The organism is Micromonospora sp. L31, assembly GCF_052068075.1.
Classification (GTDB): Bacteria; Actinomycetota; Actinomycetes; order Mycobacteriales; family Micromonosporaceae; genus Micromonospora; species Micromonospora purpureochromogenes.
Genome location: NZ_JBQHDC010000007.1, coordinates 113,682 through 226,399, shown reverse-complemented (window position 1 = coordinate 226,399; position 112,718 = coordinate 113,682). Strand labels below are relative to the sequence as shown.

Here is a 112,718-nt window from a genome sequence, read left to right as displayed (position 1 = left end):
AGACCGCGATCGGAGAGCTCCGACCGGCCCGGGCCTCGACCAGCTCCCGGTCGGCGTTGCCGCCCACCCAGCAGGCCCGGTCGCCGAGGTCGGCGAGCAGGTCCAGCACCTCGACCGGCTGCGGTCCGGCCGCGATGTCACCGGTGAGCACGATTAGGTCGGCGGCGGCCACGTCCGGCTCGGCCAGGACGGCCTCCAGCGCGGGCAGCGCCCCGTGGATGTCGGAGAGTACGGCTACGCGTTCGAGCATGCGCTCACCGTGCCGGGCGGCCGTCACGATGTCGAGGAATTCTGCGCCCGGCAGAGAAACCCCGGACACGACGAGGCCAGGGACACCCTGGAGTGTTCCCTGGCCTCGGTCGTCGATCGGGTCAGACCCGCGCGCGGCGGGCCAGACGCTCCGGGTCGAGGATGATGATGCTCTTGCCGTCCAGCCGCAGCCAGCCCCGCGAGGCGAAGTCGGCCAGCGCCTTGTTGACCGTCTCCCGGGAGGCGCCGACGAGCTGGGCGATCTCCTCCTGGGTGAGGTCGTGGGTCACCCGCAGCACGCCGCCGTCGCGGGTGCCGAAGCGGCCGGCCATCTGGAGCAGGTTCTTGGCGACCCGGCCCGGCACGTCGGTGAAGATCAGGTCGGCCAGCGAGTCGTTGGTCCGGCGGAGCCGGCGGGCCAGCACCCGCAGCAGCTGCTCGGCGATCTCGGGCCGGTTGTTCAGCCAGGGCCGCAGCGCCTGCTTGCGCAGCCGCACCAGCCGGGTGTCGGTGACCGCGGTGGCCGTGGCCGTACGCGGACCGGGGTCGAAGAGCGACAGCTCACCGACCATGTCCGACGGGCCCATCACGGCGATCAGGTTCTGCCGGCCGTCGGCCGCCCGACGCCCGACCTTGATCTTGCCTGACAGGAGGATGTAGAGACTGTCGCCGGGCTCGCCCTCGTTGAACACGATCTCGCCCTTGCGGACGTCGATCGTCTCCATCTCCTTGGCGAGCGCCTCGGCAGCCTCCGGGTCGACACCCTGGAAGATCCCGCTGCGGGCCAGTACCTCGTCCATCGCGCACCTCCGGTTGCGCGTCGCCGTCCGTCGGCGGGGTCCGCCGTCCGCTTATCCCTCGCGCGCCGACAAGTCTAGGCGCACGTGAGCACGAATCAGAGGCGCACCCCTGGAATCTTGATCCTTGGACGTAACCTTCCCGCCCTGATCAGGGGCTAGTATCGCGCGGCCGTGTCCGGGTGGTGACCGGGCGTCGCCGTCGATGGCCGTAGGGTGACGGGCGTGCTGAGCGACCCCACCCTGACCAGCCGTCCCGAGGACGGCCGGGACATCCCGCTGCTGGTGTGGCGCGCCGGGGCGCCCCTGCGGGCGGCCAGTTCCGGCCCGCTCGGCGGCGGGATCGGCGTCCGGAACTGGGTGGTGAACGCGACCGTGCCGATGTCGTACCACCGGGACGACCCGGCCGCCCACCTCGCCGCGCTGGCCGGCGGCCTCGGCCTGGCCGGACCCGGGATCGGCCTGCTCACCGGGGTGGACGTCGCCGAGGTGGTGGCCCGGGCCGACACCGGCGTGCGGGCCTGGGCGACGGTCGGGCTGGGCATGCCGGTCTGGGCCGCCGCGCCGGCCCCGGCGGCGCCGGCCCAGCGGGTGGGCACGGTCAACATCGTCGTGTACGTCCCGGCGGCGCTCGGCGACGCCGCGCTGGTCAACGCCGTCGCCACGGCGACCGAGGCGAAGGCCCAGGCGATCTGGGAACTCGGCCTGCCCGCCACCGGTACGCCCACCGACGCGGTCACCGTCCTCTGCCCGGCCGACGGCCCCGCCGAGCCCTACGGCGGCCCCCGGTCCACCTGGGGCGCCCCGCTGGCCCGGGCCGTGCACGCCGCCGTCCGCGACGGCGGGTCGGTGCCCTGCGTGCCCTGGTCCGACCGGCGGGCGGGCTGAACTTTGGTCCGAAAGGCCATCGTCGTGCCGTTACCTACCGGGTAGGGTCGCCAGCGATGTCCGCTCCCGCGCCTGCCAGGGCCCGCCGCCGTGCCGCACTCGCCGTCGGCGCGGTCCTCGCCGTGCTGCTCACCGCCGGCTGTAGCACGTCGGACGACGACGCCACGCCGGTCTGGCAGCGCGGTGGCGGCGGGGGCGCCACCGGTGCGCCGGTCCCGTCCGGCGGCGCCTCGGAGCCGGCCGGCGAGGCCGTCTCGCTCTCGGCGACCGGCGACATCATCATGGGCAACGCCCCCTCCCGGCTCCCCGCCAACGGCGGGCGGGGCTTCTTCGACGAGATCTCCGACGCGCTCGACGCCGACCTGGTGATGGGCAACCTGGAGGAGCCGCTGACCGAGGACACCGGCACCGGCAAGTGCGGGGCCAACTCCACCGCCTGCTTCCAGTTCCGGGCCCCGTCCAGCTACGCCGCCCACCTCAAGGACGCCGGCTTCGAGCTGCTCAACCAGGCCAACAACCACGGCTACGACTACGGCCCGCAGGGGTACGCGAACACCCAGAAGGCGCTGGAGAAGCAGGGCCTCAAGCACACCGGCGCGCCGGACCAGATCACCGTGGTGGAGGTCAAGGGCGTCAAGATCGCGGTGGCCGGCTTCTCGTCGTACCCCTGGTCGAACAGCCTGACCGACATCGACGCGGCGACGGCGGTCATCGAGAAGGCCGCCACGATGGCCGACCTCGTGGTGGTGCAGGTGCACATGGGTGCCGAGGGCGCCGACCGGACCAAGGTCAAGCCGGGCACCGAGCTGTTCTACGGCGAGAACCGGGGCGACCCGGTGAAGTTCTCCCACGCCATGATCGACGCCGGGGCGGACCTGATCGTCGGGCACGGCCCGCACGTGCTGCGCGGCATGGAGTTCTACCAGGGCCGGCTGATCGCCTACAGCCTCGGCAACTTCGCCGGCGGCGGCCGGTCGCTCAACCCGAGCGGGCGGCTCGGCTGGGGCGGGGTGCTCAAGGTGTCGCTCAAGCCGGACGGCAGCTTCGCCGGCGGCTCCTTCACCTCCACCCGAATGAACTCCGTCGGCAAGCCGACCATGGACTCCGCCGACCAGGGCCTCGGGCTGGTCAAGCAGCTCAGCCGGGCCGACTTCCCGCGTACCGGGGCCCGGTTCGACGCCGAGGGCAGGATCAGCGCGCCGCAGGCCGGCTGAGCCGGGCGTGGGCCCGGCGGGTGGTCGTCCCGGCGACGTAGGCTGGCCGGCGTGACCATCAGCTCCACCGAGACGGACCTCGGCCGGACCCGGCGCGCCCGGCGGATCGGCCGGGCGCTGACCGAGGCGCACCCCGACGCGCACTGTGAGCTCGACCACTCCAACGCGTTGGAGCTGGCCGTCGCCACCATCCTCTCCGCGCAGTGCACCGACAAGAAGGTCAACGAGGTCACCCCGAAGCTCTTCGTCCGCTACCCGACGGCGGCGGCCTACGCCGGGGCCGACCGAGCGGAGCTGGAGGAGCTGATCCGGCCGACCGGCTTCTACCGCAACAAGACGGACTCGCTGATCAAGCTGGGCCAGGCCCTGGTCGAGCGGTACGACGGCACGGTCCCCGGCCGGCTGGCCGACCTGGTGACGCTGCCCGGGATCGGCCGCAAGACCGCCAACGTCATCCTCGGCAACGCCTTCGACGTCCCGGGGATCACCGTCGACACCCACTTCCAGCGGCTCGTGCAGCGCTGGAAGCTGACCGCGCAGACCGACCCGGTGAAGATCGAGCACGAGATCGGCGCGCTCTTCCCCAAGCGCGAGTGGACCATGCTCTCGCACCGGATCATCTTCCACGGCCGGCGGGTCTGCCACGCCCGCAAGCCGGCCTGCGGGGCCTGCACGCTGGCGAAGCTCTGCCCGTCGTACGGGACCGGGCCGACCGAGCCGGCCGCCGCCGCGAAGCTGCTCAAGGGCCCCCGGGCCCGGGACCTCGCGGCCGCCGCCGGGGTCGACCCCGAGCTGGTGCCGCGGCAGGCCGTCGCCGCGGAGGTGCCGTGAACCGGCGGCTGGCTGCCCTGCTCGTCCCGGCGGTGCTGGCCGTCGCCGGCTGCACCGCCACCGGTCAGGGCAGCGCCACCACCCCGACCGCCCGGGCCGAACGCCCCTCGCCGTTCGCCGACTGCGCGACGCTGACCCGCCCGCCGGCCACGGCCGGTGCCGCCACCCCGTCAGGTGCCGCCGCGCCGGCCGCCAGCGGAGCCGTCGGGGCGGGCGGTGCCGGGGCGATGCTGCCCGGCCTGATTCTCTCCTGCTTCACCGGCGGCACGCCGGTGGCGCTGCGGGACGTCCGGGGCCCCGCCGTGGTCAACGTCTGGGCCTCCTGGTGCCCGCCCTGCCGCAAGGAGCTGCCCGCCTTCCAGCGGCTCAGCGAGCGTGCGGCCGGCCGGCTCCAGGTGATCGGCGTCAACAGCCGGGACACCCGCAGCGCCGCCCAGTCCATCGGCGAGGACTACGGCATCCGCTTCCCGATGCTGTTCGACCAGGGCGAGGCGCTGCAACGCGAGCTGGGGCGCAACGCCCTTCCGCTGACCCTCCTCGTCGACGCGCAGGGCCGGGTACGCCACACCGACGCCACCGGCGCCCTCGACGACGCCCGGCTCGCCGCGCTGGTCCGGCAGCACCTCGGCGTGGAGGTTGCCGCATGACCCGCCCGCCGGCCTGGATCGACCCGCTGCTCGGCCGGCTCGGCACCGCCCGGGTGGAGGACTTCACCCGGCTCACCACCCCGGAGGAGGGCGGCCGGGAGAGCGCGGTGCTGGTGCTGCTCGGCGAGGAGCCCGGCGTCGGCCCGGACGTGCTGGTGCTCCAGCGGGCCGCGACCCTGCGCAACCACGCCGGCCAGCCGGCCTTCCCCGGCGGCGCGGCCGACCCGGAGGACGCCGACGCCTCCGCGACCGCGCTGCGCGAGGCGAACGAGGAGGTCGGCCTCGACCCGGCCAGCGTGACCGTGCTGGCCGAGCTGCCCAGGCTGTGGATCCCGGTCAGCGACTTCGTGGTGACCCCGGTGCTGGCCTGGTGGCACGCGCCGCACCCGGTGCACCCCCGGGAGCCGGCCGAGGTCGCCCACGTCGCCCGGCTGCCCGTCGCCGAGCTGGTCGACCCGGAGAACCGGATGCGGGTACGCCATCCGAGCGGCTGGATCGGGCCCGCCTTCTCCGTGCGCGGCATGCTGGTCTGGGGCTTCACCGCCGGGGTGCTCGCCACGCTCCTCGAGATGGGGGGCTGGGCGCGTCCCTGGCCGCGCGGCCGGGTGATCGAACTGCCGCCCGTCGGGGCCACCCCGGCGCCCTCCGCCGGCACCGACGAGGTCGACGAGATGGCTGGCCCGCTGACCTGACCGTCACGTTCCGCAAGCGCAACGCCCCGGTCGTGCCCGGTGCCCGTACCCTTGACGCGTGTCCGTCGTGGATCTCGTCCTGCTCCTGCTCATGCTCGTGTTCGCGATCAGCGGATACCGCCAGGGCTTCGCCATCGGGGCGCTCTCGCTCTCCGGCTTCTTCCTGGGCGCGCTCCTCGGCCTCCAGGTCGGCCCGATCTTCGCCCGGCAGTTCGTCGACAGCGGCACCCGGGTACTGATCTCCCTGGTCGCCGTCTTCGGGTTGGCCGTGCTCGGGCAGGCGCTCGCCGGTTGGCTCGGCTCGCACCTGCGCAGGACGATCACCAACGACGTGGCGAAGCGGGCCGACGACATCGGCGGCGCGTTCGTCTCGCTCTTCGCCGTGATGCTGGTGGCCTGGCTGGTCGCCGTCCCGCTGGCCTCCTCCCCGCTGCCCTGGCTGTCCGCCTCGGTCAAGAACAGCGCGCTGCTGACCGTGGTGGACCGGGTGCTGCCCGACCGGGCCCAGGAGCTCTCCACCGCCCTGCGCGACACGGTGGACACCGACGGCTTCCCGGACGTCTTCAACGGCCTGGGCCGCACCCAGGCGCGGCAGGTCTCCCCGCCCGACCCGGCCCTCGCCGGCTCCCAGGTGGTGGCGAACAGCCAGCGGTCGGTGGTCAAGGTGCTGGGTTCCGCGCCGAGCTGCGCGCGCCGCATCGAGGGCTCCGGCTTCGTGTACGCCGACGACCGGGTGATGACCAACGCGCACGTGGTGGCCGGCACCCGCTCCGTCGCCGTGGAACTGCGCGGCGAGCGGTACGACGGCGAGGTGGTCGTCTACGACCCGGACCGCGACCTCGCCGTGCTGCACGTGCCCGGGCTGCCCGGCCCGTCCCTGCGCTTCGCCGCCGGGCAGGCCGGCAGCGGCTCGGACGCGATCGTGCTCGGCTTCCCCCTCGACGGCCCGTACGACGCGCGGCCGGCCCGGGTGCGCGACGTCGACCGGATCACCGGGCCGGACATCTACTCCTCGGGCGACGTGACCCGGGAGATCTACACGATCCGGGCGCTGGTCCGCAGCGGCAACTCCGGCGGCCCGCTGGTCTCCTCCAACGGCCTGGTGCTCGGCGTGATCTTCGCGGCGGCGGCGGACGACCCGAACACCGGTTTCGCGGTCACCGCGGCGGAGGCGCGGTCGGTGGCGTTGGAGGGCGCGGAGCGTACCCGTGGGGTGGGCACGGGCGACTGCACCTGAGCCCCGCCGCGGCGGCCGGGTGACCGCGGCCGGGGTCAGCTCCGGGCGCGGGCGGCGGCCACGTCCCCGCCCGACGGGGTGACCCCGGGCAGCCGCGCCCGGCCCCAGTTCAGCGTCCGGTCCAGCGCCGCCCGGGCCATCACCGCCACGCAGGTGCCGCCGTTGACGAAGGACGCCACCACGTCGCTCGGGTGGTGCATGCCCCGGTACATCCGGGTCAGCGCCACCCCGACCGGCACCAGGACCAGCAGGGCCCACCAGGTGACCTTGGCGGCGGTGCTCCTCGCCCGCAGCGCCAGCAGCAGCGCGATGCCGACGTAGAGCGCCACCGCCGCCGAGGTGTGCCCGGACGGGAAGCTGGAGGTGGGCGGCGAGACGTCCATCTGCTCGACGGCCGGGCGACGCCGGTCGATGGCCATCGTGGTCAGCAGGAAGACCAGCGCCTGGGCGCTGACCGCGGCGCACAGGAACAGCGGCTCCCGCCAGCGGTGCAGCACCAGCCGCAGGACCAGCGCCGCCACCACGGTGACCAGGACGACCACCTGGGTGCTGGCGAGCGTGCTGAACACCAGCGAGACGTCGTTCCAGCCGCCGGTGCGGTCGGCGGCCAGTTCCCGGTTGACCGCGTCCTCCACGGTGAACGGCCAGACCCGGTCCAGCACCCGGGTGACCAGCACCCCGAGCAGGACCATGAAGGCGAGCAGCAGGGCCACCGGCACCAGCACCCGCTTGACGACCTGCACCGCGAAGTCGGACATGGGCCGCCCATTACCCCCGCCGGGCCACAACTACGCGTCGGGCTCGTTCCGGCCGTCGGCCAGCTCCGGTTGCACGCCCTCGGCGGCGGGCCGGGCGGCGGGCCGGCCGGTCCGCTCCCGCCACGTGGTGAACGCGGCGGAGGTCGCCACCACCACCGCCACGCCGAGCAGCCAGCCACCCAGCACGTCGCTGGTCCAGTGCACGCCGAGCGCCACCCGACTCAGCCCGGTCACCCCGGCCACCAGCACCGCCGCCACCCAGAGCGCCACCCGCGCCGGCGTCCGGCCCCGGGCGTACGGCAGGAAGACCAGCAGCAGCACGCCGGCGGCCAGGGTGGCGTTCAGCGTGTGCCCGGACGGGAAGGCGAAGCCGGCCGCCCGGGCCACCGGGTCGAGCAGATCCGGCCGGCTCCGGCCGACCAGCAGTTTCAGCAGCGCGCCGAGCAGCCCGCCGACGGTCATCGTGGTGACCACCCAGAGGGCCAGCCGGCGGGCCCGGCGGGTCCACAGCCAGACCACCAGGGCCAGCGCCGCCACCCGCAGCGGCCCCGGGCCGAAGAGGTTGGTCCACCCGTTCATCGCCCGCACCCAGGCGGGGTGGTCGACGGCGTAGCGGTACAGCGCGTCGGTCACCACCGCGTCCAGGTGGTGCAGCGGCGGCCAGGCGCCCACCACCAGCACGGCCAGCAGCGCGAACGGCACCAGCACCAGGAACGCCGCCGCCGAGGCCAGGGTCAGCCGCAGACCCAGCGAGTGGTCGCGGTCCAGGCGTCGACCCCGCCAGGAGCGGGTCGACGGGCGTACGGAGGTGCGCTGGCCGGAATTGCTCATGGCGTCAGCTCTTACCCAGCGAGGTGGCCGATCAGGCCGGGTCAGCGGCCCCAGAGACGGAACCGGCGGATCATCAGCGCGGTGCCGGTGACCAGGGCGACGAGGATGGCCACGCCGGTCCAGAGCCGGCGCGGCGCGGTGTCGTCCTCCGCGCCGGCCGGCTGGGCGGACCAGCGGGTGTGCTGCCGGGGCGCGGTGAAGCCGAGCGGCTCGGAGCCGGTGCCGCCGGCCTGGGCGTCGTCGGTCGACCCGGGTGCCGGGCCGAAGCCGACCACGCCGGGGGAGGCCTGGTCGTCGAGCGGGTTGCGGTGCACCAGCGGCACGTCCGCGGTCACCGCGGCCACCGGGTCGACCAGGCCGTACCCGAAGCGGTCGTCCCGACCGGTGGGGCCGATGTCCTTCGCGGTGGTCAGCAGCCGGTTGACCACGTCCCCGGCGGACATCTCCGGGAACCGGGCGCGCACCAGCGCGGCGGTCGCCGCCACCAGCGGTGCGGCGAAGCTGGTGCCCTGCACCCCCCAGTAACCGTCCGGTGGACGGGCCCCGACCAGGCGGGTGGCCGGTGCGGTGAGGGTGGTGGCGTGCCCGGTGATCGAGCCGGACCACAGGTTCTCGCTGCTGCCCTCCAGCCCGGCCACGGCGATCACGCCGGGCTCCCGGGCCGGGTACCAGACCTTGGGGCTGGACGAGGTGGCGAGGTTGCCGGTGCAGGCGACCACGACCACGTCCCGGGCGAAGGCGTAGTCGAGCGCGGCAGCCAGCGCCGGGCTGTCGCCGCTGCCACCGAGGGACAGGTTGATCACGCGGGCGCCGTTGTCGACCGCCCAGCGCACCCCCTTGGCGACGATCATCGCGTCGTCGTAGCGGTTCTCGTCGTCGAGCACCCGGACGGGCAGGATGCGGGCACCCGGGGCCAGCCCGGCCACGCCCTTCCGGTCGTCGTTGCGCCCGGCGATCAGGCTGGCCACCGTGGTGCCATGACCCACCGGGTCCGGCTCGTCGGCGCCGGCGGGGGAGACCAGGTCGATGCCGGGCAGCACCTGGCCGGCCAGATCCGGGTGGGCGGCGTCCACACCGGAGTCGATCACCGCGACGGTGACCCCCCGGCCGGTGGAGGCGCTCCACGCGGTGCTGGCCCGCAGTTCATTGAGCTGCCACTGGTCGTCGCGGACCCGGTCGGCCCGGGCCGTGGTCTCCAGCGGGACGAAACCCGGCTCGGCCAGCGGCGTGCCGGCGGCCCGCGCGGCGACGGCGACCGGTCGGGACGGGGCGGCCGACGCCGGTGGTGGCACCGCGCCGACGACCGTCACGGCGGTCGCCGCGACACCGAGCAACGCCCGGCCGGCGAACCGGTTGAGCGCAGTCGGGGAGCCGTGCCGAACCCTGGTCACATCCTCCGCCATTCATCGTCCATGACACGTGCTGCTCGGCAGATTACCGGTTTTCCCCTCCCCGGCGGGGCGTTCCGCCGGACACGCTCACGGTGGGGGCAGATGTGCCAACTGGAGCAGGCGTACGCCCTCACGCCGGGTGACCAGCCGGCCCCGCCCGGGCGGCAGCGGCCCGGGACGGACCTGCCCGACAAGCGGTCCCTCGTCCGGGCTGCCGCTCATCACCAGCCCGGCGGTGGAGAGTTCGCGCAGCCGCTGCACGATCGGCTCGTACTGGGCCCGGGCGGCACCGCCGGAACGGCGGACCAGCACCAGGTGCAGCCCGATGTCGCGGGCCTGCGGCAGGTGCTCCTCCAGGCCGCGCAGCGGGTTCGCCGGGCCGCTGGACACCAGGTCGTAGTCGTCGACCAGCACGAACAGCTCCGGCCCCGACCACCAGGACCGCTCCCGCAGCTGCGCCGGGGTCACGTCCGGCCCGGGCAGCCGGGCCCGCATGTAGCCGGCGACCGACTCGACCAGCTCGGCGGTGTGCGCCGCCGCGCTGCCGTACCCGATCACGTGCGGGTCGTCGATCAGGCTGTACAGGCTGCGCCGGTAGTCGACCAGGATGATCCGGGCCTGCTCCGGGGTGAACCGGTTGATGATCGAGGTGGCCAGTGCGCGCAGGAACGAAGACTTGCCGCACTCCGCGTCGCCGAAGACGACGAAGTGCGGCTCGCTGGCGAAGTCCACCGCCACCGGGCGCAGGTCCGCCTCGGCCACGCCGATCGGGAAGGCCAGCCCGGTGGCGGCGGAGGTGTCGAGGTCGGCGTAGGGGAGCACCGGCGGGAGCAGTCGCACCCGCGGGGCGGGCGGACCGGACCAGGCTCCGGCGACCGCCTTCACCAGGTCGGCCGGCTCGGCCCCGGCCAGCTGGGGCAGCGCGGTGAGGAAGTGCAGGCTCTGCGCGGTGATGCCCCGGCCGGGTGACTTCTCCGGCACGCCCGCCGCGGCGACCCGCTTCACCGCCGAGTCCGCCGGGTCGCCGAGTCGCAGCTCCAGTCGGGAGCCGAACAGGTCCCGGATGGCCGGCCGGAAGTCCATCCAGCGGACCGCACTCGCCACCACGTGCACCCCGTACGACAGGCCGCGGGTGGCCAGGTCGGTGACCAGTGGTTCCAGGTCGTCGTACTCGCCGCGCAGGGTGGCCCAGCCGTCGACCACCAGGAAGACGTCGCCGAACGGGTCGACGGTCGGCTGGCCGGCCCCCGCCAACCCGGACCGGCGTTGCCGCCAGGCCGCCATCGACTCGACGCCCAGCTCGGCGAAGCGGCGCTCCCGCTCGGCGAGCAGGGTGGCGATCTCACCGATGGTCCGGCGCACCACGGTCGGGTCGGACCGCCCCGCCACCTGACCGACGTGCGGCAGGTCGCGCAGCGCGGCGAGCCCGCCACCGCCGAAGTCCAGGCAGTAGACCTGGGCCTCGGCCGGCGTGTGGGTGAGCGCCAGCGCGCAGACCAGCGTACGGAGCAGGTGCGACTTGCCGCTCTGCGGCCCGCCGACCACCGCCACGTGCCCGGCCGCGCCGTCCAGCGCCAGCCAGAGCAGGTCGCGGCGCTGCTCGAAGGGCTTGTCCACCACGGCCACCGGCACCTGGAGCGCGCCGTGCAGCTCCGGGTTGGCCACGGTGAGGCCGCGCTGCGGGTCGATGGCGGCCGGCCCGAGCAGCTCGTCCAGGGTGGGCGCGGTGTCGAGCGGGGGCAGCCAGACCGGGTGCGCCGGCGGGCCCTGCCCGGCGAGCCGGCCGACCAGCACGTCGAGCAGTTTCTCCGTCTCCTCCTCGACGGCGGGCAGCGCCGGGGTGGCCGGCTCCGACACCGGCACCAGGTGGGTGGAGAAGGTGAGCAGCCGGGTGCTGCCGCCCGCGCCGCCGGCCGCCGCGCCGCGCCGGCGGACCGGCCCGGAGACGTACGCGGCCTTGAACCGGACCAGCGGGTCGGTGCCGGCGCGCAGGTAGCCGTGCCCGGGCGAGCGGGGCAGCTCGTGCGCGTCCGGCACCCCGAGCACCGTCCGGGACTCCAGCGCCGAGAAGGTGCGCAACCCGATCCGGTACGACAGGTGGGTGTCGAGCCCCCGCAGCCGCCCCTCCTCCAGTCGCTGGCTGGCCAGCAGCAGGTGCACCCCGAGCGACCGGCCCAGCCGTCCGATCTGGACGAACAGGTCGATGAAGTCCGGCTTGGCGGAGAGCAGCTCGGAGAACTCGTCGCAGATCAGCAGCAGCGAGGGCAGCGGGGCCAGCGGAGTGCCGGCGGCCCGGGCCCGCTCGTAGTCGCGCAGGCTGGCGAAGTTGCCGGCCCGGCGCAGCAGCTCCTGGCGGCGCATCAGCTCGCCGTTGATGGCGTCCACCATCCGGTCCACCAGCGGCAGCGCGTCGGCCAGGTTGGTGATCACGGCGGCGGTGTGCGGCAGCCGGTCGAAGGAGGCGAAGGTGGCGCCGCCCTTGAAGTCGACCAGCACGAAGTTGAGCTGTTCCGAGCTGTGCGTGGCGGCCAGGCCGAGCACCAGGGTGCGCAGCAGCTCCGACTTGCCGGAGCCGGTCGCGCCGATCAGCAGGCCGTGCGGACCCATGCCGTCCTGCGCCGACTCCTTCAGGTCCAGCTCGATCGCGCCGCCGTCGGCACCGACCCCGATCGGCACCCGCAGCCGGTCCCGCCCCGACCGGGGCGCCCAGCCCTGCTCGGCGGTGAAGCCCTCCGGGTCGCCGATGCCGAGAAGCTCGGGCAGGCCCAGCTCGGCCCCGGGCGTGGTCTCGCCCCCGCGTACGGTGGTGGCCAGCCGCAGCGGCGCGAGCCGGCGGGCCACCGCCTCGGCGTCGGCGACCTCCAGCCGGTCGGCGGTGCCCACCTCGGCGTGCCCCTCGGCCGACCGGGAGTGCAGCCGGTCGCCGCGCAGCTCGAGCAGGAGGGCGAAGCGGTCGAGCAGCCGTGGCGGCGGGGTGTCCAGGTCGATGACGGTGACCGCGTCGATGCCGCCGTCCCCGGCCAGCTCGGTCGCCCCGGTCAGGTCGCCGCCGTCGAGCAGGACCACCACGTGCGGCCCGTCGGTGGCCGGGCCGGCCGGGCTGAACCGGGACCGGCTGGCCAGCACCTCGTCGAGCAGCCGTTCGAGTTCGGCGGCGGAGCTGCTGACCAGCCGGACCGGACCGAGGGCGTCGGTGCGGCCGGGGTGGTGGGCGTGCGGCAGCCACTTGACCCACTCCCAGAGCGCCCGCCGCTCCGGCCCGGCGCAGACCGCGATGAGCAGTTCGTCCGGGGCGTGGAAGACGGCGAGCTGGGTGAGCATGGCCCGGGCCAGCGCCTGCGCCCCGGGCGAGCCGGTGCCGCCACGCGCGTCCCCGGCCTCGCCGCGGACGAAGACCCGGGCGAAGCTGCGCATCGACAGCGCCACCGGCAGGTCCGGCACCACCGAGTACGCGTCGAGGAAGCGCCGCAGCGCCCCCGCGGTCATCGGTTCCAGCTCCTCCAGCGGCCGCGTGACCGGGGGGATCAGGGGCGTCGCCAGGGTCTGCGGGCCGACGGCCACCCGGACCACGGCGAAGTCCGGGTCACCCGGCCGGCGCTCCCAGACGCGGTGGCTGTCGACGGTCGACCAGAGCCGGCCCGGATCCGGGTGCCGGTAGAAGAGCCCGGCCCGCTGCTGGCCGGCCGTCTGCCGGACCCGGCGGCGCAGCGCGGCCAGGTGCCGCAGGTACTCGCGGCGGGCGGCCATCATCTCCGACTTCTTCGGGGTGCCGGCGGCGCTGCCCCAGGAGGTCACCAGCATCGCCACCGAGGAGAGCCCGAACATGCCGCCCACCACGTACGAGTAGGCGCCGCCGCCGCGGCCGAACATCATCGCCATCGCCACCGTGCCGCCCAGCATGGGCAGCACCATCAGCGCCTGCTGCCAGCGGCCGCCGGTCACCGCGGGGATCTCCGGCGGCGCCTCGACGGGCAGCTCACCGACCGGTATCTCCGGCGCCGGACGGCGCGGCGGTCGTTTGATGACGACAGTGGACACTGACCCTCCAAGGTGGCGCTCGGTAACCCGAGCCTGGCTCATGGTAGGTAAAGTCCTGTCGTCCGTCAGCCACCGCTCCCGCTCGATATGGAGATCAGTCGATGACTACCGGGCTGGCAAGGGTCACCATCAGCGCCCCGCAACGACGCGTCGACGTGGCCCTGCCGGAGCAGGTGCCCCTCGCCGAACTGCTGCCCGAGGTGCTGCGGCACGCCGGCGAGGGGCTGGCCGACGACGGCGAGCGGCACGGCGGCTGGGTGCTGCGCCGCACCGACGGGGCGGTGCTGGCGACCGCGCAGGCGCTGCTCCCGCAGGGGGTGCGCGACGGCGAGGTGCTGCACCTCGTGCCGGCCCACGCCGAGTGGCCCGAGCTGGAGTACGACGACGTGGTGGAGGCGATCGCCGACGGCGCCCGCCGGCGCGGCAGTGCCTGGTCCCCGGCCGCCACCCGGGCCGCCGCGCTCGCCGGTGCCGCCGTGCCGCTGGCCGTCGGACTGGTCGCCGTCCTGGCCGGCGGGCCGCAGCACCGGGCCGGCTGGCCGCTGGCGGTCACCGTCGCGCTGCTGCTCGCGCTCGCCGGCACGGTCGCCTCCCGCGCCTACGGGGACGGCCCGACCGGCGCCACCCTCGGTGGGTACGCGCTGCCGTACGCCGCGGCGGCCGGCGCCCTCGCGGTCAGCTCCGGCGACCCGGTCGGTGAGTTCCGGCCGCTGCCCTGGCTGGGCGCCCCCGAGCTGCTGGCCGGCGCGGTGGCGCTGCTGCTGGTGTCGGTGCTCGGCCTGCTCGGCACCGCCACCCGGCTGCGGGTCTTCGTGGCCGGCGCGACCCTCGGCGCGGTCGGCGCGGCGGCCGCCCTCGGCGGGCTGCTGCTCGGGCCGGCGGAGACCGCGGCGGTGCTGCTCTGCGTGCTGGTCTTCGCCCTCGGCGGGCTGCCGCTGCTGGCGATCCGGCTGGGCAAGCTGCCGCTGCCGCCGATCACCCTGCCCACCGGCCCGACCGGCGGCCCGGACGGCGTGCGGGACCTGCCCGACCGGGCGCGGGTGCACGCGGCGGTGGCCCGGACCGAGGAGATGCTGACCGGGATGCTGATCGGGCACGGCGCGCTGGCGCTCGCCGCGGCGCTGGTGCTCGGCGTGACCGGTGGGCTGGCCGGGCGGCTGCTGGTGGCCGTCGTCTCGGCGGTGCTGCTGCTGCGGTCCCGGCTCTTCGTGGCGGTCCGCCACCGGGTGCCGCCCGTGCTGGCGGGGCTGGCCGGGTTCGCGGTGCTCGGCGTGGTGCTGGCCGCCGGAGCCGGCGATGCGGGGGTGCTGGCGCTGACCGTGGGCGGGCTGCTGGTGGCGCTCACCGCCGTGGCGGCCGGCACCACGTACGCCCGGCGGCCGGTGTCGCCGTACGTCGGTCGGGTGGCCGACCTGACCGACACCGCGCTGGTGGTCTCCGTGGTACCGGTGGCCTGCGCGGTGCTGGGCCTCTACGACGCCGCGCGCGGCCTGCTCGGTTAGGGCTCTGACACCGGCCCTGAGCGGACGACGAAGGGCCCGGGGTGAACCCGGGCCCAACGTGGCGGTGCTGGTCAGTGCGCGGTGTCGCCGCGCTCCTCCGCGTCCTTGGCCCGCTGGTACGACGCGTGGATCTCGGCCTCGGCCTCGACCCGGCCCACCCAGGTGGCGCCCTCGACCGACTTGCCCGGCTCCAGGTCCTTGTAGACCTCGAAGAAGTGCTGGATCTCCAGCCGGTCGAACTCGCCCAGGTGGTGGATGTCGCGCAGGTGCTCCTGGCGCGGGTCCTCGTAGGGCACGCAGAGGACCTTGTCGTCGCCGCCCTTCTCGTCCGTCATCCGGAACATGCCGATGGTGCGGCAGCGGATCAGGCAGCCCGGGAAGGTCGGCTCGGGGACGAGCACCAGCGCGTCCAGCGGGTCGCCGTCCTCGCCGAGGGTGCCCTCGATGAAGCCGTAGTCGGCCGGGTACTGGGTCGACGTGAAGAGGGTGCGGTCCAGCCGGATCCGGCCGGTCACGTGGTCCACCTCGTACTTGTTTCGGTGACCCTTCGGGATCTCAACCGTGACGTCGAAATCCATCTCCCACGCTCCCTTGTCTGCCCACGCTGGCTGAACGGAACCACAGACGCCCCCGGTACGGGTGATTGGCCACCCACCGGCTCCGGACGCCGCATAGTCTTCGGACCGAAGTAGTGTCACCCAGGCTGGTTCCGGAGGCGGGAGGAGGGGGTCGTGGGGAGGGAAGATTCACACTACCGCCCGGAGGGGGTTGACGGGCGCGGGTCCGGTGGATCCGCGAGCGGGCGCATGCCGGTGCCCGGTGTGCACCCGTCCGACCGTTCTGCACCGCCCGGGCCCGGCGCCGGGCAGCCGCCGTCGGGGCCGGTTCCGCCGGCCTGGCCGGGCGATTCCCGCAACACCGGCCGGTTCCCCGAGGTGAACCCGCCCGGCCGTCCCGCCGCCGGCTCCGCCCGCGTGCCGTCCGGGCCGCCGCCGGCCGCCGGGTCGGCCCGGGTCCCGCCGCCGACCTGGGACGCCCCGGCCACCGGGCCCGGCCAGGTGCACCGCGCCGGCCAGGGCCACGTCTACGGCGCCGCGCCGGTCTCGCCCCCGTCGGGTCCGGTCTCCCCGGCCGCCGGCTCCGTGCCCGTCTCCCCGCCGCCGGCGGGCGCCGGGCCGCTGGCTCCGCCGCCCCCCGCGCCGCGCCGGCGTCGCCGGCTGCTGCCGGTGGCGGCGCTCGCCACGGTGCTGCTGCTCGCGCTGGCCGGGGTCGCCGTGGTGCTCCGCCCCGGGCCGGTCGCCGGGTGGCTGGGCGACGACGCCGCCGGACCGGCCGCCGCCGCTCAGGCGCCGGAGCCGGACCCGTCGCCGGTGCTCGCCGGCCCGGACGCCAACGCCCCGCTGCCCACCGCCGCCGGGGTACGCGCCGCCGTGGAGCCGCTGCTCGGGGCCGCCGCCCTGGGCAGCCGGGTGAACATCTCGGTGGCCGACCTGACCACCGGGCAGTCCATCTACGCCCGGGGCGGCGACGACGGCACGGTGCCCGCCTCGGTGACCAAGCTGGCGACCGGTGTGACCGTGCTGGAGGCCCGGGGCCCCGGGTACCGCATCCCCACCCGGGCGGTGGCCGGGGCGAACCCGGGCGAGGTGGTGCTCGTCGGTGGCGGCGACCCGACCCTCGCCGTGGACGGCAAGGGCTTCTACCCCGGTGCGGCCCGCCTCGACACGCTGGCCAAGCAGGTGAAGCAGGCGCTCGGCGGCACCGCTCCCACCAAGGTCGTCGTCGACTCCTCGCTCTTCCCCGGCCCGGTGCACGGCCCCGGCTGGGACGACGACATCCCGACCGGCGGCTACGGCGCGTCGATCACCGCGCTGATGACCGACGGCGCGCGCAGCGACCCCGAGGCGGCCCGGAAGACCTTCGACGACACCCACGGCGCGGCCGAGCGGGCCCCGGAGCCCGACCTGACCGCCGGCCGCTCCTTCGCCCGGCTCCTCGGCCTCGGCGGGGACGCCCAGGTCACCCGGGGCACCGCCCCACCGGCCGGGGGCGGGGCCGCGGCCAGCGGCGCCCCGGCGCCCGGCACCGAACTGGGCAAGGTCGAGTCGCTGCCGATGATCCGCCTGGTCGACATCATGATCAGCGACAGCGACAACGTGATCGCCGAGGCGCTGGCCCGGCAGGTGGCGCTGGCCCGCAACCAGCCGGCGAGCTTCGTCGGCGGGGCGGCGGCGATGGACGAGGTCATCGGCGAGCTGGGCCTGCCGGCCGGCGAGATCAGCCTCTCCGACGGCAGCGGGCTGTCCCGGAACAACCGGATCAGCCCGTCCCTGCTCACCGACCTGATCGCGCTCGCCGGCAAGGGCGACCACCCGGAACTGGGCGCCATCTTCGGCGGCCTGCCGGTCGGCGGGTGGTCCGGCACCCTGGGTGACCGTTACCGGGTCGACGCGACCGAAGCCGGTGCCGGGGTGGTCCGGGCCAAGACCGGCACGCTGACCGGGGTGCACGCCATCGCCGGACTGGTCACCACGGCCGAGGGGCGGCTGCTCACCTTCGCGGTCCTCACTGACCGGGCCCCGGCCGGCGACTCGGACGTCAGCCGTCAGGCCCTCGACCGGATCGCCGGTGCCCTGGCCGGCTGCGGCTGCCGCTGACCCGGACCGCCGGAGCCCCTGCTCGCACGCCGGGCCGGGGTGTTCCGGCGCGGGTACGGTGGGTGCATGGCGCAGTTCGTGGACTGGGATCTGGCCGCCGCGACCGCGGGGGCGCTGGGCAAGTCGGGCCCCCGGGTGTCGTACGCCGAGGCCACCGACGTGGTCGTCGACCTGCGACGGCTCACCGAGGAGGCGGCCGGGCACGTCGCCGACTACACCGGGCTGCGCTCGCAGGTGACGCACCCGCCGGTGCGGGTGGTGGACCGCCGGGACTGGGCGGCCGCCAACATCGCCGGCCTGCGCGAGGTGATCACCCCGCTGGTCAACCGGCTCTCCGGCGACAAGCGTCCCGGGCCGCTCACCGAGGCGATCGGCTCCCGGCTGACCGGGATGCAGGCCGGCACGGTGCTCGCCTACCTCTCCGGCCGGGTCCTCGGCCAGTACGAGGTGTTCTCCGCCGACCCGGGGCAGCTGCTGTTGGTCGCGCCGAACATCGTCGAGGTGGAGCGGAAGCTGGAGGCGAACCCGCGCGACTTCCGGCTCTGGGTCTGCCTGCACGAGGTCACCCACCGCACCCAGTTCACCTCGGTGCCCTGGATGCGGGCGTACTTCCTCGGCGAGGTGAACGCCTTCGTCGACGCCGCGCAGGGCAACGAGCACCTGCTGGAGCGGCTGCGCCGGGGCGTCGCCACCCTCTCCGACGCGATCAAGGACCCGGAGAGCCGCACCAGTGTGCTGGACATCGTGCAGACTCCGGCCCAGCGGGCCGTGCTGGACCGACTCACCGCGCTGATGACCCTGCTGGAAGGGCACGCCGAGTTCGTGATGGACGGCGTCGGCCCGCAGGTCATCCCCAGCGTGGAGCGGATCCGGGCGGGGTTCAACCGACGCCGCGAGGCCGGCAACCCACTGGAGAAGGCGATTCGCCGGCTGCTCGGCGTCGACGTCAAGATGCGCCAGTACGCCGAGGGCCGCAAGTTCGTGCACGGCGTGGTCGACCGGGTCGGCATGGACGGCTTCAACAAGATCTTCGGCTCCCCGCTGACCCTGCCCCGGCTCAACGAGCTGGGCGACCCGGACGCCTGGGTGGCCCGGGTGCACGGGCCGGCCGGCGCCACCCCGACCGCCGGCTGAGCGGACGGCCGTGGCCGCCCTCGCCCCGCCGGTCGCCGCGATCCGGATCGCCGTCCGCCGCGCGCTGACCCCGCTGCCGGCCGACGGGCCGGTGCTGGTGGCCTGCTCCGGCGGGGCCGACTCGCTCGCGCTGGCCGCCGCGACCGCCTTCGTGGCGCCTCGGCTCGGCCGGCGGGCCGGTCTGGTGACCGTGGACCACGGGTTGCAGGAGGGCTCGGCCGGGCGGGCCGAGGCGGTGGCCCGGTGGGCCGTCGAGGCCGGTCTCGACCCGGTCGAGGCGGTGCCGGTGACCGTGGCCGGACGCCCCGGCGGCCCGGAGGCGGCCGCCCGCGAGGCCCGCTACCAGGCGCTGGTCGACGCCGCCCGGCGACACCGCGCGGCGGCGCTGCTGGTCGGGCACACCCGCGACGACCAGGCCGAGACGGTGCTGCTCGCGCTGGCCCGGGGTGCCGGACCGCGCGGACTGGCCGGCATGCCCGAGCGCCGCGAACTGGACGGGGTGCCGCTGCTGCGCCCGTTGCTCGACGTCACCCGGGACGACACCCGCAAGGCGTGCGCCGCGCTCGGGCTGACCCCGTGGGAGGACCCGCACAACGCCGACCCCTCGTACGCCCGCGCCCGGGTGCGCGCCGACGTGCTGCCGGTGCTGCTGCGGGCGCTCGGCCCGGGGGTGCTGGACAACCTGGCCCGGACCGCCCGACTGGTGGCCGCCGACACCGCCGCCCTGGACGACCTGGCCGCCGCCGCGCTCGCCGCCCCGGCCGGGGTACGGGCCGTCGACGGCGGACTCTCCGTGGCGGCCCTGGCCGCGCTGGCCCCGGCGGTGCGTACCCGGGTGCTGCACGCCTGGGCCCGGGAACTGGGCGCTTCTCCAGCGGCGCTGTCGCACCGGCACGTGGCCGCGTTGGACGCGCTGGTCACCGACTGGCGCGGGCAGGGCGCGACGCACCTGCCGGGCGGGCTGCGGGTGTCCCGCCGCGCCGGCCGTCTGCTCCGGGTCGACTGAGGCAGGGCCCTGGCCGCCGGTCGAGCCGTGATCGGGTGACGATCTCCGAGGGATCCGACGGCGGGTCGTCCCGGTTTCCGGGTTCCGATCACGGGGGAGGCGAGGCGGGCCCTCCCCGGGAGCCGCCGGAGGCGGTAGACATGGCGGATGGCGTACCCGCGACAGCCGCTCTTCGCCCCGAACGGTGCCGTCGCGACCAGCCAGCCGCTCGCGGCGGCCGCGGGTCTGGCCGTGCTGCGGCGCGGCGGCAACGCCGTCGACGCCGCGCTGGCCACGGCGATCGCGCTCACCGTGGTGCAGCCGCCCTCCAACGACATCGGTGGTGACCTGTTCGCGATCGTCTGGGACGGCGAGCGGCTGCACGGGTTGAACGCCTCCGGCCGGTCCCCGGCCGCGCTGACCCGGGAGGTGGTGCTCACCGCGACCGCAGGGCGCGCGCCGGCGGCGGTGGACGCGCTCGGCGGCGCGCAGGCGCGCGGTCCGGCGATGCCGGCCCGGGGTTGGCTGCCGGTGACCGTGCCCGGCGCGCCGGCCGGCTGGCGGGACCTGCACGACCGGTTCGGGTCGCTGCCCTTCGCGGACCTCTTCACCGACGCGATCTCCTACGCCGAGCACGGCTACCCGGTCGCCGCCGGCACCGCCGCCACCTGGGACCGGGCGCTGGCCGCGCGGGTCGAGCCGGGCGGCGAGGAGTACGCCGAGTTCGACCGGGTGTTCACCATCGACGGGCGGGCGCCGCGCCCCGGCGAGCGGTGGCGCAACCCGGACGCCGCCCGCACCCTGCGCCGCATCGCCGAGACCGGCGCGGAGGACTTCTACCGGGGCGACATCGCCGCCGCGCTCGACGCCCACGCGGCCCGCACGGGTGGCCTGCTCACCGGCGACGACCTGGCCCGGCACGCCGGCACCTGGGTGGACCCGGTCGGCGCCCGCTACCGGGGGCACGAGGTCTGGGAACTGCCGCCCAACGGGCAGGGGATCGCCGCCCTGCTCGCGCTGAACATCCTGGACGGCACGTACCTCGCCGCGCTCGACGCCGGGGAGCGGCTGCACCGCCAGATCGAGGCGGTCAAGCTCGGCTTCGCCGACGCCCACGCCCACGTGGCCGACCCGGAGCGGGCCCCGGTGCCGACCGCCGCCCTGCTCGACCCCGGCTACGCGGCGGCCCGGCGGGCCCTGGTCACCGACCGGGCCGGCGACCCGGTGGCCGGCGACCCGGAGCGCGGCGGCACCGTCTACCTGTGCACCGCCGACGCGGGCGGGATGATGGTCAGCCTGATCCAGTCCACCTACCTGGCGTTCGGTTCCCGGGTGGTGCTGCCCGGGCACGGCTTCGCGTTGCAGAACCGGGGCCTCGGTTTCCGTCTCGACCCGGCGCACCCGAACGTGGTCGGGCCGGCCAAGCGGCCCTTCCACACGATCATCCCGGGCTTCCTGACCCGCGACGGCGCGCCGGTCGGCCCGTTCGGCGTGATGGGCGGGCACATGCAGCCACAGGGGCACGTCCAGCTCGTCTCCGCCACCCTGGACGCCGGCCTCGACCCGCAGGCCGCGCTGGACGCTCCCCGCTGGTACTGGCACGCCGGCCGGACCCTGCTGGTCGAGCCGGCACTGGCGGCGGTGCCCGGCCTGGTCGCGGGGTTGCGCTCGCGGGGGCACGAGGTCACCGTCGCGGAGGAGCCTTCGGTCTTCGGGTACGGGCAGGCGGTGTGGCGGGGTCCGTCCGGCGGGTACGTGGTGGGGTCGGAGTCGCGGGTGGACGGGGCTGCGGTCGGGTTCTGATCTTCGGTTGCCGGGTGGTTCTGGCGCTTTCGGTTCGTCGGGGGCGGGGTGGGGTTTCGCCGGAGCCCGACCCGCTCCGGGCGGTCAGGCTTGATCCCTGCGCGGGTCGGGCTCCGGCGAAACCCGGGTGGCCGAGCTGGGTGGGTCCCGCCGGTCGGGTGGGTGGATCTTTTGGTGGTCGCGGTGGTCGCGGTGGTCGCGGTGGTCGCGGTGGTCGGGGTCGCGGTGGTCGCGGTGGTTGGAACCAGCCTTCTCCGCAGGTCCGTAGCCCGCGGGGTGGGCGCGGTCGTTCCGGTCGTGGCGGGGGCTGGTGGCCGTGGGGCTGGTTGCGGTCGACGTGGGGCTGGGCGTGGGTCAGGTGGTGGTGGTGACGCGGTCGCGGAAGGTGGTGCGGTAGGCGTGCGGGGTGGTGCCGACGCGGCGGGTGAAGTGGTGGCGTAGCGCGGCGGCGTCGCCGAAGCCGGCCCGGTCGGCGACGGTGTCGACGCTGAGCTTGGTCTCCTCCAGCAGCCGGCGGGCCAGCAGCACGCGCTGGTTGGTGAGCCAGTCGTGCGGGGTGGTGCCGGTCTCGGCCCGGAACCGGCGGGCGAAGGTCCGCGCCGACATGCCGGCCCGGGCGGCCAGTTCGTCCACCGTGGTCGGCCGGTCCAGGTGCCCGATCAGCCAGCTCAGCACCGGCTCCAGCGTGGGGGCCTCCGGCGTGACCGGGATCGGCGCCTCGACGTACTGGGACTGGCCGCCGTCGCGGTGCGGGGGGACGACCATCCGGCGGGCCAGCCGGGTGGCGATGGCGGAGCCGTGCTCCTGGCGTACCAGGTGCAGGCAGGCGTCGATGCCGGCGGCGGTGCCGGCGCTGGTGAGCACCCTCCCGTCGGCGACGTAGAGCGAGTTGCACCGGACCCGGGCCGCCGGGTGGCGGCGTTGCAGCTCGTCGACGTACCGCCAGTGGGTGGTGCACTCGCGTCCGTCGAGCAGCCCGGCGGCGCCCAGCACGAACGCGCCCGAGCAGACGCTGAGCAGGTACGCCCCCCGGTCGGCGGCCCGGCGCAGGGCGTCCAGCACCGGCTCGGGCACCGCGCAGCCCTGGCTGTGCGCCGGCACGGCGACCAGGTCGGCCTCCTCGACCGGGCCGAGGTCGGCGTGCGGGGTCAGCCCGAAGCCGGAGGAGGTGCGGACGGGGCCGCCGTCGGCGGTGCAGACGGCGAACCGGTAGCCGGGGAACCCGTCCGCCGTGCGGTCGGTGCCGAAGACCTCGGCGAGCACGCCGAGCTCGAACGGGGCGACCTTGTCCAGCGCGAGGACGGCGACGGATCGGAGCATGTGACGAGGGTAACCCCGCCGGTGGCAGAAAATCGAGGGGCAAGGGCATTCCTGCCACTGTCCGGCTCCTCGCGGCGGACGGAAACTGGTACCAGTCCGGTGCGCACCGGCGGCGATAACACTCCAAACAACGCGAAAGCGAGCGCCGCCATGGAACTCCTGCTGCTTCTGCTCTTCCTCGTCGGTCTGGCCGTCGCCTCGGCCGCCGGCCTCACCGCGGACAGCCACGACTCGGCCGACTGGAAGCCGACCGACCAGGGCCGCCGCTGGCAGTCCCGCACCTGCTGAGGTGATTGGTCCGGATTGCCGAAAAAATCCCTGGCGGGACCGCTCCAAAAGGGGCGGCCCCGCCGACGGAGGCCAGCCGGCGTACGGCAGGCTAGGAGTCATGGCTGACGGCTCCTGGTACGACGCCGACATCGATCACGTGATCATCTCCGAGGCGCAGATCCGCGAGAAGACCGCGGAACTGGCCAAGCAGGTCTCGGCGGACTACGCCGGCGTCGAGGACGGACTCCTGCTCGTCTGCGTGCTCAAGGGCGCGATCATGTTCATGGCCGATTTCGCCCGGGCGCTGGGCCGGAACGGTCCGCCGGCCGAGCTGGACTTCATGGCCATCTCCTCGTACGGCCAGGGCACCACCTCCTCCGGCGTGGTCCGCATCCTCAAGGACCTGGACCGGGACATCGCCGGCCGGCACGTGGTGGTGGTCGAGGACATCGTCGACTCCGGGCTGACCCTCTCCTGGCTGCTGCGCTACCTGGAGTCCCGCTCCGCGGCCAGCGTCGAGGTGGTCGCCCTGTTCCGCAAGCCGGAGGCGGTGAAGGTCCCCGTCCCGGTGAAGTACGTCGGCTTCGACATCCCGACCGAGTTCGTGGTCGGCTACGGCCTCGACTTCGGCGAGCGCTACCGCGAGCTGCCCTACGTCGGCGTGCTCAAGCCGGAGGTCTACGCCCGGGCCTGAGCCCCTCGCCGGCCGGGTCCGCTCCCGCCGCCGGCCCGGCGGTGGTCCCGGCAGGCCGGGCCGAGAGCTGCTCGTATCGGTGTCCATCGAGCGGACGTTCAGCGGGCTCTCAGCAAATCGGACTACGGTAGGTGCCGGTGGCGTGGAGGCAATCTCCACGCCCGACCCCTCGACTGGTGTGTGACCGGCGGTCGGGTGGCCGGGTGCGGAGCTCCCGCCACGCCGGCTGAACCCCGGTTCGCCGTCCGCGTAAGTGCTGGGCTCAGAAGCTCACTCCTGGCGCACACGGTGTACCGTCGAATGACCGCGGCGCGGCAGTTGGCGCGCCTCGGGGTCGAGGCCGGCCCGCACGGCGGCTCGGCGCCGCCAACGCGGCGACACCATTCAGACGGTCAGGACGTCGATCAGGAGGATGCGGGCGTCTCGGCGCTCGACAACAGCATGGAACGTACGCGTTTCTTCCGCCGACCGGTGGTCTGGATCATCCTGGTCATCCTCGGCGCCGTTGTGCTCAGTCAGCTGTTCACCGCTGGTCCCAGCTACCACCGCGTGGACACTTCCGTTGCGCTCGACCAGCTCCACACTGCCAAGATCAACAAGGTCGTCTTCCAGGACAAGGAGCAGACGCTCCAGCTCAACCTGGCCGAGAAGGCCAAGTTCGGCGACACCACGACCGACCGTATCGAGGCCCAGTTCCCGTACGAGGTCGGCGACGAGGTCTGGAACGACGTCCTCGCGGCGAAGGCGGCCAACCGGGTCACCGGCCCGGCCGACGCCAAGGTGTCGTCCGACAGCATCTGGGTGAGCCTGCTGGTCAACCTGCTCCCGATCGCCCTGCTGGTGCTCCTGCTGATCTTCTTCATGTCGCAGATGCAGGGCGGCGGCTCCCGGGTGCTCAACTTCGGCAAGTCCAAGGCGAAGATGATCACCAAGGACACGCCGAAGACCACGTTCGCGGACGTGGCGGGGGCCGAGGAGGCCGTCGAGGAGCTGCACGAGATCAAGGACTTCCTGCAGAACCCGGCGAAGTATCAGGCCCTGGGCGCCAAGATCCCCAAGGGCGTGCTGCTCTTCGGCCCGCCCGGTACCGGTAAGACGCTGCTCGCCCGCGCGGTGGCCGGCGAGGCCGGGGTGCCGTTCTACTCGATCTCCGGTTCCGACTTCGTGGAGATGTTCGTCGGTGTCGGCGCCAGCCGGGTCCGCGACCTCTTCGAGCAGGCCAAGGCGAACGCCCCGGCGATCGTCTTCGTGGACGAGATCGACGCCGTCGGCCGGCACCGTGGCGCCGGCATGGGCGGCGGCCACGACGAGCGCGAGCAGACCCTCAACCAGCTGCTCGTCGAGATGGACGGCTTCGACACCAAGGGCGGGGTCATCCTGATCGCCGCCACCAACCGGCCGGACATCCTCGACCCGGCGCTGCTGCGCCCGGGCCGCTTCGACCGGCAGATCCCGGTGGACGCCCCCGACATGGAGGGCCGCAAGGCGATCCTGCGGGTGCACGCCAAGGGCAAGCCGTTCACCCCCGACGTCGACCTCGACTCGGTGGCCCGGCGTACCCCCGGCTTCAGCGGCGCCGACCTCGCCAACGTGATCAACGAGTCGGCACTGCTCACCGCCCGTAAGGACCAGCGGGCGATCACCAACGACTCCCTGGAGGAGTCGATCGACCGGGTGATCGCGGGTCCGCAGCGCCGGACCCGGGTGATGAGCGACCAGGAGAAGAAGATCACCGCGTACCACGAGGGTGGCCACGCGCTGGTCGCCTGGGCGCTGCCGCACGCGGCGCCGGTGCACAAGGTGACCATCCTGTCCCGCGGCCGCTCGCTGGGCCACACCCTGGTCCTGCCGACCGAGGACAAGTACACCCAGACCCGCGCCGAGATGGTCGACACCCTGGCGTACGCGCTGGGTGGCCGGGCCGCCGAGGAGTTGGTCTTCCACGAGCCGACCACCGGCGCCGGCAACGACATCGAGAAGGCCACCCAGCTGGCCCGCGCGATGATCACCCAGTACGGCATGAGCTCCAAGCTCGGTGCGATCAAGTACGGCACCAGCGGCGACGAGCCGTTCCTCGGCCGCAACATGGGCCACGAGCGGGACTACTCCGACGTGGTGGCGGCCGAGATCGACGGCGAGATGCGGGCCCTGATCGAGCTGGCCCACGACGAGGCCTGGGAGATCCTGGTGGAATACCGGGACGTCCTGGACAACATCGTCCTGGAGCTGATGGAGAAGGAGACCCTCTCCACCGCCGACATGGCCCGGATCTGTGCCCGGGTGGCGAAGCGTCCGCCGATGGCCCCCTACAACGGCTTCGGCAAGCGTCAGCCCTCCACCGAGCCCCCGGTGCTCACCCCGGCCGAGAAGGACAAGCTCAAGGCCCAGGCGCAGGCCGACGGCGCGTCGGTCGGCGGCTCGAACAACTCGGACGGTACCCACTGAACACGGACGCTGCGGCCAGCCCCGAGAACTCGGGGCTGGCCGCCTCGTCGACCGAGCCCGACGGCGACGAGGCCCTGGACTACGTCGCGGCCCGGCTGATCAGCGGCAAGCTGACCGGCCGTCCGATCGAGGACACCATGGACCTCGCCCGGATCGAGAAGGCCGTCCGCGAGATCCTCATCGCGGTCGGGGAGGACCCCGACCGGGACGGACTCCAGCAGACCCCGGCCCGGGTGGCCCGGGCGTACGCGGAACTCTTCGCCGGCCTCCGGGTCGACCCGGCCCAGGTGCTCAGCACCACCTTCGAGGCCAACCACCAGGAGCTGGTGCTCGTCCGGGACATCGACGTGATGAGCCTCTGCGAGCACCACCTGCTGCCGTTCCGGGGCAGCGCGCACATCGGCTACATCCCCGGGCCGGACGGCCGGATCACCGGGCTGTCCAAGCTGGCCCGGCTGGTCGAGGTCTTCGCCCGCCGCCCGCAGGTCCAGGAGCGGCTCACCTCGCAGATCGCCGACCTGCTGATGAGCAAGCTGGCGCCGCGCGGCGTCGTCGTGGTGCTCGAGTGCGAGCACATGTGCATGGCGATGCGCGGCATCCAGAAGAGTGGCGCCAAGACCATCACCTCCGCGGTGCGGGGCACCCTCCAGCACGACGCGAAGTCGCGGGCCGAGGCGATGGCCCTGATCATTCCGCGCTGACCCGTAGCATCCCGACCGGCCGCGTCGCTCCCCCGTGGGGGCGGGGCGGCCGTCGCGTCTCAGCCGGCCAGCAGCGCCAGCATGATCACGCTGGCCGTCACCAACGCCGGGAGCAGGCAGGTCAGCGCCCCCAGCCGGGCCGTCCGGTCCAGCCGCTCGCCCGGGCGCGGCGGGAAGAGCCGACCCACCGCCACCCAGCCCGCCCCGAAGGCGACCGCCGGCATCGGCAGCCCGACGACCAGCGCCACGAGGCTCGCCGCGCCGGCCCCGGCGGCCGCGAGGACGATCAGCTGGACCATCGGTACCAGCAGCGCCAGTGGGCCGTACACCAGCAGGTTGCGGGCCCGGGGCGGCCAGGCCGCCGGTCGCAGCGGACCCCGCGCGGCCAGCGTCGCGTCGGCCGCGTCCGCCCAGCCGCGGGCCACCCGCAACGCGGCCAGCACGGCGGCCGGGCCACCGACCATCGACCGGGCCGCCTCGGTCAGCTCCGGCGGCGTCGGGGTCAGCGTGATCGCCGGTACGCCCAGCTCCCGCAGCCCGGCCTGCTGCGGCGCCAACCGGGCGTGCAGCCCGGCCAGCTCCTCGCGGGCCGCCTCCACCGCCCGGGCCTGCTCGGCGGCGGCGGTGGCGGCGGCGCGGCGTACCCCGTCCAGCTGCCGCGCGGCGGCCAGGTAGTCCGTCCAGGCGGCGGCCACCGCGCCGACCGGCTCGTTCCCGATTCGCTGCCGGACCGGCGTCGCCGGGGACGCCTCGTCGACGCCCGCCGCGCCGGCCCGCTCGTCGCGCCCGCTCACGCCGGCTCCTCCCCGTCCGCGAAGGGCACCAGCACCGTGCCCCGCTCACCCGGGCCGTCCCAGAGCACCACCCGGCCGGGGCGCGGCCGCCACTCCACCGGTCGCCCGAAGACCGCGCCGAGCATCGCCCCCGGCACGTCCACCGCGGCGACCGCGGCCAGCTTGTCGACCTCGCCGTCCGGCTCCAGCAGCGCCGCGAACGGCGGCACGGTACGCCACCAGCCCAGCAGGTGGATGCCGGTCGGCGGACCCTCGCGCAGCAGCGTGCGCAACCGCTCCACCGGCAGCTCCTCCGCCGTCGCCAGGTCCACCCCGAACACCACCAGGTAGGCCGGCCCGTCGCCGTCCATCGCCGCCAGCAGGCCCGCCGCGTCGACCGTCTCCACCCGCTGCCGCTGCGCCAGCTCGGTCGCCAACCCGGCCGCCAGCGCGGCGGAGCCCTCGGCCAGCGCCGCGAGCACGAACCGGGCGGCACCCGGTGGATGGTGGGCAGCGGTGCTCCGCGCGGCGTTCGCCAGCAACCCGGCCGCCCCCGTACCCGCCCCGAGGACGGCGAGGTTGCGGCCGGCCACCGGGCCGAGCGGGACGGCGACCGTCGTCCGGGCCACGTCCACCGCTCGGCCGAGCAGAGCGGCCGGCCCACCGGCCCGGCCGGCCAGGGCGGCCCGCAGCCGGGGGTCGTTGCGCAGCAGCGGCCGGGCCCAGCCCGCGAAGACCACCGGCGGGATGGTCCCCTCCGGGCGGGCCTCGAAGAGCCGGTGCCGGAGCTGCTCGATCGTCTCCGGGGCGTCGTGCGGGTCGGGGAAGCGGACCAGCCGCTCGTGACCCCGGGTGGCGCCGCGCGGCCCGCCCAACCCGCCCGCGGTGTTGACCACCGCGCTGCCCACCGCCAGGCCCGCCGCCGCGTCGTTGGTGGGCGCGAGCACCGCCCCGCCACCGGAGAGCGCCACCCGCACCGGGAACTGGCCCAACACCGAGTCGCGCGGCGCCGGGCCCGCCCCGATGCCCAGGTCACCCGCGCCGGCCAGCACCAGGTGGATGCCGTACGCGCGCCCGGCGCGGGCCAGGCCGTCCAGCCGGGCGAGCACGTCCGCGGCGACCGGATCCCGGGTCGCCAGCAGCAGCGGGAAGTTGTCGATCACACAGACGATCCGGGGCAGCGACTGGTGCTCCCGCAGTTGCGCGTAGCGCTGCCCGCCGGCCCGGGCGCCCGCCTCCTCCCGCCGGCGGGTCTCCGCCGCCAACTGGTCGAACAGGTCCCGCACGTACTCCGGGTCGGCGGCCATCGCGGCGGCCCGGACCTGCGGCACCCACGAGCGGTCCCGCTCGGTCTGCAGGAACTCCACGAAGGACTCGCCGTCACCGAGGTCCACCAGGTGCAGCACCAGCTCGTCCGGGCCGTACCGCGCGGCGAGGCCGAGCAGTGCGTTGGTGAGGAACGCCGACCGGCCGGCGTCGGAGCGACCGCTGATCAGCCAGTGCGGCGTCAGCTCGGTGAAGCCGACGGTCACCGGCCGCCCGTTGGCGTCGCCCACCGTGGTGGAGAGCCCGTCGGTCGAGCCGGCCTGCCAGAGCGGCTCCTCCGGCGGCGGCAGCAGCTCGGCCAGGCAGAGCCGGGAACCTTCCTCCACCTGCGCGGCCAACCGCCGGCAGACCTGCCCGATCAGGTCCGGCCCCGGGTCCTCGTCCACGAAGACCGGAGAGTTCAGGCCGCCCGGCCCGTCGCCGCCCGGCCCACCGAACGGGCTGCCGGGCGGATCGCCGAGCAGCGCGTACGCGGTCCGCAGCTCCAGCCGGGTGGCCTCCGGCAGCGGCGGGCGGGCCGCGTACGGGCCGGGTGGGGGCCAGCCGGCGACCACCAGGTGCAGGCCGGCGGGGCGGCCCTGGGCGGCCAGCGCCTCGATCCGGGCCAGGTCGCTCGGGCCGGTCAGCTCCGGCAGCCCGGCGATCATCAGCAGCAGCGTCCGGTCGTGCCGGCGGGGCCGGCCGGTGCCCGGGGAGACCCATTGCTCGGCCTCGGTCAGCACCGCCCGCAGGCCGGCCACGTCCACCGCCGGCGGCGGCAGCAGGCCCGCGTCGGCCAGCGGCGCGAAGGACGCGAAGGTGTCGCCCGCGCTCGCGCCGTCCACCGCGCGTACCAGCAGGCAGCCGGCCGGCGTCGCGGCCAGCAGCCGCAGCAGTACGGCCCGGAGCAGCCCGACCGCCCGGGGCTCCCGGGCGTCGACGTCGAGCGTCAGGTGGCCGGCGCCGAGCAGCGGCACCAGCGCGGGGAAGCGCGCGTCGTCCAGCGGGGCCGCGGTGCCGACCCGGACGAACGGCGGGTTCTCCTCGCCGGCCGGGGTGTCCGGCGGCAAAATGTCCAGCGGGGCACCGGCCCAGCCCGGCGCGAGCACCGCCGCCGCGGTCCGCAGCCGGTCGGCCAGCTCGTACTGCCGGCGCTGGTCGGCGGGGGCCGGGCGGGTCTCGTCGAGCACGCCGGCGGCGGCTACGGCGGTGGCGGCGGCCCGCCGGTGCAGGGCGGCGGCACGGTTCGTACGCGACTTCGGACCGGCCACCGTGTCCACCCCTCTTTCCGAGGTTGGAAACCTCCCCGAACCCCGACGGTATCCCAGGTCCGACCGCTCACCCGGGAAGCGCGGCGGTGCGGGACCGTCTTGTCGCAAAGCGTGGCGAACTCTCACGTCACGGGTTCGTCCTGTCACGATCCGCAGGATCTGGGGCATTGGGTGCGGGGCGCTCAGCCGATAGCCTCAGGGGGTGGAATCAGTGCAGCCCCCCGCCGGTTCCCAGGTCTCCCGCGTACCGGCGCAGCGGACCCCGCCGGACCAGTTGGCGCCCCCGGCCGCCCCGCCGGCGCCACAGCAGCAGCCCCGCCGGACCCGCACCGTCCTCACCGTGGTCGCGGGGGTGCTGGCGCTGCTCTGCGTGAGCGGTGCGGTGATCGGCTACGTGCTGTACGACCGCGCGACAGCGCCGGACCGTAGCACTCCAGACGTCGTGGTGGCCGGGTACATCCAGGCATTTCTCGCGGATCGCGATGACACGAGAGCAAGTGAGCTCGCCTGCCAGGAAGGTGCCGACATCAACGATCTACGGCTCCTTCGCGATGATCTTGTAGCGCGAGAGCGCCGCTTCGGCACGAAGATCTCGACAAGCTGGGAAGATTTCAAGATTCAGCAGCAGGGTGACCGCGCTAGCGTCGAAGTCGTCCTCATCCTCTCAGCCTTCATGGACGGAATCTCGCAGAGCGATCGTCAGGGCTGGCGGTTCGAGACGCAGCGTAAGGACGGCTGGCGGGTATGTACCGCGAAGCGCTCCTGACCGTCCTTACTCGATCCACAACAGGTGCACCGGAACCTCCAGGGTGGTCGGTGGCTGCCCGCGCCAGGCCCACCGGTACCACTCCAGTTCCGGGGTGACCCGGACGCAGATGTCGCCGTCGGCGCCGGAGTAGGTTTCGGTCACCGCGCGCAGATCCCGGTGCTCGACCGAATCCTCGACGTGCACCACCCGCCGGCCGCTGACCGTGTCGGCCTCGAAGACCGGCGTCGGTATCCGGTGGGCCGGCTCGTCCAACGAGACCAGCCGGATGCCCTGCTCGCGACCGGCTGCGCCCGGTGACGGGCGCTCGCCGAGCGTCTCGACCCAGACCCGCTCCACCGGGATCAACGGCGCGAACACCTCGACCTGGTCGGACTCGGCCCGGTACCACTCGTGCTCGGGGATCACCGGAACGTAGGTCCGGCTGCCCTGCACCACCCGTTCGTCGGCCCGCAGGTCACCCCGCCAGCCCAGGCCCGGCAGCCCGACCAGGACCCGCCGGCCACGCAGCTCGACCCGCCCGGTGGCGGGCACGATCTCGACCGGCCGGGGGGTCAGCGGCGCCCAGTCGGGCTGGCCGGCGAAGGGATCCGGCAGCGGACCGCTCATCGTGCCGCTTGCCTCGGGCTCGACCCGTTGAGGGGCGCTCCCCGCTGCAGCATGAACGGCACCGGGTCGATCGCCCCGAGGGAGCTGCGGTCACTATCCCGGTGCACCTCGAAGTGCAGGTGCGGGCCGGAGGAGTTGCCGCTGCTGCCCACCCGTCCGATGATCTCACCGGCCCGCACCTCCTGACCGGGGACGACCAGCGGCTTCTCCACCATGTGGCAGTAGCGGGAGATGTAACCGCCGGCGTGCAGGATGTCGACGAACCAACCGCAGCCGCCCTTGCCCGGGTAGCCGTCCACGTCGCAGTCGAGCCGGCCCCGGTGGTCCGGGTCGCAGCGCGCCACCAGCACCCGTCCGGTGGCCGCCGCGTGGATCGGCGTGGTCCCCTTCGGCGCGGCGATGTCCACCCCGTTGTGCTGCGGTCGGCTCGCGGTCCGGAAGCCCGAGCCCACTCTGCCGGGGATCGGTGACGTCCAGCCGGAGGCGGCGATCGTCTTGGCGGAGGCCCGGTCGCAGACGGTCTTGTCGGCGATCCGCACCGTCCGGGCGGCACCCTGGGCCAGCGCGTTCACGATCCGGCCGGCGGTGTCCTCGTGCTTGGCGTACGCGTCCGGGTAGGCGCTGATCTGGACCCGCTGGGCGGCGAGGGTCAGCGGGAGCCGCTCCCAACCGTCGACCTTGAGCAGCTTCTCGTAGAACTTGCGGGCGGCATAGTCCGGGCTCATCCGCTGCGCGACGCTGCCCCACCCGGCCCGCTGCTGGAACAGGCCGACCGAGTCGTGGTCGCGCCCGACCCCCTCGTTGGGGATGTCGCGGGATCCGGCGACGGTGCTGTTCGCCAGGTTGCGCAGGGCCGACTCCTGCATCGCGGTCGCCACCGCGATCACCCAGCCGCGGGGTGGCACCTTCATCTCCTGCCCGACCTTGATGATGACGGCGGCGTTGCGCAGTTGGCTGTCGCCGTAGTCGGACATGCGCGGCATCCTGCCGGTGACGTCGACCCGGTGGTCCTCGCCGCACGTCTGTTCCGTGGAGACCATGCTCTGCTCCTCGCCGCCGAGGTTGGTGAGGAAGAACGCGGCCGTGCCGCCGCCGCAGCAGAGCAGAGTGAAGGTGGCGGTCAGCGCGGTGACCACGGCGCCGACCCGGAGTCGGCGACGGGGCGGCTGGCCCACCCCCGGCAGCTCGGCAGTCATTCCCGCTCCCAGTCCACGGCGTCCACCAACCAGCGCCCGTCCGGCGCCACCAACTCCAGCCGGAGCCGCCCGGTCTCCAAGGGGACCAGCACCTCCGCGAAGGCCTCCGTGCGCGGCCGGAGAACCAGTTCCCCGGTCACCTTCTCCGCCGGCACCCCCGCTGGATCGGCGCCCGTCAGCTTCTCGGTGAGCCCCGCCGTGGACAGCGGGCGCAGGTCCGAATGCCACTTCTCCGCCGTGACGGCCGGCCCACCGAGCCACGCCTTGGCGAACCGGTCCGCAATCTGCTGAGGGGTCGGCTCACCGGGACGCGTCCGGGGGGACGCCGGCACCGGTGTGGCGATGACGCCGTCGTCGCCCTCCGCGGGGTCCACGGTGGTGATCGGCTCGCGCGGGCGGTTGCTGAGCCCGATGGCCGGGTCGACGGGGCCGGTCACCAGGCGGGCGGTCCCGATCACCGCGAAGACCAGCACGGCGATCGCGAGCGCGATGCCGATCCGGGACCGCAGGACCCGGGTGGCCAGGAACTCGATCGCTCGCCGCATGGCCGTCACCGTGCCTCGGAGCGCACCCGCGGGTTCGGCCTGCTGGCCGGTGTGCGCTCGGCGGGATCCGGTCGGTACACGACGAAGGACGGCGACTCATCGGGCACGTCCGGCTCCGTCCAGCTGGCCGGCTGCCGACGGCGGGGACGCGGCGCGGTGGTGCGCGCACCGTCGCCGGAGCGCACCTCCGGCGGATCCGTCTCGTCCGCGCGCTCCCGACCGTCCGGTCGATCCCGCACCGCGAGCGTGCTGGAGGAGTGCGAAGGGTCCTCGCGCCGGGCCTCCGGTCGCAGGTTCGACGGTTCCAACGCCAGTCCGCGGCGTCGGGCGAGGACCGGCTCGGTCGTGCCGCCCGGCTCCACCACGTCGAGCCGCGCGGCGACCCGCATGTCGCGGAAGAAGCGACGGTGCCAGGAGCCGGCCGAGCTGACCGCCTCGCTGCTGTCCTTGCCGCCAAGCTGGGTGATCCGCCGGTACGGGCGCAGCAGCAGCCAGCCGACCACGCCGCAGAGCCAGACCAGCACCACCTGGAGCCAGCCGGCCAGGGTGGGCGTGCTCATGATCAGGTCCACCGCGAAGAGATAGATGGCGGCTCCGGTGCCGAAGATGGCGATGTTGAACACCGCCGCGACGACCGCGTTGCCGAGTCGCCGCAACCCGGCGCTGGCCGGTCTCAGCAGGCCGACCGTGCCCAGGATCGGTGCCGCGATGACCGCCCAGCGGAAGATCAGGAAGCCGAGCAGCACCAGCAGCGAGGCGGTCAGGTCGAACATGGCGAAGAGCAGCGCGGCCAGCACGGCGATGAACCCGGAACCGATCCGGTCCATGTCCCGGGCTCCGGTGAGGTATTCGTACGCCTCCGGGTCTTCCTTCTTGATCTGCTCGGCGATGGTCATCCACTGCTGCTGCTTGGCCTTGATGACCACTTCACGAGTGGCAGGACTGGTCCGGATGGACTGCGCCTCACCCCAGGAGAGCGACTTGGCGTCGTAGAGCCCGCGGCCGTACTTCTTGGCGGTCTCGCTGTCCGCCGAACCGAGCACCCCACGCATCCAGTTGCGGTAGAGCATCGATTCGGTTGCCGTGTCGCTCGCCCGGACCGCCGGTGGCCTCTTGTCGACGCAGGCGTCGGGATTCGGAAGTACGCACTTGTCGGCGGGAATGTCCCTCGAAGCCGGCCCCACCGCATCGTGCACGACGCCGAGAGTGGTGATGAGCGTGCCGTCGGCGATGTTGGCGGACTTGACCGGCCAGGCGGCCAGGGCGGTCACCGCGACCATCACCAGCAGCGCCCAGCCGGCCGTGGTCATCGCGTTGCTCATGTCCGACTGGCGGGACCGCCAGAGCAGGTAGAGGCCCACCACGCAGAGCGTGACGATGCCGAAGACGCTGAACACCTTCTGGTAGACGGCCTTGGTCGCCTTCTCCACCAGCGGGTCGGCCCAGCCCCACATCGAGCGCGGGTCCCAGGCCCGCTCCCGCATGGCGTTCGAGGCGCCGATGATCGCCGTGGCGAACATGAACTCGCCGTTGGCGACCGTGGTGGTGAACTTGTAGTCCGGATGCAGCACCGTGGAGGCGCAGCCGCCCTCGACGTCATAGGTGTTGAAGCTGTAACCCGCGTAGCCGTAATCGCTGTAGAAGCCCTTCGGCCCGGGCAACTTGGACGAGTCCGGCCGCGAGGCGAACCAGCCGGCCAGGCCGGAGTCCGGTGCGGAGGCGACCGGGGGCTTCCTGCAGGTGATTTCGCTCTCGCTGATCTGCTGCAGCTTCCGGAAGCAGGCGCGGAAGTCGGCCTGCCACTCCTTGGTGCTGCACAGCTCCGCCGCCGCCTGGGCCGTCACCGGCGGGGCCGCCGAGGCCGGTGTCGCCCCGACCACCGGCCAGGCGATCGTGGCACCGGCGAGTACGCCGATCGCGAGGAGGAGCGCCGCGATCCGTGCCCGGGCCCTCGCCATGTCACGCCTCCAGGTCAGCCAGGACGGTCGGCAGTTGCCCGGCCACCTGGGCGACCCCGCCGGGGGTGGTGTCCAGGTGTGCCAGCAGCCCTTCGACGTACGACACGTCGACCCGGACCTTCTGCACCCGGCCGTCCACGTCGCGCATCACGAACTCGCGGAAGCCGAGCCGGTCCGCCGAGGTGGCGTCCACGGCCGAGAGGGAGGCGAGGGTGGCCTCGTACCCGTCGTCGACCGGCACCCGGAGCAGCCGCAGCGCCTCGGAGGCGATCTCGGCGTCCTCGGCGATCCGCCCGACGAAGACGGTGGAGACGAGGTTCTGCACGTCGAGGCCGAGGATGTCCTTCGGGTTCTGCGAGGCGACCAGGGCGGCGAGGTTCCACTTGCGGGAGTCCCGGGCGAGCCGGACCAGGAACGACCGGCCGGAGCGCCAGCCCTCCATGAAGTGAGCCTCGTCCAGGCCGACCAGCTTGCGCGACGACATCGACCCGCCGTAGCAGCGACGCACCGCGAGCCGGTGCGCGGTGTGCAGCATCGGCAGGGCCAGCGCCTCCTCGGCGGACCAGTACTCCCGCTCGATCTTGAGGTCGGGGAGCCGGAGGCCGGCCATCGTGATCACGGTGAGCGCGGCGTCGGCGCCGAGCAGCCCCTCCGGCGGGCGGCCGAAGAAGAGCATCGCCAGCGGCATCTCTGCGGTGTCGAGCAGCAGGTTGGCCAGCTCCCGGCCGGCGTCGTCGTCCATCCCCTGCAGGCAGGCGACCACGTCGTCCAGCGTGGAGGTCTCCTCCGCAGGCACCTGTCGTACGGCGTGCCGGAACAGGGTCGCGGTGGACGCCTCGCGGGCCACCTGCGGCGGCACCAGCATCATGCAGATGTCCTGCACGAGCATCCGGCGCTCGGCCCGGGCGTTGGAGACCGCGATCTCGAACTCCCGGTCGCCCGCCGCGCCACTGCCGAACTCGCTGCGCAGCGGGGTGGGGATGAGCGAGTACGGGGCCAGCGTCCCGTGCTCCGACCCGGTCAGGTTGAGCACCCGTGCGTACGGTCGCAGCTCCGGCATCGCGCAGAGCCGGGCCAGCGGGCCGGACGGGTCCAGCAGGGTCACCTGCACCCCGCGCCGCGCGGCCAGGTAGCCCAGGGCGCCGAGCAGGGTCGACTTGCCACCACCGGGCTCGGCGACGAAGACCGCCAGGCCGGAGCGTTCGCGGACCTCCATCGGGAAGTGCAGGTCGAGGAAGACCGGGCGGCGGCAGGTGCCGGCGGTACGCCCGATCAGGTCGCCCCGGCGGTCGCCGACGGTGGAGGCGGCCTGCGGCAGCGCGGCGGCGAGCAGGTTGACCGGCATCCGCCGGACGTAGCCGGTGTTGGCGATCGGCTCGCCGGGGATGAACTCGCGGGCCAGCCAGTCCTGGTTCTTCGGGTGTTGCAGCGAGATGCGCAGCTCGCGGGAGTAGAGCTGGATGAGCCGGCGGGCCCGCTCCAGGCACTCCTCCCTGGTCCGGCCGCCGACCGCGATCCGGTGCCAGCCGTGCGCGCGGGCCGAGTCCACCGGCAGGCCGGTGGTCATCTCGTCGCCGATCACCAGCGCCCGCTTGGCCAGTCGTTCCAGCTCGGGCGGGGCGTCGATGCCGTGCTCGGCGTAGTCGAGCTGCTGCGAGCGGATCATCCGCAGCCGGTGCTCGAGGTTACGGAAGGAGTCGCCGGAGCCGAGGATGTCGACCCGGGTGGAGATCTCCATCGGCCAGGGCAGCCGCTCGTGGAAGTGCAGCCACGGCTCGTGCCGCTCGGGGATCTCCAGCGGCTCCATCCGGCCGACGGCGAGCACGGCGACGTGCCGCTCCTCGCCGGTCATCCGGTTGACCAGCTTCACCGTGGAGCCGTACGGGGTGCGGTACCGCTCGACCTGCTCGGTGAGGGCGAGCAGGTCACCCCGCTCCCACCGGCCGTTGGTCACCGGGGAGAGCGTGCCGGGGGGCGCCATGCAGAGCGCGACCGAGCGGTAGAGCAGCCATTCCAGCTCCTGCGCGGTGACCCGGCGGCCGCGCATGCCGAACGCGCCCAGCACCTCGTCGAACTGCTCGACGGTGCGGCCGAGCCTGCGGCGCTCGCCGTCGGCGGTGCCCCGGCCGAAGGTGCGCAGCAGCCGTTCGGTGAGCGAGTCGCCGAGCGAGCGCCGGGCGAAGGTGACGCCGAGGTAGGTCTGCCCCTCGGCGTGGTTGACCGACATCAGGTGCCGCTGGGCGGCGACCAGGTGGTCTGCCCAGCCGGGCGTGCCGGGGACGTCGGGCAGCGGCGCGGCCGTGTGCGCGTCGATGGTGCGGGCCCACTCGTCGGCCGGGAAGGGGCGGGTGGTGCGGCGCAGGTGCAGCCGGAACCCGGCCAGGCCGGCGTACTGCTCCGAGATCGCCGAGAGCAGCGCCTCCCGTTCGGCGTCCGGGCGGAACGCCCAGCGCACCTCGGGCAGCCAGTACCAGGCGGTGACGGTGTTGGGGGTGAAGGTCAGGTGGCCGGCGATCTCGGTGATCGCCAGGTCGATCGACGGGTCCCGGTCACCGAACTTGATTTTCGGAGGGCGTACCCGGACGGGCTTGGCGGGGGTGCGCCGGCCGGCCGCGCGCTGGCGCGGCGGCGCCAGCTCCCGGGACGCCCGTTCCGCCGGCTCCTGCGGTCCGGGCTCGGCCAGCTCGCGCCGGCCCGGTTCGGCGATCGCGTGCCGGGCCGGCTCCTCGATCTCGCGTCGTGACGGCCCGACGGGCGCCGACCGGGGCAGCTCCTCCGGCTCCGGCCACTCCGGCTCGGCCGGCTCGGCCGGCTCGGGACGGACCGGTGCGACGGTCTCCCGGCGGGCCCGCGCGGCGGCCTCCCGCAGGGCCCGTTCGACGGCCTCCCGCCGGCTGCGTTCGGTGGCCTCGCGCGAGGTCAGCGGCTCGGCGGGCAGCGCGCGCGGCAGGCGTGGCACCGGGGTCTCCACCGGTCGGTCCGCGACCGGCTCGGCCTCCGCCGGCGGGCGCAGCACGGGCAGGCGGTCGCCGGGCTGGTGCGGGACCCGGGTGCGGGCGGGTCGCTCGGCGGCCGGCGCCTCGATCGCCGCCGGCGTCTCCGGCGCGATGGCGGGCTGCGGCGGGGCCGAGGCGGGGGGCGCCGGCTGGTGCGGGATCGGCGGGTGCTCCCGGCCGCGGCGGGGGGACGACACCGGGGGCGGCGGGCCGGGGCGCGGGGGCGCGCCGGGGCCGCCGAAGAGGTCGAGGAACGGGGAGTCGATGTCGGTGCCGTCGCCGACGAGCATCGGCGGGCCCGGCTCGACCGGCGTTACGCCCCGGCCGTTCGCCGGCCGCGGTGGCTGGAAGACGCCGACACCACCCTGTCCCGGACTGGTCACCAGGGCCGGGTCGGACGGCTGCTCGTCCTGGATCTCCTCCTCCGGGTAGTCGAGCGACCGCGCACGGTTACCGTGCGGGGCGCTGTGACGTCCGGCCGGGAAACCCGGCGTGGAAGAGCGACTCATGCGACCGCCTCACCCGTGTGGTTCGACTGCCCGATCGACGTACGCCCGGTCATGCCAGTTCCTCCCGGATCCTGATCCGGCTGCCGACCAGGCGGGGGTCCCGCAGCTCGGCGGCCGGCTCCCGGGTGCGTCGCCAGTCGGTCAGGGCGGTGCGGATGACCATCCGTGCCGGCCGGTCCGGGTCGACGTACCGGAAGATGAACGAGGTGCTCACGATGGCGAGCGCGATCTCCCAGGCGGGGAAGAGCTCGACCTGCAGCGTGAACAGCCAGTGGATGAACATGTAGAGGGGTACGAGCAGCATGAACAGGCCGTACTGGGCGTACGGCAGGTGGACGGGAAGGGTGTAGCCGGGCGGCCCGAGGTAGACCAGGCGAGCCCGGTAGATGTCGTCGTCGGTGCGCAGCCGCATGTCTCGCCCGGGCCTATTCGAAGATCAGGTCGATCAGGTAGTCGCCGACGAAGAAGAGTGTGGCCGCCCCGGCGATGAAGGCCAGGCCGACGATCGCGATGGCCGAGCTGGTGAGCACCTTGGAGATCTCACCCCGGCTGGCCCGGCCGATGAAGATGACACCGAGCACGGCGAGCAGGATGGGCGCGATCTTGCTGGCGAAGAAGGTGACGACGCCGTTGGTGTCGATGCCCTTCGGAGCCTCTTCGGCGAGCGGTGTCGTCGCCAGGGTGTGCAGGGCCTGCGCGACGCCGGACGTCGCCGTCTGCATGAGCTCGAAGGCGATCACTGGAACCTCCCCATGTCGCGGCCGGCGGTGCCGCGGCGGTGCAGTAGGCAAGCCTGGCGGGAAATGTGCTCACTCAGCGCAGCGTCGGCGACGCTACGTTCGTTACCCACCACGGAGAGTGGTGAGCTTTGGGGGGATTCTTCCCGCTTCGGCCCTCCCTCCAGGCTTCGCCATCTCGATGCTGGGCAATTCCACAGCGTACGGCCCGCCCTCCTTTGCGACAACCCGCGAAGAGTCGGCCCGATTCGGCCCGGACGACCGATCGTACACCTGTTCCAATGCGCATGTCAGGGGGTCGCCGGAGCGGGCGTGGACGACCGGTACCGTCTAGTCGTGACCGATCTGGTACGGGCCCAGGCCCCGGTGGTGATGGGCGTCCTCAACGTCACGCCCGACTCCTTCTCCGACGGTGGCCGCTACGCCGACCTCGACGCCGCGGTCGCACACGGCGTACGGCTGCGGGCGGAGGGCGCCGCGCTGATCGACGTCGGTGGCGAGTCCACCCGGCCGGGCGCCGACCGGGTCGACCCCGCGACCGAGGCGGCCCGGGTGCTGCCGGTGATCCGGGAGCTGGCCGCGGCCGGCGTCGCGGTGAGCATCGACACCAGCCGGGCCTCGGTTGCCGAGGCGGCCCTGACCGCCGGGGCCACCGTCGTCAACGACGTCTCCGGCGGGCTCGCCGACCCCGACATGGCAAGGGTGGTGCGCGACGCCGGCTGTCCCTGGGTGCTGATGCACTGGCGCGGGCACTCGCGGGGGATGCGCGAGCTGGCCACCTACACCGACGTGGTCGCCGACGTGCGCGCCGAGCTGGGCCGGCGGGTCGACGAGGCGCTGGCCGCCGGGGTGGCCGCCGACCGGATCATCGTCGACCCCGGCCTCGGCTTCGCCAAGACCGCCGCCCACAACTGGGAGCTCAGCGCCCGTCTGCCGGAGCTGGTCGCGCTCGGCTTCCCGCTGCTGTTCGGGGCGAGCCGCAAGTCGTACCTCGGCCGGCTGCTGGCCGACGCCGACGGCGAGCCGCGCCCCACCGCCGACCGGGAGGCGGCCACCGCCGCCACCAGCCTGCTGGCCGTCGCCGCCGGCGCCTGGGGGGTACGCGTGCACGACGTGCGCGGCACCGCCGACGCGCTCGCGGTCTGGCAGGCCACCGGCCGCCCTCGCCTGGTCGCCGAGCCGGCCGCGCGCCGAGCCGGCCGCGACGGCGCGGCACCGGGCGGTGCCGGCGTGCCCGCGGTGGGGGCGGCCGGGCCTGCCGACCGGCAGGAGAGCGAGCCGGCGCGGTGACCGCGTCGGGGCTGGGGAGCGCCGCGAACGTCGGCCGGAACGAGGGAGAACGATGACCGACCGGATCGAGCTGACCGGCCTGCGGGCACGCGGTCGGCACGGCGTCTACGACTTCGAACGCGCCCAGGGGCAGGAGTTCGTCGTCGACGCGGTGCTCGAACTCGACCTCGCCCCGGCGGCCCGCTCCGACGAGGTGACCGACACGGTGCACTACGGCGAGCTGGCCGAGAAGCTGGTCGCCGTCATCACCGGCGAACCGGTCGCGCTGATCGAGACGCTCGCCGACCGGCTGCTCGCGGTCTGCCTGGCCGAGCCGCTGGTCGCCGCCGCCACGGTCACCGTGCACAAGCCCGAGGCGCCGATCCCGCACACCTTCTCCGACGTCGCCGTGACGATGCGGCGTACCCGATGACCCGGGCCGTGCTCTCCCTCGGCAGCAACCTGGGCGACCGCCTCGCCCACCTGCGTGCCGCGGTCGCCGGACTCGGCGACGCGGTCCTGGTGGTCTCCGGGGTCTACGAGACTCCACCGTGGGGGGACGCCGACCAGCCGGCGTACCTCAACGCGGCGGTGATGGTCGCGGACCCGGCGGCGACCCCGCGCGACTGGCTGGAGCGGGCCCGGGCCGCCGAGCGGGCGGCCGGCCGGGTCCGCGACCCCGAGCGCCGGTTCGGACCGCGCACCCTGGACGTGGACGTCATCGCCGTCTGGGACGCGGCCGGCGAGCCGGTGCTCAGCGACGACCCCGAACTCACCCTGCCGCACCCCCGCGCCCACCTGCGCGCGTTCGTGCTGCGGCCGTGGATCGACATCGAGCCGCACGGGCGGCTGCCCGGGCACGGCTGGCTGACCGACCTGCTCAACGACGAGCCGTTGGCCTCCGACGCGCTGGAACTGAGCCCCCGGCCCGATCTGGCGTTAGAGTCGACCCCATGACCGAGTGGAGCCGGCCGGCATGACCCAGGCGCAGCCCCCGCGCGGAAGCGAGCCCGACCGCTTCCGGATGGGCCCCACCCGGATCTCCACCCTGGTCGTCGCCGCCCTCGCCGCCGCGGCGGTGGCCTGGTTGCTGATCAGCACCTTCTACTACGACGTCGCGCCGGACCTGCCCTGGCTGCCGGTGGTCACGCTGGCCGCGCTCGCGGTGCTGGAGGCGTACGCGGCGGCCAACACCCGCAGCCGGATCGAGCGCCGGCCGGGCCGCGACCCGGTCAACCCGCTGCTGGTCGCCCGGTTCGTGGTGCTGGCCAAGGCGTCCGCCCTGGCCGGGGCGATCTTCACGGGCTGCTACGCGGGGCTGACCGCGTGGCTCTTCATCGAGAACACCAACGCCGCCATGGACGACCGGCCGGCGGCCGGTGCCGGCCTGCTCGCCGCGCTCGCCCTGACCGCCGCCGCGCTCTGGCTCGAACGCGCCTGCCGGGTCCCCGAGCAGGAGGACGACGAGGACCGGGAGCCCGGCGAGCGCCAGGGCGGCCCGCCCCGCCGCTGATCAGGGGGGTTACGCGCGGCCTCGTGCGCAGGTACCGTCCCTGGCGACCGGAGAGCAGACGACCGTCAACGAGGACGGCCGGCCACGTGGGAGGCGCGCGGCATGGCGTACGACGAACCAGGCCGGGCCGGATTCGTGGAGCCCACGCCGGGGGTGCCCGCCGCCGTGCTGGAGAACGTCTTCGACGATCCCGCGCACGGTGAGCCGGGCCGGGACCGGGTCGGCGTGCACCTGGTGTGGGAGACGCTCCTCCTGGTCGTCCTGGTCGGTGTGGTGCTGCTGCTGCGCCGCGAGGACGCCGACGCGCTGCGCGGCGACGGGCTGCGCACCCTCCTGGTCGACGTGGTCGCGCTCGGCCTGCTGGCCCTCGCCGCGGGGCTGAGCCTGCGGACCGCGGCGGTGAACCTGGCGGTCGGGCCGGTCGCCGTCGCCGCCGCGCTGCACTTCGCCGAGCAGGGCGATCGGGGCGTCACGGCGGCGCTCACCCCGGCCCTGGTGGCCGCCGCCGTCGGTGGCCTCGCTCTGGCCCTGGCCGTGGTGGCGCTGCACGTGCCCGGCTGGGCGGCCAGCCTCGCCGCCGCCGCGGGCGTGATCGTCTACATCGAGCGGCGCTCCGGCGCGGTCGGAGTGCAGGCCGACTACGACCCGCGCCGCACGGCCTTCTACCTCTTCGCCGGGTTCGCGGCCGTCGCCGTGCTGGGCGGGATCTTCGGCGCGATCCGGGCGATCCGGCGGGTGGTCGGCCGGTTCCGGCCGGTGGTCGACCCGGCCCGCCGCCGGGGCGTGCTGGCGGCCCTGGTGACCGCCGCGGCGCTGGTCGGTTCCACCGTCCTCGCCACGCTGGCCGGGGTGCTGCTGGCCGCCAACGCCGCCGGTCCGGTCGTACCGGGGTCGGGGCTGGACTGGACGGTGCTGGCGGTCGGCCTGGCGATGCTCGCCGGCACCAGCGCGTACGGCCGGCGCGGCGGGATCTTCGGCACCCTGCTCGCGGTGGGCGTGGTGGTGGTCTTCCTGACCTGGGCCACCGCGCACGGCTGGACGGTCTCCCGGTGGACCGTGGGCGGCGCGGCGCTGGGCGTCGGGCTGGTGGTGACCCGGCTGGTCGAGGCGTGCGGGCGGCCACGTCGGGCGACCGGCGAGCCGGCCGAGACGACGCCCGCCGGCGACGGCACGATCAGCACCGGCTGGTCGCTGCCCCGGCCGAGCACCGTCGACAACTGGGCGCCCGCGCTGCCGGCCCAGTCGACCGCCACCCCGCCGGACCCGTGGGAGACCCCCCGCTGGGAGACCGGGTCGCGCCGCTGGGACGACGACGACCGGTGAGGCCGTACCCGCGTCCGACGGGCCGTAGGTGATCTCGCCGGTTAGGCTCGCGGGCATGAGCGAGACTCCTTCCGCCGGTACCGGCCGCACCTTCGACGAGCTCGACGCGCTCTCCACCGAGGAGCTGCGGGAGCGGGCCTTCGCGCTGGCCCGGGAGCGCCGCGACGTGGGCTTCTTCTGGTCGGTGCTGCGCCACCTGCCGAACGCCGACGAGGCCGCCGCGCTGGACGGGGCGCCGAACTCCATCGGCCCGATCATCGACGAGGCCTCGGCGCTGTGGCGGGAGCTGACCGGGCATGGCTACGAGGAGGCGGAGCCGCTGCTGCGCGCTGCGTTCATCGACTACCTGGTGAAGCACTGACCGGTCGTACCGGCGGCTGGCGGAGGTTTGCCCGACCGGGTGGGTCGGGAACTTCCCGCCGCATGGCCCTCACCAACCGTCCCCGGACCGTCAGCGGGTACGGCACCGCCGCCGGCACCGGCACCCTGGCCGCGCTCATCCTGGTCGGGGTCTGCGGCAGCCCGTGGTACGTCGACTGGGCCGAGGCGCACACCGACCCGAACTCCGCCGGCGGCTGGTTCCTGCGGCTGCTCGCCTGGCCGGCCTGGCGCCTGGAGGCCGCCGGTGGCGAGCACGGGGTGCTCGCCACCGACCTGCGGGCCATCCTGCTGCTGGTGTTCGCCGCGACCTTCCTCTACCTGCTGCCCACCTCGCAGGTGGCCCGGGTGCAGGGATCGGTGAGCCAGTTCTTCTCCGGCTGGGCCGCGTACGTCCTGGCCGCCGCCACGGCGACCCTGCTGGCGGCGCTGCTGACCTCGGACGGGCCGCTGCTCGCCGACTTCCAGACCACCGGCACGGGCGCCACCTACGGCTTCTTCGCCGGCTGGATCGTCGGCACCGCCAGCCTCGGCGGCCGAGCCTGAGCCTCCCTGCCTGACCTGCGTCGCCGGAACGGCCGGGTCGTCGGCCGCGACGTCGTCGGCCGGCGGGGCCGGGTCAGGCCCCGGTCTGGCCGAGTTCGAGCACCCGAGCCCGGCTGAGCGCGCCGACCGGCTCGCCGTCGGCGGTGACCACGACCGCCTCGGAGCCCGTGGTGAGCATCGCCGCCAGCGCGTCGTACGCCGAACCGCCCAGTGGCACCGCCGGCAGGTCGGCGGTCGCGCCGGTGAGCGGGGCCAGCGTGTCCCGGGTGAGCGGGGTGACGGCGAGCCGGCGGATGCCCCGGTCCGCGCCGACGAACTCGCGGACGAACGGCGAGGCGGGGGCGCCGAGCAGGGCGGCCGGGGTGTCGTACTGCTCCAGCCGACCCCCCTGGGAGAGCACCGCGATCCGGTCGCCGAGCCGGACCGCCTCGTCCAGGTCGTGGGTGACCAGCACGATGGTCTTGCGGACCTCGGCCTGGAGTCGCAGGAACTCCTCCTGCAACCGGGTCCGGACGATCGGGTCGACCGCCGAGAACGGCTCGTCCATCAGCAGCACCACCGGGTCGGCGGCGAGCGCCCGGGCCACCCCGACCCGCTGCCGCTGCCCGCCGGAGAGCTCGTGCGGGTAGCGGCGGCCGAACTGCGCCGGGTCGAGCCCGACCAGTTCCAGCAGTTCGTCGGCGCGGCGGCGGATCCGCTCCTTCGGCCAGCCGAGCAGCCGGGGCACCGTGCCCACGTTGGTGTGCACCGTCTGGTGCGGGAAGAGCCCGACGTTCTGGATCACGTAGCCGATCCGGCGGCGCAGCTTCACCGGGTCGACCCGGGTGATGTCCTCGTCGCCGAGCAGGATCCGGCCGCCGGTCGGCTCGATCAGCCGGTTGACCATCCGCAGCACGGTGGACTTCCCGCAGCCCGAGGGGCCGATCAGGACCACCAGCTCGCCGGCCTTGACCTCCAGGCTCAGCTCGCGCACGGCCTCGGTGCCGTCCGGGTAGCGCTTCCGGATGCCGTCCAGGGTGATCGAGGCAGCGCTGTGCCCGGCCGCGCCGATGGGTCCCGGGGTAACGTCCACGTGTGTCCCTCCACCTGAGCTACCGGGCCGACCCCGGTAACCCGTGGTTCTCCTGGCAGTACGTGCGGGACAACTCTGACACCATCCTCGCCGCGCTGCGCGAGCACGCCTCGCTGACCGCCCGGGCGGTGCTGATCGCCGCCCTGGTGGCCCTGCCGTTGGCGGTGGCGGCGTACTGGTTTCGCGCCCTCGCCGGGCCGATTCTCGCACTCACCGGCGTGCTGTACACCGTCCCGTCGCTGGCGCTGTTCGCCTTCATCGCGCCCTACCTCGGCATCGGCGCGATCACCGTGCTGACCGTGGTGGTGCTGTACGCGCTGCTGGTGATCGTGCGCAACGCGGTGGCCGGGCTGAACCAGGTGCCCCCCGAGGTCCGCGACGCGGCCGAGGGCATGGGGTACGGCCGCTGGGCGCGGCTGTTCCGGATCGACCTGCCGCTGGCCCTGCCCGGCATCCTCACCGGGGTACGCCTCGCCACCGTCTCGACGGTCGCCCTGGTCACCGTCGGGGTGGTGGTCGGTCGCGGCGGCCTCGGGCAGCTCATCTTCGCCGGCTTCCAGAACAACTTCTACAAGGCCCAGATCATGACCGGGACGCTGCTCTGCGTGCTGCTCGCCCTGGTGCTGGACCTGCTCCTCGCCGGGGTGGGCCGGCTGCTCACGCCGTGGCTGCGCGGGCGGACCGGATGACGGCCGCGGCCGCCCGGGCGGGCACGAATCCGGTCGAGCAGGCGGTGGTCTGGCTCAACGACCCGTTGAACTGGACCAACCCGGGCGGCATCCTGGACCGGCTCGAGGAGCACCTGAGCATGTCCGCCGCCGCGGTGCTGCTCGGCTGCCTGGTGGCCTGGCCGATCGGGCTCTGGCTCGGGCACAGCGGTCGCGGTGGCGGGCTGGTCCTGCTGATCTCCAACGTCACGCTGGCGATCCCCACCCTGGCGCTGCTGACCATCCTGCCGCTGACCTTCCTCGGGTTCGGTCGGCCGGCGGTGGTGGTGGCGCTGGCCGTCTTCGCGGTGCCGCCGCTGCTGGCCAACGCGTACACGGGGGTGCGGCAGGCCGATCCGGAGGCCCGGGACGCGGCGCGGGGGATGGGGCTGTCCGGGGGGCAGCTGCTGCGCCGGGTGGAGCTGCCGCTGGCGGTGCCGTACCTGGCGGCCGGGTTCCGGACCGCGGCGGTGCAGGTGGTGGCGACCGCCGCGCTCGCCTCGTTCGTCAACGGCGGCGGGCTCGGCCAGATCATCCGGGCGGGCTTCGGGCTGGACATCGCGGCCGGCGGCGGCCAGATCATCGCCGGGGGCGTGCTGGTGGCCGGGCTGGCGCTGCTGGTCGAGGGGGTGTTGGCGCTGGTCGAGCGGGCCGTCACCCCGCGCCCGCTGCGGCGGGCCCGGGGCCGGGCGAAGCGGCGAGCGGCGGCCGCAGTCGCCGGAAACTGAGCGATCCGGTGACGATCCGGTGAAGAACTCCGCCCAAATTTGTCGGTCGGGCCCGGAGGATATTGGCTGGAATCGCGGGCGGCATCCGATCGCCCGTCGGACACGCGGCCGGCCCACTCGGGTCGCGCCGGGACACGGAAGGCGGGCGCGATCATGCGCGTACGGACACGAGTGGCGGTCGGCGCGATCGGCGCGCTCACCGTGGCAGGTCTGCTCACCGGCTGCGGGGACGAAGGGTCCTCCGGCACGGACGCACCCCAGCAGGGCGCGAGCGGGGCGGGCTGCGCCCCGGTCGCCGGCGACCAGCTGGTCGTCCTCGACGACGACAAGAAGCTCCAGAACACCGACAACATCATCCCGGCGATCAACGTCGACGCGGCCAACCCGCAGCTGGTCGCCGCGCTCGACAAGGTCTCCACCGCGCTGGACACGCCGAAGCTGATCGCGCTCAACAAGGCCGTCGACGTCGACCGCAAGACCCCCAAGGCCGCCGCCGAGGAGTTCGCCTCGGCGAACAACCTCACCGCCGGCATCGCCAAGGGCCCCGGCGGGCAGATCGTGGTCGGCGCCGGCAACTTCAGCGAGAGCCAGACCCTGGCCGAGCTCTACAAGGTCGCCCTCACCGCGGCCGGCTACCAGGTCAAGGTGCAGCAGATCGGCAACCGCGAGCTCTACGAGCCGGCCCTGGAGAAGGGCCAGATCCAGGTCGTCCCGGAGTACGCGGCGACCATGGCGGAGTTCCTCAACACCAAGGCCAACGGGAAGAACGCCACCCCGGTCTCCTCGCCGGAGCTGGACAAGACCGTCACCGCGCTGAAGGCCGCCGGCGACAAGGTGGGCATCACCTTCGGCGCGCCCGCCGCCGCGCAGGACCAGAACGCCTTCGCCGTGACGAAGGCGTTCGCCGACAAGTACGGCGTGCGGACGATCTCCGACCTGGCGGCCAAGTGCTCCGGCTCGGCGACCGTGCTGGCCGGCCCGCCGGAGTGCCCGCAGCGGCCGAAGTGCCAGGCCGGTCTGGTGGAGGTCTACGACTTCAAGGCCGGCTCGTTCAGCTCGCTGGACGCCGGTGGCCCGCAGACCAAGAACGCGCTGAAGACCGGCACCGCCAGCGTCGGTCTGGTCTTCTCCTCCGACGGCGCGCTCGCCACCGGCTGACCACGGGTTCCGGGCGCGGCGGCACCCCGCCGGCCGCGCCCGGCCCGCACCCCCTGACGTCGCGATTCGGTCCTCGGGACCGTTCCCACCCAGGGCATCTCTCGGTAGGCTCCACAGCCATGCCCGCCCCGGTCGTGCCCGAGAAGCACCACCCGCAGCTGCTGACCGTCCTGTTCTGGATCGGTGTGGCGATCGCGCCCGTCGCGGCGCTGATCCTGCTGATCGCCGACGGCAACGGTCCGCTCCGGTTCGCCGCCGTACTGGCCATCATGGCCGTGGTCCTGATCGGTCTGTCGATCGCGCTGCGCGCCGACGGCGGCCAGCCGCGCGGCGAGGAGTTCCTCGACGAGCTGGAGCAGCTTCGCCGGGAGCTGCGGGCCGAGATCGTGGCCGCCGCCCAGCGCGGCAACCAGGCACTCGACCAGTCCCAGCGGGTGGAGGACCAGGTCACCGCGCTGCGCCGCCGGCTGGACGCGGCGGCGGCCGGCATCGCCGCGGCCGCCGGGATCACCGGGGCGGTGGCCGAGGAACCGGCCGGCGCCGGCCGGGCCCGGGTGTCCGCCCCGCAGGAGCAGGCGTCGGGCGGGCGGCGGTGGGCCGCCGCGCCGGAGGAGACCCCGTCCACCTGGGGCCGCACCACCGATCGGGACGATGAAGAGCCGGCCGGACGCCGCTACGGCGCGGAGCGTTCCGCCGCCGGCCAGGCCGGGGTGTACGGCGCTCCCCGCGAACCGCGCGGCGCCGCCCCCACCCCCGAGGCGGGCGGCCGTCCCGTGCTGCGACACACCGAGACCGTGCACGTGACCACCCGGCACACCGTGGTGGACGGCGCGGACCCGGCGGTCGGCAACGCCTACGCCGGGTACGCCGGGCGCTGGTCCCCGGCGCCGGAGGAGTCGTCCTGGAGCGGCGCGGAGCCGGAGAACTCCTGGTCGGAGCGGGCCGAGCCGGAGCGGGGCTGGGCCGGTCAACGCGACGAACGGTCGAGCGGCCAGCGGGAGGACCGGCCCTGGCCGGGCGGGCAGCCCGAGGAGCGGTCCTGGTCGGGTGCCGCCGACGACCGTGCCGACCAGTCCTGGGCGGGCGGGTCGTACCCGGCGGAGGAGAACTGGTCCGGGGTACGGGCCGGCGACCGCTGGGCCGAGGTACGCGACGACGGGCGGGGCCGCGAGGTGCGGGTCGGTGAGCGCCGGGCGGAGCTGCACGCCGACGGTGCCGAGTTCCGCATGCAGGACCGGTGGGCGTCGGTACGCCACGACGAGCCCCGCCGGCCCGCCGAGCAGTGGGGTGGCGGCGGTTGGGTCGAGGCGGAGGAGCATCCCGCGCTGCCGGCCGGCGGCGTGCCGGTGCCGCAGGAGTGGCGGGGGCAGGCGCGCGGCCAGCAGCACGCCGAGCAGTCGTGGGGCGAGCGGTCGGCCGACCAGTGGCGAGCGCCCGCGCAGCGGGAACCGGTGGACTCCTGGCGGGCCGCCGAGCCGGAGCCGCGCGCCCGCCAGCAGTGGGCCGCCGAGCCGGAGCCGCGCGCCCGCCAGCAGTGGGGCGGCGAGCAGCGGTACGGCCAACCGCCGCAGGACGACTCCCCGCGCGCCGGTGGCCGCTGGCGCTGATCCGGTCAGCCGCCGTTACTTGTCGATGTCGCCGACCACGAAGAACATCGAGCCGAGGATGGCGATCAGGTCCGGCACCAGGGCGCCGGGGAGCAGGCTGGCCAGCGCCTGCACGTTCGCGTACGACGCGGTGCGCAGCTTGAGCCGCCACGGGGTCTTCTCGCCCCGGGAGACCAGGTAGTAGCCGTTGATGCCAAGCGGGTTCTCGGTCCAGGCGTAGGTGTGCCCCTCGGGCGCCTTGACCACCTTGGGCAGTCGGGTGTTCACCGGCCCGGTCAGCCGGTCGACCCGGTCCAGGCACTGCTCGGCGAGGTCGAGTGAGGCGTACACCTGGTCGAGCAGCACCTCGAAGCGGGCGTGGCAGTCCCCGGCGGTGCGGGTCACCACCGGCACGTCGAGCTGGTCGTAGGCGAGGTAGGGCTCGTCGCGGCGCAGGTCCAGGTCGAGGCCGGAGGCGCGGGCGACCGGCCCGGAGGCGCCGAACGCGGCGGCGTCGGCGGCGGAGAGCACCCCCACCCCGACGGTACGGGCCAGGAAGATCTCGTTGCGCCGGATGAGCCGGTCCAGGTCGGGCATCCGGCGGCGGACCTCGCCGATCGCGGCGCGGGCCCGGCCGGTCCAGCCGGCGGGCACCTCCTCCTTGAGGCCGCCGACCCGGTTGAACATGTAGTGGATCCGGCCGCCGGAGACCTCCTCCATCACCGCCTGGATCGTTTCCCGCTCGCGGAACGCGTAGAAGACCGGGGTGATCGCGCCGATCTCCAGCGGGTACGAGCCGAGGAACATCAGGTGGTTGAGCACCCGGTTCAGCTCGGCGAGGGCCATCCGCAGCCAGGTGGCCCGCTCGGGCACCTCCATGCCCATCAGCCGCTCGACGGCGAGCACCACGCCCAGCTCGTTGGAGAACGCCGACAGCCAGTCGTGCCGGTTGGCCAGCACGATGATCTGCCGGTAGTCGCGGACCTCGAAGAGCTTCTCCGCGCCCCGGTGCATGTAGCCGACGATCGGCTCGGCCGCGACGACCCGTTCGCCGTCGAGCACCAGCTTGAGCCGGAGCACCCCGTGCGTGGACGGGTGCTGGGGGCCGATGTTGAGCACCATGTCGGCGCCCAGCTGCTCGCCGCCCGCGCCGGTGCCGACGGTCAGCTCGCGGAGGTCGCCGGCGTCCGTGGTCATGTGGGTCATCGTGCCATGAACGCCGCGGGGTCGACGCCGACCGGTTGCCGCAGCCACCAGTGCCCGCCGAGGCCGGCCGGGTCGGTCAGCTCGGCCACCGCCGAGGCGGCGGCCAGCGCCCGCAGGTAGCCGGCCGGGTCGCTGCCGGCCAGGGTCAGCGGCGGTCGGCCGCCGTCGGCCCCGAGCGCCCGCAGCGCCTCCCGCTGTGACACCAGCGTGTACGCGCACCCGACGACCCGTGCGCCGGCGGCGGCGACCGAGTCCACGGCGACGTGCGCGGTGACGTCGCGGGAGCCGTCGGGTACGGGTGGCACCTGCCGGCCGGCGCGGTACCCGGTCAGCGTTCCGTCCACCGGCCGCTCCTGCCGCAGGTGTCCGTAGTCGACGGCCAGCGCGAGTCCCCGGTCGAGCCTGCCGACCGCGTCGGCCCAGGCGTCGTCCCTGGTCCGGCCGATCTCGGCCCGCCCGACGGTCACCGGGGCGGGCCACCAGCGGCGCAGCCAGTCGAGGTCGGCGGCGTCGACCCGGTCGCCCACCGACTCCGCCCCGCTCGCCGGGTCGACGAGCAGGTACCGCCAGCCGTCGCCGTCGTGCACCGCGGCGTCGAGCGGGACGTTGTCCAGCCATTCGGTGGCGATCAGCAGGCCGGTGACCCCGTGCGGGATCTCGTTCCGCCAGTCGATGCCGGCGGGCAGGTTGTCGGGGCGGGGCGCCCGCTCGACGGCGGTGAGCCGTACCCGGTGGGCGAGCGGCACCGGCGCGGCGGGTGACGGCGCGGCGGCGGCCGGGGCGGTCGGGGTTTCCGGGGAGGCCGGTCGCCCGGTGGGATCCCCGTCGGTGCCCACGGCCCGGGCGAGGGAGCGCAGCAGCTCGCCCCGGCCGGCGCCCACGTCGATCACGTCCAGCCGGTCGGGCCGGCCCAGGGCGGCGTCCACCTGGTCGACCAGGCGGGACAGCGCGCTGGCGAGGACACCCGAGGCGTGCGCGCTGGTGCGGAAGTGCGCGGCGGGTCCGGCCCCGGCGACGAAGAAGCCGTTCGGGCCGTAGAGGGCGGCCTCCATGGCGTCCCGCCAGCGCATCGAGTTCATTCCGCGTTCAGGGTGCGTCACCGTGCCGACCCTACGGTCAGCCGGTATGAGACGACTGTTCATCCCCGCCCTGGCGGTCGTGCCGATGGTGCTGGCCGCCGTCCCCGCCGTCGCCGCCCCGACCGGCGACGGGCTCCGCGAGGTCCGCGCGGTGGCTGAGACCCCCTCCCTCTTCGACGACGATGCCGGCGGGGACGCCGACGCCGACGACCCGGCGATCTGGGTGCACCCGACGGACCGGGCGGGCAGCCTGGTGGTGGCCACCGCGAAGAACGGCGGCCTGCGGGTGTACGACCTGCGCGCCCGGGAGCGGCAGCGCATCGCCACCCCGCCGGCGCCCGGCCCGGAGCACGAGTCCGGCCGGTTCAACAACGTCGACCTGGTCTCCGGGTTCCGGCTGGCCGGCCGTGCCACCGACCTCGCCGTGGTCACCGACCGGGGCCGGGACCAGCTCCGCTTCTACCGGATCGACCCGGGTACCCGGCTGCTGACCGACGTCACGGCGGCGGACGTGCCGTTCGCCTTCAGCGCGGACCAGGCCGAGGTCGACGAGCAGCGCACCGCGTACGGGCTGGGCACCTTCACCGACGTCGACGGCGCCGCGTACGCGGTGGTCAGCCGGCGCAGCACTCCGGAGGTGGGGCTGTTCCGGCTGGTCGTCAGGGGTGACACGGTCAGCTATCGGCGGGTGGACCGGCTGACGTTGCCGTCGACGTTCACCCTGCCGAACGGCGCGCGCTGGTCGCCGTGCACCGACCCGGGTGACGGGCCCCAGGTGGAGGGCACCGTGGTCGACCCGGCGACCGGCGTGGTGCACCTGGCCCAGGAGAAGGTCGGGCTGTGGCGGACGCGACTGGTGGGCGGCCGGTTCGCCGGCGGTCTGACACCGGTCGAGCGGGTCCGCGAGTACGGCGTCCCGGCGGCCTTCGACGTCGAGGAGGACGACTGCGTGACCGATTACGCGGCCGACCCGGGCTTCGGTGGTCGGGTCGCCCAGGACGTGGAGGGGCTGACCATCCACCGGACCGGCCGGTTCACCGGCACCCTCGTCGTCTCCAGCCAGGGCGACGACACGTTCTACACGTACGACCGGCGCACCGACCGCCCCACGGGCCGGTTCGCGGTGGTCGACGGCCGCGTGGACGGGGCCCAGGAGTGCGACGGCGCGGCGGTGACCGCCACCCCGCTGCCGGGCTTCCCCGGCGGCCTGCTGGTGGTCCACGACGGCCACAACACCCCGGAGACCACCGGCGCGGACGGCGAGGCCCGCCCGGACACGGACTTCAAGTTCGTCGACGCCGGTTTCCTGCGCGCCCAGGGCTGAGGCCCGGGACCGGGTCGTCGCCGCCGGGGCGGGCGGCCCGGTCCGTACCGGATCGGACGTCCGGGAGGCCGGGCCGGCGGGGCGGCACTGTAACCGCGGCGCGTGGTCCGCGCCGCCCGGAAACCGCCCGCCCACCGGCCGGTGAAGGTTTTCACACACTCTTGTTAGGGCTCCGTAACCCCAGCGCATACTTGCGGTCGACCGGTACCCCCTTCGAGGACTGGATCGTTGCCATGAGCGCACCGCTGCGCCCGCGTCCGGGCGCCCCGCGTGAGGCCGCCGTTCCCGCGGGCGGCGCCCCTGCCGGCGCCCCGCTCGTCTTCCCCCGCACCCTGACCGTCGGCATCATCGGCGCCGGCCGGGTCGGTGCGGTGCTGGGGGCGGCGCTCGTCGCCGCCGGCCACCGGGTGGTCGCCGCCGCCGGCGTCTCCGGGGCCGCGAAGGCCCGGATCGCGCTGCTGCTGCCCGGCACCCGCAACCGCTCGGCCACCTCGGTCGCCCGCGCCGCCACCGACCTGCTGCTGATCGCCGTCCCGGACGACGCGCTGGCCGGCGTGGTCGCCGGGCTGGCCGAGACCGGGGCGCTGCGCCCCGGCCAGGTGGTCGCCCACACCTCCGGCGCGCACGGCCTGGCCGTGCTGGCCCCGGCCGCCGCCGTCGGCGCGCGCCCGCTGGCGCTGCACCCGGCGATGACCTTCACCGGTACGCCCGACGACCTCGGCCGGCTGGCCGGCATCTCGTACGGGGTGACCGCCCCGGCGGAGTTGCGCCCGCTCGCCGCCCGGCTCGTCGCCGACCTGGGCGGGGTGCCGGAGTGGGTCGCCGAGGGGGACCGCGCGCTCTACCACGCGGCGTTGGCGCACGGCGCGAACCACCTGGTGACCCTGGTCAACGAGGCGGCTGACCGGCTGCGCGACGCCGGGGTGGCCCAGCCCGAGAAGGTGCTGGCCCCGCTGCTGCGGGCGGCCCTGGAGAACGCGCTCCGGTTCGGCGACGACGCGCTGACCGGCCCGGTGTCCCGGGGTGACGCGGGCACCGTGCGACGGCACCTGGACCGGCTGGCGGAGACCGCCCCGGAATCGGTGGCCCCCTATCTGGCGTTGGCACGACGGAGCGCGGATCGGGCGATCGCGGCCGGTCGGCTGCGGCCGGTGGACGCCGAGTCGCTGCTCGACGTGCTGGCCGGGATCCATCGGGAGGTGGCGGCATGACGGAGCTGGTGCACAGCCGGGCCGAGCTGGCGAAGGCGCGGGACGGACTCAAGGGCACCGTCGGCGTGGTGATGACCATGGGTGCGCTGCACCCGGGGCACGAGACGCTGCTGCGGGCGGCCCGGGAGCGGGCGGACCACGTGCTCGTCACGATCTTCGTCAACCCGCTGCAGTTCGGGCCGAACGAGGACTTCGACCGCTATCCGCGCACCCTCGACGCCGACCTGGAGATCTGCCGTCGGGCCGGGGCCGACGTGGTGTTCGCCCCCGCCGTGTCGGACATGTACCCGGACGGGCAGCCGGCGGTCCGGGTGAACCCGGGGCAGCTCGGCGAGGACCTGGAGGGGCAGAGCCGGCCCGGCTTCTTCCACGGGGTGCTGACCGTGGTCATGAAGCTGCTCCAGCTCACCCGCCCCGATCTCGCCTTCTTCGGCGAGAAGGACTACCAGCAGCTCACCCTGGTCCGCCGGATGGCCCGCGACCTGGACGTCCCGGTGGAGGTGGTCGGCGTGCCGACCGTCCGCGAACCGGACGGGCTGGCCCTGTCCAGCCGTAACCGCTACCTCTCGCCGGAGCAGCGGCGGACCGCGCTGAGCCTGTCGGCCGCGCTGCGGGCCGGCGCGACCGCCGCCGAGCAGGGCCGGGACGCCGGGGAGGTGCTGGCCGCCGCGCACCGGACGTTCGCCGCGGTCGGTGCCGACGCCCGGCTGGACTATCTGGTGCTCACCGATCCGGACCTGGAACCGGGTCCGGTGGCCGGCCCGGCCCGGCTGCTGGTCGCGGCCTGGGTGGGCGACACCCGCCTGATCGACAACATGGCGATCCGACTCGCCCCGCGTTCCTGACCACCTGACCACCGCACCCGCTGAGAGGCGACCGATGTTCCGGACCATGCTCAAGTCGAAGATCCACCGGGCCACGGTGACCCAGGCGGACCTGCACTACGTCGGCTCGGTCACCGTGGACCAGGATCTGCTCGACGCCGCCGACCTGCTCCCCGGCGAGCAGGTGGCGATCGTGGACGTGACCAACGGGGCCCGGCTGGAGACGTACGTCATCCCCGGTGAGCGGGGCAGCGGGGTGATCGGCATCAACGGCGCGGCGGCGCACCTGGTGCACCCCGGCGACCTGGTCATCCTCATCTCGTACGGTCAGATGGACGACGCCGAGGCGCGCTCGTACCGGCCCCGGGTGGTGCACGTCGACGCCGACAACAAGGTCGTCGACCTGGGCGTCGACCCGGCCGCCGTGGCTCCCGGCACCGCCGGTGACCCCACCCCCAGCCCGCTGGCCGTGGTGGGCTGAGCGCATTTCCGGTCTGTCACCGGAAGGTCATTGTTGGTTACCCTGGGCGGACCGTCGGGTTTGACGGTCGTCGGCTGGGGGAGGCCGCGATGCGCCGTGCGATGACGAGACCGGTCGCCGCGTTGATCGCCGTGGCCCTGCTGGCCGGGTGCGCCGCCACCGCCGGGGTCGACGGGGACCTCACCGACGACTGGGCCGCCCCGGCGGTTGCCGGGCCGTTCACCCCCGAGGCCGGCGTCTGCCAGGTCGGCGACTTCACCGACACGGTGGCGCTGGACGGGTACGCGCCGGTGGACTGCGCCGTGGCGCACCGGGTGGAGACGGTGCACGTGGGGGCCTTCCCGGCCGGCGGGGCGGACCCGCCCGTCACCGGCTCGCCCGACCTGCGTGGCGCCTTCGCCGAGTGCGACGCGCGCGCCACCGGGTACGTCGGCGACGACTGGCGCGCCGGCCGGCTGCGGCTGGCCGTGGCGCTGCCCACCCGTCCCGGCTGGGCGGCCGGCTCCCGCTGGTACCGCTGCGACCTCAGCGAGTTGACCACCGTCGAGGCGGCGGCGGCCGTGGTGACCCGCACCGGCAGCCTGCGTGACGCCCTGAAGGGCCCGTCGCCGCTGCGCCTGGGCTGCCAGCGCACCCGCACCGGCACCGGCCGGGGCGTGCAGGTGCTGCTCCCGGCGGAGTGCGCCACCGCCCACGACGCCGAGTTCGTCGGCGTGTGGAAGGCGCCCGATCGGCCGTACCCGACCCGGGACGCCGACTGGCTGCCGCTCTACGCCGGCTGCCGCAGCGTCCTCGCCCGGTACGTCGGCGTGCCGGACGACGCCGACCTGCGCTTCCGCAGCGGCGTGGTGGTCCGCCCGCCCGGTGCCGGCCGCTGGCGGGCGGGTGACCGGGGTGTGCGCTGCCACCTGTGGCTCAGCGACCGGACGGTGACCGCCTCGCTCAAGGGCGCCGGCCCGGCCGGGCTGCCCGTCCGGACGAAGTAGCGGACGCCGTAGTCCAAACCACTCGTCGTGCCCCCGCCGCCCGGGATGAGGGGCGTTCGGGTTGACTGTGCTCATGGACCTTCCGACCGTCGACCTGCCGGCCCTGCCCAGACTGCTGGCCGCGCCCGCGCCCGGCTGGGTGGAGACCACCGACGTGATCGTGGTCGGTTCCGGGGTCGCCGGGCTCACCGCCGCGCTGCACCTGCGCGAGGCCGGCCTGCACGTCACGGTGGTCACCAAGGTCAACATTGACGAGGGCTCCACCCGGTGGGCGCAGGGCGGCATCGCGGCGGTGCTCGATCCGACGGACACCCCGGGCGCGCATGCCCACGACACCGAGATCGCCGGCGTCGGGCTCTGCGACCCGGCGGCCGTGCGGGTGCTGGTGGAGGAGGGGCCGACCCGGCTCCGCGAGCTGATGCGCATCGGCGCGGAGTTCGACCGCAACCCGGACGGGTCACTGATGCTCACCCGGGAGGGCGGGCACCGGGCGGACCGGATCGTGCACGCCGGCGGCGACGCCACCGGCGCCGAGGTGCAGCGCGCGCTGCACGCGGCGGTCCGCCGCGACCCGTGGATCCGCCTGGTCGAGCACGCCCTGGTGCTGGACCTGCTGCGCGCCCCCGGCGACGGCCCGGACGGCCTCGGCCCGGCCTGCGGCATCACTCTGCACGTGCTGGGCGAGGGCAGCGAGGACGGCGTCGGCGCGCTGCTGGCCCGGGCGGTGGTGCTGGCCACCGGCGGGATGGGGCAGATCTTCTCGGCAACCACCAACCCGGCCGTCTCCACCGGCGACGGGGTGGCCCTGGCCATGCGGGCCGGCGCGGCGGTCACCGACGTGGAGTTCGTCCAGTTCCACCCGACCGCGCTGATCGTGCCGCAGGCGGCCCGGGTGCCCGGCGCCGGCCTCGCCCAGCAGCCGCTGGTCTCCGAGGCGCTGCGCGGCGAGGGGGCCCACCTGGTCGACGGTGACGGCAAGCGGTTCATGGTCGGCCAGCACGAGCTGGCCGAACTGGCCCCCCGGGACGTGGTGGCCAAGGGCATCCACCGGGTGCTGCTGGCCACCGGCGCGGACCACGTCTGGCTGGACGCCCGGCACCTGGGCGGCGACTTCCTGGCCGGGCGGTTCCCCACCATCGTCGCCTCCTGCCTGGCCATCGGCGTGGACCCGGCCACCGACCTGATCCCGGTCGCCCCGGCCGCCCACTACGCCTCCGGCGGCGTCCGTACCGACCTGCACGGCCGCACCTCCATCCCCGGCCTGTACGCCTGCGGCGAGGTCGCCTGCACCGGCGTGCACGGTGCCAACCGGCTGGCCAGCAACTCGCTGCTGGAGGGGCTGGTCTTCTCCCGTCGGATCGCCGAGGACATCGCCGCCGGGCTGCCCGAGCAGGCCCGGCCGGCGGAGACGGGCGCGTGGGTGGGCGGCGAGGGCTGGGTGGTGCCGGCCGAGGGCACGTCGGCGCTCCAGCGGGCGATGACCCGGGGTGCCGGGGTGCTGCGGTCGGCCGCCACGCTGACCGGGACCGCCGCCGTCCTGGGCGAGCTGGGCCTGGGCCGGGGCACGCCGCGTACCGCCGACTGGGAGGCGACGAACCTGCTCACCGTGGCGTCGACCCTGGTCGCCGCCGCGTACGCCCGGCAGGAGACCCGGGGGTGCCACTGGCGGGAGGACTTCCCGGCCGCCGACGAGCGGTGGCGGGGCCATCTGCTCGGTGCGGTCGGTGCGCAGGGTCGGTTGACGTCCCGGTGGGAGGAGTTGGCGTGAGCGCGAGGAGTGAGTCGGTCCTGCGAGCCCCGCAGTCGCGAACGAAGGTGGTCCGGTGAGCGCGAGGAGTGAGTCGGTCTTGCAGGCGCGGATCGGGGTGGCGGCGTGAGGGAGTCGACGGAGCGGGCGTTGCGGGCCGGTGGCCTGGACCCGGCGCAGGTGCGGGCGGTCGTCGTGGGGGCGCTCGCCGAGGACCTGGGGCCGGACTTCCTCGACGTGACCAGCGTGGCCACCATCCCCGACACGCAGACCGACACCGCCGACGTGGTCGCCCGCGCCGACGGCGTGGTGGCCGGGCTGGCTGTGGCGGCGGCGGCCTTCGAGCTGGTCGGCGAGGTGACCGGTGCGGGCCGTACCGTCGAGGTGTCGCTGGTGGCCCGGGACGGGCAGCGGGTGGCGCGCGGCGACGTGCTGGCCACGGTGACCGGCCCGACCCGGCTGGTGCTCACCGCCGAGCGCACGGCGCTCAACCTGCTCAGCCGGATGTCCGGGGTGGCCACCCACACCCGGGCCTGGGCCGACGCCCTGGCCGGTACGAAGGCGATGGTGCTGGACACCCGCAAGACCACCCCGGGCCTGCGCGCCCTGGAGAAGTACGCGGTGCGCGCCGGCGGCGGCACGAACAAGCGGATGGGCCTGCACGACGTCGCCATGATCAAGGACAACCACAAGTTCGCCGCGGGCGGCATCGCGCCCGCCTTCCGCCGGGTCCGGGAGGCGTTCCCCGACGTGCCGGTGCAGGTGGAGGTCGACACCGTCGCCGAGGCGGTGGAGGCGGTCGAGGCCGGCGCGGACTTCCTGCTGCTGGACAACATGACCCCGGAGACGCTGCGGGAGGTGGTCGCCCGGGTGGGCGACCGGGCGGAGCTGGAGGCGACCGGCGGGCTCACCCTCGCGGTGGCGGCCGAGTACGCGGCCACCGGTGTGGACTTCCTGTCGGTGGGCGCGCTGACCCACTCCTCGCCGATCCTGGACATCGCGCTGGACCTGCGGACGCGGTGAGCCCACGGGCGGTGAGTCCGGCGCGGTGGGCCGGGCCGGCCGGCCGGCGGCTCGGCGGGTTCGCCCCGCCGGGCGGCGTCTAGGCTGCGCGTGTGCTGCTCTGCATCGACATCGGAAACACCAACACCGTGCTGGCGACCTTCGACGGCGACAAGCTGGTGCACTCCTGGCGGATCAAGACCGACGCCCGGTCCACGGCGGACGAGCTGGGTCTGATGTTCCGCGGGCTGCTCGCCGGTGACGCGGTGGAGATCACCGGGGTGGCGGCCTGCTCCACGGTTCCGGCGGCGCTGCGCTCGCTGCGGTCCATGCTGGCCCGCTACTACGCCGACCTGCCCAGCGTGATCGTCGAGCCGGGGGTGCGCACCGGCGTCCAGCTCGCGATCGACAACCCCAAGGAGGTCGGCTCGGACCGGGTGGTCAACACCCTCGCCGCGTACACCCTCTACGGCGGTCCGTCGATCGTGGTCGACTTCGGCACCACCACGAACTTCGACGTGATCAGCGGCCGAGGTGAGTTCCTCGGCGGCGCCTTCGCCCCGGGCATCGAGATCTCGTTCGACGCCCTGGCTGCCCGGGCCGCTCAGCTGCGCAAGGTGGAGGCGACCAAGCCCCGGTCGGTGATCGGCAAGAACACCGTCGAGTGCCTCCAGTCCGGCCTCTACTTCGGCTTCGCCGGGCAGGTCGACCGGATCGTCGAGCGGATGACCGAGGAGTTGGGCGAGGTGAAGGCGGTGATCGCCACCGGCGGGCTGGCCTCGGTGGTGATCGGCGAGTGCCGCACCATCACCCACCACGAGCCGATGATCACCCTGATCGGCCTGCGGATGGTCTACGAGCGCAACAACTGACCCCGGCCGCCGGGGTCGGGCGCCGCCCGGGGGTCAGCGCCGCCGGGCCCGGAAGACGAGCGTCCGGTACGGCAGCTCGACCGTCTCCCGCCCGGCCAGGTCGGGGTGGGTGGCGAACAGCTCGCGCAGCTCCGAGTCGACCCGCTGCCGTTGCCGCGGCGTGGCGGTCAGCCAGTTCGAGCGGGTACGCAGCACGCCGACCACCTCGTCCGGGGTGAGCGTGGCCCGGTGGGTGAACTCGCCCAGCTCGACCGCGCCGAAGGCCCGGCCGAAATCGGTGATCTTCTCGGTCAGGTCACCGGCGTCGTCGTGGGTCCCGGCGATCCGGTCCAGCTCGGCGACCCAGCCGACGCTCCCGTCCCGGGTGTTCCAGATCGGGGCGAACGTTCCGCCGGCCCGGAGCACCCGGGCGATCTCGCCGTGCGCCGGCTCCTTGTCGAACCAGTGGTAGGCCTGCCCCACCAGGACCGCGTCGGCCGTCCCGGCCGGCAGCGGCACCGCCTCGGCGCTGCCGGCCAGCGCGGTGCTGCCCGGCGTGGCAGCGGCCAACTGGGCGCGCATCCCCGGATCGGGCTCCACCGGCAGCACCTCGTGGCCCAGGTCGAGGATCGCGCGGCTGAGGATGCCGGTGCCGGCGCCGAGGTCGACCACCCGGGCCGGCGCGTCGACGCCCGCCAGGGCCCAGCGGACGGCGGACTGCGGATAACGGGGCCGGAACCGGTCGTAGTCGGTGGCGGCCGCCCCGAAGGACAGCGCCGGAGTGGGGTCGGTCATGGGCGGCAGGTTATCCCGTAACGGCGACCTGGGCGCTTGAGTACGCTCGGGGGCTGACCCCGCCGATATCTCCTTTCTGAGGACAGTGCCGTGATCGAGCAGAACGCCGTGCCAGTGGACCCCGCCGACGACCTTCCCGAGCAGATGAAGGTCCGCCGGGAGAAGCGGGACCGGATGCTCGCCGAGGGCATCGAGCCGTACCCGGTCGGTTTCCCCCGGACCAGCACGCTGGCCGAGGTCCGCGCGAAGTACGCCGAGCTGCCCACCGACACCGCCACCGGCGACCAGGTCTCGGTCACCGGCCGGGTGATCTTCGTACGGAACACCGGCAAGCTCTGCTTCGCGACGCTGCGCGACGGCGACGGCACCGAACTCCAGGCCATGCTCTCCCTGGACCGGGTGGGCGCCGAGCGGCTGGAGGACTGGAAGCGCCTGGTCGACCTCGGTGACCACGTCGGGGTGACCGGTGAGGTGATCACCAGCCGCCGGGGCGAGCTGTCCGTGCTGGCCCAGGAGTGGGCGGTCACCGCCAAGGCGCTGCGCCCGCTGCCGGTGGCGCACAAGCCGCTCAGCGAGGAGGCCCGGGTCCGCCAGCGCTACGTCGACCTGGTCGTCCGCCCGCAGGCGCGGCAGATGGTGCGTACCCGGGCGGCGGCGGTGCGCAGCCTGCGTGATTCGCTGCACGGGCAGGGATTCATCGAGGTCGAGACCCCGATGCTGCAGTTGCTGCACGGCGGGGCGGCGGCCCGCCCATTCGTGACCCACAGCAATGCGTTGAACACCGATCTGTATCTGCGAATCGCGCCGGAACTGTTTCTCAAGCGGGCCGTGGTCGGCGGCGTCGACCGGGTCTTCGAGATCAACCGCAACTTCCGTAATGAGGGCGTCGACTCTTCGCACTCCCCAGAGTTCGCGATGCTGGAGACCTACCAGGCGTACGGCGACTACGACACGATGGCCGAGCTGACCCGCAATCTGGTGCAGCAGGCGGCGATCGCGGTCAGCGGCTCGACCGTGGTGACCCACGCCGACGGCCGCGAGTTCGACCTGGGCGGCGAGTGGCGCTCGGTGACGCTGTTCGGGGTGCTTTCCGAGGCGCTCGGCGAGGAGGTCACGGTCCGCACCGAACGGTCCCGCCTGGTCGAGTACGCCGACAAGGTCGGACTCGCAGTGGACCCGAAGTGGGGTCCGGGCAAGCTGGCCGAGGAACTGTTCGAGGAGTTGGTCGTGCCAGGCCTGCAGGCCCCCACCTTCGTGCGCGACTACCCGGAGGAGACCAGCCCGCTGACCCGGGTGCACCGCAGCGAGCCGGGGCTGGCCGAGAAGTGGGACCTCTACGTGCTCGGCTTCGAGCTGGGCACCGCGTACTCCGAGCTGGTGGACCCGGTGGTGCAGCGGGAGAAGCTGGTCGCCCAGGCGCAGTTGGCCGCCCGCGGCGACGACGAGGCCATGCGGCTGGACGAGGACTTTCTGCGCGCGATGGAGTACGGAATGCCGCCGGCCGGCGGTATGGGAATGGGAATCGACCGGCTTCTGATGGCGCTGACCGGTCTCGGAATTCGGGAGACCATCCTCTTCCCGTTGGTCCGCCCGGAGTGAGTCGGAAGCTTCTTCTCCGGCTCGTTACGGCATCCTATTGACGCGTCGAGCGCCACGCGGGTTATTGTGCTCCTATTGCAGGAGCACCCTGCTCGAAAGGAATGTGGGACGTGGCCAAGCAGATCATTCACAAGCTGGTCGATGACCTGGACGGCGGGGACGCGGACGAGACCGTCAAGTTCGCCCTCGACGGCGTTCAGTACGAGATCGACCTGTCGAACTCCAACGCCGAGAAATTGCGCGAGGTATTCGCGCCGTACGTGGCGGCGGGCACCCGGGTCGGTCGGGGCGGCGTGGTCGTGGGTGGCCGGGCGGCGCGGGGCCGGGGCGGCGCCACCGCCGACCGCGAGCAGAACAAGGCGATCCGGGCCTGGGCCAAGAAGGCCGGCAAGGAGATCTCCGACCGGGGCCGCATCCCGCAGGAGATCGTCGACGAGTACCACTCCAAGGCGGGTCACTGACGACAGCGCCAAGGGGCGACACGACGCCGGGCCGGAGCACCACTCCGGGCCGGCGTCGCCGTTTTCCCGGCCCGTGGTCGGGTGGGGTCGGTGTGCTCGCTGTGACGAACGGGTCGCGGCGGTCCGGAGTTGCCTCCTGCGGCGCCGCGCGGCGGTGCCGGGGCGGATGCCGGGCGGGCGGGAAGATTCCCGCCGGGGGCGGCGTTGTCCACAGGCGGTGGAAGATCTGTCCACAACCTGTGGACGAGCCACCGGTCCGCCGGGGAGCTTCCGCACCCGGGGCGAATTTCGCTCTGCGCGTACAGGTCGGGGTCCCGGAACACCTCCTGAGCGCGGATGGTTGGTCAAAACGACGTCAGAACGGCTCATCGCGGGGACACACGACCTCAGCGGAGTCGGTCGGCGGCGATAGAGTAAGGAGGCACGGACGCCCGTCCCGGACGTCCGCGCACCGGCCCCGCCAAGATCTAGAACATCAAGGCGCACGGCACGTGAGGAGCACGAGGGCATGTTCGAGCGGTTCACCGACCGAGCGCGACGGGTTGTCGTCCTGGCCCAAGAAGAGGCCCGGATGCTCAACCACAACTACATCGGTACGGAGCACATCCTGCTGGGCCTCATCCACGAGGGTGAAGGCGTCGCGGCAAAGGCCCTGGAGAGCCTCGGCATCTCCCTCGAGGGCGTCCGCCAGCAGGTCGAGGAGATCATCGGCCAGGGCCAGCAGGCGCCGAGCGGGCACATCCCGTTCACGCCGCGGGCCAAGAAGGTGCTGGAGCTGTCGCTGCGCGAGGCGCTGCAGCTCGGCCACAACTACATCGGCACGGAGCACATCCTGCTCGGTCTGATCCGCGAGGGTGAGGGCGTCGCCGCCCAGGTGCTGGTCAAGCTCGGCGCGGACCTCAACCGGGTCCGCCAGCAGGTGATCCAGCTGCTCTCCGGCTACCAGGGCAAGGAGCCGGCCGCGGCGGGCGCCGCGCCGGGTGAGGCCGCGCCGTCGACCAGCCTCGTGCTGGACCAGTTCGGCCGCAACCTGACCCAGGCCGCCCGCGAGGGCAAGCTCGACCCGGTGATCGGGCGCGAGAAGGAAATCGAGCGGGTCATGCAGGTGCTCTCCCGCCGTACCAAGAACAACCCGGTCCTGATCGGTGAGCCCGGCGTCGGCAAGACCGCCGTGGTGGAGGGGCTGTCCCAGAAGATCATCAAGGGCGAGGTGCCCGAGACGCTCAAGGACAAGCAGCTCTACACGCTGGACCTCGGCGCTCTGGTCGCCGGTTCCCGCTACCGCGGTGACTTCGAGGAGCGCCTCAAGAAGGTGCTCAAGGAGATCCGCACCCGCGGCGACATCATCCTGTTCATCGACGAGATCCACACCCTGGTGGGTGCGGGTGCCGCCGAGGGCGCGATCGACGCGGCGAGCATCCTCAAGCCGATGCTGGCCCGTGGCGAGCTGCAGACCATCGGTGCGACCACTCTCGACGAGTACCGCAAGCACCTGGAGAAGGACGCCGCTCTCGAGCGCCGCTTCCAGCCGATCCAGGTGGGTGAGCCGTCGCTGGCCCACACCATCGAGATCCTCAAGGGGCTGCGCGACCGGTACGAGGCGCACCACCGGGTGAGCATCACCGACGCTGCCCTGGTGGCCGCCGCAACCCTGGCCGACAGGTACATCTCGGACCGCTTCCTGCCGGACAAGGCGATCGACCTGATCGACGAGGCCGGTGCCCGGATGCGGATCCGTCGGATGACCGCGCCGCCAGACCTGCGCGACTTCGACGAGCGCATCGCCCAGGTGCGCCGCGACAAGGAGTCCGCGATCGACGCGCAGGACTTCGAGCGCGCCGCCCAGCTGCGTGACAAGGAGAAGCAGCTCCTCGGTCAGAAGGCGCAGCGGGAGAAGGAGTGGAAGGCCGGTGACCTGGACGTCGTCAGCGAGGTGGACGACGAGCAGATCGCCGAGGTGCTCGGCAACTGGACCGGTATCCCGGTCTACAAGCTGACCGAGGAGGAGACCTCGCGCCTGCTGCGCATGGAGGACGAGCTGCACAAGCGCGTCATCGGCCAGGAGGACGCGGTCAAGGCGGTCTCGAAGGCGATCCGGCGTACCCGGGCCGGCCTGAAGGACCCGAAGCGTCCGTCCGGCTCGTTCATCTTCGCCGGCCCGTCCGGCGTGGGTAAGACCGAGCTCTCCAAGGCGCTGGCCGAGTTCCTGTTCGGCAGCGAGGACGCCCTCATCCAGCTGGACATGTCCGAGTTCCACGACCGCTACACGGTCTCCCGGCTGGTGGGTGCCCCTCCCGGCTACGTCGGGTACGACGAGGGTGGTCAGCTGACCGAGAAGGTGCGGCGTCGGCCGTTCTCGGTGGTCCTCTTCGACGAGATCGAGAAGGCCCACCCGGACGTGTTCAACACGCTGCTCCAGATCCTGGAGGACGGTCGGCTCACCGACGGTCAGGGTCGGATCGTGGACTTCAAGAACACGGTCATCATCCTGACCACCAACCTCGGTACCCGTGACGTCGCCAAGGCGGTGTCGCTGGGCTTCCAGGCCTCTGAGGACTCCGAGTCGAACTACGACCGGATGAAGCAGAAGGTCAACGACGAGCTCAAGCAGCACTTCCGGCCTGAGTTCCTGAACCGGATCGACGACACCATCGTCTTCCACCAGCTGCGGCAGAGCGAGATCCTCTCGATCGTGGACATCATGATCGCCCGGATCGAGTCGCAGCTGCGCAACAAGGACATGGGTCTGGAGCTGACCGACAACGCCAAGAAGTACCTGGCGAAGAAGGGCTTCGACCCGGTGCTGGGTGCCCGTCCGCTGCGTCGCACGATCCAGCGCGACATCGAGGACAACCTCTCGGAGCGGATCCTCTTCAACGAGCTGACCCCGGGTCAGATCGTGGTGGTGGACTGCGAGGGCGACCCGGAGAACATCGACAAGTCCAAGCTGGTCTTCCGCGGCTCGGACCGGCCGGCCGAGGTGCCGGACGCCGTTCCGGCCGACCTCGGTGGCGCGGCTACCGCGGGGGCGGACGAGTAAGGACGACAGCACGAGGGCGGCGGCCCCGGACGGCGAAAGCCATCCGGGGCCGCCGCCTTTTGCATGCCCGATCCCGGCGTGCCCGGCCGCGTGATCCACTCGCTTTGCGGCGTGTCGCGGTATCCCGGGCGCCGGACACCGCGACACACCGCAAACGGCGTCGAAGCCGGGCCAGGCACCCGGAGCGGAGGCGGGGTCAGGGGCGGGGGAGTGGGGTGGCGGGGCCGTCGCCGACCAGGCGGAAGGCCGCCTCGCCGACCGGTTCCACCAGTCCGTCGGTGACCAGCCCGGCCAGCGCCCGCGCCCGCTGTACGTCGTCGCTCCACACCTGGTCGAGGCGCTGGTGCGGGACCGGGCCGGTGGTCTCCCGGAGCACTCCGAGCAGCAGCCCGCGCACCTGCCGGTCGGTGCCGGCGTACCGCTGGGGGCGTCGGGTCGGGCCGGCGGGCGCCTCCTGGCCGGAGGCCCGCCACGCGCAGACCGACTCGACCGGGCAGGCCGGGCAGCGCGGCGAGCGGGCCGTGCACACCACCGCGCCGAGTTCCATGAACGCCGCACTGGCCAGCGCGGCGGCGGCCGGTTCGAGCGGCAGCAGCTCCTCGCAGGCGACCAGGTCGGCCGGTCGGGTGGCCGGTCCGGCGTCCGGCTCGCCGGCCACCGCCCGGGACACCACCCGCCGGACGTTGGTGTCCACCACCGGGTGCCGTTGCCCGTACGCGAAGGCCGCCACCGCCCGCGCCGTGTACGTGCCGACGCCGGGCAGCGCCAGCAGCTGGTCCAGCTTGTCGGGCACCGCGCCGCCGTGCCGTTCGACGATCGCCACCGCGCAGTCGCGCAGCCGTACCGCCCGACGGGGGTAGCCGAGCCGGCCCCACATCCGGATCGCCTCGGCCGGCGTGTCGGCGGCCAGCGCGGCCGGGTCGGGCCAGCGGTCCAGCCAGGCCCGCCAGGCGGGCAGCACCCGGACCACCGGGGTCTGCTGGAGCATCACCTCGCTGACCAGGATCGCCCAGGCGCCGACCCCGGGCTCGCGCCAGGGCAGGTCGCGGGCGTTCTCCTCGTACCACCGGCTGACCAGGGTGGCGAAAGTCGGTTCACTCATCGCGTCGCCGATGATGTCACGCGGGACGGTCCCGCTGGATGGGCGACCCGGGCGGGGCGACGCGGCCCGCCGACGCGGATCGTGCAGAATGCCCGGATGAACGAGCTCGCGATCACCGTCATCGGCCGGGACCGGCCGGGCATCGTGGCCGACGTCGCCGAGGTGCTCGCCCGGCTCGGCGCGAACCTCACCGACTCCACCATGACCCGGCTGCGCGGTCACTTCGCGATGACCCTGATCTGCGTCGGCCCGGCCGCCGCCGAGGTGGAGGCCGCCCTGGCCCCGCTCGCCGCCGACGGCCAGCTGCTGGCCACGGTACGCGCGGTCACGCCCGACGGGGTGGCGGCGCGGGCCGGGGAGCCGTACGTGATGGCGGTGCACGGCGCGGACCGGATGGGCATCGTGGCGGCGATGACCCGGGTGCTCGCCGACGCCGGCGGCAACGTGACCGACCTGAGCACCCGGCTCGCCGGTTCGCTCTACGTGGTGGTGGCCGAGGTGGACCTGCCGCCGGGCAGCGCGGACGAGCTGGCCGGACGCCTCGCGGCCACCGCCGCCGAGCTGGGCGTCGAGGTGTCCCTGCGGCCGGCCGACCCGGACCTGCTGTGAGCGAGGAGGAGTACGCCGGCCTCGGCGACTGGACTCCGGAGACGCTGGCCCTGCCCGGCGAGGTACGTCAGGTGGTCGCCGCCCCGCACCCGGTGCTCAGCCGGCCCGGTGGCGCGGTCGACCCCACCGCGGTGGAGACCGTCCAGCTGGCCGCCGACCTGATCGCCACCATGCGGGTCTCGCCGGGCTGCGTGGGGCTGGCCGCCCCGCAGGTGGGCGTGGGCGCGCAGGTGTTCGCCGTGGACGTCACGGGTCACCCGAAGGCGGTCACCGTGCACGGCACCTTCGTGCTCTGCAACGCGCGGGTGGTCGAGGCGACCCGGTGGAAGCCGGGGCGGGAGGGCTGCATGTCGGTGCCGGACCTGACCGGGGACGTGAAGCGGGCCAGCCGGCTGGTGGTGGAGGCGGACCTGCCCGGCACCGGGAAGCCGGTGCGGCTGGTCACCGACGGCTTCGAGGCGCGCGCGCTGCAACACGAGATCGATCACTGCTCGGGGCTGCTCTTCCTCGATCGGGTCGCCGGCGCGCACGCCGTCTACCAGCGCAAGGTCTACCTGTGACCGGCCGCCGCCGGCTGTCGTGAGTGGAGGGTGGAGGCGGTGATCCGGGCGGTGTCCGGCGCGTCGCGACGGGTCGGAGTGGGGTGCGCCGCTACGGTGGGGGCATCATGCGTCTGACGGTCGGTCCCCTGCCATCCGCCGTGTACTGGCGGCGTCGCGCCGTGGTACTCGGAGCGGGGCTTCTCTTCCTGATTGTCCTGCTCTATTCCTGCAACCAGTCGGGGGACACCGCCACGACACCGCGGGCGAGGTCCACCCCGACGTCGCCGGCCGTCGATCCGGCACCGACCGGTTCGGCGCCCGCTTCCGGCTCCGCCGCACCGACGGCCACGCCGGAGGCGCCGGACTCCGGAGGCGGTCCGGCCGGGGATCCGGGTACGACCACCGCGCCGCCGGCCGCGCCGCCCGTCGTGCCCGCCGGCCCGACCGTGGTGGACGACGGCACCTGCACGGACGCCGAGCTCAGCGTGACGTCGCAGGCGCTCCCGTCCGAGGTGCGCCGGGGCGCCCTGGTCGACCTGACGCTGCGGGTCAAGAACACCGCCCAGCGGACCTGCAGCCGGGACGTCGGGGCCGACCTCCAGGAGCTCTACATCAAGCGGGGCGCGGAGAAGGTCTGGTCGTCGGACACCTGCGGCACCGGCAAGGGCTCGGACGTGCAGTCGTTCACCCCGGGCTTCGAGCGCTCCTACCAACTGACCTGGAACGGCAAGGACGTCAGCCGGTGCGCCGGCGGGGTGGCCGCCGGGCCGAACCCGCCCGCCGGGACGTACCAGGTCTTCGCCCGGGTCGGCACCAAGCTCAGCGAGCCCGTGAAGCTGGTCATCACCGGCTGACCGGACCGGTCAGACGTACCGCTCCAGGATGGACGCCTCGGCGAGCCGGGACAGCCCCTCCCGTACGCCCCGGGCCCGGGCGTCGCCGACCCCGTCGACGGCCTGGAGGTCCTCCACGGTGGCGCCGAGGAGCCGCTGGAGGCTGCCGAAGTGCACGACCAGCCGGTCGACGATCGCCACCGGCAGCCGGGGCACCTTGGCCAGCAGCCGGAAGCCACGCGGGCTGACCGCCGCGTCGAGGGCGTCGGAGGCGGCCGGGTAGCCGATCGCCTTGGCCACCGAGACCAGGTCGATCAGTTCGGTGGCGCCGAGCAGGTCCAGCTCGACCAGCGCCTCGTCCAGGGTGCGCGACTTGCGGCCGGTGGGCAGGTAGTCGCGGATGACCAGGGTGCGGTCGGCGTCCACGCCGGCCATCAGCTCGTCGAGCTGGAGGGCGAGCAGCCGGCCGTCGGTGCCCAGCTCCACCACGTACCCGGCGATCTCGTCGGCGATCCGGCGGACCATCTCCAGCCGCTGCACCACCGCGACCGCGTCGCGGACGGTGACCAGGTCCTCGATCTCCAGCGCGGAGAGGGTGCCGGAGACCTCGTCCAGGCGGAGCTTGTAGCGCTCCAGGGTGGCCAGCGCCTGGTTGGCCCGGGACAGGATGGCCGCCGAGTCGTCCAGGACGTGCCGCTGGCCGTTGACGTAGAGGCTGATGATCCGCATGGACTGGCTGACCGAGATGACCGGATAGCCGGTCTGTCGGGCGACCCGCTCCGCGGTGCGGTGCCGGGTGCCGGACTCCTCGGTCGGGATGGACGGGTCGGGCATCAGGTGCACGCCCGCCTGGACGATCCGGGTGCCGTCGCTGGAGAGCACCACGGCACCGTCCATCTTGCACAGCTCGCGGACCCGGGTGGCCGAGAACTCGACGTCCATCGGGAATCCGCCGGTGCAGATCTGGTCGACGACCTTGTCGTAGCCGAGCACGATCAGGGCGCCGGTGCGGCCCCGGAGGATCCGCTCGAGGCCGTCGCGCAGCGCGGTGCCGGGCGCCATCAGGGCGAGGTTCGCCCGCAGCGGATCGCCGGCGCTCCCGGCGCCCCCGGTCACGCTCACGCTGATCGGGCGGGCGGGCGAGCCCACGGCAGCGGTGCGGGCGTGGGGCGTCGCGCCGGCAGGCTTGGTGGTATCGCGGTCGATCGGCACGCGCACAGTCTACGGACTGCCGTGCGGTGGGTGCTGTCGTGGTTACTGTGATGTGTCACGGCGTCGGATCCCTGAAGTGCCGGCGGCTGTGCCGGGCCTGTCCGGTATGGCCCGCGCGGTCCGGCCCCGGCGGCCACCGTCGGTCATTCGGCGGATGCGCGGGCGACACACTGTAGCGCCGAGCGCACGTCCGTGACCTCCATCACTCGCATGTTGTCCGGGCCCGCCCCGGTGCTGCCGGGCCCGCAGCCCTGCGGCACCAGCGCCACCCGGAAGCCGAGCCGGGCCGCCTCCGCCAGCCGGCGGGGGACCGCGCCCACCCGCCGCACCTCGCCGGTCAGCCCGACCTCGCCGATCGCCACCAGGTTGGGGGCGATGGCCAGGTTGAGCCCGCCGGACGCGACGGCCAGGGCGACGGCCAGGTCGGCCGCCGGCTCCACCACCCGGATGCCGCCGACGGTGGCGGCGAACACCTCCCGGTCGTGCAGCGTCAGCCGCTCGGTGCGGCGCTGGAGCACGGCCAGCACCATGGCCAGCCGGGCCCCGTCCAGCCCGGAGACCGTCCGCCTCGGCGAGCCGGCGACCGTCGCGCCGATCAGCGCTTGCACCTCGGTGACCAGGGCCCGCCGCCCCTCCATCGCGACCGTCACGCAGGTGCCGGGCACCGGCTCCGAGTAGCGGGTCAGGAAGAGCCCGGACGGGTCGGCGAGGCTGCTGATGCCCCCCTCGTGCATCTCGAAGCAGCCGACCTCGTCGGCGGCGCCGAACCGGTTCTTGACGCCCCGGACCATCCGCAGCGACGAGTGCTTGTCGCCCTCGAAGTGCAGCACCACGTCGACCAGGTGCTCCAGCACCCGGGGACCGGCGACCTGGCCGTCCTTGGTGACGTGGCCGACCAGCACGGTGGCGATGCCGCGCTCCTTGGCGACGGCGACCAGGGCGGCGGTGACCGCCCGGACCTGGGTGACCCCGCCCGGCACCCCCTCGGTGCCGGTGGTGGAGATGGTCTGCACCGAGTCGAGCACCAGCAGCCCCGGCTTGACCGCGTCGAGGTGGCCGAGCACCGCGCTCAGGTCGCTCTCGGCGGCCAGGTAGAGCTGGTCGTGCAGGGTGCCCATCCGCTCGGCGCGCAGCCGGACCTGGCTGACCGACTCCTCGCCGCTGACCACCAGGGAAGGGCTGCCCGCGCCGGCGGCCCACTGCTGGGCCACGTCGAGCAGCAGCGTCGACTTGCCGACCCCGGGCTCGCCGGCGAGCAGCACCACCGCGCCGGGCACGAGGCCGCCGCCGAGGACCCGGTCGAGCTCGCTGACCCCGGTGGGCCGGGCCCGGGCGGGGGCGGCGCTGATCGTGGCGATCGGCCGGGCCGGCTCGGCCGGCAGCCGGGAGCTGACCACCCGGCCGGAGACCATCGGCCCGGTCACCGTGCACTCGACCACCGAGCCCCACTCACCGCACTCGGGGCAGCGCCCCACCCACTTGGGTGGCTGGTGCCCGCAGGCGTCGCACTCGTAGGCCGGGCGGGGCTCGCGGGCGGCCCGGCCGCGGGAGGCGCCGGAGGCCGCGCCACCCCGTGCCGGGGTCGATCGGGAGGTGGTCACCACAGGACGCTAACCCCCTGGTACGACGAAACACCGCCGGCGTGGTGGTCACCACGCCGGCGGTGCCGACAGTTCCGTGCGGGGATCAGCCGCCGTGGCCGGAGCCGCCCTCCTCGCCACCGCCCTCGTGGCCGCCCTCGCGCTCGATGATCGGGGAGACCGGGGCGGCCGGGGTCAGCGGCACGCCGACCGGCGCGCCGGTCTGGATCGTCCTGCCGTTGCCGAAGTCGAAGGTCAGGTTGACCTGCTGGCCGACGCGCAGCGCCTCGGTCAGCCCGACGAGCTGGAGGTAACGGCCACCCTGCACGTTGAGCTGCACGTAGCTCTGCGCCGGGATCTCGAAGCGGGCCGGCTGGCCGGCCGGGGCCGAGGGGCTGGGGCTGGCCGTGGCGCTCTCCGACGGGCTGGCCGAGGCCGAGCCGGACGGCGACGGGCTCTCGGCGTGGGAGGCGCTCTCCGACGGCGACGCGCTCGGCGACGGCTCGGTGCCTTCCGGCGGGGGCGTCGAGCCCGGCTTGCCGGTGATCACGACTTCGCGCGCGCTGTCCGTGGTGACGGTCACGGTCACCGGGTCCCGCGTGTCGTTGTAGATCACGGCGTTGAGCGCGGCGTTCGCGCCGGTGCGCAGGCCCTCGGTGCCGGGGTACTCCACGTAGAGGCCGCGCACCTTGTAGGCGTTGTCCGGAGTCTCGACGTTGATGCCCTGGATCGACGGCGCCTTGTTGGCGGTCTCGGCCACCTGGCCGGCCCCGCATCCCGTCGCCAGCAGGGCGGTCGCCGCCGCCATGCCGGACAGCAGCAGGGCCGCCCGCCGGGAACCCCTGATCGAGCGCGTCACGTCGGTCCTCCTCGTCACGATCCCCACCCGGCCGTACCCCGGGCGCGGGGTGGTCATACCCGCGCAGACCGCGCTCCAGGGTAGTTGGGGCTGATCGACGGTCGCACGGCGACCCGGTATTGCCACCTGGCCGGGTGCCGGTCAGATCACCCGACCGCTCGCGACCAGCAGCACCACATCGATCAGGGCCACCACCATCACCGCCCGGAAAGCCGTCACCGGCCGTCCGCCGGCCTCGCCTGCGCCGCGCCGCCCGCCGTACCAGCCGAGCGGTGGCACCACGGCGGCGGCCGCCACGGCCGACAGGCCCAGCCAGGAAGGGGGCCCGGGCGGCCCGACGACCAGGGCGACCGTCGCGGCCAGCAGCAGCGCGGCGGCGGCGACCCGGCTGCCCGCCGGGCCGAGCCGGTGCGGCAGCCCGCGCACCCCGGTGCGCGCGTCGTCGGCGAGGTCCGGCAGGACGTTGGCGAAATGGGCCCCCGCGCCGAGGCAGGCCCCGGCGGCGACCAGCCACGCCGGTGGCGCGGGCGCGCCGGGCAGGGCCAGCACCACGAAGGCGGGCAGCGCCCCGAAGGAGACCGCGTACGGCAGCACGGAGACCGGGCTGGACTTCAGCGGCCAGTCGTAGAGCAGCGCCGAGACCAGGGCGATCGTGACCCAGAGCGCGGCGGTCGGGTTGGTGGTCACCGCCAGCAGCGGGGTCGCCAGGGCCGCGAGCACCGCGCCCACCGCCACCGTGCGCCGGCTCACCGCGCCCGCGGCGACCGGCTTGTCGGTACGCCCCACCGCGGCGTCCCGCCCGGCGTCCAGCGCGTCGTTGGTCCAGCCGACGGCGAGTTGGCTGGCCAGCACCGTCGCGGTGACCGCGGCGACGCCGGTCGGGGAGTGTCCGGCCCCCCACGCGAGCAGACCGGAGACCGCGGTGACCGCCGCGGACGGCTCCGGATGGCTCGCCCTGACCAGCCCTAACACCGTCGACGACATAAGGGAAGTCTGGTCGTTACCGGGGAGTCGTGCCACGCTCGGTCCATGCGGAACGGTCCCGTGTCCACTCCGCCGCGCGTCCTGCCTCCCAACGACCCCCGTCAGTACGACGACCTGGCCGGCGAATGGTGGCGACCGGACGGCGCGTTCGCCATGCTGCACTGGCTGGCCCGGTCCCGCGCCGCCCTGGTGCCGCCCGCCACCCGGCCCGACGCCCTGCTGGTCGACCTGGGCTGCGGTGCCGGGCTGCTCGCCCCGCACCTGGCCGGCAAGGGCTACCGGCACGTCGGGGTCGACCTGACCCGGTCCGCGCTGGAGCAGGCCGCCGCGCACGGGGTGACGGTGGTCAACGGCGACGCCACGGCGGTGCCGCTGGTCGACCGCTGTGCCGACGTGGTGGCCGCCGGCGAGCTGCTGGAGCACGTACCGGACTGGCGGCGCGTGGTGGCCGAGGCGTGCCGGCTGCTGCGCCCCGGCGGTCTGCTGGTGCTGGACACCCTCAACGACACCGCGCTGGCCCGGCTGGTGGCGGTACGCATCGGGGAGCGGCTGCCGACGGTCCCCCGGGGCATCCACGATCCACGGTTGTTCGTGGACGCTCGGGAGCTGGTGGCCGAGTGCGCGCGGCACGGCGTCCACCTGCGGATCCGGGGCATCCGGCCGAGCCTGCGTGGGACGCTGGCCTGGCTCGTCCGGCGGGCCCGCGGCCGTCCTTCCGGGACGGTCGACGGGCGGCAGCCCCGGATCAAGCCGACCCGGTCGGTCGCCGTGCTCTACCAGGGACACGGGGTGCGGCACGGGTAACCGGACCGCCCGGGGGTACAGGGACGCAGGAGGGGGCGAGATGACGGTGAACGCGCTGGAGGCGGCCCGCCGGTTGGCGCCCCGGTTCGCCGCGCGGGCGGCACGGCACGACCGGGACGGCTCGTTCCCCGTGGACGACTTCGCCGATCTGCGCGAGGCCGGGCTCTTCGGGCTGATGGTGCCGCGCGAGCTGGGTGGGGCGGGCGCCACCTTCGCCGAGTACGCGGCCGTCGCCACCGAGCTGGCCCGGGGCAACGGCGCGACCGCGCTGGTGTTCAACATGCACGCCTCGGTCACCGGCGCGCTGGGCGCGGTCACCGAGGAACTGGCCGAGGCGCTGGGCGTACCCGACGAGGCGCTGGCCGCCCGGGACCGCCTGCTCCGCGCGGCGGCCGAGGGCTCCTGGTACGCGGTCGCGATGAGCGAACGCGGCGCGGGCGCGCGGCTGTCCCAGCTCAGCACGGTCTACGAGCCGGTCGACGGCGGCTGGCACGTCAAGGGCAGCAAGACCTTCTGCTCCGGCGCCGGGCACCCGGACGGCTATCTGGTGGCCGCGCGCAGCGCCGCCGACCAGTCGGTGGTCTCCCAGTTCCTGGTGCCGGCCGGCGAGGGGCTGACCGTGGAGCCGACCTGGGACTCGCTCGGCATGCGGGCCACCTCCTCGCACGACCTGCACCTGGACGTGACCGTCCCGGCGGACCGGCTGCTCGGTGGGGTGGAGGGGCTGGCGCTGGTGGTGGCCCAGCTGATGCCGCACTGGCTGGTGGCCAGCTACGCCGCCGTCTACGTCGGGGTGGCCCGGGCGGCGGTGGACGCGGCGGCCGAGCACCTGAACGCCCGCAACCTGGCCGGCCTGCCGGCGGTACGGGCCAGGTTGGGTCGGGCCGACGCGGCGGTGGCGGCGGCGCAGCTGGTGGTGGCGGAGGCGGCCCGCCGGGTCGACAAGGCCCCCGGTGACGCCGAGACCAACCGTTGGGTCTGGCGGGCCAAGCTGCTCGCCGGGACGACCGCGGCCGACGTGGCGGCGTCCGTGCTGGAGGCGGCCGGCACGTCGGCGACCCGACGGGGCCACCCGCTGGAGCGGCTCTACCGGGACGCCCGCTGCGGGTCGCTGCACCCCGCGACCTCGGACGTCTGCGCGGACTGGCTCGGCATCGCGGCGTTGGGCGGGGACCCGGATCGCGACGGATCGACCCCTCGTTGGTGAGGGCGAGGAGTTCGCCGGGTTTGCGAGCCCCGCAGCCCGAACGGAGGGCGGGACGGTGAGGGCGAGGAGTTCGCCGGGTTTGCGAGCCCCGCAGCCCGAACGGAGGGCGGGACGGTGAGGGCGAGGAGTTCGCCGGGTTTGCGAGCCCCGCAGCCCGAACGGAGGGCGGGACGGTGAGGGCGAGGAGTTCGCCGGGTTTGCGAGCCCCGCAGCCCGAACGGAGGGCGGGACGGTGAGGGCGAGGAGTTCGCCGGCTCGGCTAGCCCCGCAGCCCGAGCGGGAGGCGGCACGGTGAAGGCGGTGGGGGTGGTCGTTCCTGGGGCGGGGGCGGTCGCCGGGCGTGCAGTCGTGGACGAGAGGTGGGGGACATGGCCGTACCAGTGATCGCGGGACTCGGTACGGCACAGCCGCCGGGCGCCGCACAGGACGAGCTCTGGGAGGGCTTCTTCTCCCGGCACTTCTCCGGCACCACCCGGGCGCTGGCCGAGCGGATCTTCGCCAACTCCGGCGTGACCCGCCGGCAGGCGGCGGTGAACCCGCTGCTGGAGGACGTCTCCGAGTGGCCGACCGAGCGCCGGATGCGTCGCTACCAGGTCGAGGCGCTGCCGCTGGGCAAGGAGGCGGTGGGCCGGGCGTTGACCTCGGCCGGTCTCGCCGCCGGCGACATCGGGCTCTTCGTGGTCTGCTCCTGCACCGGGTACGCCACGCCAGGGCTGGACATCCTGCTCGCCCGGGACCTGGGCATGGCCCCCGACACGCAGCGGATGTTCGTCGGGCACATGGGCTGCTACGCCGCGCTGCCCGGGCTCGGCGCGGCGGCCGACTTCGTCACCGCGCGGGGGCGCCCGGCGCTGCTGCTCTGCGCCGAGCTGACCAGCCTGCACATCCAGCCGGCCAGCGCGCGGATGGACACCCAGCAGATCGTCTCGCACGCGCTCTTCTCCGACGCCGCGGTCGCCGCGGTGGTGGTCCCCGGCGCGGCCGGCCCCGGATCGCCCGGCGGGTACGCGGTGCGCGAGGTCACCTCGGTCACCGACACCTCCACCGCCGACCACATGACCTGGGACGTCACCGACACCGGTTTCCGGATGGGCCTGTCGCCGAAGGTCCCGCAGGTGCTCTCCACGCACGTTCGCGGGCTGGTCGACGACCTGCTGGCCCGCCACGGCACGGGCATCGCCGAGCTGGACGGCTGGGCGGTGCACCCGGGCGGCCCGCGCATCCTCAACGTGGTGGAGCGCGAGCTGGCCCTGCCGCCGGAGGCCCTCGCGGCCTCCCGGGCGACGTTGGACGAGCACGGCAACTGTTCGTCCCCGACGGTGCTGCTGATCCTGGACCGACTGGTGCGGGCTGCCGTGCCGCCGCGGCGGATCGTGATGCTGGCCTTCGGGCCGGGCCTCACCCTCTACGCCGCCCTGCTGGAACGTCGCGGTTAGGCTCGCCGGGTGGACGACCGGGCCGACGACCGGCTGCGTGGCGAGCTGCTGGCGGCGGCCGCCCTGCTCGCCGTGGCGGCGGGCGGAGCCTGGTGGTGGGCCAACTCGCCGGCCACCGGCCCGCCCGGGGTGTCGGTCGGCGCGAGCCCGGCACCGCGCGGCGTCGTCCCGTCCCGTTCGCCGCAGACCCTCGACGAGCTGCTGGCCGCCCACCCCGGCACGGCCGTCCGGGTCCACATCGACGGCGAGACCGGCCGCGTCATCGAGGCGACCGAGCTGCCGGGCGAGGGAAGCTACCTGACACTGCCCCGGTTCACCGACACTCTCTGGCGGGAGCACCTGACGCTGACCCCGGGTCAGGAACCGGTACGCCGGGAGTCGCTGCCCGACGGGGCGCGGCACCTGTTGCAGTACCGCTGCACCGGCCCGGGCGAGCTGCTGATCTCGATCGTCCGTGGCCCGACCACGGACACCGCCCGGACGACCTGCGACGGCGAGCGGGGTGAGCTCGACCTGTCCCACCCGATGGAGCCGGGGCCCGCCCTGCCCGCGCAGTCCGCGCCGACCCGGATCGAGTTCTCCGCCGTCGGCCCCCGGCCGGTCCAGGTGCAGGCGGAGCTCGTCGCCGTCCCCTGAGCCGAGCCTCCCGGTCGCGTCGCGTGATCGGCCGTGACCGTGCCGGGCCACGGCGGGCCCGCGACGCACGCTCCGAGCGGGGGTCAGCGGACCAGTCGGGCGAGGTCGGCGCGGTAGTCGCCGGCGATGGCCAGGTCGGGGATCACCCGCTGGACCGTGCCGGAGCGGTCGACCAGCAGCGCGGTGGCGACGCCGGGGCGGGGGTCGAGGTGCAGGGCCGCCCGTACGCCGCCAGCCGGGTCGGCGAGGGCGCGTACGGGGCCGCCGGGAACGGGGTCGGGGCCGACCGTACGGCCGCCGGTGACGGTGACCACCGAGACGCCGGCGGGTGCGGCGGCCTCCGCCGCGGCGACCTGTTCGGCGCAGGCGCAGGCGTCCACCAGGATGATCATCGCGGGCAGCAGCCGCCGCAGCGGCACCGGCGACTGGCCGGCGTCGACCAGGTCCAGCGCCGGCAGTGGCCGGCCGGTCAGCGTGCCGGGCGAGGTGGACGAGGGATACGGCAGGACGGTCGGCCGCTCGGTGCCCCGGGGCGAGCGGGGCCAGGTGACGGCGAGCAGGCCGCCGATGGTGGTGAGCAGGGCCACCACCAGGATCAGCACGGGCAGGGCGAGGGGTGGCCGGCCGTCGGCGCGCGGGGTCAGGCCCAACCGCCGGCGCCAGCGCGCGCCGGAGGTGCGGCGCCGCAGCTCGCGACGGAGCTGCTCGGCCTCTTCGGCCAGCGCCGACGCGTCGTCCGGTACGACCACCCGACCCCACTCCGGTGGCAGGTCGGGCAGCCCGTCGGACGGGCCGTGGCCCTCTGCGTCAGGCATGCCCATCGGACCCCCGGCAAAGTGGCTCGTGAGCGGACAGCGGTACCCCTCCAGCGTCCCGCACCGCCCCTCCTGCCGCCAGACCTGGGCGGGCCGGGCGCTGCCGGGCTACCATGGGAAAAGCGCATAGCCCGAGAAATCCACGCTCCGATCACCCGTACCGGGTTGTCATCCGTTCGTCACGGAGCGTGCTCGAACCATCGGTTTGACTGCCTGTCAAGCTGAAGAAATACCTCTCACAGGGCCCCTGAGCTGCGCCAACGGTCAGGACAGCGGTGAGACATCGGTGCCTGAGCGTGTTACCCTAGACACAGCGAAAGGGGTTTCGAACCTATGGTTTTCAGTGTCGGCGAGACCGTTGTTTACCCCCACCACGGGGCCGCACTCATCGAGGCAATCGAGACTCGGGTCATCAAGGGCGAGCCCAGGGAATACCTCGTCCTGAGGGTCGCGCAGGGTGACCTGACGGTCCGGGTGCCCGCTGAGAACGCCGAGATCGTGGGCGTGCGCGAGGTGGTCGGCGAAGAGGGCCTCGGCAAGGTCTTCGACGTGCTCCGTGCACCGCACACCGAGGAGCCGACCAACTGGTCGCGGCGTTACAAGGCGAATCTGGAGAAGTTGGCCTCCGGCAACCCGCTGAAGGTCGCCGAGGTCGTTCGCGACCTGTGGCGCCGGGAGCGGGAGCGGGGCCTGTCCGCGGGCGAGAAGCGCATGCTCGCCAAGGCCCGCGACATTCTCGTCGGCGAGGTCGCGCTGGCCGAGAAGAGCACCAAGGACGAGGCGGAGACGCTGCTCGACAAGGTGCTGGGCGAGGCCTAGTCCCCACGGCATCGTCGTACCCGTCCCGCAGCAAAGAAACCACCAGGACCGCGACGTGACCGCGCAGCTGAACCCGCGCGGTGACGTCGCGGTCCTCGTGCCTGCGGCCGGTGCCGGGGTACGCCTCGGCCCGGGCGCGCCGAAGGCGCTGCGCCTGCTGGGCGGCGAGCCGCTGCTGGTGCACGCGGTACGCCGGATCGCGGCCGCGCCGTCGGTGCACACCATCGTGGTGGCCGCTCCGGCGGCCGAACTGGATGCGGTCCGGCGGCTGCTAGCACCCGTGGCGCCGGTGCTGGTCGTGCCCGGCGGTGCGGAGCGGCAGGCGTCCGTGGCGGCCGCCCTGGCCGCCGTGCCACTAGGGCCCGACATCGTGCTCGTGCACGACGCCGCCCGCGCGCTCACCCCACCGGAGCTGGTCGAGTCGGTGGCCGGGGCGGTCCGCGCCGGGCACCACGCGGTGATCCCGGTGCTCCCGGTGGTCGACACGATCAAGGAGGTCGGCGCGGGCGAGGTTGTGCTCGGCACCGTCGACCGCTCCGCGCTGCGCGCGGTGCAGACCCCGCAGGGCTTCCGCCGGAGCGTGCTGACCGCCGCGCACGCCGCGGCGGGTGATTCGCTCACCGACGACGCCGGGCTGGTCGAGAAGCAGGGCGTACCGGTGTTCTGCGTGCCCGGCTCGGAGTACGCGCTGAAGGTCACCCGCCCGTTCGACCTCGCGCTCGCCGAGCACCTGCTGGCCGCCGGCCTCTGACGCGTACCCTCGGCTCATGATCGTTCCTCGGGTGGCCGTCGGCACCGACATCCACGCCTTCGCGCCCGGCCGGGCCTGCTGGCTGGCCGGACTGCACTGGCCGGGCCAGGACGGCCTGGCCGGTCACTCCGACGCCGACGTGGTCGCGCACGCCGCCTGCAACGCGCTGCTCTCCGCCGCCGGGCTCGGTGATCTCGGCGCGAACTTCGGCGTCGACCAGCCCGAGTGGGCCGGCGCCTCCGGGGTGGCGCTGTTGAGCGAGTCGGCCCGGCGGGTCCGGTCGGCCGGCTTCGAGATCGGCAACGTCTCGGTCCAGGTGGTCGGCAACCGTCCGAAGATCGGGCCGCGCCGGGAGGAGGCGCAGCGGGTGCTCTCCGCGGCGGTCGGCGCGCCGGTCACCGTCTCCGCCGCGACCAGCGACGGGCTCGGCTTCACCGGACGCGGCGAGGGGCTCGCCGGCGTCGCGGTGGCCCTGGTGTACGAGGCGCCGACCGCCTGAGGGGGCCGTCAGGGGCGCCGGGACCAGGTCCAGGCGTACCCCTCGTCCTCGCACTCGCCGGCCGCGTCGCAGAGGTCGAGCGGGCGGAAGGTGTCCACCATGACGGCCAGCTCGTCGAAGAAGTCGACGCCGATGGAGCGCTCCGCCGCACCCGGCTGCGGCCCGTGGGTGAAGCCCGACGGGTGCAGCGAGATGGAGCCCTGCTCGATGCCGGAACCGCGCCGGGCCTCGTAGTTGCCGCCGGTGTAGAAGAGCATCTCGTCGGAGTCGACGTTGTGGTGGTTGTACGGCACCGGGATGGCGTCCGGGTGGTAGTCCACCTTGCGCGGGACGAACGAGCAGATGACGAAGTTCGGGCCCTGGAAGGTCTGGTGCACGGGCGGCGGCTGGTGGATCCGGCCGGTGATCGGCTCGAAGTCGTGGATGGAGAAGGCCCACGGGTACATGTGCCCGTCCCAGCCGACCACGTCGAACGGGTGGTTCGCGTAGACGTGCTTAGTCCACCCGCGCCGGTGGCGTACCAGCACCTCGACGTCGGTGCCGTCGACCAGCAGCGGCGCGTCCGGTCCCCGGACGTCCCGCTCGCAGTACGGCGAGTGCTCCAGGAACTGGCCGCGCACCGACAGGTAGCGCTTGGGCGGGCCGATGTGGCCGCTGGCTTCGACGGCGAGCAGCCGGGTGGGGGCGTCGCCGGTCGGCACCAGCCGGTGCACGGTGGAGGTGGGGATGATCACGTAGTCGCCGGCGATCGCGTCGAGCACGCCGAAGGTCGACTCCACCCGCAGCGTGCCGGCCTCCACGTAGAGGCACTCGTCGCCGGTGGCGTTGCGGTAGAGCGGGGACGGCCGGTCGGCCAGCACGTACGCGATCCGCACGTCGTCGTTGGCCAGCAGGTAGCGCCGGCCGAGGACCGGGTCCGCGCCGGTGCCGTCGAGCTTGTGGGTACGCAGGTGGCGCGGCTTGAGCGGGAGGTTCGGCACCCGGGTGTACGCCGGCGGGGTGAACTCCTCGGCGGCGACGATCGCGGTGGGCGCGTACCGGTGGTAGAGCAGGGAAGAGTCGGAGGAGAAGCCCTCCTGGCCCATCAGCTCCTCGGCATAGAGGCTGCCGTCGGGCTGGCGGAACTGGGTGTGCCGCTTGCGGGGCACCTCGCCGACGCTGCGGTAGTACGGCATGTCGCCTCCCGTTATGTCCCGTTCTCCGGCCGGTGACGTCCGATAATCGGACGCTGTTGTCCGTTCCTTGTAGCGTCCCGTAGATTCTTGTCTCGTGTCAACGCAGGTGCCCCGCCTCTTCGCCGGCCTCGTCGACGACGCCGCCGTCTTCCCGCCCGGCAGCGCGTCCCTGCCGGACGCCGTCGCCGCGCACCGCGAGCACCGCGCCGCCTGGTACGCCGACATGGTCGGCCCGCTGCTGCTGCCCGCCTCGACGCTGCCGGCCCTGGCCGACCTGCTCGGCCCCGGCGAACGGATCGCCGTCGGCGTCATCGGTGACCTGCCGATCGGGCGGCTCGACGCGGCGCTCGCCGGGACCGACCCCCGGATCACCGTCCGTCAGGTCGAGGCGGCGGTCGCCAAGCGCGGCGAGGACCCGCAGCCCGGCCTGGCCGAGCTGCTGAAGCTCGCCGAGCGGCTGACCAATGTCGACGTCTACGCCGAGGTCCCGCTGACCTTCGGGCTCACCGGCGCGCTGGACACCCTGGCCGGGGCGCGGGCCGACGGGCTGCCGGTCGCGGCGAAGTTCCGCACCGGCGGACTGGCCGCCGAACTCTTCCCCACCCCGGTCGAGCTGGCCGCGGTGATCTGCGCCTGCCGCGACCGGCGCCTGCCGTTCAAGCTGACCGCCGGGCTGCACCACGCGCTGCGCCACCTCGACCCGGAGACCGGCTTCACCCACCACGGCTTCGGCAACGTGCTGGCCGCGACGCTCGCCGCCGCCCAGGGTGCCGAGGTGGACGCCGTCGCCGCCCTGCTCGCCGCGACCGACCCGCTGCCCCTGGTCGAGCAGGCGCGGGCGCGGCGCGACGAGGAGCGCCCGCTCTGGGTCGGCTTCGGCTCGTGCAGCATCCTGGAACCACTGACCGATCTGATCCGGCTGGGGCTGGTGAACGTGGGAGACGACCGATGAGCGAGCGCAGCGAGCGAATCAGCAGGCGCAGTGCGATGGTGCCTCATGGCGGCACGGAGCGGAGCGGAGTGGCGGCATGAGCTGGGTGACGGGTGCCGACGGTTCGCCGTACGGGGTGACCAACCTGCCGTACGGGGTGTTCCGGGCCGGCGGGCGCGGGCCGCGGATCGGCGTACGCATCGCCGATCTCGTGCTCGACCTGGCCGGCGCGGAGGCGGCCGGCCTGGTGCTCGCCGCCGGGGCGCTGGGCCGCCCCACCCTCAACGACTTCATGGCGCTGGGCCGTCCGCAGTGGACGGCGGTGCGGCAGCGGATCGTCGAACTGCTCACCGACACCGCGCACCGGGCGGCGGTGGAGCCGCTGCTGGTCCCGCTCGACGAGGTGGAGCTGCTGCTGCCGTTCGAGGTGGCGGACTACGTCGACTTCTACTCCTCCGAGCACCACGCCTCGAACGTCGGCCAGATCTTCCGCCCCGGCCAGCCGCCGCTGCTGCCGAACTGGAAGCACCTGCCGATCGGCTACCACGGCCGCGCCGGCACGGTGGTCGTCTCCGGCACCCCGGTGGTCCGCCCCACCGGGCAGCGCGCCACCGCGCAGGGCCCGACCGCCGGCCCCTCCGTACGCCTCGACATCGAGGCCGAGGTGGGTTTCGTGGTCGGTGTGCCGAGCGCCCTCGGCGACCGGGTCGCCGCCGCCGACTTCACCGACCACGTCTTCGGTGTGGTGCTGGTCAACGACTGGTCCGCCCGGGACATCCAGGCCTGGGAGTACCAGCCGCTCGGCCCGTTCCTGGGCAAGTCCTTCGCCACCTCGATCTCGGCCTGGGTGACTCCGCTGGACGCGCTCGCCGACGCGTTCGTGCCGGCGCCGGAGCAGGACCCGCCGGTGCAGGACTACCTGCGCGACACCCCGCACCTGGGGTTGGACCTGCGCCTCGCGGTGGAGTGGAACGGCGAGCGGGTGGCCGAACCGCCGTTCGCGACCATGTACTGGACGCCCGCCCAGCAGCTCGCCCACCTCACCGTCAACGGGGCCTCGCTGCGCACCGGCGACCTCTACGCCTCCGGCACCGTGTCCGGCCCGGACCGCGGCCAGGTCGGCTCGTTCCTGGAGCTGACCTGGGGCGGCGCCGAGCCGGTCAAGGTCGGCGGCGGCGAGACCCGCACCTTCCTGGAGGACGGCGACACCGTCACCATCCGGGCCACCGCCCCCGGCCCGGACGGCACCACCGTCGCCCTGGGCGAGGTCACCGGGCGGATCCTGCCGGCCCGCTGAGTCGCGTATCTGCCGGTCGCACCGGCTGTGCGACCGGCCGGCCCTCCTGCCGCGTTTGATCGACCGGATTCGGTCACCACTCCACGCCGTCCCGTCCCGGGGCGGCGTGGGTCGTGACCGGCATGGCACATCCCAGCGGACAGGAGGTACGGGCATGGACGATCTCGTGGGCGCGGTCTGGCGCACCAGTAGTCGGTCAAATGATCAAGGGCTCTGCGTGGAGGTGGCGGACAACCTCGCACGCGACCGGGGTGTGGTCGGGATACGTGATTCCAAGGACCCGGACGGGCCGGTGCTCGTCGTCGGCCCGCCGGGCTGGACGGCGTTCGTCGGGGCGATCCGCCAGGGTGGCTTCCGCCCCTGACTCGCGCCTGATCCGCGCCGCGGGACCGCACCGGTGCCCCGATCCGGGGCACCGGTGACGGAAATTCCACCGCAGGACCCCCCGTGGCGCCCTCACCCGCCGTACCGTGGACGCCACGGGAGGTGTCATGTCGACGGTCACGGTCACCGAGTTCATCGAGGCGCGGGCCGACGACGTGTGGGCGCTCCTGGTCGACCTGCCGGTCCGGGCCGACTGGCTCTGCACCGTCGGCGGCGTGGAGTTGCTGACCCAGGGCCGGTTGGGGCCGGGCACCGCCTGGCGGGAGACCCGCACCAGGCCGGACGGCGGTGACCAGGCGGAGGAGTTCGTGGTGCTGGAGGCCCGGCCGCCGCACCGACTCGTGCTCAGCTCCCCTGGCATCGGGGTGGACTACCGGATCACCTGGACGCTGCGCACCGTGCGGCGTCGGGGCCGCGGCTGCACCGCGGTGACCGTGGAGCACCAGGCGGTGCCGATCGCCCCGTACGGGCGGGTGGTCGCGCTGCTCTTCGGCGGGCTGGCCGCGCGGGCGGTGGAGGGAGCCATCCGGCGCGACCTCGCCGACCTGGCCGCCGCCGCCCGGCGTGCCAGCGGCGCCGAGGCCGCCTGAACCGCCGCACCCCGCCGCCGCGACCTGCGCGGGGCGGCGGCGGGCTGCCTCGGTAGGGTGCCGGGCGGAGGTGTGCATGGGTGTCCCGAAGGGCCGGCGACGGATCACCGTCGCGGTCGCGGCGCTGCTCGCCCTCGGGGTCGTCGGCGCCATCGGCTACCGGGTGCTGGCCCCCGCCGAGGTCGTCACGCCCGCCCAGGACGACCTGCCGCCCCTGGACACTTCGGCGACCGGGGTGGTGGGTCGACTGCCCGCCGCGCCGCTGATCGTCGACGGTCGGCTCCGGGTGTACGCGGCGCAGCGCCAGGTCTACGCCGACCGGCCGGCCGACAGCAAGCACCGGGTCACCCCGTTCTGGTCGTACCGGCGGTGGCCGGCCCAGCTCAACGGGGTGCTGGTGGCGGGTACCACGGTGGTGAGCCGCTGGTCCGACGGGAAGATCGTCGCGCTGGACGGCCGTACCGGGAAGGTGGCCTGGCGGGCCGACGGCCCGGCGCCGGGGAAGGGCTTCCCGGCCCGGCGCACCGGCGCGGCCATCGTCTGGGACCCGCGGGGGATCTTCCTCGCGTCGGGTCCGGGCGGCCGGACGACGCTGGTGGTTTCCGGCGCGGGCGACCTGCGCGGGTACGCGCTGGCCGACGGGCGGGAGCTGTGGCGGGCCGCCGGTGACGCCGACTGCCGGACCGATCTCGGGACCACGGCCGCCGGCCAGGTCCTGTCGGTGGACGCCTGTGCCGGCCCGGCGGCCGTGGAGTTCCGCGACGCGACGACCGGCGCGGTGGCCACCCGCTGGCGTCCTCCCGGCGCCGGCCCGGAGCTGGCCGTCACGGCGCTGGGCTGCCTGACCCCGCGCTCGCAGTGCCGGGGCCTGCGCACCTCGGACGGCCAGGGCTGGCTGGTCGGCCCCGGTGAGCCGCGTCCCGCGCCGGCCCTGGGCGCCGCCGACGTCATCCTCTCGGGCGAGTTCGCCATCGCGGTCACCGACGGCGTGCTGACCGGCTGGGACGCGCGCACCGGAGAGAAGCGGTGGCGGCGTGGCGACCTGGGCGAGGTGCGGGTGATCGCGGTCGAGCCCGGCCGGGTGCACGTGCTGAGCCGGCAGCGGGACCTGATCACCCTGGACCCGCGGACCGGGGCGCAGCGGTCCCGCTTCCCGCTCACCCTCGGGCAGGACGGGATCGGCTGGGTGCCGGGGCTGGCGTACGCGGCCGACGGCTACGTGGCCGTGGAACGGTTGCGCGAGCGGGCCCGCCCGGACGACGACGACCAGGGGTACTTCCTGATGGCCGAGCCGGTCGTGCTCGCGGTGACCTGAGCGATTGACCGACAAATAGGACAAAAGCCGGCAAAAGTTGCATAGCATGCCGGTGTCGGTCCGCCTCCGATCGGGGTTGGCGGAGGCGGACCGGTTCCGGGCTCAGGCGAGCGCCGACTCCGCGGCCAGGAGGAAAGCGTCGTTCTCGGCCGGGGTGCCGATGGTGACCCGGACCCCGTCGCCGGCGAACGGCCGGACGATCACACCGCGCGCCTCGCACGCCTTGCCGAAGTCCACCGCCCGCTCGCCCAGCGGCAGCCAGACGAAGTTGGCCTGGCTGGACGGCACGTCCGGGACCAGCTTGCGCAGCGCCTCGGTGACCCGGTCCCGCTCGGCGACGACCAGCGCGCAGCGCCGCTCGACCTCGTCCGCCTGCGCCAGCGCGGCCAGCGCGCCGGCCTGGGCGGCCATGCTGGTGGAGAAGGGGGTGACCACCTTGCGTACGGCCGCGGCCACCTCCGGGGCGGCGACCAGGAAGCCGATCCGCAGCCCGGCCAGCCCCCAGGCCTTGGAGAGCGTGCGCAGCACCACCACGTTCGGCCGGTCGAGGTAGGTCAGGCCGTCCGGCACCTCCGGGTCGGTGACGAACTCGCGGTACGCCTCGTCGATGACGACCAGCACGTCCTCGCCGACGGAGTCGAGGAACCGGTCCAGCTCCGCCCGGCGCACGGCCGTACCGGTGGGGTTGTTCGGGTTGCAGACCAGCACCATCCGGGTCCGGTCGGTCACCGCCGCGGCCATCGCCGCCAGGTCGTGGCCGTGGCCGGCGTCGTTGGGCACCCGCACGCTGGTCGCGCCGCTGGTCGCCGCGATGATCGGGTACGCCTCGAACGACCGCCACGAGTAGAGCAGCTCGTCGCCGGGCAGGCAGGTGGCCCGGACCAGGTGCTCGGCCAGCGCCACCGAACCGCAGCCGGTGGCGATCCGGTCGGCGTCCACCCCGTACCGCTCGGCCAGCGCCTGGCGCAGCGCCACCACGCCCATGTCCGGGTAGCGGTGCGAGCCGGTGACCGCCTCGGTGACCGCCTCGACCACGCCGGGCAACGGCCCGTACGGCACCTCGTTGCTGGCCAGCTTGATCGCCTCCGGCAGGCCCAGCTCCCGGGCCAGGTCGGCGGGGCTGCGACCGGGCACGTAGTTCGGCAGCGCGTCCAGGTCGGCGCGGGTCAGGCGCAGCGCGGGCTGGTGACGTCCGGTGTCGGTCATGGGGTGTCTCCCGGGGAGTCGGCACGGTCGTGCGGGGTGGCGGGGGTGGCGGGGCCGCCGGGTTGCGGCAGCCGCACCACGACGGTCTGGGCGCGCTTGTCGTGCAGCGCCTGGCGCAGCGGGTGGTCGAAGAGGACCGAGACCGCGTCGACGAGCTGGAGGAGCAGGCCGAAACCGCAGCAGTACCAGAGCAGGGTGGGCATGCCCAACGTGCTCCACCGGCGGGTCGCCCGGCCGAAGCCGAGCGGCTGGTCCGCCTCGACGGGCACCGCCCGGATCCGCATCACCCGCTTGCCGAAGGTCTGCCCGCCGGCGGCCATCGCCGGCACCTCGTACGCGAACCAGAGCGCGGTGGCGATCACCAGGATGGCGATCTGGAGGCCGGCTGCCTGCTCACCGGGGGCCGGCAGCGGCGCGTTGGTGGTGTCGCCCGTGGTGGCCCGGCGCCACGCCTCGTCGAGGGCGGGCGAGAGCTCGCGGACGTACCGGTAGACGAACCAGCCGTTGACCAGCACGTTGAGCAGGAGGAGCAGTCCGAGGTCGATCAGTCGGGCGACCAGTCGGGCGCCGTAGCCGGCCAGCGGCAGGCCGTGCGGGCGGGGCTCCGGCGGACGCCCCGGCCAGGTGGGGTACGGCCAGCCCGGCGGCGGTCCCTGGGGATGGCCCGCGCCCGGGCCGGGCGGCAGCCCGACGCCGGGCGGGACGCCCTGGCCGTGCGGTGCGCCGGCACCCCCCGCGCCGGGGCCGGGCGGCGCCGGGAACCCGGTGGCCGGCGCGGCGGGTGAGGCCGGCGGCTCGGGGGCGGGCGGCGGCTCCGGCGGCGGAGGACCCTCGGGCGGGGTGACGTCGACCGGGACGGGCGCGCCGACCCAACCCTCGCCGTCCCACCAACGCCTGGTGGTGGGCTCGGCGGGGTCGACGTACCAGCCTGGTTCAACGCTCACCCGGACACCTTAACGACGACGGTGCGGGCGAACTTGTCGTGGAGGCACTGCTGCCAGGGCTTGTCCCAGAGCTGCCAGAGGCCGTCGAGGTAGCTGAAGCCCGGGATGAACGACCCGCCGACCTGGTGCACGAGCCACCGCTTCGCCGCGGCCTTGCGGTCGAGCTGCTGAGTCGGGTCGATCGGCACCACGCGCAGCTTCATCACGCGCTTGCCGACCGTCTGTCCGGTCTTGAACATCATCTCCACGTGGAACAGGTAGGTGACACCGAGGGCGAACAGGAAGATCGCGGCTTCCAGGGCCAGGAAGGGCAGCAGGAAGTCCGTGAACGGGTCCGACTCCAGGGTGCCGTCGGGCGCGGTGGCGGTCAGGTCCGGCGTCACCCAGACGAAGAAGGCGATCACCGCGGGCAGGATGACGACCATGCAGGCCGCCATGAGCACCAGCCCGTCGATCAGCACCGCCAGCAGCCGGTCGCCGAAGCTGGCCAGGGGCTGGCCGCTCGGAGCGAACGGCACCCCGGGCAGGCCGGGCTGGAACGGTGCGCCGGGCGGTCCCGCCGGATAGCTCGGCAGGCCGGAGTACGGGCCGGGCTGCGGCGGGACGGCGTACCCCTGGGGGGTGGGACCGGAGGGCGGCGCGAAGCCGCCGGCGGCGGGCGAGGGCCCACCGGCCGGCGGCGTCGGGTACGTCGGAGGCTGCGTCACGCTCGACAGTGTTACAGGTTGCCGCGCGCTTCCTGCTCCCGCTCGATCGCCTCGAAGAGCGCCTTGAAGTTGCCCTTGCCGAAGCCGAGCGAGCCGTGCCGCTCGATCAGCTCGAAGAAGACGGTCGGGCGGTCCTGCACCGGCTTGGTGAAGATCTGGAGCAGGTAGCCGTCCTCGTCCCGGTCGACCAGGATCTTGCGGGACTTCAGCTCCTCGATCGGCACCCGGACCTCGCCGATCCGGGCGCGCAGCTCCGGGTCGTCGTAGTACGAGTCCGGGGTGTCCAGGAACTCGACGCCGGCGGCCCGCATCGCGTCGACGCTGGCCAGGATGTCGTTGGTGGCCACGGCGATGTGCTGGGCGCCCGGGCCCTGGTAGAACTCCAGGTACTCGTCGATCTGCGACTTCTTGCGGGCGATCGCCGGCTCGTTGAGCGGGAACTTCACCTTGCGGGTGCCGTTGGCGACGACCTTGCTCATCAGCGCCGAGTAGTCGGTGGCGATGTCGTCGCCGATGAACTCGGCCATGTTCGAGAAGCCCATGACCCGCTTGTAGAACTCGACCCACTCGTCCATCCGGCCGAGCTCGACGTTGCCGACCACGTGGTCGACCGCCTGGAAGAAGCGCTTCGGCTGGATACCGGCGTCGATCATGGGCTGGCGGTCCACGATCGGGCCGCGGGCGACGAAGCCGGGCAGGAACGGGCCGGTGTAGCGGGACCGGTCGACCAGGGTGTGCCGGGTGTCGCCGTAGGCGGCGATGGCGGCCATCCGCACGGTGCCGTGCTCGTCGGTGACGTCGTGCGGCTCGACCAGGCCGGTCGCGCCCTGGGCGGTGGCGTGCGCGTACGCGGCGTCGACGTCCGGCACCTCCAGCGCGATGTCGGAGACGCCGTCGCTGTGCTTCGCGACGTGGTCGGCGCCGGCGGCGTCCGGGCGGACCGCGCCGGTCAGCACGAACCGGGCCGAGCCGCTGGTCAGCACGTACTGGGCGTGGTCCCGGTAGCCCTGCTCCGGCCCCCGGTACGCGACACAGGTCATGCCGAAGGCGGTGGAGTAGTAGTGCGCGGCCTGCTTGGCGTTGCCGACCAGGAAGTGCACGTGGTCGAGGCCCTTGACCGGGAACGGGTCCCGGGTGATGTCGTGGTCGACGGCGCCGACGAGGGCGTCGACGTCGACCTCCTCGGTCGACTGGGGTCGGTCGATCGCCTGGGTCATGGTGTCCTCCCTTGCGTACCGGCCGGCCTCGTGGGCCGCCGCGGTGTTTCCGGTGCTCTTGCCAGGAGGATCGCGGTGATCCGGCGCACTGGGCAACCGTCGCGGTTTCGGCTGGTCATCCTGCACATTCGGTAGGGTGTTGAAACATGAACGCTGGACAGGATGTACAGCTCGACGAACTGGACGCCAGGTTGATCCAGTTGCTCGCCGACGAGCCGCGGATCGGGGTGCTGGAGTGTTCCCGCCGGCTCGGGGTGGCCCGGGGCACCGTCCAGGCCCGGCTGGACAAGCTGGTCGAGCGGCGGGTGATCGGCGGCTTCGGGCCGGACGTCTCGCCGGCCGCGATCGGCTTCGGGGTGACCAGCTTCGTCACCCTGGAGATCAGCCAGCGGCACGGCCACGACGCGGTCACCGCCCACCTGGCGGCCATCCCCGAGGTGCTGGAGGCGCACACCATCACCGGCTCCAGCGACCTGCTCTGCCGGATCGTCGCCAGGTCCAACACCGACCTCCAGCGGGTGATCGACCAGATCGTCTCGTACGAGGGCATCCGCCGCGCCTCCACGATCATCGCGCTGGCCGAGCAGATCCCGTACCGCGTCCTGCCCCTGGTCCGCTCCGCCGCCGCGCCCCGCTGACGCCCCGCGCTCCCGCGCCGGACAGCCCCGGCGCCCGGCGCCAACGCGCAGAAAGGGCGGCGACACTCCGGCGCGGGGCCGGGGGAGTTCGGTGATCGTCGCTACCGTGTGCGGTGTGAAGGGCCTTGGCGTACGCGGCTGGTTGCTGCTGGGGCTCATCACCGTGGTCGTGCTCGCCGCCACCGGGGTCTGGAACCCGTTCCCCGCGATCTGGGACTGGGTCGACCGGCGGCAGCCGATCTCCGACCCGGACGTGGTCTGGCAGCAGCGCATCGGCGGCACCCCGAAGAGCGTGACCATCGCCGGGGACACCGTCGTCATCGAGCAGCGGACCCGGGTCGAGGCGCGCAGCCTGGCCACCGGCACCCAACTGTGGGAGCGCAAGGCGGACTGGGCGGCGGTGGCCGGCGGGACCCGGGACCCGGTGGTAGCCGTGGGCAAGCTGCTGGTCAAGGGGTACGAACTGCTCGACCCGACGACCGGGGTGGTGCGCCGGCGCGACGACGACGCGGTGGCCGTCTGGACGTACCGGAACATGCTGCTCGACGCGCACTGCGTCGAGCCGACCGACTGCACCCTGACCGCCTGGGACCCGCGCGGCACCCGACCACTCTGGACGGCGTTCCTGCCCGGGGTCAGCACCGGCCTGTTCGCCGACAACCCCAACCTGCTCGGCACCCGCCGGCTCACCGCGCCCCGGATCGACGGCGGGGTGGCCGGCCCCGAGTCGGTGCCGCCGCTGCTCGGCTTCCCGGTCGACGGCCGGGTGCACGTGGTGGACACCGCCACCGGGCGGGTGGTGCAGAACGTCGAGCCGGGGCGGGACGAGCGGCTCGCCGTGATCGGCGGCCGGATGCTGCGGATCAGCGCCGTCTCCCGGGACGGCACCTGCCAGTACGTCATCTCCGCCCGCGACCCGGCCACCGGCCAGGAGGCGTGGCGAAAGGCCGGGGTCAACCTGCGCACCGCCGACAGCGCCGGCTGCGTGCAGCGGGAGGACCCGCAGGGCGCGCGGAACGTGCTGATCGGCGTGGCGCCGGACGGCCGGGAGGCGGTCATCGACGGGTACGACGGGCGGCTGCTGCTCGTCGACGCGGAGGGCGAGAAGCTGCTCGCCGTCGACGACCGGTACGCGCTGGTGCGCACCGCCGACAAGGACACCGTCGTCGGCCGGGAACTGGGCGTCGACCGGGTCCGCTGGAACCGTCCCGCCGGCGACCGGGCGGGCGCGGCGCTCACCCCGTACGCGGCGATCGTCACCCAGGAGAAGCCGAACCGGCTGGTCGCGCTCGACCCGCGGACCGGTCGGGAACTGGTGGTGCTGCGGACCAGCGCCAACGCGCTGGCGGTCGGGCCGAACGGCATGATCATCGGGGAGGGGCGGGAGATCGGGTACGTCCGGTTCGGCGGTGGTGGCGCCGAGCCGCCGCCCGACGGTGAGGGTGTGCCCGACCCCGACACCGGGAGCTCCCCCGGCCCGGCCACCGGGGGCGGCCCCGGGGACCAGCCGGACTGCGGGCCGAAGCGGGAACTCTGCCCCGACCCGGGTGACGAGGACAAGTGAGCGCGGCGGGCCCGCCCCGGGTGAGAGCGGCATCCCACGACGCACCCGGCGGGTGCCACCGATCGACCGGTCTGCCCTAGGCTTTCCCGTCATGAGCAGTGCCGCCGCGTTCTCGTACGCCCCCTTGCTGCCGACCGGTCCGGACCAGACGGAGTACCGCCTGGTCACCGACGAGGGCGTCGATGTCGTCAACGGCCCGGGTGGCCGTCGTTTCCTCACCGTGGAGCCGGCCGCGCTGACCGCGCTGACCGCCGAGGCGATGCACGACATCGCCCACTTCCTGCGCCCCGCGCACCTGGCCCAGCTCCGGTCGATCATCGACGACCCGGCCGCCTCGCCGAACGACCGGTTCGTCGCGCTCGACCTGCTGCGCAACGCCAACATCGCCGCCGGCGGCGTGCTACCGATGTGCCAGGACACCGGCACCGCGATCGTGATGGGCAAGCGCGGCCGGCACGTGCTCACCGACGGCGCCGACGCCGAGGCGATCTCGCGCGGTGTCTACCAGGCGTACACCCGGCTCAACCTGCGCTACTCGCAGCTCGCCCCGCTGACCATGTGGGACGAGCGGAACACCGGCAGCAACCTGCCGGCCCAGGTGGAGCTCTACGCCGAGGACCCGGACGGGCACCCGGACGCCTACAAGTTCCTCTTCATGGCCAAGGGCGGCGGCTCGGCCAACAAGTCCTACCTCTACCAGGAGACCAAGGCGCTGTTGAATCCGACGCGGATGATGCAGTTCCTGGAGGAGAAGCTGCGGCTCATCGGCACCGCGGCCTGCCCGCCGTACCACCTGGCCATCGTCATCGGCGGCACCTCCGCCGAGTACGCCCTGAAGACCGCCAAGTACGCCTCGGCCAAGTACCTCGACGCGCTGCCCACCGCCGGCTCGATGACCGCGCACGGCTTCCGTGACCTGGAGCTGGAGGCGGAGGTGCTGGAGCTGACCCGCAACTTCGGCATCGGCGCGCAGTTCGGCGGCCGGTACTTCTGCCACGACGTGCGGGTCGTCCGGCTGCCCCGGCACGGCGCCTCCTGCCCGGTGGCGATCGCCGTCTCCTGCTCCGCCGACCGACAGGCGGTCGCCAAGATCACGCCGTCCGGGGTCTGGCTGGAGCGGCTGGAGACCGACCCGGCCCGGTTCCTGCCCGACGTCACCGATGAGACGCTGGACGCCGAGATGGTCGTCAAGGTCGACCTCAACCGGCCGATGGACGAGATCCGCGCCGAGCTGGCGAAGTACCCGGTGAAGACCCGGCTGTCGCTGACCGGCCCGCTGGTCGTCGCCCGGGACATCGCCCACGCGAAGATCGCCGAGCGGCTGGACGCGGGCGAGCCGATGCCGCAGTACCTGCGCGACCACGCTGTCTACTACGCCGGCCCGGCAAAGACCCCGGAGGGCTACGCCTCCGGCTCGTTCGGCCCGACCACCGCCGGCCGGATGGACGCCTACGTGGAGAAGTTCCAGGCCGCCGGCGGCTCCCAGGTGATGCTCGCCAAGGGCAACCGCTCGGCCCAGGTCACCCGCTCCTGCCAGCAGCACGGCGGCTTCTACCTCGGCTCGATCGGCGGCCCGGCGGCCCGGCTCGCCCAGGACTGCATCAAGCACGTCGAGGTGCTCGAATACCCGGAGCTGGGCATGGAGGCGGTCTGGAAGATCCAGGTCGAGGACTTCCCGGCGTTCATCGTGGTCGACGACAAGGGCAACGACTTCTTCGCCGAGGTCACCAAGCCGGTGCTGACCGTCGGTCGCCGCTGAGCTTCGACGTACGCGAAAGGGGCGCCGGGTGGGATCCCACCCGGCGCCCCTTCGTCGTGCCGCCGGTCAGCCCTGGTCGATCCAGATGCTGTAGTAGGCCGAGCCGGAGGTCACCCCGCTCGCGGTGCGGCTGCGCACGGTCAGGTCATGGCTGTACGCCGACTCGGCGGTCCAGGTGACCCGGGCCGTGCCCGCCGCGTCGGCCGGCACGGTGCGCTCCGGCCCCCCGTCGAAGGAGTAGACGAACTCGGTGGTGCCGGGGAGCTGGGCGGTGAAGAGGAAGTCACCGGTCTGGCCGACCGTTGCGCTGCCGCCCCAGACGAAGACGTCCGAGGAGACCATCGGGCTCAGCGGGTCCACCTGGAACGAGTAGAAGTCCGGGTCGGTGGTCACCCCGTCCGCCGTCCGGGCCCGCACCTGAAGCTCCATCCAACCGCCCCACATCTCGTCGAGGCTGCTCGGCGTCCACTGGATGGTGGCCGTGCCGTCCGGTCCCGCCTCGACGGTCCGCTCCGGCTCGCCGCGGAAGGTGTAGACGTACGACGTGATCCCGGCGCTGTCCGGGTGCGGGCGGAAGGTGAAGGTGCCGGGCACACCCGGGCCGCCCCCGGTCGCGTTGCGCGGGTAGACGGTGGACTCGGCGACCGGGGCACGCGAGGCCACCTCGAACGACAGATCGGCGGTTGCCGACTCGACGCCGTCCGCGGTCCGGCTGAACACCTGCATGGAGTGGTAGTACGCCGACTCCGGGGTGTAGCTGAGCGTCGCGGAGCCGTCCTCGCCCGCCGGCACGGTCTTCTGCTCACCCCAGTTGAACGAGTAGACGTACTCGGTCACGCCGTCCATCCCGGGCTTGAGGACGAAACTGCCCTTCGTGCCGACCGGTGCGCCGACCGAGCCGTCCAGCGGCCACTGCGCCGAGCTGACCAGCGGCTCGGTCCGGACGTAGAAGTTGACTGCGGCGTCGCCGGAGACCAGCCCGCCTCCGGTGCGGCTGCGGACGTGCAGGGTGTTCCACGCGGTGGTCGGGGTCACCGAGGCCGTGGCCCGACCCTCGCCGTCGGCGGTCACCGTGTGCTCCGGCCCGTCGTTGAGCTGCCAGACGTACTCCACCACGTCCGTCATGTTCGGCGCGAAGGTGAATGTGCGGGCTTGACCCAGCCGCCCGTCCGGGTTGCCGTCGGTGACCGTCGGCGCGGTGTTGCGCACGACGAACTCGTAGACGGTGTCGGGGGAACGGTTGCCGGTCCTGTCCACGGTCTGCACGTACAGCCGGGTCGGCCCGTCCCGCTCCGGGGTGATCGAGACGGTCGCCGTGCCCGGCCCGTCGGCGGCGACATACGTGGTCGCGCCCCAGAAGCCGTAGCGGAAGCCCGCGAGGTCGTCGGCCTTGGCGGTGAAGGTGAACCGGCCGGGGATGCCGACCCCGCCGTGCCCGGGCCAGTTCCAGCCGGAGGGGTAGTCGGTCGAGGTGACCGTGGGCACCGGCGGGACCTTCGTGTCGACGGTGAACCGGCACTCCGGCGACCAGCCGGAGGCGGCGCGCTCGTCGGCGGCCTTGACCGCGAAGGCGTACGTGCCGCCGTCGACCATCAGCCCCGGCTGGACCGAGTACGTGAAGCGGGCGGGCGCGTACCTCGAGTACGAGGTCCACTCGGTCCGCTGCTCCGGGTGGTCGACCGGCCACCAGGCGAACGTGGCGGTGACCTGGTCGCCCGCGAAGCCGTCGGTCCTGTCGGGGTCGGTCACCTCGGCGGAGAAGGTCGGCGTGGTGGTGCCGATCCGCAGCCCCTCTGCGCAGGCCAGACCGGAGACGGTGAGCTTGCCCGGCACGTCCGGCGCGGCGTTCGCGTTGAGCGAGATGCCCGGCTGCTCGATCCGCCGGCCGAAGTGCTTGCCCTCCTCGTGGTCCCCGGCGACCCGGGCCATCAGGGTGAGCGAGTCCCGCCCCTCGTCGACCGCCCGCTGCACCGCCGCGGTGACCAGCATCTCCAGGTAGCCCGCCGGGCAGCGGGTCGCCGTGGCGCCCAGGTTGCCGACCTTCTCCCGCACCGCCGGGGCGTCCGCCCAGGTCGGCGCGTCCGCCGGGGTGTCCGTACGCCACAGCTCCAGCTCGCGCGGCTTCGTGCAGTCGTCGACCGACGTCTCGCCGGTCTGGAGTTCGGCGCTAATGATCTCCTTGCCCAGGTACGGCGTGAGGTCGAAGCTGAAGTAGGCCCGGGAGGTGTGCTTGTCACCGTCGGCCTCCCAGGTGCCGACCGGCAGGGCCTCGCCCGCGGCGACCGGGAAGGCCCGCGTCGGCTGGTGGACGTCGGTGTAGCTGGCGCTGGTCGGCGTGACCCAGCGGGTGAAACCGGCGGCGGCCGGCTGCCCGGTCGCCGCCAGCGCGCCCGTGGTGGTGAGCAGGGCCGCGAGGCCCGTGCTGAGAAACCGGCGCGATACGCGCCGCCGGCGTGCCGTGGACACGCCGGGGGAACCCCCGTTGAACTGCAAGGTGAAGCCTCCGAGGAGAGTGGAGAGATTTGCATGATCTTAAGTAGGTGAGTGTCCGGGGCGCGCCCGACTTTCGGTCAGCCCGCATCGACCGTTGTGAGGGACCGCGGAGGGGCGATTCGCTGCGGGCGCGGGCCAGGACTCGCCGGTCGTCATCGACATCGGTGCGCCCGCCCGGATGTTCCACCCCGGGCGGGCGCACCGCCCCCGTCGGATGCGCTGGACCTCTGGCGGCGCCTCGGATTGCACCACGAGGTGCGGAACACTCTGGGCAATCTCGCGACCTCCCACACCGCCAACGGGGACATCCGACAAGGGCTGGCGTGCTACCAGGCCGCCAAGGCCATGTACCAGGGACCAGACGAACTGGGTCAACTGAGCCACCTGCTCAACAACCTGGCCTTCGCCCACTTCTTGGCGGGGCGGTACGACGAGGCGTTGCGGGTCAGCCGCCGGCACCTGTCACTGGCGCGCCAGGTCGGCGACGCGCGCCAGGTGGCGCACGCGATCGCCCACCTCGGGATGATCCGCCAACGGCTGGGGCACGGGGAGCCGGCCCACCGGCTGCTGCGGCTGGGTCTCCGCCTCAAGCGGAGTGCCGGCAACCGGTTCGGTGAGGGGGAGATGCTCAACGAGATCGGGCTGACCGAGCGCCGGGCCGGCCGGCCGGACGCGGCTGCCGCCCTTCACCGGGAGGCGCTGGTCCTCATGATGGAGGTCGGCGACCGGATCGGGCAGTGCGGCTCGCGCAACCTGCTGGCCCGGGCACTGCTCGACCAGGGTGACGTCGCCAGCGCGCTCGACCTGCACCGCCGGGTACTCGCCGATGCCACCCGGCTCGCCGCCCGCTACGAGCAGGCGCGGGCCCTGGACGGGATGGCCCGCTGCCTGCGCGGCACCGACCGGGCCCAGGCGCGGACGTACGCCAGCCGGGCGCTGGCGCTGTTCCGTCAGATCGAGTCACCCGATCAGCAGCCGACCGCGGAGCTGCTGGCCGAGCTGGGCTGAAGCCCGACCCGCTTTCCCTGCGGGCCGCCGACCAGCGCGGCAGGATGGTACGCGTGACGACTCCAGAGGCAGCGGGTTACCGGATCGAACGCGACTCGATGGGCGAGGTGGAGGTGCCCGCCGAGGCGCTGTGGCGGGCGCAGACCCAGCGCGCGGTGCAGAACTTCCCGATCTCGGGGCGCGGCATCGAGCCGGCCCAGATCAAGGCCCTGGCCCAGATCAAGGGTGCCGCCGCGCAGGTCAACGGGGAGCTGGGCGTGATCGGCGCGGACGTCGCCACCGCGATCGCCGCCGCCGCCGCCCACGTGGCCGACGGCGGGTACGACGACCAGTTCCCGATCGACGTGTTCCAGACCGGCTCGGGCACCTCGTCCAACATGAACACCAACGAGGTGATCGCCACCCTGGCCGGCCGCGAGCTGGGCCGGGACGTGCACCCGAACGATGACGTCAACGCCTCGCAGTCCAGCAACGACGTCTTTCCGTCCTCCATCCACCTGGCCGCCACTCAGGCCGTGGTCGAGGACCTGCTGCCCGCGCTGAAGCACCTGGCCGGCGCGCTGGAGGAGAAGGCGGCGGAGTTCGAGACGGTGGTCAAGGCCGGCCGTACCCACCTGATGGACGCCACGCCGGTCACCCTCGGGCAGGAGTTCGGCGGGTACGCCGCGCAGGTCCGCTACGGCGTGGAGCGGCTGGAGGGGGCGCTGCCCCGGCTGGCCGAGCTGCCGCTGGGCGGCACCGCCGTGGGCACCGGCATCAACACCCCGCTCGGCTTCGCCGCGAAGGTGATCGAGAAGCTGCGCGCCTCCACGGGACTGCCGCTGACCGAGGCGCGCAACCACTTCGAGGCGCAGGGCGCCCGGGACGCGCTGGTGGAGACCTCCGGGCAGCTGCGTACCGTCGCCGTCGGGCTCTACAAGATGGCCAACGACATCCGCTGGATGGGTTCCGGCCCCCGCGCCGGCCTGCGCGAGCTGCGCATCCCCGACCTCCAGCCCGGCTCGTCGATCATGCCGGGCAAGGTGAACCCGGTGGTCGCCGAGGCGATGCGGCAGGTCTGCGCGCAGGTGATCGGCAACGATGCGACGGTCGCCTTCGCCGGCTCCCAGGGCGACTTCGAGCTGAACGTGATGCTCCCGGTGATGGGCCGCAACCTGCTGGAGTCGATCCGGCTGCTGGCCGCGTCGAGCCGGCTCTTCGCCGACCGGCTGGTGGTCGGTCTGGTCGCGGACGCCGAGGTCTGCCTGGCGTACGCGGCGGGGTCGCCGTCGATCGTCACCCCGCTCAACCGCCACCTCGGGTACGACGAGGCCGCCTCGATCGCGAAGGAGGCGCTGGCGAAGCAGATCTCGATCCGCGAGGTGGTGATCGCGCGGGGCCACGTGGACTCCGGCAAGCTCAGCGAGACCCAGCTCGACGAGGCCCTCGACCTCCTCCGCATGACCCACCCCTGACCCCTGACCCCTGACCCCGTTTGCGGCGTGTTGCGGTGTCCTGGCGGTGGGACACCGCGATACGCCGCGAACGGAGTGGATCAGCGGTCTTCCGGCGTCGCCTGGCCACGGGGGACCCAGGCGAGGAAGCGTCCGAAGAGGGCCGCCGGGTCCGGTCCGTCGTGCGGGTGGAGTCGGTACAGGTCGGCGGCCGCGTCGTGCAGCACCGCGCAGAGGTAGACGCTGAGCCCGACCCGGTCGTGGGCGTACTCGGCGATGAGGGCGAGCCGGGCCGTCGCGCAGGGCCACGGCGCGGCGCAGGTCCGGCAGATCCAGAGCGGGCGCAGCGGCAGATGCGGGTGGGCCGCGCCGCTCACCACGGGCCGTGGCCGGGCCGCCCGGACGACCCCGGGGTGTGCCGCCCGGACGACGCGGAGACGAGCCGCCGGGACGAGGTTGGCGTGAGCCGGCCGGCCGGGTCTGGTGCCGGCCCCTCCGCCGGCAGAGGCGTACGCGAGGACCAGGGTTGCCAGGCGGACCGGGGCATGTGGACTCCCTACGAGGCTGAAACGGCTGCGTCGTCTCCCCCGGTCGGTGGGACCGCCCGGCCGGGGGAGCGGGCGGTCCCACACGACACCGGCGCTGCCGGAGGGTTGGCCGCGCGGTGTCGCTCTTCACAGTCTGGTGATGAACCCACTACGTTCGGAGGGGTTTGCGCCCGTTCCGAGAGGTGCCGTGTGCTTCGGTCCCGGCCGGCTGGCGCGGCGCTGGAGTCGATCATCGGGGCGCTGGAGGGCGGCTGGGATGGCGGACGGGCGGATGACGGCGACTGCCTTCCTGGTCGCCGAGCTGCGCCGGGCGCGGATGCGTCGAGGCTGGAGCCAGGACGAGTTGGCCAAGGCGGTCAGTTACTCGGCGTCGATGGTGAGCGCGGTCGAGCTGGGCCAGCAGCAACCCACGGCCAAGTACCTCGAACTGGTCGACAAGGCCCTGGATACGGGTGGCCTCTTCGGCCGGATGCTCACCGAACTGGTCAGCCTGGACAAGGCGCAGGTGTGGCTACGCGGTTGGCGCGCGATTCTCGCCGAAGCGCAGGTGATGCGATGGTACGAACCGCGCTATGTGCCGGGCCTCCTCCAGACCGACGGCTACGCACGAGCGGTCTTCGAGGCTGGCGACCTGCTCAGCCAGGACGAGGTGGAACGGCGGCTCGCCGAGCGGATGGACAGCCAGGGCTGTCTGGGCGGCGAGCGGACGATCAAGCTGGTGGCGGTGCTCGACGAGACCGTGCTGCGCCGCTGCGTGGGCGGCCACAAGGCGATGTCGGAGCAGGCCCTGCACCTGGCGCGGATCGCAACCGAGCACCCGCACGTCCGGCTGCATCTCGTGCCACGCTCCGCAGGCGAGTATCCCGGACTAGGTGGACCCTTCATCCTGGCCTCGATGCCCGATGGGAGCGAACTGGGCGTCATCAGTGGACAGGGTCGTGGTGAGGAGCTGCACCAGCCGGCCGATCTGCGGCGGCTCCAACAAGTCTGGGAAGTTAGCCTGGGAGCGGCCCTGCCGCAGCAGGAGTCGATCGAGCTGTTGAGGGAGATAGCCGAGTCATGGAACTGACCGGTGCCCGATGGCGAAAGAGCACCAAGAGCGATCAGGCGACCCAGTGTGTCGAGGTGTCGACGAATCTGCCGGGCGTCGTCGGGGTGCGGGACAGCAAGGATCCGGCTGGTCCGGTGCTCACCTTCGACCCGTACGCGTGGCGGGTCTTCGTGGCCGCGCCGCCGCGCTGAGGTGACCCTGCGCCGGTCGGGCTGCCCATGATCGGGTAGCAACTTCCGCCACCCGGCGCGGCGTGTCTTCTCGGAAATCGCGACCCGATCATGGGACTGGCTACGCGGCGGCGCGGGATATCGGTCGACCGGTTCGGGTGGGGCGCGGCATCATCCCGGCATGACCGCTGACGTGCTGCTGGAGACCGAGCGGCTGCGGCTGCGCCGGTTCACCCCCGACGACGTGGACCACCTCGTCGAGCTGGACAGTGACCCGGAGGTCATGCGCTTCCTGACCGGTGGCCGGCCGACCCCGCGCGCCACCGTGCGCGACGAGCAGTTGCCCCGGCTGCTGCGCCAGTACGACGAGCACCCCGGGCTGGGGCGTTGGGCCGCGGAGGACCGGGAGAGCGACGACTTCCTGGGCTGGTTCGCGCTCGACCCGTCCGACGACGGTAAGGAGGCGGAGCTGGGCTACCGGCTGCGCCGTGGCGCGTGGGGGCGCGGCCTGGCCACCGAGGGTTCCCGGGCGTTGATCCGGTACGCCTTCATCGAGCTGGACGTCCGGCGCATCTGGGCCGAGACGATGGCGGTGAACACCCGCTCCCGGCAGGTGATGGCGAAGTCCGGCCTGCGGTACGTGCGCACCTTCCACCTGCACTTCGACGACCCGGCCCCGGGGACCGAGCACGGCGAGGTGGAGTACGAGCTGCTCAGGAGCGAGTGGCCGCCTTCCGCGCCCGGTACGCGCTGACCGCGGCCCGGTTGCCGCAGCCCGCCTCGCAGAACCGGCGGGACCGGTTCTTCGACAGGTCGACCAGCACGTTCTCGCAGTCCGGGTGGGCGCAGATCCGCAGCCGGCCCAGCTCGCCGGCGCGGACCAGGTCGGCCAGGGCCATCGCCGCCTCGACCGCCATCCGGGTGGCCAGCGGCGCGTCCCGGGGCACCGCGTGCAGGTGGTACGGCTCGTCGTCGTGCCGGATGAGCTGCGGCAGCGCGTGGGACTCCCGGAGCAGTTCGTTGACGACGGCGACGATCTCGTCGACGTCGGCGTGCCAGATCCGGCGCAGCCGGGGGCGCAGGTCGCGTACCGCCCGCAGCTCGGCCTCGGTGTGTTCGTGCCGGCCGGTCCAGCCGTAGGTGACGACGAACCGGTCCAGCGCCGCGACGTCGGGGAGCCCTTCGTCCTCGGGGTCGTCGGTGTTGACCAGGGCGGTCGCGGCGATCAACCCACATTCGGTGTCATGGGCAAAAAGCAACTTGACTCCTGTCAGAGTCGGCCGTTAGCGTCACCAGCATAGGCGTTGTTCGGTCATGACAACTACCGGCGAGGAGAGCCCGATGCACGAACGATCCGCCGGCGCCGGCCTGGGGCTGGCCCTGCTGTCAGCCGTCACCTTCGCCACCTCGGGCACCTTCGCCCGCTCCCTGATCGACGCCGGCTGGTCGGCCGAGGCGGTCGTCGTCGCCCGGGTCGGGATCGCCGCCCTGGTGCTCGCGGTGCCGGCCGTGCTGTCGCTGCGCGGCAAGGGCGCCGTGCTGCGTCGCACCCTCGGCCCGGTGAGCGTCTTCGGCCTGCTCGGCGTCGCCACCGCCCAGGCGTGCTTCTTCAACGCCGTCCGCTACCTGCCGGTCGGCGTGGCCCTGCTGCTGGAGTACCTCGGCATCATCCTGGTGGTGGCCTGGATGTGGCTGGTGCACGGGCAGCGTCCCCGACGGCTCACCGTGGTCGGCTCGGTCGCCGCGCTGGCCGGCCTGGCCTTCGTGCTCGACGTGACCGGCACCGGCCGCCTCGACCCGGTGGGTGTGCTCTGGGGGCTCGGGGCCGGGGTGGGGCTGGCCGGCTACTTCGTGCTCGCCGCCCGGGTCGACCCCGCGCTGCCGTCGGTCGCCATGGCCAGCGGCGGCATGGCGATCGGCGCCGCGGTCCTCGCCCTGCTCGGGCTGGTCGGGGTGCTGCCGCTGCGGGCCACCTTCGGCGACGTCGAGTTCGCCGGGCAGCGCACCAGCTGGCTGGTCCCGATCGTCGGGCTGTCGCTGGTCGCCGCGGTGATCGCGTACCAGGCCGGTATCGCGGCGACCCGGATCCTCGGCGCCCGGCTGTCGTCCTTCGTCGGGCTCACCGAGGTGATGTTCGCGGTGCTCATCGCCTGGCTGGTGCTGGGCGAACTGCCCACCGTGGTGCAACTGCTCGGCGGCGCGCTGATCGTCGCCGGGGTGGCGCTGGTCCGCCTCGACGAGCTGCGCGGCGACCGGGTGGAACGGTCGGAGACCCCGGCCGAGGAACCCGCCCTGACGTGAGATGGTCGGTGCCGTGCTGACCGTGCTGGTGTTCGACGCCGACGAGACCCTGCTCGACCTGCGCCCGGCGGTCACCGGCGGCCTGGTGGCCGTACTCGAGGAAATGCGGCGGCTGACCCCGGCGGCGGCCGAGGTGTCGCTCGCGGACCTGGAGTCGGACTGGGGTGCGGTCTTCGGTGCGATGAGCGCCGCCCCGGTGCAGGAGATCCGGCGGGCCGCGCTGGCCCGCTCGCTGGCGCGGGCCGGCCTGGTGGACCGCCTCGACGAACTGGCGGCGCGCTTCTTCGCCCGGCGGTTCGCGCTGACCCGGCCCTACGCCGACGTGCTTCCCGCGCTGGCCATGCTGCGCGGCCGGTTCCGGCTGGGCTACGCCACCAACGGCAACAGCCGCGCCGAACGCTGCGGGCTCGCCGGCGAGTTCGCCTTCGAGCGGTACGCGCACGACGACGGCCTGCCGAAGAAGCCCGACCCCGGGTTCTACGCGGCGGTCATCGAGGCCGCCGGCGTGCCGGCGGAGCAGATCGCGTACGTCGGAGACTCGCCCGCCCACGACGTGGTCGGCCCGCAGCGCGCCGGCCTGCGCGGGATCTGGCTCAACCGGCTCGGCCTGCCCTGCCCGCCGGGGGTACGACCCGACGCCGAGATCACCGGCCTGGGCGCGCTCCCGGCCGCGCTGGCCGCCCTCCAGCCGGTCAAAGCCGGATAAGCGTCCATTCCGGACGGCCGTCTGGCGCAACCCGCATCGGTGTTGTCTGATGGCTGCCACGTCCCTCAACGAGAGGATCTGATGTGGTGAGCAAGCGCTTCACCGCCGGGGCCGTCGCGACCGCGGCGACCCTGGCACTCACGGTGACCGGACTGGTGGCCCCGGCCAACGCCGAGCCGACCAGCACCCGGACCTTCACCGTGGTCGCCGAGGACGGCGTCTCGGCGGACGCGGCCATCGCCGCCATCCGGTCGGCGGGCGGGACCGTGGTGTCCCGTACCGACGACGTCGGCCTGTTCCAGGTGACCAGCGACCGGGCCGACTTCGCCAGCCGGGCGACCGCCGCCGGCGAGCTGATCGGCGCCGCCGAGCAGAAGGCCATCGGCCGCAAGCCCAAGCTGGACCGGGTCGAGCAGGAACACCTGCTCACCCAGGCCAAGGGAGTCGCCAAGGGGCACGGCAAGAAGCTCGACCCGCTGGACGACAAGCTCTGGGGTCTCGACATGATCCGGGCCGACCAGGCCCGGAAGATCGAGCCGGGTGACCGTCGGGTGACCGTCGGCATCCTGGACACGGGCGTCGACGCCAGCCAGCCGGACCTCGCGCCGAACTTCAACTGGTCGCTGTCGCGCAACTTCGCGCCGGACAAGACGGACGTCGACGGCGCCTGCGAGGTGGCGAGCTGCCTCGACCCGGTCGGCACCGACGACGGCGGGCACGGCACCCACGTCGCCGGGACGATCGGCGCCGCGGCGAACGGCTTCGGCCTCTCCGGTGTCGCCCCGAAGGTCTCGCTGGTCGAGCTCAAGGGCGGCCAGGACTCCGGCTACTTCTTCCTCGACCCGGTGGTCAACGCCCTGGTGTACGCCGGTAAGGCCGGCATCGACGTGGTGAACATGTCCTTCTACGTCGACCCGTGGCTCTACAACTGCACCGCCAACCCGGCCGACTCGCCGGAGGCGCAGGCCGAGCAGCGGGCGATCATCAAGGCCATGACCCGGGCCCTGGACTACGCCCACCGCAAGGGCGTGACCCTGGTCGGCTCGCTCGGCAACAACCACGAGGACCTCGGTGCGCCCCGGACCGACGTCTCCAGCCCGGACTACGGTTCCACCCCGTACCCGCGGCCGATCGACAACAACAGCTGCTGGGACCTCCCGGTCGAGGGGCCGCACGTGATCGGCGTGTCCGCCCTCGGCCCGTCCGGCAAGAAGGCCGACTACTCCAACTACGGCACCGAGCAGATCTCCGTCTCCGCGCCGGGTGGCTGGTTCCGGGACGGCTTCGGCACCGACACCTACCGCACCGACGCCAACATGATCCTCTCCACGTACCCGAAGAAGGTGCTCCAGGAGGAGGGGTCGGTCGACGAGGACGGCAACATCGTCGCCGGTTTCGAGAACTCGGTCTTCAAGCAGTGCACGACCGACGGTGAGTGCGGGTACTACACCTACCTGCAGGGCACCTCGATGGCGTCGCCGCACGTCAGCGGCATCGCCGGCCTGATCGTCAGCAAGTTCGGCAAGAAGCAGGGCCGCAACGGCTTCGGCCTGGCGCCGGACCTGGTGGAGCGGCACCTCTACCGGACCGCCGCCGAGCACGCCTGCCCCGAGCCGCGCCTGCAGACCTACACCAACGAGGGCCGTTCGGCCGAGTTCGACGCGTACTGCACCGGCTCGCTGAACTTCAACGGCTTCTACGGGTACGGCGTCGTCGACGCGTACGCCGCGGTGAAGAGCCCGCTCAAGCCGCACGTCCAGCCGTAACGCAGCTCCAGGGAGGGCCCGGGCGACTGCCGTCGCCCGGGCCCTCCGCCGTCCCCGTCTCCTGGGCCGCCTTTCTCCGCCCCCCGTTTGCGGCGTGTCGGGGTGTCCTGGTGGGCGGAAGGTGCGACACGCCGCAAACGGGGGCGGTCATCGCCGCCAGCCCTGGGCGGCGAGGGCGGTTCGGATCTCGCGGAGGAGCGCCGCGAAGTCGTTGCGGAGGCGGCGGGCGGTAACGTGCAGCACGATCCAGCCGGCGGCCACCAACTGGTTGAGGCGTTGTCGGTCGCGGTGCAGTTGGTCGGGGTCGGCGTGCCACTGGCCGTCGTACTCCACCGCCACCCGGAACTCCGGCCAGGCCAGGTCGGGATGCAGCACCAGGCCGGACGGCGACCGGACCGGGTGCTGGGTGACCGGCCGGGGCAGGCCGGCGAGGACCAGGCGTACCCGAAGGTGGGACTCCGGCGGCGACTGCGCTCCCGGGTCGGCCAGGTCGAACACTCGGCGGGCCCGTCGACCACCGGGGCGGTCGGCGAAGCGCTCAGCCACCTCGGCGAGGGCGTCGGGGTCGGTCAGCCCGCTGGCGAGCAACGAGTCGACGATGCCCACCGCCCGCACCGGATCCAGCCAGGCGCCCGTCTCCCAGGCGGCGACAGCCGGATGCGACCAGGGCGACATGTCGGTCGCGCGGAAGAACGGTGGGCCGCTCGGCGGGAGGCCACCGCGCGGCGTGGGCGGACCGCCGACCACCGCACCGAGCATGGGCGGGCCGCCGACCACCGCACCCGGCGTGAGTCGTCGCCCGAGTCGGCCCGACGCGACGGTATCGCCCGCCCGTCGTGGCGCCAGCGTCGTGTGGACCCGCACGCCGCGCTGACTACGGACGCTCGTCGCCCATGGGGCGAGGACGTGCACGTCGTCGGCGAATCCCGCCGCGTGCTCGACGCCGTGCAGGTAGGCCGCCGACGGCCCGGCGAGCACCGTCCCGGCGGGCATCCGCAAGGACACTGCTCGGCAGGCCAACCCGTGGTCCCGTTCGAGGCGAGCGTCGGCGTAGACGTCGTGACGCAGTCGTACCCACGCGGAGCTGCGCAACTGGTCGGGGCTCAGCACCCCGTGCCGGACCGCGTCGGAGCCACGGAAGACCTGCCAGGCCAGCAGGCGCGGCCGGTGTGCGAGAGGAGGCATGCCGACTAGCGTGGGGACCGGGATCCGCTTCCCGACGCCCCTGTGGACAACGCGCCGCCACTCTGGCCGCCCTGTGGAGAAAGCCCGCCGGCAGGCCGGCTCTGCTATGGGCGCCGCGTGCTTGATCCACTCGATTTGCGGCGTGTTGGCGTGTCGACGCTCTGGGACACCCCGACTCGCCGCAAACGGGGAGCGACCAAGGGGGGCAGGTCAGGAGAGGGCGGCGGCGATCGACTGGGCGGCGGCGAGCACCTGCGCGCCGACGGTGTCAGCGTCCAGCGGGGCCAGCGCCACCACCCCGACGCTCGCCTCCAGGCCCGGCACCCCCAGCACCGGCGCCGCCACCCCGTACGCCCCGGGTTGGAGTTCCCCGACGGTGCTCACGGGGTCGGCCACTCCCGACCGGCCGGCGAGGATGGCCAGGCCGGCCGCCCCGCGCTCCAGCGGGTGCCGGGCACCGGTCCGGTACGCCACATGGAACGACGTCCAGCTCGGCTCGACCACCGCCAGCGCCACCCCCTCGCCGCCCTCGACCACGGTGAGGTGCGCGGTCGCGCCGGCCTGCTCGGCCAGCCGGCGCAGCGCCGGCAGCGCCCCCTCGGCGAGCAGCGGCTGGGCCCGACGGGCCAGGTGCAGCACGCCGGCCCCGAGGCGCAGCCGGCCGTCGCCGTCCCGGCGCAGCATCCCGTGCCCGGTCAGCGCCCCGACCAGCCGGTAGACGGCCGCCCGGCCGATGCCCAACCGGTTCGCCGCCTCGGTCACGGTCAGCCCGGCGGGAGCGTCGGCCACCAGGTGCAGCAGCCGCAGGCCCCGGTCCAGGGTCTGCGCCGTCTCCCCGGGCCGGCCCGCCGCCTCGCCGCCCGCCGTCCGGTCCCGCTCCGTCGCACCGACGCCGAGCCGTTCCGGCGCCCCGACGCCGTCCCGCTCCGGGGCCCCGACGCCGACCCGTTCCGTCGCACCGGCTCCGGCCCGGACCGCCGCGTCCCCGGGCTCGCCGGACCTCGCCGTCGTCTCCACAGCACGCAGCGTACGACCCGGCTCCGGGCGACCCCGGAATGCGTGGACGGCTACCCTTGTACGGTGACGCTACGCCTGTATGACACCGCCACCCGATCGGTGCGGGACTTCGTCCCGCGGGAAGCCGGCAAGGTGGGGGTCTACCTGTGTGGTCTCACCCTCCAGGCCCCGCCGCACATCGGCCACCTTCGCTCCGGCGTCAACTACGACGTGCTGCGCCGCTGGCTGCTCACCGCCGGCTACGAGGTCAACTTCATCCGCAACGTGACCGACATCGACGACAAGATCCTGGTCAAGGCGATGGAGCAGGGCCGCCCGTTCTGGTCCATCGCGTACGCCAACGAGCTGATCCTGGCCGAGTCGTACCGGGCGCTGAACGTGCTGCCGCCGACGTACGAGCCGCGCGCCACGGGGCACATCCCGGAGATGCACCAGCTGATCGCCGAGCTGATCGAGACCGGGCACGCCTACCCGGCCACCGACGGCTCCGGCGACGTCTACTTCGACGTGGCCTCCTGGCCGGCGTACGGGTCGTTGTCCGGGCAGTCGCCCGACGACATGCAGTCCGCCGGGGACGCCCCCGAGCGCGGCAAGCGCGACCCGCGCGACTTCGCGCTCTGGAAGGGCGCCAAGCCGGACGAGCCGGCCGACGCCTACTGGCCGTCGCCGTGGGGCCGGGGCCGCCCCGGCTGGCACATCGAGTGCTCGGCGATGTGCTGGCGCTACCTGGGTGCCGAGTTCGACATCCACGGCGGCGGGCTGGACCTGACGTTCCCGCACCACGAGAACGAGATCGCCCAGTCCCAGGCCGCCGGGATGCCCTTCGCCCGGTACTGGGTGCACCACGGCCTGCTCAGCATCGGCGGCGCCAAGATGGGCAAGTCGCTCGGCAACGCCCTCGACCTGACGTACGTCGACTCGCTCGGGGTGCGCCCGGTGGAACTGCGCTACTACTACGCCGCCGCGCACTACCGCTCCCGGATCGACTACTCGGAGGACGCGCTGCGCGAGGCCGCGGTGGCGTACCGGAGGATCGAGGGCTTCGTCCAGCGGGCCGCCGAGCGGGTCGGCGGCGGGCAGCTCGGCGAGCTGCCGACTGGCTTCGTCGCGGCGATGGACGACGACCTGAACACCTCCGCCGCCCTCGCGGTGCTGCACGAGGTGGTCCGGGACGGCAACACCGCGCTGACCGCCGGCGACGATGTGACCGTCCGCACGACCCTGGCCTCCACTCGCGCCATGCTGGATATCCTGGGGGTTGACCCGCTGGACCCGGCATGGACCGGCGGCGACCGCGCCGACGACCTACGCGGCGTGGTCGACTCCCTGGTCGCGCTGGCCCTGGAGCAGCGTGCCCAGGCCCGCGGCCGCAAGGACTGGGCCGCCGCCGACGCCGTACGCGACCAGCTCAAGCAGGCCGGCGTGGTGGTGGAGGACACCCCCCAGGGCCCCCGTTGGACTATTGGAGAGCAGGACTGATGGCCGGCAACTCACAGCGCCGTGGCCGGCGACTGACGCCGAAGGCGGGCGCCCCGAAGGGCACCGGCGGCAAGGGCAAGGACGCTCTGGCCGGCCGGGGCAGGACCCTGCCCGCCGACGAGCGGCCCTGGCACAAGGCGTACTCGGGCACCGAGAAGCTGCCGCAGCGCACCGCCTGGAAGCAGGACAAGGAGCGCCGCGCGGCGGCCGAGGAGGGGCGCGCGCCCAAGATCGGTCAGCCGGGCAGCAAGGACACCACCTGGGGCAAGGGTGGTGGCCGGGGCGTTCCGGCGGGTCGTCCCACCGGCGGTCGGGGCGGCAAGCCCGCCGGCCGGACCGGCCCGCGGGTCGCGCCGGGGCGCAAGTCCAACCCGGCCAAGGACACCCCGGAGCTGCTGGTCGGCCGCAACCCGGTGCTGGAGTCGCTGCGCGCGCAGGTGCCGGCGACCGCGCTCTACACCGCGCAGGGCATGGACGCGGACGACCGGGTCAACGAGATCATCCGGACCGCCGCCGACCGGGGCATCGCCATCCTGGAGATCAGTCGCGCGGAGCTGGACCGGATGACCGGCGGCGTGCTGCACCAGGGCGTCGGCCTCCAGGTGCCGCCGTTCGCCTACGAGCCGTTCGAGGACCTGATCGCCGCGTCGGTGGAGCACACCGCCCCGCTGCTGGTGGCCCTCGACGGGGTCACCGACCCGCGCAACCTGGGTGCGGTGATCCGCTCCGCCGCCGCGTTCGGCGCGCAGGGCGTCTTCGTACCCGAGCGGCGGGCCGCCGGGATCACCGCGACCGCCTGGCGGACCAGCGCCGGCGCGGCCGCGCGGGTGCCGGTCGCCCAGGTCACCAACCTGACCCGGGCGCTGAAGGCCTGCCAGGACGCCGGCTTCATGGTGGTCGGCCTGGACGCCGACGGCGAAACCGACCTGTACGACCTGGAAGCCGCCGTCGGCCCGCTGGTCGTGGTGGTCGGCTCGGAGGGGCGCGGGCTGTCCCGGCTGGTCGGCGAGACCTGCGACCTGACCGTCAGCATCCCGATGATCTCCGACGTGGAGTCGCTGAACGCCAGCGTCGCCGCCGCGGTCACCCTCGCCGAGGTGGCCCGGCGCCGCGCCGCCGAGGTCTGACCCACCCGCGCACGCGCAGACGAGAAAGGGGCGGCCCGCCGAAGCGGACCGCCCCTTTCGCGTACGTCAGTGCAGCCGGTACGTCAGATCCGCTTGCCGGTGACGGCGTGGAAGACGTGACTGCGTCCGGCGCGCGGCTTGACGAACACGGTGTCACCCATGTTCGGCATGGTGCGCCGGTCGGTGCGGACGACGAACCGCTCGTTCGCGCCCTCGAGCGCGGCGTGCCCGTAGACGTTGGCGTCCGAGCCGAGGTCCTCGACCAGCTCGACCACGACCGGCATGCCGCCCTCGGTCGGGCTGACCAGGTCGCAGTCCTCCGGGCGGAAGCCGACGGTCACCTTGCCGTCGCCACCCTCCTCCTTGGCCGCGGCGATCTGCTCCCGGGTGAGCGGGATCTGCAGGTCGGCGAAGGCGGCGCCCTGCTCGTTCAGCGGCACGGTCTTGATGTTCATGGCGGGGGAGCCCATGAAGCCGGCGACGAAGACGTTGGCCGGGGTGTCGTACAGCGCACGGGGGGTGTCCACCTGCTGGAGCACGCCGTCGAGCATGACCGCCACCCGGTGACCCATCGTCATCGCCTCGACCTGGTCGTGCGTGACGTAGACCGTGGTGATGCCGAGCTTGGCCTGCAGCGAGGCGATCTGGGTACGGGTCTGCACCCGGAGCTTGGCGTCGAGGTTCGACAGCGGCTCGTCCATGAGGAAGACCTGCGGCTCGCGGACGATCGCGCGGCCCATGGCCACCCGCTGGCGCTGGCCACCGGAGAGCGCCTTCGGCTTGCGGTTGAGGAACTCCTCCAGCTGGAGCAGCCCCGCCGCCTCCTTGACCCGCCGGTCGATCTCGTCCTTGGAGGTCTTGCGCAGCTTCAGCGCGAACGCCATGTTCTCGTACACCGACATGTGCGGGTAGAGGGCGTAGTTCTGGAAGACCATCGCGATGTCGCGGGCCTTCGGCGGCAGGTGGGTGACGTCCCGGTCGTCGATGTAGATCGCGCCGTCGTCGACGTCCTCGAGGCCGGCGAGCATCCGCAGGCTGGTGGACTTACCGCAACCCGACGGGCCGACCAGGACGAGGAACTCCCCGTCGCCGATCTGGAGGTCGAGCTGGTTGACCGCGGGGCGTTCGGTGCCCGGGTAGATCCGGGACGCCTTCGCGTACGTGACCGTAGCCATGGTGGTGCGCTTCCTTTCACCGGCAGGAACGTGCCGGACGATCCGAGTGAAGGAGCCACCGGCACCCTCGGTGCCGGTCCTCGGGCGACGTCCCCCGGGCGGCCGGAGCCGATCAGGGGTGTCGTCCGTGTCACTGCACGGTAAACGGCTTTCCCGACCCTGCCAAGACAGGGGACAGCGGGTGGGATCGACCGCATACGCATTCCGGG

Annotated in this window: 104 protein-coding genes (1 of these 104 only partly in view); 66 read left to right on the top strand and 38 right to left on the bottom strand. The window is 73.9% G+C overall.

Features of this window, described 5'->3' with window-relative positions; all coding sequences use genetic code 11:
* Together ACTMS9_RS20875 and ACTMS9_RS20870 are read right to left on the bottom strand one after the other, a co-directional pair.
* Positions 1-250, bottom strand: the 5' portion of a protein-coding gene (locus ACTMS9_RS20875; protein WP_441165736.1) for a metallophosphoesterase family protein. It extends 494 nt beyond the left edge of the window; 250 of the gene's 744 nt are visible here — the first part of the coding sequence; its start codon is at positions 248-250; its stop codon lies off the left edge, out of view.
* A gap of 121 nt (positions 251-371) precedes the next feature.
* Positions 372-1,049, bottom strand: coding sequence for a Crp/Fnr family transcriptional regulator (locus tag ACTMS9_RS20870; RefSeq protein ID WP_067306583.1), 678 nt, complete (start codon positions 1,047-1,049; stop codon positions 372-374).
* A gap of 222 nt (positions 1,050-1,271) precedes the next feature.
* Between ACTMS9_RS20870 and ACTMS9_RS20865 the strand changes: the two genes are divergently transcribed.
* The 6 genes from ACTMS9_RS20865 to ACTMS9_RS20840 are packed head-to-tail and all read left to right on the top strand — an operon-like array spanning position 1,272 to position 6,555.
* Positions 1,272-1,934, top strand: coding sequence for an adenosylcobinamide amidohydrolase (locus tag ACTMS9_RS20865; protein WP_441165735.1), 663 nt, complete (start codon positions 1,272-1,274; stop codon positions 1,932-1,934).
* 56 nt (positions 1,935-1,990) lie between these two features.
* On the top strand, positions 1,991-3,148 hold the full coding sequence (locus ACTMS9_RS20860) for a CapA family protein (RefSeq protein WP_441141960.1): 1,158 nt from the start codon (positions 1,991-1,993) through the stop codon (positions 3,146-3,148).
* Positions 3,149-3,199: 51 nt separating this feature from the next.
* Positions 3,200-3,979, top strand: coding sequence for an endonuclease III (nth, locus tag ACTMS9_RS20855; RefSeq protein ID WP_441165734.1), 780 nt, complete (start codon positions 3,200-3,202; stop codon positions 3,977-3,979).
* Positions 3,976-4,626, top strand: a complete 651-nt coding sequence (locus ACTMS9_RS20850; RefSeq protein WP_441165733.1) for a TlpA family protein disulfide reductase — start codon at positions 3,976-3,978, stop codon at positions 4,624-4,626. Before nth ends, ACTMS9_RS20850 begins: the two co-directional genes overlap by 4 nt.
* The gene (locus ACTMS9_RS20845; protein ID WP_441141963.1) at positions 4,623-5,318 is read left to right on the top strand and encodes an NUDIX hydrolase; all 696 of its coding nucleotides are present in this window, start codon (positions 4,623-4,625) and stop codon (positions 5,316-5,318) included. Before ACTMS9_RS20850 ends, ACTMS9_RS20845 begins: the two co-directional genes overlap by 4 nt.
* A 58-nt stretch (positions 5,319-5,376) precedes the next feature.
* Complete coding sequence (locus ACTMS9_RS20840; RefSeq protein ID WP_441141964.1) at positions 5,377-6,555, top strand: MarP family serine protease; 1,179 nt, start codon at positions 5,377-5,379, stop codon at positions 6,553-6,555.
* Between the two features lie 35 nt (positions 6,556-6,590).
* On the opposite strand, the gene ACTMS9_RS20835 is transcribed toward ACTMS9_RS20840, so the two are convergent.
* From ACTMS9_RS20835 to eccCa, 4 genes are all read right to left on the bottom strand, one after another.
* On the bottom strand, positions 6,591-7,313 hold the full coding sequence (locus ACTMS9_RS20835) for a phosphatase PAP2 family protein (RefSeq protein WP_441141965.1): 723 nt from the start codon (positions 7,311-7,313) through the stop codon (positions 6,591-6,593).
* 30 nt (positions 7,314-7,343) lie between these two features.
* Positions 7,344-8,144, bottom strand: a complete 801-nt coding sequence (locus tag ACTMS9_RS20830) for a phosphatase PAP2 family protein (protein ID WP_441141966.1) — start codon at positions 8,142-8,144, stop codon at positions 7,344-7,346.
* A gap of 41 nt (positions 8,145-8,185) precedes the next feature.
* Entirely contained in the window at positions 8,186-9,547 is a 1,362-nt protein-coding gene (mycP, locus tag ACTMS9_RS20825) for a type VII secretion-associated serine protease mycosin (protein ID WP_441165732.1), read from the bottom strand.
* A gap of 75 nt (positions 9,548-9,622) precedes the next feature.
* Complete coding sequence (gene eccCa / locus ACTMS9_RS20820) at positions 9,623-13,573, bottom strand: type VII secretion protein EccCa (RefSeq protein WP_441165731.1); 3,951 nt, start codon at positions 13,571-13,573, stop codon at positions 9,623-9,625.
* A gap of 101 nt (positions 13,574-13,674) precedes the next feature.
* On the opposite strand from eccCa, the gene eccD reads away from it, so the two are divergent.
* Positions 13,675-15,075, top strand: a complete 1,401-nt coding sequence (gene eccD / locus ACTMS9_RS20815; protein WP_441141969.1) for a type VII secretion integral membrane protein EccD — start codon at positions 13,675-13,677, stop codon at positions 15,073-15,075.
* Positions 15,076-15,146: 71 nt separating this feature from the next.
* On the opposite strand, the gene ACTMS9_RS20810 is transcribed toward eccD, so the two are convergent.
* Positions 15,147-15,653: an inorganic diphosphatase gene (locus tag ACTMS9_RS20810; RefSeq protein ID WP_280837316.1), complete on the bottom strand. Its 507-nt coding sequence runs from the start codon at positions 15,651-15,653 to the stop codon at positions 15,147-15,149.
* Between the two features lie 228 nt (positions 15,654-15,881).
* On the opposite strand from ACTMS9_RS20810, the gene dacB reads away from it, so the two are divergent.
* The 4 genes from dacB (at position 15,882) to ACTMS9_RS20790 (ending at position 21,654) form a co-directional block, all read left to right on the top strand.
* Positions 15,882-17,732 (top strand): D-alanyl-D-alanine carboxypeptidase/D-alanyl-D-alanine endopeptidase, encoded by a 1,851-nt coding sequence (gene dacB / locus ACTMS9_RS20805; protein ID WP_441141970.1) that lies wholly within the window; start codon positions 15,882-15,884, stop codon positions 17,730-17,732.
* 66 nt (positions 17,733-17,798) lie between these two features.
* Positions 17,799-18,866 (top strand): zinc-dependent metalloprotease, encoded by a 1,068-nt coding sequence (locus tag ACTMS9_RS20800; RefSeq protein ID WP_441141971.1) that lies wholly within the window; start codon positions 17,799-17,801, stop codon positions 18,864-18,866.
* Between the two features lie 10 nt (positions 18,867-18,876).
* Positions 18,877-19,872 carry a tRNA lysidine(34) synthetase TilS gene (gene tilS, locus ACTMS9_RS20795; RefSeq protein WP_441165730.1) on the top strand — a complete coding sequence of 332 codons (996 nt, stop codon included), beginning with the start codon at positions 18,877-18,879 and terminating at the stop codon, positions 19,870-19,872.
* A gap of 147 nt (positions 19,873-20,019) precedes the next feature.
* A complete protein-coding gene (locus ACTMS9_RS20790; protein ID WP_441165729.1) occupies positions 20,020-21,654 on the top strand; it encodes a gamma-glutamyltransferase family protein in 1,635 nt (544 codons plus the stop codon).
* Positions 21,655-22,008: 354 nt separating this feature from the next.
* Here the strand turns inward: ACTMS9_RS20790 and ACTMS9_RS20785 are convergent, their stop codons facing one another.
* Positions 22,009-22,974: a GlxA family transcriptional regulator gene (locus ACTMS9_RS20785; protein ID WP_441141974.1), complete on the bottom strand. Its 966-nt coding sequence runs from the start codon at positions 22,972-22,974 to the stop codon at positions 22,009-22,011.
* Positions 22,975-23,124: 150 nt separating this feature from the next.
* Here ACTMS9_RS20785 and ACTMS9_RS20780 point away from each other — a divergent pair, with 150 nt between their 5' ends.
* The 4 genes from ACTMS9_RS20780 to folE all read left to right on the top strand — a co-directional run bounded on the left by ACTMS9_RS20780 (position 23,125) and on the right by folE (position 27,084).
* Positions 23,125-23,262: a hypothetical protein gene (locus tag ACTMS9_RS20780; RefSeq protein WP_210774141.1), complete on the top strand. Its 138-nt coding sequence runs from the start codon at positions 23,125-23,127 to the stop codon at positions 23,260-23,262.
* Between the two features lie 100 nt (positions 23,263-23,362).
* Positions 23,363-23,938, top strand: a complete 576-nt coding sequence (gene hpt / locus ACTMS9_RS20775; protein ID WP_179802179.1) for a hypoxanthine phosphoribosyltransferase — start codon at positions 23,363-23,365, stop codon at positions 23,936-23,938.
* Positions 23,939-24,379: 441 nt separating this feature from the next.
* The gene (gene ftsH / locus ACTMS9_RS20770; protein WP_441141975.1) at positions 24,380-26,383 is read left to right on the top strand and encodes an ATP-dependent zinc metalloprotease FtsH; all 2,004 of its coding nucleotides are present in this window, start codon (positions 24,380-24,382) and stop codon (positions 26,381-26,383) included.
* A gap of 35 nt (positions 26,384-26,418) precedes the next feature.
* On the top strand, positions 26,419-27,084 hold the full coding sequence (folE, locus tag ACTMS9_RS20765) for a GTP cyclohydrolase I FolE (RefSeq protein WP_210774414.1): 666 nt from the start codon (positions 26,419-26,421) through the stop codon (positions 27,082-27,084).
* 59 nt (positions 27,085-27,143) lie between these two features.
* On the opposite strand, the gene ACTMS9_RS20760 is transcribed toward folE, so the two are convergent.
* Positions 27,144-27,878 carry a hypothetical protein gene (locus ACTMS9_RS20760; RefSeq protein WP_441141976.1) on the bottom strand — a complete coding sequence of 245 codons (735 nt, stop codon included), beginning with the start codon at positions 27,876-27,878 and terminating at the stop codon, positions 27,144-27,146.
* On the bottom strand, positions 27,875-30,442 hold the full coding sequence (locus tag ACTMS9_RS20755) for an FtsK/SpoIIIE domain-containing protein (protein ID WP_441165728.1): 2,568 nt from the start codon (positions 30,440-30,442) through the stop codon (positions 27,875-27,877). The genes ACTMS9_RS20760 and ACTMS9_RS20755 overlap by 4 nt, the downstream gene beginning before the upstream one ends.
* A 202-nt stretch (positions 30,443-30,644) precedes the next feature.
* On the opposite strand from ACTMS9_RS20755, the gene ACTMS9_RS20750 reads away from it, so the two are divergent.
* Positions 30,645-31,199 (top strand): Rv0361 family membrane protein, encoded by a 555-nt coding sequence (locus tag ACTMS9_RS20750; RefSeq protein ID WP_441165795.1) that lies wholly within the window; start codon positions 30,645-30,647, stop codon positions 31,197-31,199.
* A 6-nt stretch (positions 31,200-31,205) separates the two neighbouring features.
* Here the strand turns inward: ACTMS9_RS20750 and ACTMS9_RS20745 are convergent, their stop codons facing one another.
* Genes ACTMS9_RS20745 through ACTMS9_RS20715 form a run of 7 tightly spaced genes read right to left on the bottom strand, consistent with a single transcriptional unit; the run spans position 31,206 to position 39,752 of the window.
* A complete protein-coding gene (locus ACTMS9_RS20745; RefSeq protein WP_441165727.1) occupies positions 31,206-31,808 on the bottom strand; it encodes a hypothetical protein in 603 nt (200 codons plus the stop codon).
* Complete coding sequence (locus ACTMS9_RS20740; RefSeq protein WP_441165726.1) at positions 31,805-33,004, bottom strand: M23 family metallopeptidase; 1,200 nt, start codon at positions 33,002-33,004, stop codon at positions 31,805-31,807. Before ACTMS9_RS20740 ends, ACTMS9_RS20745 begins: the two co-directional genes overlap by 4 nt.
* Complete coding sequence (locus tag ACTMS9_RS20735; RefSeq protein ID WP_441165725.1) at positions 33,001-33,558, bottom strand: hypothetical protein; 558 nt, start codon at positions 33,556-33,558, stop codon at positions 33,001-33,003. The genes ACTMS9_RS20740 and ACTMS9_RS20735 overlap by 4 nt, the downstream gene beginning before the upstream one ends.
* A complete protein-coding gene (locus ACTMS9_RS20730) occupies positions 33,555-35,507 on the bottom strand; it encodes an MFS transporter (RefSeq protein WP_441165724.1) in 1,953 nt (650 codons plus the stop codon). The genes ACTMS9_RS20735 and ACTMS9_RS20730 overlap by 4 nt, the downstream gene beginning before the upstream one ends.
* A gap of 1 nt (position 35,508) precedes the next feature.
* Positions 35,509-39,012: an ATP-binding protein gene (locus tag ACTMS9_RS20725; protein WP_441165723.1), complete on the bottom strand. Its 3,504-nt coding sequence runs from the start codon at positions 39,010-39,012 to the stop codon at positions 35,509-35,511.
* Positions 39,013-39,061: 49 nt separating this feature from the next.
* Positions 39,062-39,424 carry a hypothetical protein gene (locus tag ACTMS9_RS20720; RefSeq protein WP_067302246.1) on the bottom strand — a complete coding sequence of 121 codons (363 nt, stop codon included), beginning with the start codon at positions 39,422-39,424 and terminating at the stop codon, positions 39,062-39,064.
* Positions 39,425-39,437: 13 nt separating this feature from the next.
* On the bottom strand, positions 39,438-39,752 hold the full coding sequence (locus ACTMS9_RS20715; RefSeq protein WP_088959938.1) for a hypothetical protein: 315 nt from the start codon (positions 39,750-39,752) through the stop codon (positions 39,438-39,440).
* A gap of 333 nt (positions 39,753-40,085) precedes the next feature.
* Here ACTMS9_RS20715 and folP point away from each other — a divergent pair, with 333 nt between their 5' ends.
* The 7 genes from folP (at position 40,086) to ACTMS9_RS20680 (ending at position 44,778) form a co-directional block, all read left to right on the top strand.
* Positions 40,086-41,039, top strand: coding sequence for a dihydropteroate synthase (gene folP / locus ACTMS9_RS20710; protein WP_441141983.1), 954 nt, complete (start codon positions 40,086-40,088; stop codon positions 41,037-41,039).
* Positions 41,040-41,091: 52 nt separating this feature from the next.
* Positions 41,092-41,451, top strand: coding sequence for a dihydroneopterin aldolase (gene folB, locus ACTMS9_RS20705; protein ID WP_088959940.1), 360 nt, complete (start codon positions 41,092-41,094; stop codon positions 41,449-41,451).
* Positions 41,448-41,975 (top strand): 2-amino-4-hydroxy-6-hydroxymethyldihydropteridine diphosphokinase, encoded by a 528-nt coding sequence (folK, locus tag ACTMS9_RS20700; protein WP_441165722.1) that lies wholly within the window; start codon positions 41,448-41,450, stop codon positions 41,973-41,975. The genes folB and folK overlap by 4 nt, the downstream gene beginning before the upstream one ends.
* Positions 41,976-41,994: 19 nt before the next feature.
* Positions 41,995-42,531 (top strand): DUF3180 domain-containing protein, encoded by a 537-nt coding sequence (locus tag ACTMS9_RS20695; RefSeq protein ID WP_441141985.1) that lies wholly within the window; start codon positions 41,995-41,997, stop codon positions 42,529-42,531.
* Between the two features lie 102 nt (positions 42,532-42,633).
* The gene (locus ACTMS9_RS20690) at positions 42,634-43,854 is read left to right on the top strand and encodes an ABC transporter permease (protein WP_441141986.1); all 1,221 of its coding nucleotides are present in this window, start codon (positions 42,634-42,636) and stop codon (positions 43,852-43,854) included.
* A 55-nt stretch (positions 43,855-43,909) separates the two neighbouring features.
* Entirely contained in the window at positions 43,910-44,215 is a 306-nt protein-coding gene (locus ACTMS9_RS20685; RefSeq protein ID WP_280837299.1) for a hypothetical protein, read from the top strand.
* 62 nt (positions 44,216-44,277) lie between these two features.
* The gene (locus ACTMS9_RS20680) at positions 44,278-44,778 is read left to right on the top strand and encodes a hypothetical protein (protein WP_441141987.1); all 501 of its coding nucleotides are present in this window, start codon (positions 44,278-44,280) and stop codon (positions 44,776-44,778) included.
* Positions 44,779-44,851: 73 nt separating this feature from the next.
* Here ACTMS9_RS20680 and ACTMS9_RS20675 read toward each other — a convergent pair whose 3' ends face one another.
* Positions 44,852-45,850 carry an ABC transporter ATP-binding protein gene (locus ACTMS9_RS20675; RefSeq protein ID WP_441141988.1) on the bottom strand — a complete coding sequence of 333 codons (999 nt, stop codon included), beginning with the start codon at positions 45,848-45,850 and terminating at the stop codon, positions 44,852-44,854.
* 2 nt (positions 45,851-45,852) lie between these two features.
* On the opposite strand from ACTMS9_RS20675, the gene ACTMS9_RS20670 reads away from it, so the two are divergent.
* From ACTMS9_RS20670 to ACTMS9_RS20655, 4 genes are all read left to right on the top strand, one after another.
* On the top strand, positions 45,853-46,539 hold the full coding sequence (locus ACTMS9_RS20670) for an ABC transporter permease (RefSeq protein WP_357609178.1): 687 nt from the start codon (positions 45,853-45,855) through the stop codon (positions 46,537-46,539).
* The gene (locus ACTMS9_RS20665; RefSeq protein ID WP_441165794.1) at positions 46,536-47,285 is read left to right on the top strand and encodes an ABC transporter permease; all 750 of its coding nucleotides are present in this window, start codon (positions 46,536-46,538) and stop codon (positions 47,283-47,285) included. The genes ACTMS9_RS20670 and ACTMS9_RS20665 overlap by 4 nt, the downstream gene beginning before the upstream one ends.
* Before the next feature lie 153 nt (positions 47,286-47,438).
* Positions 47,439-48,443, top strand: coding sequence for a glycine betaine ABC transporter substrate-binding protein (locus ACTMS9_RS20660; RefSeq protein ID WP_441141989.1), 1,005 nt, complete (start codon positions 47,439-47,441; stop codon positions 48,441-48,443).
* Between the two features lie 119 nt (positions 48,444-48,562).
* Positions 48,563-50,050 carry a hypothetical protein gene (locus tag ACTMS9_RS20655; RefSeq protein WP_441165721.1) on the top strand — a complete coding sequence of 496 codons (1,488 nt, stop codon included), beginning with the start codon at positions 48,563-48,565 and terminating at the stop codon, positions 50,048-50,050.
* 15 nt (positions 50,051-50,065) lie between these two features.
* Here ACTMS9_RS20655 and ACTMS9_RS20650 read toward each other — a convergent pair whose 3' ends face one another.
* Both ACTMS9_RS20650 and ACTMS9_RS20645 read right to left on the bottom strand, forming a co-directional pair.
* Complete coding sequence (locus ACTMS9_RS20650; RefSeq protein ID WP_441141991.1) at positions 50,066-51,235, bottom strand: NADH-quinone oxidoreductase subunit D; 1,170 nt, start codon at positions 51,233-51,235, stop codon at positions 50,066-50,068.
* A complete protein-coding gene (locus ACTMS9_RS20645; RefSeq protein WP_441165793.1) occupies positions 51,232-52,314 on the bottom strand; it encodes an SAM-dependent methyltransferase in 1,083 nt (360 codons plus the stop codon). The genes ACTMS9_RS20650 and ACTMS9_RS20645 overlap by 4 nt, the downstream gene beginning before the upstream one ends.
* A gap of 46 nt (positions 52,315-52,360) precedes the next feature.
* Here ACTMS9_RS20645 and ACTMS9_RS20640 point away from each other — a divergent pair, with 46 nt between their 5' ends.
* The 8 genes from ACTMS9_RS20640 to ACTMS9_RS20605 all read left to right on the top strand — a co-directional run bounded on the left by ACTMS9_RS20640 (position 52,361) and on the right by ACTMS9_RS20605 (position 60,761).
* Positions 52,361-53,638, top strand: a complete 1,278-nt coding sequence (locus tag ACTMS9_RS20640; RefSeq protein ID WP_441165720.1) for a phytase — start codon at positions 52,361-52,363, stop codon at positions 53,636-53,638.
* Positions 53,639-53,871: 233 nt separating this feature from the next.
* Complete coding sequence (locus tag ACTMS9_RS20635; RefSeq protein ID WP_441141993.1) at positions 53,872-54,849, top strand: Rossmann-like and DUF2520 domain-containing protein; 978 nt, start codon at positions 53,872-53,874, stop codon at positions 54,847-54,849.
* On the top strand, positions 54,846-55,694 hold the full coding sequence (gene panC, locus ACTMS9_RS20630) for a pantoate--beta-alanine ligase (protein ID WP_441141994.1): 849 nt from the start codon (positions 54,846-54,848) through the stop codon (positions 55,692-55,694). Before ACTMS9_RS20635 ends, panC begins: the two co-directional genes overlap by 4 nt.
* A gap of 34 nt (positions 55,695-55,728) precedes the next feature.
* A complete protein-coding gene (gene panD / locus ACTMS9_RS20625; protein WP_441165719.1) occupies positions 55,729-56,154 on the top strand; it encodes an aspartate 1-decarboxylase in 426 nt (141 codons plus the stop codon).
* Between the two features lie 89 nt (positions 56,155-56,243).
* A complete protein-coding gene (locus ACTMS9_RS20620; RefSeq protein ID WP_441165718.1) occupies positions 56,244-57,140 on the top strand; it encodes a septum formation family protein in 897 nt (298 codons plus the stop codon).
* A 73-nt stretch (positions 57,141-57,213) separates the two neighbouring features.
* Positions 57,214-58,908: an L-aspartate oxidase gene (locus ACTMS9_RS20615; RefSeq protein ID WP_441165717.1), complete on the top strand. Its 1,695-nt coding sequence runs from the start codon at positions 57,214-57,216 to the stop codon at positions 58,906-58,908.
* 105 nt (positions 58,909-59,013) lie between these two features.
* The gene (gene nadC, locus ACTMS9_RS20610) at positions 59,014-59,910 is read left to right on the top strand and encodes a carboxylating nicotinate-nucleotide diphosphorylase (protein WP_441141997.1); all 897 of its coding nucleotides are present in this window, start codon (positions 59,014-59,016) and stop codon (positions 59,908-59,910) included.
* Positions 59,911-60,002: 92 nt separating this feature from the next.
* Entirely contained in the window at positions 60,003-60,761 is a 759-nt protein-coding gene (locus ACTMS9_RS20605) for a type III pantothenate kinase (RefSeq protein ID WP_210774187.1), read from the top strand.
* Positions 60,762-60,794: 33 nt separating this feature from the next.
* Here ACTMS9_RS20605 and ACTMS9_RS20600 read toward each other — a convergent pair whose 3' ends face one another.
* Positions 60,795-61,535, bottom strand: a complete 741-nt coding sequence (locus ACTMS9_RS20600; protein WP_441141998.1) for a class I SAM-dependent methyltransferase — start codon at positions 61,533-61,535, stop codon at positions 60,795-60,797.
* Between the two features lie 90 nt (positions 61,536-61,625).
* On the opposite strand from ACTMS9_RS20600, the gene lysS reads away from it, so the two are divergent.
* The 3 genes from lysS to ACTMS9_RS20585 all read left to right on the top strand — a co-directional run bounded on the left by lysS (position 61,626) and on the right by ACTMS9_RS20585 (position 66,635).
* On the top strand, positions 61,626-63,134 hold the full coding sequence (gene lysS, locus ACTMS9_RS20595) for a lysine--tRNA ligase (protein WP_441141999.1): 1,509 nt from the start codon (positions 61,626-61,628) through the stop codon (positions 63,132-63,134).
* Between the two features lie 110 nt (positions 63,135-63,244).
* Positions 63,245-63,595: a histone-like nucleoid-structuring protein Lsr2 gene (locus ACTMS9_RS20590; protein WP_441142000.1), complete on the top strand. Its 351-nt coding sequence runs from the start codon at positions 63,245-63,247 to the stop codon at positions 63,593-63,595.
* A gap of 508 nt (positions 63,596-64,103) precedes the next feature.
* Positions 64,104-66,635 carry an ATP-dependent Clp protease ATP-binding subunit gene (locus ACTMS9_RS20585; protein WP_357609220.1) on the top strand — a complete coding sequence of 844 codons (2,532 nt, stop codon included), beginning with the start codon at positions 64,104-64,106 and terminating at the stop codon, positions 66,633-66,635.
* Positions 66,636-66,831: 196 nt separating this feature from the next.
* Here the strand turns inward: ACTMS9_RS20585 and ACTMS9_RS20580 are convergent, their stop codons facing one another.
* The gene (locus tag ACTMS9_RS20580) at positions 66,832-67,737 is read right to left on the bottom strand and encodes an A/G-specific adenine glycosylase (protein WP_441165716.1); all 906 of its coding nucleotides are present in this window, start codon (positions 67,735-67,737) and stop codon (positions 66,832-66,834) included.
* Positions 67,738-67,833: 96 nt separating this feature from the next.
* On the opposite strand from ACTMS9_RS20580, the gene ACTMS9_RS20575 reads away from it, so the two are divergent.
* The 3 genes from ACTMS9_RS20575 to ACTMS9_RS20565 all read left to right on the top strand — a co-directional run bounded on the left by ACTMS9_RS20575 (position 67,834) and on the right by ACTMS9_RS20565 (position 69,742).
* A complete protein-coding gene (locus tag ACTMS9_RS20575; RefSeq protein ID WP_088959964.1) occupies positions 67,834-68,346 on the top strand; it encodes a glycine cleavage system protein R in 513 nt (170 codons plus the stop codon).
* On the top strand, positions 68,343-68,906 hold the full coding sequence (locus ACTMS9_RS20570) for a peptide deformylase (protein WP_441142002.1): 564 nt from the start codon (positions 68,343-68,345) through the stop codon (positions 68,904-68,906). The genes ACTMS9_RS20575 and ACTMS9_RS20570 overlap by 4 nt, the downstream gene beginning before the upstream one ends.
* Positions 68,907-69,013: 107 nt before the next feature.
* Entirely contained in the window at positions 69,014-69,742 is a 729-nt protein-coding gene (locus ACTMS9_RS20565; RefSeq protein WP_441142003.1) for a hypothetical protein, read from the top strand.
* 9 nt (positions 69,743-69,751) lie between these two features.
* On the opposite strand, the gene disA is transcribed toward ACTMS9_RS20565, so the two are convergent.
* The 4 genes from disA to ACTMS9_RS20545 form a co-directional block, all read right to left on the bottom strand.
* Entirely contained in the window at positions 69,752-70,933 is a 1,182-nt protein-coding gene (disA, locus tag ACTMS9_RS20560) for a DNA integrity scanning diadenylate cyclase DisA (RefSeq protein ID WP_350797415.1), read from the bottom strand.
* 143 nt (positions 70,934-71,076) lie between these two features.
* Positions 71,077-72,534, bottom strand: a complete 1,458-nt coding sequence (gene radA / locus ACTMS9_RS20555; RefSeq protein WP_441142004.1) for a DNA repair protein RadA — start codon at positions 72,532-72,534, stop codon at positions 71,077-71,079.
* 85 nt (positions 72,535-72,619) lie between these two features.
* Positions 72,620-73,372 carry a hypothetical protein gene (locus ACTMS9_RS20550; RefSeq protein WP_441142005.1) on the bottom strand — a complete coding sequence of 251 codons (753 nt, stop codon included), beginning with the start codon at positions 73,370-73,372 and terminating at the stop codon, positions 72,620-72,622.
* A gap of 141 nt (positions 73,373-73,513) precedes the next feature.
* Positions 73,514-74,356, bottom strand: coding sequence for a UbiA family prenyltransferase (locus ACTMS9_RS20545; protein WP_441142006.1), 843 nt, complete (start codon positions 74,354-74,356; stop codon positions 73,514-73,516).
* 45 nt (positions 74,357-74,401) lie between these two features.
* Between ACTMS9_RS20545 and ACTMS9_RS20540 the strand changes: the two genes are divergently transcribed.
* The 4 genes from ACTMS9_RS20540 (at position 74,402) to ACTMS9_RS20525 (ending at position 78,439) form a co-directional block, all read left to right on the top strand.
* Complete coding sequence (locus ACTMS9_RS20540; protein ID WP_441165715.1) at positions 74,402-75,160, top strand: methyltransferase domain-containing protein; 759 nt, start codon at positions 74,402-74,404, stop codon at positions 75,158-75,160.
* 40 nt (positions 75,161-75,200) lie between these two features.
* Positions 75,201-76,367, top strand: a complete 1,167-nt coding sequence (locus ACTMS9_RS20535) for an acyl-CoA dehydrogenase family protein (RefSeq protein ID WP_441165714.1) — start codon at positions 75,201-75,203, stop codon at positions 76,365-76,367.
* Between the two features lie 368 nt (positions 76,368-76,735).
* A complete protein-coding gene (locus tag ACTMS9_RS20530; RefSeq protein WP_441142008.1) occupies positions 76,736-77,803 on the top strand; it encodes a type III polyketide synthase in 1,068 nt (355 codons plus the stop codon).
* A gap of 9 nt (positions 77,804-77,812) precedes the next feature.
* On the top strand, positions 77,813-78,439 hold the full coding sequence (locus tag ACTMS9_RS20525; RefSeq protein WP_441142009.1) for a hypothetical protein: 627 nt from the start codon (positions 77,813-77,815) through the stop codon (positions 78,437-78,439).
* An 83-nt stretch (positions 78,440-78,522) separates the two neighbouring features.
* Here ACTMS9_RS20525 and ACTMS9_RS20520 read toward each other — a convergent pair whose 3' ends face one another.
* Positions 78,523-79,260 carry a hypothetical protein gene (locus ACTMS9_RS20520; RefSeq protein WP_441142010.1) on the bottom strand — a complete coding sequence of 246 codons (738 nt, stop codon included), beginning with the start codon at positions 79,258-79,260 and terminating at the stop codon, positions 78,523-78,525.
* Between the two features lie 327 nt (positions 79,261-79,587).
* Between ACTMS9_RS20520 and ACTMS9_RS20515 the strand changes: the two genes are divergently transcribed.
* Genes ACTMS9_RS20515 through ispF form a run of 3 tightly spaced genes read left to right on the top strand, consistent with a single transcriptional unit; the run spans position 79,588 to position 81,323 of the window.
* The gene (locus ACTMS9_RS20515; protein WP_088959974.1) at positions 79,588-80,073 is read left to right on the top strand and encodes a CarD family transcriptional regulator; all 486 of its coding nucleotides are present in this window, start codon (positions 79,588-79,590) and stop codon (positions 80,071-80,073) included.
* Positions 80,074-80,128: 55 nt separating this feature from the next.
* A complete protein-coding gene (ispD, locus tag ACTMS9_RS20510) occupies positions 80,129-80,824 on the top strand; it encodes a 2-C-methyl-D-erythritol 4-phosphate cytidylyltransferase (protein WP_441165713.1) in 696 nt (231 codons plus the stop codon).
* 16 nt (positions 80,825-80,840) lie between these two features.
* On the top strand, positions 80,841-81,323 hold the full coding sequence (gene ispF, locus ACTMS9_RS20505; RefSeq protein WP_441142012.1) for a 2-C-methyl-D-erythritol 2,4-cyclodiphosphate synthase: 483 nt from the start codon (positions 80,841-80,843) through the stop codon (positions 81,321-81,323).
* A gap of 8 nt (positions 81,324-81,331) precedes the next feature.
* On the opposite strand, the gene ACTMS9_RS20500 is transcribed toward ispF, so the two are convergent.
* Entirely contained in the window at positions 81,332-82,498 is a 1,167-nt protein-coding gene (locus tag ACTMS9_RS20500; protein WP_441142013.1) for a homogentisate 1,2-dioxygenase, read from the bottom strand.
* A gap of 94 nt (positions 82,499-82,592) precedes the next feature.
* On the opposite strand from ACTMS9_RS20500, the gene ACTMS9_RS20495 reads away from it, so the two are divergent.
* From ACTMS9_RS20495 to ACTMS9_RS20475, 5 genes are all read left to right on the top strand, one after another.
* Entirely contained in the window at positions 82,593-83,450 is an 858-nt protein-coding gene (locus tag ACTMS9_RS20495) for a hypothetical protein (protein ID WP_441142014.1), read from the top strand.
* Positions 83,451-83,526: 76 nt separating this feature from the next.
* Positions 83,527-84,726, top strand: a complete 1,200-nt coding sequence (fahA, locus tag ACTMS9_RS20490; protein WP_441165712.1) for a fumarylacetoacetase — start codon at positions 83,527-83,529, stop codon at positions 84,724-84,726.
* A gap of 154 nt (positions 84,727-84,880) precedes the next feature.
* Positions 84,881-85,090 carry a DUF397 domain-containing protein gene (locus tag ACTMS9_RS20485; protein ID WP_210774230.1) on the top strand — a complete coding sequence of 70 codons (210 nt, stop codon included), beginning with the start codon at positions 84,881-84,883 and terminating at the stop codon, positions 85,088-85,090.
* Between the two features lie 127 nt (positions 85,091-85,217).
* Positions 85,218-85,700, top strand: a complete 483-nt coding sequence (locus tag ACTMS9_RS20480) for an SRPBCC family protein (protein ID WP_088959981.1) — start codon at positions 85,218-85,220, stop codon at positions 85,698-85,700.
* A 76-nt stretch (positions 85,701-85,776) separates the two neighbouring features.
* Positions 85,777-87,015, top strand: coding sequence for an outer membrane protein assembly factor BamB family protein (locus ACTMS9_RS20475; protein WP_441165711.1), 1,239 nt, complete (start codon positions 85,777-85,779; stop codon positions 87,013-87,015).
* A 102-nt stretch (positions 87,016-87,117) separates the two neighbouring features.
* Here the strand turns inward: ACTMS9_RS20475 and hisC are convergent, their stop codons facing one another.
* From hisC to hppD, 4 genes are read right to left on the bottom strand one after another with little or no spacing between them, the layout of a single operon-like run.
* Entirely contained in the window at positions 87,118-88,221 is a 1,104-nt protein-coding gene (gene hisC, locus ACTMS9_RS20470) for a histidinol-phosphate transaminase (RefSeq protein WP_441142017.1), read from the bottom strand.
* Positions 88,218-89,165: an RDD family protein gene (locus ACTMS9_RS20465; RefSeq protein ID WP_441142018.1), complete on the bottom strand. Its 948-nt coding sequence runs from the start codon at positions 89,163-89,165 to the stop codon at positions 88,218-88,220. Before ACTMS9_RS20465 ends, hisC begins: the two co-directional genes overlap by 4 nt.
* A complete protein-coding gene (locus tag ACTMS9_RS20460; RefSeq protein ID WP_441142019.1) occupies positions 89,162-89,872 on the bottom strand; it encodes an RDD family protein in 711 nt (236 codons plus the stop codon). The genes ACTMS9_RS20465 and ACTMS9_RS20460 overlap by 4 nt, the downstream gene beginning before the upstream one ends.
* 11 nt (positions 89,873-89,883) lie before the next feature.
* The gene (gene hppD / locus ACTMS9_RS20455; RefSeq protein WP_154941418.1) at positions 89,884-91,089 is read right to left on the bottom strand and encodes a 4-hydroxyphenylpyruvate dioxygenase; all 1,206 of its coding nucleotides are present in this window, start codon (positions 91,087-91,089) and stop codon (positions 89,884-89,886) included.
* A 146-nt stretch (positions 91,090-91,235) separates the two neighbouring features.
* Between hppD and ACTMS9_RS20450 the strand changes: the two genes are divergently transcribed.
* The 3 genes from ACTMS9_RS20450 (at position 91,236) to ACTMS9_RS20440 (ending at position 95,050) form a co-directional block, all read left to right on the top strand.
* On the top strand, positions 91,236-91,727 hold the full coding sequence (locus tag ACTMS9_RS20450; protein ID WP_154941420.1) for an Lrp/AsnC family transcriptional regulator: 492 nt from the start codon (positions 91,236-91,238) through the stop codon (positions 91,725-91,727).
* A 157-nt stretch (positions 91,728-91,884) separates the two neighbouring features.
* On the top strand, positions 91,885-93,291 hold the full coding sequence (locus tag ACTMS9_RS20445; RefSeq protein ID WP_441165792.1) for a hypothetical protein: 1,407 nt from the start codon (positions 91,885-91,887) through the stop codon (positions 93,289-93,291).
* 91 nt (positions 93,292-93,382) lie between these two features.
* Positions 93,383-95,050, top strand: coding sequence for a fumarate hydratase (locus ACTMS9_RS20440; RefSeq protein WP_441142020.1), 1,668 nt, complete (start codon positions 93,383-93,385; stop codon positions 95,048-95,050).
* A gap of 66 nt (positions 95,051-95,116) precedes the next feature.
* Here the strand turns inward: ACTMS9_RS20440 and ACTMS9_RS20435 are convergent, their stop codons facing one another.
* Positions 95,117-97,516 (bottom strand): DNRLRE domain-containing protein, encoded by a 2,400-nt coding sequence (locus ACTMS9_RS20435; protein ID WP_441165710.1) that lies wholly within the window; start codon positions 97,514-97,516, stop codon positions 95,117-95,119.
* A 282-nt stretch (positions 97,517-97,798) separates the two neighbouring features.
* On the opposite strand from ACTMS9_RS20435, the gene ACTMS9_RS20430 reads away from it, so the two are divergent.
* The gene (locus ACTMS9_RS20430) at positions 97,799-98,551 is read left to right on the top strand and encodes a tetratricopeptide repeat protein (RefSeq protein WP_441142022.1); all 753 of its coding nucleotides are present in this window, start codon (positions 97,799-97,801) and stop codon (positions 98,549-98,551) included.
* A 44-nt stretch (positions 98,552-98,595) separates the two neighbouring features.
* A complete protein-coding gene (locus ACTMS9_RS20425) occupies positions 98,596-100,005 on the top strand; it encodes a class II fumarate hydratase (RefSeq protein ID WP_441165709.1) in 1,410 nt (469 codons plus the stop codon).
* 80 nt (positions 100,006-100,085) lie between these two features.
* Here ACTMS9_RS20425 and ACTMS9_RS20420 read toward each other — a convergent pair whose 3' ends face one another.
* Positions 100,086-100,364 (bottom strand): hypothetical protein, encoded by a 279-nt coding sequence (locus ACTMS9_RS20420; protein ID WP_441142024.1) that lies wholly within the window; start codon positions 100,362-100,364, stop codon positions 100,086-100,088.
* A 424-nt stretch (positions 100,365-100,788) separates the two neighbouring features.
* Between ACTMS9_RS20420 and ACTMS9_RS20415 the strand changes: the two genes are divergently transcribed.
* The 3 genes from ACTMS9_RS20415 to ACTMS9_RS20405 all read left to right on the top strand — a co-directional run bounded on the left by ACTMS9_RS20415 (position 100,789) and on the right by ACTMS9_RS20405 (position 102,507).
* On the top strand, positions 100,789-101,601 hold the full coding sequence (locus tag ACTMS9_RS20415; RefSeq protein WP_441165708.1) for a helix-turn-helix domain-containing protein: 813 nt from the start codon (positions 100,789-100,791) through the stop codon (positions 101,599-101,601).
* Positions 101,592-101,774 carry a DUF397 domain-containing protein gene (locus ACTMS9_RS20410; protein WP_441165707.1) on the top strand — a complete coding sequence of 61 codons (183 nt, stop codon included), beginning with the start codon at positions 101,592-101,594 and terminating at the stop codon, positions 101,772-101,774. Before ACTMS9_RS20415 ends, ACTMS9_RS20410 begins: the two co-directional genes overlap by 10 nt.
* Positions 101,775-101,934: 160 nt before the next feature.
* Entirely contained in the window at positions 101,935-102,507 is a 573-nt protein-coding gene (locus ACTMS9_RS20405) for a GNAT family N-acetyltransferase (protein ID WP_441142027.1), read from the top strand.
* On the opposite strand, the gene ACTMS9_RS20400 is transcribed toward ACTMS9_RS20405, so the two are convergent.
* Positions 102,467-103,012, bottom strand: a complete 546-nt coding sequence (locus ACTMS9_RS20400; protein ID WP_357909340.1) for a CGNR zinc finger domain-containing protein — start codon at positions 103,010-103,012, stop codon at positions 102,467-102,469. The genes ACTMS9_RS20405 and ACTMS9_RS20400 overlap by 41 nt on opposite strands.
* A gap of 82 nt (positions 103,013-103,094) precedes the next feature.
* Here ACTMS9_RS20400 and ACTMS9_RS20395 point away from each other — a divergent pair, with 82 nt between their 5' ends.
* The 3 genes from ACTMS9_RS20395 to ACTMS9_RS20385 all read left to right on the top strand — a co-directional run bounded on the left by ACTMS9_RS20395 (position 103,095) and on the right by ACTMS9_RS20385 (position 106,526).
* Complete coding sequence (locus tag ACTMS9_RS20395; protein ID WP_441142028.1) at positions 103,095-104,054, top strand: EamA family transporter; 960 nt, start codon at positions 103,095-103,097, stop codon at positions 104,052-104,054.
* A 13-nt stretch (positions 104,055-104,067) separates the two neighbouring features.
* Entirely contained in the window at positions 104,068-104,760 is a 693-nt protein-coding gene (locus ACTMS9_RS20390; RefSeq protein WP_441142029.1) for an HAD family hydrolase, read from the top strand.
* Between the two features lie 86 nt (positions 104,761-104,846).
* On the top strand, positions 104,847-106,526 hold the full coding sequence (locus ACTMS9_RS20385) for a S8 family serine peptidase (protein WP_441165706.1): 1,680 nt from the start codon (positions 104,847-104,849) through the stop codon (positions 106,524-106,526).
* Positions 106,527-106,673: 147 nt separating this feature from the next.
* Here ACTMS9_RS20385 and ACTMS9_RS20380 read toward each other — a convergent pair whose 3' ends face one another.
* Both ACTMS9_RS20380 and ACTMS9_RS20375 read right to left on the bottom strand, forming a co-directional pair.
* Positions 106,674-107,711: an endonuclease domain-containing protein gene (locus ACTMS9_RS20380; protein ID WP_441165705.1), complete on the bottom strand. Its 1,038-nt coding sequence runs from the start codon at positions 107,709-107,711 to the stop codon at positions 106,674-106,676.
* Positions 107,712-107,921: 210 nt separating this feature from the next.
* Positions 107,922-108,530: an IclR family transcriptional regulator gene (locus tag ACTMS9_RS20375; protein ID WP_441142598.1), complete on the bottom strand. Its 609-nt coding sequence runs from the start codon at positions 108,528-108,530 to the stop codon at positions 107,922-107,924.
* A 261-nt stretch (positions 108,531-108,791) separates the two neighbouring features.
* On the opposite strand from ACTMS9_RS20375, the gene cysS reads away from it, so the two are divergent.
* Positions 108,792-110,207, top strand: coding sequence for a cysteine--tRNA ligase (gene cysS, locus ACTMS9_RS20370; RefSeq protein WP_441142032.1), 1,416 nt, complete (start codon positions 108,792-108,794; stop codon positions 110,205-110,207).
* On the top strand, positions 110,207-111,334 hold the full coding sequence (rlmB, locus tag ACTMS9_RS20365) for a 23S rRNA (guanosine(2251)-2'-O)-methyltransferase RlmB (protein WP_357608131.1): 1,128 nt from the start codon (positions 110,207-110,209) through the stop codon (positions 111,332-111,334). The genes cysS and rlmB overlap by 1 nt, the downstream gene beginning before the upstream one ends.
* 83 nt (positions 111,335-111,417) lie before the next feature.
* Here rlmB and ACTMS9_RS20360 read toward each other — a convergent pair whose 3' ends face one another.
* Positions 111,418-112,509 (bottom strand): ABC transporter ATP-binding protein, encoded by a 1,092-nt coding sequence (locus ACTMS9_RS20360; protein WP_441142033.1) that lies wholly within the window; start codon positions 112,507-112,509, stop codon positions 111,418-111,420.
* Positions 112,510-112,718: the final 209 nt, after the last annotated feature.

Bases quoted from the DNA above. Each gene is read 5' to 3' on its own strand.
- ACTMS9_RS20870 (WP_067306583.1), bottom strand. From the start codon at position 1,049: ATGGACGAGGTACTGGCCCGCAGCGGGATCTTCCAGGGTGTCGACCCG.
- ACTMS9_RS20860 (WP_441141960.1), top strand. From the start codon at position 1,991: ATGTCCGCTCCCGCGCCTGCCAGGGCCCGCCGCCGTGCCGCACTCGCC.
- ACTMS9_RS20845 (WP_441141963.1), top strand. From the start codon at position 4,623: ATGACCCGCCCGCCGGCCTGGATCGACCCGCTGCTCGGCCGGCTCGGC.
- ACTMS9_RS20835 (WP_441141965.1), bottom strand. From the start codon at position 7,313: ATGTCCGACTTCGCGGTGCAGGTCGTCAAGCGGGTGCTGGTGCCGGTG.
- ACTMS9_RS20830 (WP_441141966.1), bottom strand. From the start codon at position 8,144: ATGAGCAATTCCGGCCAGCGCACCTCCGTACGCCCGTCGACCCGCTCC.
- mycP (WP_441165732.1), bottom strand. From the start codon at position 9,547: ATGGCGGAGGATGTGACCAGGGTTCGGCACGGCTCCCCGACTGCGCTC.
- eccD (WP_441141969.1), top strand. From the start codon at position 13,675: ATGACTACCGGGCTGGCAAGGGTCACCATCAGCGCCCCGCAACGACGC.
- ACTMS9_RS20810 (WP_280837316.1), bottom strand. From the start codon at position 15,653: ATGGATTTCGACGTCACGGTTGAGATCCCGAAGGGTCACCGAAACAAG.
- dacB (WP_441141970.1), top strand. From the start codon at position 15,882: ATGCCGGTGCCCGGTGTGCACCCGTCCGACCGTTCTGCACCGCCCGGG.
- ACTMS9_RS20800 (WP_441141971.1), top strand. From the start codon at position 17,799: ATGGCGCAGTTCGTGGACTGGGATCTGGCCGCCGCGACCGCGGGGGCG.
- ACTMS9_RS20790 (WP_441165729.1), top strand. From the start codon at position 20,020: ATGGCGTACCCGCGACAGCCGCTCTTCGCCCCGAACGGTGCCGTCGCG.
- ACTMS9_RS20785 (WP_441141974.1), bottom strand. From the start codon at position 22,974: ATGCTCCGATCCGTCGCCGTCCTCGCGCTGGACAAGGTCGCCCCGTTC.
- ACTMS9_RS20780 (WP_210774141.1), top strand. From the start codon at position 23,125: ATGGAACTCCTGCTGCTTCTGCTCTTCCTCGTCGGTCTGGCCGTCGCC.
- hpt (WP_179802179.1), top strand. From the start codon at position 23,363: ATGGCTGACGGCTCCTGGTACGACGCCGACATCGATCACGTGATCATC.
- ftsH (WP_441141975.1), top strand. From the start codon at position 24,380: ATGGAACGTACGCGTTTCTTCCGCCGACCGGTGGTCTGGATCATCCTG.
- ACTMS9_RS20745 (WP_441165727.1), bottom strand. From the start codon at position 31,808: ATGAGCGGTCCGCTGCCGGATCCCTTCGCCGGCCAGCCCGACTGGGCG.
- ACTMS9_RS20740 (WP_441165726.1), bottom strand. From the start codon at position 33,004: ATGACTGCCGAGCTGCCGGGGGTGGGCCAGCCGCCCCGTCGCCGACTC.
- ACTMS9_RS20730 (WP_441165724.1), bottom strand. From the start codon at position 35,507: ATGGCGAGGGCCCGGGCACGGATCGCGGCGCTCCTCCTCGCGATCGGC.
- ACTMS9_RS20725 (WP_441165723.1), bottom strand. From the start codon at position 39,012: ATGAGTCGCTCTTCCACGCCGGGTTTCCCGGCCGGACGTCACAGCGCC.
- ACTMS9_RS20720 (WP_067302246.1), bottom strand. From the start codon at position 39,424: ATGCGGCTGCGCACCGACGACGACATCTACCGGGCTCGCCTGGTCTAC.
- folB (WP_088959940.1), top strand. From the start codon at position 41,092: ATGACCGACCGGATCGAGCTGACCGGCCTGCGGGCACGCGGTCGGCAC.
- folK (WP_441165722.1), top strand. From the start codon at position 41,448: ATGACCCGGGCCGTGCTCTCCCTCGGCAGCAACCTGGGCGACCGCCTC.
- ACTMS9_RS20695 (WP_441141985.1), top strand. From the start codon at position 41,995: ATGACCCAGGCGCAGCCCCCGCGCGGAAGCGAGCCCGACCGCTTCCGG.
- ACTMS9_RS20690 (WP_441141986.1), top strand. From the start codon at position 42,634: ATGGCGTACGACGAACCAGGCCGGGCCGGATTCGTGGAGCCCACGCCG.
- ACTMS9_RS20685 (WP_280837299.1), top strand. From the start codon at position 43,910: ATGAGCGAGACTCCTTCCGCCGGTACCGGCCGCACCTTCGACGAGCTC.
- ACTMS9_RS20680 (WP_441141987.1), top strand. From the start codon at position 44,278: ATGGCCCTCACCAACCGTCCCCGGACCGTCAGCGGGTACGGCACCGCC.
- ACTMS9_RS20665 (WP_441165794.1), top strand. From the start codon at position 46,536: ATGACGGCCGCGGCCGCCCGGGCGGGCACGAATCCGGTCGAGCAGGCG.
- ACTMS9_RS20660 (WP_441141989.1), top strand. From the start codon at position 47,439: ATGCGCGTACGGACACGAGTGGCGGTCGGCGCGATCGGCGCGCTCACC.
- ACTMS9_RS20655 (WP_441165721.1), top strand. From the start codon at position 48,563: ATGCCCGCCCCGGTCGTGCCCGAGAAGCACCACCCGCAGCTGCTGACC.
- ACTMS9_RS20650 (WP_441141991.1), bottom strand. From the start codon at position 51,235: ATGACCCACATGACCACGGACGCCGGCGACCTCCGCGAGCTGACCGTC.
- ACTMS9_RS20645 (WP_441165793.1), bottom strand. From the start codon at position 52,314: ATGAACTCGATGCGCTGGCGGGACGCCATGGAGGCCGCCCTCTACGGC.
- ACTMS9_RS20640 (WP_441165720.1), top strand. From the start codon at position 52,361: ATGAGACGACTGTTCATCCCCGCCCTGGCGGTCGTGCCGATGGTGCTG.
- ACTMS9_RS20635 (WP_441141993.1), top strand. From the start codon at position 53,872: ATGAGCGCACCGCTGCGCCCGCGTCCGGGCGCCCCGCGTGAGGCCGCC.
- panC (WP_441141994.1), top strand. From the start codon at position 54,846: ATGACGGAGCTGGTGCACAGCCGGGCCGAGCTGGCGAAGGCGCGGGAC.
- panD (WP_441165719.1), top strand. From the start codon at position 55,729: ATGTTCCGGACCATGCTCAAGTCGAAGATCCACCGGGCCACGGTGACC.
- ACTMS9_RS20620 (WP_441165718.1), top strand. From the start codon at position 56,244: ATGCGCCGTGCGATGACGAGACCGGTCGCCGCGTTGATCGCCGTGGCC.
- ACTMS9_RS20615 (WP_441165717.1), top strand. From the start codon at position 57,214: ATGGACCTTCCGACCGTCGACCTGCCGGCCCTGCCCAGACTGCTGGCC.
- ACTMS9_RS20600 (WP_441141998.1), bottom strand. From the start codon at position 61,535: ATGACCGACCCCACTCCGGCGCTGTCCTTCGGGGCGGCCGCCACCGAC.
- ACTMS9_RS20585 (WP_357609220.1), top strand. From the start codon at position 64,104: ATGTTCGAGCGGTTCACCGACCGAGCGCGACGGGTTGTCGTCCTGGCC.
- ACTMS9_RS20580 (WP_441165716.1), bottom strand. From the start codon at position 67,737: ATGAGTGAACCGACTTTCGCCACCCTGGTCAGCCGGTGGTACGAGGAG.
- ACTMS9_RS20575 (WP_088959964.1), top strand. From the start codon at position 67,834: ATGAACGAGCTCGCGATCACCGTCATCGGCCGGGACCGGCCGGGCATC.
- ACTMS9_RS20565 (WP_441142003.1), top strand. From the start codon at position 69,014: ATGCGTCTGACGGTCGGTCCCCTGCCATCCGCCGTGTACTGGCGGCGT.
- ACTMS9_RS20545 (WP_441142006.1), bottom strand. From the start codon at position 74,356: ATGTCGTCGACGGTGTTAGGGCTGGTCAGGGCGAGCCATCCGGAGCCG.
- ACTMS9_RS20540 (WP_441165715.1), top strand. From the start codon at position 74,402: ATGCGGAACGGTCCCGTGTCCACTCCGCCGCGCGTCCTGCCTCCCAAC.
- ACTMS9_RS20535 (WP_441165714.1), top strand. From the start codon at position 75,201: ATGACGGTGAACGCGCTGGAGGCGGCCCGCCGGTTGGCGCCCCGGTTC.
- ACTMS9_RS20530 (WP_441142008.1), top strand. From the start codon at position 76,736: ATGGCCGTACCAGTGATCGCGGGACTCGGTACGGCACAGCCGCCGGGC.
- ACTMS9_RS20520 (WP_441142010.1), bottom strand. From the start codon at position 79,260: ATGGGCATGCCTGACGCAGAGGGCCACGGCCCGTCCGACGGGCTGCCC.
- ACTMS9_RS20515 (WP_088959974.1), top strand. From the start codon at position 79,588: ATGGTTTTCAGTGTCGGCGAGACCGTTGTTTACCCCCACCACGGGGCC.
- ispF (WP_441142012.1), top strand. From the start codon at position 80,841: ATGATCGTTCCTCGGGTGGCCGTCGGCACCGACATCCACGCCTTCGCG.
- ACTMS9_RS20500 (WP_441142013.1), bottom strand. From the start codon at position 82,498: ATGCCGTACTACCGCAGCGTCGGCGAGGTGCCCCGCAAGCGGCACACC.
- fahA (WP_441165712.1), top strand. From the start codon at position 83,527: ATGAGCTGGGTGACGGGTGCCGACGGTTCGCCGTACGGGGTGACCAAC.
- ACTMS9_RS20485 (WP_210774230.1), top strand. From the start codon at position 84,881: ATGGACGATCTCGTGGGCGCGGTCTGGCGCACCAGTAGTCGGTCAAAT.
- ACTMS9_RS20480 (WP_088959981.1), top strand. From the start codon at position 85,218: ATGTCGACGGTCACGGTCACCGAGTTCATCGAGGCGCGGGCCGACGAC.
- ACTMS9_RS20475 (WP_441165711.1), top strand. From the start codon at position 85,777: ATGGGTGTCCCGAAGGGCCGGCGACGGATCACCGTCGCGGTCGCGGCG.
- hisC (WP_441142017.1), bottom strand. From the start codon at position 88,221: ATGACCGACACCGGACGTCACCAGCCCGCGCTGCGCCTGACCCGCGCC.
- hppD (WP_154941418.1), bottom strand. From the start codon at position 91,089: ATGACCCAGGCGATCGACCGACCCCAGTCGACCGAGGAGGTCGACGTC.
- ACTMS9_RS20450 (WP_154941420.1), top strand. From the start codon at position 91,236: ATGAACGCTGGACAGGATGTACAGCTCGACGAACTGGACGCCAGGTTG.
- ACTMS9_RS20440 (WP_441142020.1), top strand. From the start codon at position 93,383: ATGAGCAGTGCCGCCGCGTTCTCGTACGCCCCCTTGCTGCCGACCGGT.
- ACTMS9_RS20425 (WP_441165709.1), top strand. From the start codon at position 98,596: ATGGTACGCGTGACGACTCCAGAGGCAGCGGGTTACCGGATCGAACGC.
- ACTMS9_RS20415 (WP_441165708.1), top strand. From the start codon at position 100,789: ATGGCGGACGGGCGGATGACGGCGACTGCCTTCCTGGTCGCCGAGCTG.
- ACTMS9_RS20410 (WP_441165707.1), top strand. From the start codon at position 101,592: ATGGAACTGACCGGTGCCCGATGGCGAAAGAGCACCAAGAGCGATCAG.
- ACTMS9_RS20405 (WP_441142027.1), top strand. From the start codon at position 101,935: ATGACCGCTGACGTGCTGCTGGAGACCGAGCGGCTGCGGCTGCGCCGG.
- ACTMS9_RS20395 (WP_441142028.1), top strand. From the start codon at position 103,095: ATGCACGAACGATCCGCCGGCGCCGGCCTGGGGCTGGCCCTGCTGTCA.
- ACTMS9_RS20380 (WP_441165705.1), bottom strand. From the start codon at position 107,711: ATGCCTCCTCTCGCACACCGGCCGCGCCTGCTGGCCTGGCAGGTCTTC.
- rlmB (WP_357608131.1), top strand. From the start codon at position 110,207: ATGGCCGGCAACTCACAGCGCCGTGGCCGGCGACTGACGCCGAAGGCG.
- ACTMS9_RS20360 (WP_441142033.1), bottom strand. From the start codon at position 112,509: ATGGCTACGGTCACGTACGCGAAGGCGTCCCGGATCTACCCGGGCACC.